104 protein-coding genes (1 of these 104 only partly in view) are annotated in these 113,472 nt (G+C 65.7%); 52 read left to right on the top strand and 52 right to left on the bottom strand.

What is annotated here, in order from left to right; genetic code table 11:
- Positions 1-255, top strand: partial view of an aldehyde dehydrogenase family protein gene (locus DCG74_RS34630; RefSeq protein ID WP_172785875.1) — the 3' portion only. It extends 1,311 nt beyond the left edge of the window; 255 of the gene's 1,566 nt are visible here — the last part of the coding sequence; its start codon lies beyond the left edge, outside the window; it ends in the stop codon at positions 253-255.
- Positions 256-364: 109 nt separating this feature from the next.
- Here DCG74_RS34630 and DCG74_RS34625 read toward each other — a convergent pair whose 3' ends face one another.
- The 5 genes from DCG74_RS34625 to DCG74_RS34605 all read right to left on the bottom strand — a co-directional run bounded on the left by DCG74_RS34625 (position 365) and on the right by DCG74_RS34605 (position 7,091).
- Positions 365-1,465 carry an alkene reductase gene (locus DCG74_RS34625; RefSeq protein ID WP_172785876.1) on the bottom strand — a complete coding sequence of 367 codons (1,101 nt, stop codon included), beginning with the start codon at positions 1,463-1,465 and terminating at the stop codon, positions 365-367.
- A 179-nt stretch (positions 1,466-1,644) separates the two neighbouring features.
- Positions 1,645-2,148 carry a DUF1993 family protein gene (locus DCG74_RS34620; RefSeq protein ID WP_172785877.1) on the bottom strand — a complete coding sequence of 168 codons (504 nt, stop codon included), beginning with the start codon at positions 2,146-2,148 and terminating at the stop codon, positions 1,645-1,647.
- 265 nt (positions 2,149-2,413) lie between these two features.
- Positions 2,414-3,715, bottom strand: a complete 1,302-nt coding sequence (locus DCG74_RS34615; RefSeq protein WP_172785878.1) for a lytic murein transglycosylase — start codon at positions 3,713-3,715, stop codon at positions 2,414-2,416.
- A 92-nt stretch (positions 3,716-3,807) separates the two neighbouring features.
- Entirely contained in the window at positions 3,808-5,748 is a 1,941-nt protein-coding gene (locus DCG74_RS34610; protein ID WP_172785879.1) for a glycosyltransferase, read from the bottom strand.
- The gene (locus tag DCG74_RS34605) at positions 5,745-7,091 is read right to left on the bottom strand and encodes an HlyD family secretion protein (RefSeq protein ID WP_172785880.1); all 1,347 of its coding nucleotides are present in this window, start codon (positions 7,089-7,091) and stop codon (positions 5,745-5,747) included. Before DCG74_RS34605 ends, DCG74_RS34610 begins: the two co-directional genes overlap by 4 nt.
- 290 nt (positions 7,092-7,381) lie before the next feature.
- Here DCG74_RS34605 and htpX point away from each other — a divergent pair, with 290 nt between their 5' ends.
- The 3 genes from htpX (at position 7,382) to DCG74_RS38885 (ending at position 9,790) form a co-directional block, all read left to right on the top strand.
- Positions 7,382-8,329 carry a zinc metalloprotease HtpX gene (gene htpX / locus DCG74_RS34600; RefSeq protein WP_172785881.1) on the top strand — a complete coding sequence of 316 codons (948 nt, stop codon included), beginning with the start codon at positions 7,382-7,384 and terminating at the stop codon, positions 8,327-8,329.
- 137 nt (positions 8,330-8,466) lie between these two features.
- Entirely contained in the window at positions 8,467-9,108 is a 642-nt protein-coding gene (locus DCG74_RS34595; RefSeq protein WP_172785882.1) for a tetratricopeptide repeat protein, read from the top strand.
- A gap of 289 nt (positions 9,109-9,397) precedes the next feature.
- On the top strand, positions 9,398-9,790 hold the full coding sequence (locus DCG74_RS38885) for a DUF3551 domain-containing protein (RefSeq protein ID WP_172785883.1): 393 nt from the start codon (positions 9,398-9,400) through the stop codon (positions 9,788-9,790).
- A 306-nt stretch (positions 9,791-10,096) separates the two neighbouring features.
- Here DCG74_RS38885 and DCG74_RS34585 read toward each other — a convergent pair whose 3' ends face one another.
- A complete protein-coding gene (locus tag DCG74_RS34585; protein WP_172785884.1) occupies positions 10,097-10,444 on the bottom strand; it encodes a hypothetical protein in 348 nt (115 codons plus the stop codon).
- A 164-nt stretch (positions 10,445-10,608) separates the two neighbouring features.
- Positions 10,609-11,409, bottom strand: a complete 801-nt coding sequence (locus tag DCG74_RS34580) for a hypothetical protein (protein WP_172785885.1) — start codon at positions 11,407-11,409, stop codon at positions 10,609-10,611.
- A gap of 232 nt (positions 11,410-11,641) precedes the next feature.
- On the opposite strand from DCG74_RS34580, the gene DCG74_RS34575 reads away from it, so the two are divergent.
- Positions 11,642-11,935 carry an antibiotic biosynthesis monooxygenase gene (locus tag DCG74_RS34575; RefSeq protein ID WP_018648871.1) on the top strand — a complete coding sequence of 98 codons (294 nt, stop codon included), beginning with the start codon at positions 11,642-11,644 and terminating at the stop codon, positions 11,933-11,935.
- 178 nt (positions 11,936-12,113) lie between these two features.
- Here the strand turns inward: DCG74_RS34575 and DCG74_RS34570 are convergent, their stop codons facing one another.
- Positions 12,114-13,559 (bottom strand): short-chain fatty acyl-CoA regulator family protein, encoded by a 1,446-nt coding sequence (locus DCG74_RS34570; protein WP_172785886.1) that lies wholly within the window; start codon positions 13,557-13,559, stop codon positions 12,114-12,116.
- A 228-nt stretch (positions 13,560-13,787) separates the two neighbouring features.
- Between DCG74_RS34570 and DCG74_RS34565 the strand changes: the two genes are divergently transcribed.
- The 3 genes from DCG74_RS34565 to DCG74_RS34555 all read left to right on the top strand — a co-directional run bounded on the left by DCG74_RS34565 (position 13,788) and on the right by DCG74_RS34555 (position 16,467).
- Entirely contained in the window at positions 13,788-15,422 is a 1,635-nt protein-coding gene (locus tag DCG74_RS34565) for an isocitrate lyase (RefSeq protein ID WP_172785887.1), read from the top strand.
- Between the two features lie 71 nt (positions 15,423-15,493).
- Entirely contained in the window at positions 15,494-15,706 is a 213-nt protein-coding gene (locus DCG74_RS34560; protein ID WP_024341447.1) for a hypothetical protein, read from the top strand.
- Between the two features lie 206 nt (positions 15,707-15,912).
- Complete coding sequence (locus DCG74_RS34555; protein ID WP_172785888.1) at positions 15,913-16,467, top strand: hypothetical protein; 555 nt, start codon at positions 15,913-15,915, stop codon at positions 16,465-16,467.
- 121 nt (positions 16,468-16,588) lie between these two features.
- Here the strand turns inward: DCG74_RS34555 and DCG74_RS34550 are convergent, their stop codons facing one another.
- On the bottom strand, positions 16,589-17,473 hold the full coding sequence (locus tag DCG74_RS34550; protein WP_172785962.1) for a metallophosphoesterase: 885 nt from the start codon (positions 17,471-17,473) through the stop codon (positions 16,589-16,591).
- A 107-nt stretch (positions 17,474-17,580) separates the two neighbouring features.
- Here DCG74_RS34550 and DCG74_RS34545 point away from each other — a divergent pair, with 107 nt between their 5' ends.
- The 4 genes from DCG74_RS34545 to DCG74_RS34530 all read left to right on the top strand — a co-directional run bounded on the left by DCG74_RS34545 (position 17,581) and on the right by DCG74_RS34530 (position 20,823).
- Positions 17,581-18,072, top strand: a complete 492-nt coding sequence (locus DCG74_RS34545) for an NUDIX domain-containing protein (protein WP_172785889.1) — start codon at positions 17,581-17,583, stop codon at positions 18,070-18,072.
- Between the two features lie 48 nt (positions 18,073-18,120).
- Positions 18,121-19,272, top strand: coding sequence for a hypothetical protein (locus DCG74_RS34540; protein ID WP_172785890.1), 1,152 nt, complete (start codon positions 18,121-18,123; stop codon positions 19,270-19,272).
- A complete protein-coding gene (locus DCG74_RS34535) occupies positions 19,269-20,210 on the top strand; it encodes a glycosyltransferase family 2 protein (RefSeq protein ID WP_172785891.1) in 942 nt (313 codons plus the stop codon). Before DCG74_RS34540 ends, DCG74_RS34535 begins: the two co-directional genes overlap by 4 nt.
- Positions 20,211-20,307: 97 nt before the next feature.
- A complete protein-coding gene (locus DCG74_RS34530; RefSeq protein WP_172785892.1) occupies positions 20,308-20,823 on the top strand; it encodes a GNAT family N-acetyltransferase in 516 nt (171 codons plus the stop codon).
- Between the two features lie 167 nt (positions 20,824-20,990).
- Here the strand turns inward: DCG74_RS34530 and DCG74_RS34525 are convergent, their stop codons facing one another.
- The 6 genes from DCG74_RS34525 to DCG74_RS34500 all read right to left on the bottom strand — a co-directional run bounded on the left by DCG74_RS34525 (position 20,991) and on the right by DCG74_RS34500 (position 30,886).
- Positions 20,991-23,372 carry a TonB-dependent receptor gene (locus tag DCG74_RS34525; RefSeq protein WP_172785893.1) on the bottom strand — a complete coding sequence of 794 codons (2,382 nt, stop codon included), beginning with the start codon at positions 23,370-23,372 and terminating at the stop codon, positions 20,991-20,993.
- 145 nt (positions 23,373-23,517) lie between these two features.
- Positions 23,518-23,922, bottom strand: a complete 405-nt coding sequence (locus tag DCG74_RS34520; protein WP_172785894.1) for a DUF2946 domain-containing protein — start codon at positions 23,920-23,922, stop codon at positions 23,518-23,520.
- A 143-nt stretch (positions 23,923-24,065) separates the two neighbouring features.
- A complete protein-coding gene (locus DCG74_RS34515) occupies positions 24,066-26,129 on the bottom strand; it encodes a hypothetical protein (RefSeq protein ID WP_172785895.1) in 2,064 nt (687 codons plus the stop codon).
- A 7-nt stretch (positions 26,130-26,136) separates the two neighbouring features.
- Positions 26,137-28,947, bottom strand: coding sequence for a DUF4159 domain-containing protein (locus DCG74_RS34510; protein WP_172785896.1), 2,811 nt, complete (start codon positions 28,945-28,947; stop codon positions 26,137-26,139).
- On the bottom strand, positions 28,944-29,888 hold the full coding sequence (locus DCG74_RS34505) for a DUF58 domain-containing protein (protein WP_172785897.1): 945 nt from the start codon (positions 29,886-29,888) through the stop codon (positions 28,944-28,946). The genes DCG74_RS34510 and DCG74_RS34505 overlap by 4 nt, the downstream gene beginning before the upstream one ends.
- Positions 29,888-30,886 (bottom strand): MoxR family ATPase, encoded by a 999-nt coding sequence (locus DCG74_RS34500; RefSeq protein WP_172785898.1) that lies wholly within the window; start codon positions 30,884-30,886, stop codon positions 29,888-29,890. The genes DCG74_RS34505 and DCG74_RS34500 overlap by 1 nt, the downstream gene beginning before the upstream one ends.
- A gap of 280 nt (positions 30,887-31,166) precedes the next feature.
- Between DCG74_RS34500 and DCG74_RS34495 the strand changes: the two genes are divergently transcribed.
- The 7 genes from DCG74_RS34495 to DCG74_RS34465 all read left to right on the top strand — a co-directional run bounded on the left by DCG74_RS34495 (position 31,167) and on the right by DCG74_RS34465 (position 36,425).
- Positions 31,167-31,778 (top strand): DUF1285 domain-containing protein, encoded by a 612-nt coding sequence (locus DCG74_RS34495; protein ID WP_172785899.1) that lies wholly within the window; start codon positions 31,167-31,169, stop codon positions 31,776-31,778.
- Positions 31,779-31,780: 2 nt separating this feature from the next.
- Positions 31,781-32,452, top strand: coding sequence for a CoA pyrophosphatase (locus DCG74_RS34490; RefSeq protein WP_172785900.1), 672 nt, complete (start codon positions 31,781-31,783; stop codon positions 32,450-32,452).
- A complete protein-coding gene (locus DCG74_RS34485; RefSeq protein ID WP_172785901.1) occupies positions 32,449-32,712 on the top strand; it encodes a DUF6111 family protein in 264 nt (87 codons plus the stop codon). Before DCG74_RS34490 ends, DCG74_RS34485 begins: the two co-directional genes overlap by 4 nt.
- Positions 32,713-32,722: 10 nt before the next feature.
- A complete protein-coding gene (locus DCG74_RS34480) occupies positions 32,723-33,979 on the top strand; it encodes a CCA tRNA nucleotidyltransferase (RefSeq protein ID WP_172785902.1) in 1,257 nt (418 codons plus the stop codon).
- Complete coding sequence (locus DCG74_RS34475; protein WP_172785903.1) at positions 33,976-34,782, top strand: sulfite exporter TauE/SafE family protein; 807 nt, start codon at positions 33,976-33,978, stop codon at positions 34,780-34,782. Before DCG74_RS34480 ends, DCG74_RS34475 begins: the two co-directional genes overlap by 4 nt.
- Positions 34,783-34,980: 198 nt before the next feature.
- Positions 34,981-35,811: an outer membrane protein gene (locus tag DCG74_RS34470; protein WP_172785904.1), complete on the top strand. Its 831-nt coding sequence runs from the start codon at positions 34,981-34,983 to the stop codon at positions 35,809-35,811.
- Positions 35,812-36,071: 260 nt separating this feature from the next.
- On the top strand, positions 36,072-36,425 hold the full coding sequence (locus DCG74_RS34465; protein WP_172785905.1) for a cupin domain-containing protein: 354 nt from the start codon (positions 36,072-36,074) through the stop codon (positions 36,423-36,425).
- Between the two features lie 63 nt (positions 36,426-36,488).
- Here the strand turns inward: DCG74_RS34465 and DCG74_RS34460 are convergent, their stop codons facing one another.
- Both DCG74_RS34460 and DCG74_RS34455 read right to left on the bottom strand, forming a co-directional pair.
- Positions 36,489-36,692 carry a YodC family protein gene (locus tag DCG74_RS34460; protein WP_172785906.1) on the bottom strand — a complete coding sequence of 68 codons (204 nt, stop codon included), beginning with the start codon at positions 36,690-36,692 and terminating at the stop codon, positions 36,489-36,491.
- 113 nt (positions 36,693-36,805) lie between these two features.
- The gene (locus DCG74_RS34455; protein WP_172785907.1) at positions 36,806-37,852 is read right to left on the bottom strand and encodes a hypothetical protein; all 1,047 of its coding nucleotides are present in this window, start codon (positions 37,850-37,852) and stop codon (positions 36,806-36,808) included.
- Between the two features lie 268 nt (positions 37,853-38,120).
- Between DCG74_RS34455 and DCG74_RS34450 the strand changes: the two genes are divergently transcribed.
- The 4 genes from DCG74_RS34450 to DCG74_RS34435 are packed head-to-tail and all read left to right on the top strand — an operon-like array spanning position 38,121 to position 43,784.
- Entirely contained in the window at positions 38,121-38,504 is a 384-nt protein-coding gene (locus DCG74_RS34450) for a hypothetical protein (protein WP_172785908.1), read from the top strand.
- 51 nt (positions 38,505-38,555) lie between these two features.
- Positions 38,556-40,256: an efflux RND transporter periplasmic adaptor subunit gene (locus tag DCG74_RS34445; RefSeq protein ID WP_246708845.1), complete on the top strand. Its 1,701-nt coding sequence runs from the start codon at positions 38,556-38,558 to the stop codon at positions 40,254-40,256.
- Between the two features lie 6 nt (positions 40,257-40,262).
- Complete coding sequence (locus DCG74_RS34440; RefSeq protein WP_172785909.1) at positions 40,263-43,382, top strand: efflux RND transporter permease subunit; 3,120 nt, start codon at positions 40,263-40,265, stop codon at positions 43,380-43,382.
- A 30-nt stretch (positions 43,383-43,412) separates the two neighbouring features.
- The gene (locus DCG74_RS34435; protein ID WP_246708846.1) at positions 43,413-43,784 is read left to right on the top strand and encodes a hypothetical protein; all 372 of its coding nucleotides are present in this window, start codon (positions 43,413-43,415) and stop codon (positions 43,782-43,784) included.
- A gap of 273 nt (positions 43,785-44,057) precedes the next feature.
- On the opposite strand, the gene DCG74_RS34430 is transcribed toward DCG74_RS34435, so the two are convergent.
- The 4 genes from DCG74_RS34430 to DCG74_RS34415 form a co-directional block, all read right to left on the bottom strand.
- Positions 44,058-44,801 (bottom strand): HAD family hydrolase, encoded by a 744-nt coding sequence (locus DCG74_RS34430; protein ID WP_172785965.1) that lies wholly within the window; start codon positions 44,799-44,801, stop codon positions 44,058-44,060.
- Positions 44,798-45,685 carry an oxygen-dependent coproporphyrinogen oxidase gene (gene hemF / locus DCG74_RS34425; protein WP_172785910.1) on the bottom strand — a complete coding sequence of 296 codons (888 nt, stop codon included), beginning with the start codon at positions 45,683-45,685 and terminating at the stop codon, positions 44,798-44,800. The genes DCG74_RS34430 and hemF overlap by 4 nt, the downstream gene beginning before the upstream one ends.
- 134 nt (positions 45,686-45,819) lie before the next feature.
- Positions 45,820-46,452: a 7-carboxy-7-deazaguanine synthase gene (gene queE, locus DCG74_RS34420; RefSeq protein WP_172785911.1), complete on the bottom strand. Its 633-nt coding sequence runs from the start codon at positions 46,450-46,452 to the stop codon at positions 45,820-45,822.
- 18 nt (positions 46,453-46,470) lie between these two features.
- Positions 46,471-46,929, bottom strand: coding sequence for a tRNA (cytidine(34)-2'-O)-methyltransferase (locus tag DCG74_RS34415; RefSeq protein ID WP_172785912.1), 459 nt, complete (start codon positions 46,927-46,929; stop codon positions 46,471-46,473).
- A gap of 279 nt (positions 46,930-47,208) precedes the next feature.
- Between DCG74_RS34415 and petA the strand changes: the two genes are divergently transcribed.
- From petA to DCG74_RS34385, 6 genes are all read left to right on the top strand, one after another.
- Positions 47,209-47,739, top strand: coding sequence for a ubiquinol-cytochrome c reductase iron-sulfur subunit (gene petA / locus DCG74_RS34410; RefSeq protein ID WP_172785913.1), 531 nt, complete (start codon positions 47,209-47,211; stop codon positions 47,737-47,739).
- A gap of 62 nt (positions 47,740-47,801) precedes the next feature.
- The gene (gene fbcH / locus DCG74_RS34405) at positions 47,802-49,874 is read left to right on the top strand and encodes a cytochrome b/c1 (protein ID WP_172785914.1); all 2,073 of its coding nucleotides are present in this window, start codon (positions 47,802-47,804) and stop codon (positions 49,872-49,874) included.
- Between the two features lie 242 nt (positions 49,875-50,116).
- Positions 50,117-50,791 carry a dienelactone hydrolase family protein gene (locus DCG74_RS34400; RefSeq protein ID WP_172785915.1) on the top strand — a complete coding sequence of 225 codons (675 nt, stop codon included), beginning with the start codon at positions 50,117-50,119 and terminating at the stop codon, positions 50,789-50,791.
- A gap of 115 nt (positions 50,792-50,906) precedes the next feature.
- On the top strand, positions 50,907-52,109 hold the full coding sequence (locus DCG74_RS34395) for a DUF4375 domain-containing protein (RefSeq protein ID WP_172785916.1): 1,203 nt from the start codon (positions 50,907-50,909) through the stop codon (positions 52,107-52,109).
- A gap of 254 nt (positions 52,110-52,363) precedes the next feature.
- A complete protein-coding gene (locus DCG74_RS34390) occupies positions 52,364-54,529 on the top strand; it encodes an anthranilate synthase component I (protein ID WP_172785917.1) in 2,166 nt (721 codons plus the stop codon).
- Between the two features lie 147 nt (positions 54,530-54,676).
- Positions 54,677-55,216: an adenine phosphoribosyltransferase gene (locus DCG74_RS34385; RefSeq protein ID WP_172785918.1), complete on the top strand. Its 540-nt coding sequence runs from the start codon at positions 54,677-54,679 to the stop codon at positions 55,214-55,216.
- Between the two features lie 46 nt (positions 55,217-55,262).
- Here the strand turns inward: DCG74_RS34385 and DCG74_RS34380 are convergent, their stop codons facing one another.
- From DCG74_RS34380 to DCG74_RS34315, 14 genes are all read right to left on the bottom strand, one after another.
- Positions 55,263-55,607, bottom strand: coding sequence for a nuclear transport factor 2 family protein (locus DCG74_RS34380; protein WP_246708847.1), 345 nt, complete (start codon positions 55,605-55,607; stop codon positions 55,263-55,265).
- On the bottom strand, positions 55,568-56,296 hold the full coding sequence (locus DCG74_RS34375) for an RNA polymerase subunit sigma-70 (RefSeq protein ID WP_246708848.1): 729 nt from the start codon (positions 56,294-56,296) through the stop codon (positions 55,568-55,570). Before DCG74_RS34375 ends, DCG74_RS34380 begins: the two co-directional genes overlap by 40 nt.
- A gap of 44 nt (positions 56,297-56,340) precedes the next feature.
- The gene (locus tag DCG74_RS34370; protein WP_172785919.1) at positions 56,341-57,087 is read right to left on the bottom strand and encodes an SDR family oxidoreductase; all 747 of its coding nucleotides are present in this window, start codon (positions 57,085-57,087) and stop codon (positions 56,341-56,343) included.
- A 164-nt stretch (positions 57,088-57,251) separates the two neighbouring features.
- Positions 57,252-57,584 (bottom strand): GIY-YIG nuclease family protein, encoded by a 333-nt coding sequence (locus tag DCG74_RS34365; protein WP_172785920.1) that lies wholly within the window; start codon positions 57,582-57,584, stop codon positions 57,252-57,254.
- Positions 57,585-57,667: 83 nt separating this feature from the next.
- The gene (locus DCG74_RS34360) at positions 57,668-58,336 is read right to left on the bottom strand and encodes a hypothetical protein (RefSeq protein WP_172785966.1); all 669 of its coding nucleotides are present in this window, start codon (positions 58,334-58,336) and stop codon (positions 57,668-57,670) included.
- Between the two features lie 62 nt (positions 58,337-58,398).
- Complete coding sequence (locus tag DCG74_RS34355; protein ID WP_172785921.1) at positions 58,399-59,151, bottom strand: hypothetical protein; 753 nt, start codon at positions 59,149-59,151, stop codon at positions 58,399-58,401.
- 208 nt (positions 59,152-59,359) lie between these two features.
- Positions 59,360-60,574 (bottom strand): M48 family metallopeptidase, encoded by a 1,215-nt coding sequence (locus DCG74_RS34350; protein WP_172785922.1) that lies wholly within the window; start codon positions 60,572-60,574, stop codon positions 59,360-59,362.
- Between the two features lie 32 nt (positions 60,575-60,606).
- Positions 60,607-61,167, bottom strand: a complete 561-nt coding sequence (locus DCG74_RS34345; RefSeq protein WP_172785923.1) for a LemA family protein — start codon at positions 61,165-61,167, stop codon at positions 60,607-60,609.
- Between the two features lie 138 nt (positions 61,168-61,305).
- On the bottom strand, positions 61,306-62,286 hold the full coding sequence (locus tag DCG74_RS34340; RefSeq protein ID WP_172785924.1) for a small ribosomal subunit Rsm22 family protein: 981 nt from the start codon (positions 62,284-62,286) through the stop codon (positions 61,306-61,308).
- 150 nt (positions 62,287-62,436) lie between these two features.
- Positions 62,437-65,901, bottom strand: coding sequence for a chromosome segregation protein SMC (gene smc / locus DCG74_RS34335; RefSeq protein WP_172785925.1), 3,465 nt, complete (start codon positions 65,899-65,901; stop codon positions 62,437-62,439).
- 217 nt (positions 65,902-66,118) lie between these two features.
- Positions 66,119-66,775, bottom strand: a complete 657-nt coding sequence (locus DCG74_RS34330; RefSeq protein WP_172785926.1) for a DsbA family protein — start codon at positions 66,773-66,775, stop codon at positions 66,119-66,121.
- Positions 66,776-66,902: 127 nt separating this feature from the next.
- Complete coding sequence (locus DCG74_RS34325; RefSeq protein WP_172785927.1) at positions 66,903-67,400, bottom strand: DUF721 domain-containing protein; 498 nt, start codon at positions 67,398-67,400, stop codon at positions 66,903-66,905.
- 12 nt (positions 67,401-67,412) lie between these two features.
- Positions 67,413-67,733: a HigA family addiction module antitoxin gene (locus tag DCG74_RS34320; RefSeq protein ID WP_172785928.1), complete on the bottom strand. Its 321-nt coding sequence runs from the start codon at positions 67,731-67,733 to the stop codon at positions 67,413-67,415.
- Positions 67,708-67,989 (bottom strand): type II toxin-antitoxin system RelE/ParE family toxin, encoded by a 282-nt coding sequence (locus tag DCG74_RS34315; protein ID WP_172785929.1) that lies wholly within the window; start codon positions 67,987-67,989, stop codon positions 67,708-67,710. Before DCG74_RS34315 ends, DCG74_RS34320 begins: the two co-directional genes overlap by 26 nt.
- 83 nt (positions 67,990-68,072) lie before the next feature.
- On the opposite strand from DCG74_RS34315, the gene mutY reads away from it, so the two are divergent.
- Together mutY and DCG74_RS34305 are read left to right on the top strand one after the other, a co-directional pair.
- Positions 68,073-69,167, top strand: a complete 1,095-nt coding sequence (gene mutY / locus DCG74_RS34310; RefSeq protein ID WP_172785930.1) for an A/G-specific adenine glycosylase — start codon at positions 68,073-68,075, stop codon at positions 69,165-69,167.
- Between the two features lie 63 nt (positions 69,168-69,230).
- Positions 69,231-69,653, top strand: a complete 423-nt coding sequence (locus DCG74_RS34305) for a PaaI family thioesterase (protein ID WP_172785931.1) — start codon at positions 69,231-69,233, stop codon at positions 69,651-69,653.
- 205 nt (positions 69,654-69,858) lie between these two features.
- Here the strand turns inward: DCG74_RS34305 and DCG74_RS34300 are convergent, their stop codons facing one another.
- Positions 69,859-71,136: a flavin-dependent oxidoreductase gene (locus DCG74_RS34300; protein ID WP_172785932.1), complete on the bottom strand. Its 1,278-nt coding sequence runs from the start codon at positions 71,134-71,136 to the stop codon at positions 69,859-69,861.
- Positions 71,137-71,262: 126 nt separating this feature from the next.
- On the opposite strand from DCG74_RS34300, the gene DCG74_RS34295 reads away from it, so the two are divergent.
- Positions 71,263-71,883, top strand: a complete 621-nt coding sequence (locus tag DCG74_RS34295) for a glutathione S-transferase family protein (protein WP_172785933.1) — start codon at positions 71,263-71,265, stop codon at positions 71,881-71,883.
- Between the two features lie 111 nt (positions 71,884-71,994).
- Here the strand turns inward: DCG74_RS34295 and DCG74_RS34290 are convergent, their stop codons facing one another.
- Positions 71,995-72,918, bottom strand: a complete 924-nt coding sequence (locus DCG74_RS34290) for a LysR family transcriptional regulator (RefSeq protein ID WP_172785934.1) — start codon at positions 72,916-72,918, stop codon at positions 71,995-71,997.
- 92 nt (positions 72,919-73,010) lie between these two features.
- Here DCG74_RS34290 and DCG74_RS34285 point away from each other — a divergent pair, with 92 nt between their 5' ends.
- From DCG74_RS34285 to DCG74_RS34275, 3 genes are all read left to right on the top strand, one after another.
- Entirely contained in the window at positions 73,011-73,454 is a 444-nt protein-coding gene (locus DCG74_RS34285; protein WP_172785935.1) for a nuclear transport factor 2 family protein, read from the top strand.
- 89 nt (positions 73,455-73,543) lie between these two features.
- Complete coding sequence (locus tag DCG74_RS34280; RefSeq protein ID WP_172785936.1) at positions 73,544-73,675, top strand: DUF1127 domain-containing protein; 132 nt, start codon at positions 73,544-73,546, stop codon at positions 73,673-73,675.
- Between the two features lie 321 nt (positions 73,676-73,996).
- A complete protein-coding gene (locus tag DCG74_RS34275) occupies positions 73,997-76,006 on the top strand; it encodes a methyl-accepting chemotaxis protein (protein WP_172785937.1) in 2,010 nt (669 codons plus the stop codon).
- 52 nt (positions 76,007-76,058) lie between these two features.
- On the opposite strand, the gene DCG74_RS34270 is transcribed toward DCG74_RS34275, so the two are convergent.
- The 3 genes from DCG74_RS34270 to DCG74_RS34260 all read right to left on the bottom strand — a co-directional run bounded on the left by DCG74_RS34270 (position 76,059) and on the right by DCG74_RS34260 (position 78,424).
- Positions 76,059-76,739 (bottom strand): glutathione S-transferase family protein, encoded by a 681-nt coding sequence (locus DCG74_RS34270; protein WP_172785938.1) that lies wholly within the window; start codon positions 76,737-76,739, stop codon positions 76,059-76,061.
- Positions 76,740-76,865: 126 nt separating this feature from the next.
- The gene (locus tag DCG74_RS34265) at positions 76,866-77,192 is read right to left on the bottom strand and encodes a hypothetical protein (RefSeq protein WP_172785939.1); all 327 of its coding nucleotides are present in this window, start codon (positions 77,190-77,192) and stop codon (positions 76,866-76,868) included.
- 101 nt (positions 77,193-77,293) lie between these two features.
- Positions 77,294-78,424 (bottom strand): site-specific DNA-methyltransferase, encoded by a 1,131-nt coding sequence (locus DCG74_RS34260; protein WP_172785940.1) that lies wholly within the window; start codon positions 78,422-78,424, stop codon positions 77,294-77,296.
- Between the two features lie 428 nt (positions 78,425-78,852).
- Here DCG74_RS34260 and DCG74_RS34255 point away from each other — a divergent pair, with 428 nt between their 5' ends.
- Both DCG74_RS34255 and moaB read left to right on the top strand, forming a co-directional pair.
- Positions 78,853-79,824, top strand: coding sequence for a neutral zinc metallopeptidase (locus DCG74_RS34255; protein WP_257187469.1), 972 nt, complete (start codon positions 78,853-78,855; stop codon positions 79,822-79,824).
- Positions 79,825-79,977: 153 nt separating this feature from the next.
- Positions 79,978-80,541, top strand: coding sequence for a molybdenum cofactor biosynthesis protein B (moaB, locus tag DCG74_RS34250; RefSeq protein ID WP_172787525.1), 564 nt, complete (start codon positions 79,978-79,980; stop codon positions 80,539-80,541).
- Positions 80,542-80,740: 199 nt separating this feature from the next.
- Here moaB and DCG74_RS34245 read toward each other — a convergent pair whose 3' ends face one another.
- Positions 80,741-81,700 carry a helix-turn-helix domain-containing GNAT family N-acetyltransferase gene (locus DCG74_RS34245; RefSeq protein ID WP_172787524.1) on the bottom strand — a complete coding sequence of 320 codons (960 nt, stop codon included), beginning with the start codon at positions 81,698-81,700 and terminating at the stop codon, positions 80,741-80,743.
- Positions 81,701-81,763: 63 nt separating this feature from the next.
- A complete protein-coding gene (locus DCG74_RS34240) occupies positions 81,764-82,339 on the bottom strand; it encodes a glycosyl transferase (RefSeq protein ID WP_172787523.1) in 576 nt (191 codons plus the stop codon).
- 320 nt (positions 82,340-82,659) lie between these two features.
- On the opposite strand from DCG74_RS34240, the gene DCG74_RS34235 reads away from it, so the two are divergent.
- Positions 82,660-83,499, top strand: coding sequence for an RMD1 family protein (locus DCG74_RS34235; protein ID WP_172787522.1), 840 nt, complete (start codon positions 82,660-82,662; stop codon positions 83,497-83,499).
- Positions 83,500-83,789: 290 nt separating this feature from the next.
- Here DCG74_RS34235 and DCG74_RS34230 read toward each other — a convergent pair whose 3' ends face one another.
- Both DCG74_RS34230 and DCG74_RS34225 read right to left on the bottom strand, forming a co-directional pair.
- Positions 83,790-84,971: an acetate/propionate family kinase gene (locus DCG74_RS34230; RefSeq protein ID WP_172787521.1), complete on the bottom strand. Its 1,182-nt coding sequence runs from the start codon at positions 84,969-84,971 to the stop codon at positions 83,790-83,792.
- Between the two features lie 2 nt (positions 84,972-84,973).
- Complete coding sequence (locus DCG74_RS34225) at positions 84,974-87,388, bottom strand: phosphoketolase (RefSeq protein WP_172787520.1); 2,415 nt, start codon at positions 87,386-87,388, stop codon at positions 84,974-84,976.
- Positions 87,389-87,598: 210 nt separating this feature from the next.
- On the opposite strand from DCG74_RS34225, the gene DCG74_RS34220 reads away from it, so the two are divergent.
- The 3 genes from DCG74_RS34220 to DCG74_RS34210 all read left to right on the top strand — a co-directional run bounded on the left by DCG74_RS34220 (position 87,599) and on the right by DCG74_RS34210 (position 91,399).
- Positions 87,599-88,762 (top strand): PA0069 family radical SAM protein, encoded by a 1,164-nt coding sequence (locus DCG74_RS34220; RefSeq protein ID WP_172787519.1) that lies wholly within the window; start codon positions 87,599-87,601, stop codon positions 88,760-88,762.
- Between the two features lie 93 nt (positions 88,763-88,855).
- The gene (locus DCG74_RS34215) at positions 88,856-89,731 is read left to right on the top strand and encodes a ribonuclease HII (RefSeq protein ID WP_172787518.1); all 876 of its coding nucleotides are present in this window, start codon (positions 88,856-88,858) and stop codon (positions 89,729-89,731) included.
- A 159-nt stretch (positions 89,732-89,890) separates the two neighbouring features.
- Positions 89,891-91,399 (top strand): glycosyltransferase family 39 protein, encoded by a 1,509-nt coding sequence (locus tag DCG74_RS34210; protein ID WP_172787517.1) that lies wholly within the window; start codon positions 89,891-89,893, stop codon positions 91,397-91,399.
- 123 nt (positions 91,400-91,522) lie between these two features.
- Here the strand turns inward: DCG74_RS34210 and DCG74_RS34205 are convergent, their stop codons facing one another.
- Positions 91,523-92,332: a uracil-DNA glycosylase family protein gene (locus DCG74_RS34205; protein ID WP_172787516.1), complete on the bottom strand. Its 810-nt coding sequence runs from the start codon at positions 92,330-92,332 to the stop codon at positions 91,523-91,525.
- Positions 92,333-92,467: 135 nt separating this feature from the next.
- Here DCG74_RS34205 and DCG74_RS34200 point away from each other — a divergent pair, with 135 nt between their 5' ends.
- The 3 genes from DCG74_RS34200 to DCG74_RS34190 all read left to right on the top strand — a co-directional run bounded on the left by DCG74_RS34200 (position 92,468) and on the right by DCG74_RS34190 (position 97,185).
- Positions 92,468-94,129, top strand: a complete 1,662-nt coding sequence (locus DCG74_RS34200) for an electron transfer flavoprotein-ubiquinone oxidoreductase (RefSeq protein WP_172787515.1) — start codon at positions 92,468-92,470, stop codon at positions 94,127-94,129.
- 289 nt (positions 94,130-94,418) lie between these two features.
- Positions 94,419-96,215 (top strand): tetratricopeptide repeat protein, encoded by a 1,797-nt coding sequence (locus tag DCG74_RS34195; RefSeq protein WP_172787514.1) that lies wholly within the window; start codon positions 94,419-94,421, stop codon positions 96,213-96,215.
- 85 nt (positions 96,216-96,300) lie between these two features.
- A complete protein-coding gene (locus tag DCG74_RS34190) occupies positions 96,301-97,185 on the top strand; it encodes a 4-(cytidine 5'-diphospho)-2-C-methyl-D-erythritol kinase (RefSeq protein WP_172787513.1) in 885 nt (294 codons plus the stop codon).
- Positions 97,186-97,406: 221 nt separating this feature from the next.
- Here the strand turns inward: DCG74_RS34190 and DCG74_RS34185 are convergent, their stop codons facing one another.
- The 5 genes from DCG74_RS34185 to DCG74_RS34165 form a co-directional block, all read right to left on the bottom strand.
- On the bottom strand, positions 97,407-98,285 hold the full coding sequence (locus DCG74_RS34185) for an alpha/beta fold hydrolase (protein ID WP_172787512.1): 879 nt from the start codon (positions 98,283-98,285) through the stop codon (positions 97,407-97,409).
- Positions 98,278-98,910: a LysE family translocator gene (locus DCG74_RS34180; protein WP_172787511.1), complete on the bottom strand. Its 633-nt coding sequence runs from the start codon at positions 98,908-98,910 to the stop codon at positions 98,278-98,280. Before DCG74_RS34180 ends, DCG74_RS34185 begins: the two co-directional genes overlap by 8 nt.
- Before the next feature lie 44 nt (positions 98,911-98,954).
- A complete protein-coding gene (fabF, locus tag DCG74_RS34175; protein WP_172787510.1) occupies positions 98,955-100,217 on the bottom strand; it encodes a beta-ketoacyl-ACP synthase II in 1,263 nt (420 codons plus the stop codon).
- A 1-nt stretch (position 100,218) separates the two neighbouring features.
- The gene (locus DCG74_RS34170) at positions 100,219-100,734 is read right to left on the bottom strand and encodes a helix-turn-helix domain-containing protein (RefSeq protein ID WP_172787509.1); all 516 of its coding nucleotides are present in this window, start codon (positions 100,732-100,734) and stop codon (positions 100,219-100,221) included.
- A gap of 442 nt (positions 100,735-101,176) precedes the next feature.
- Positions 101,177-102,184 carry a polyprenyl synthetase family protein gene (locus DCG74_RS34165; protein ID WP_172787508.1) on the bottom strand — a complete coding sequence of 336 codons (1,008 nt, stop codon included), beginning with the start codon at positions 102,182-102,184 and terminating at the stop codon, positions 101,177-101,179.
- A gap of 133 nt (positions 102,185-102,317) precedes the next feature.
- Between DCG74_RS34165 and DCG74_RS34160 the strand changes: the two genes are divergently transcribed.
- The 6 genes from DCG74_RS34160 (at position 102,318) to glyS (ending at position 107,970) form a co-directional block, all read left to right on the top strand.
- Entirely contained in the window at positions 102,318-102,545 is a 228-nt protein-coding gene (locus DCG74_RS34160) for a DUF2007 domain-containing protein (protein ID WP_008562067.1), read from the top strand.
- The gene (locus tag DCG74_RS34155; RefSeq protein ID WP_172787507.1) at positions 102,538-103,302 is read left to right on the top strand and encodes a tRNA1(Val) (adenine(37)-N6)-methyltransferase; all 765 of its coding nucleotides are present in this window, start codon (positions 102,538-102,540) and stop codon (positions 103,300-103,302) included. The genes DCG74_RS34160 and DCG74_RS34155 overlap by 8 nt, the downstream gene beginning before the upstream one ends.
- 215 nt (positions 103,303-103,517) lie before the next feature.
- Positions 103,518-104,426 carry a S49 family peptidase gene (locus DCG74_RS34150; RefSeq protein WP_172787506.1) on the top strand — a complete coding sequence of 303 codons (909 nt, stop codon included), beginning with the start codon at positions 103,518-103,520 and terminating at the stop codon, positions 104,424-104,426.
- Positions 104,427-104,530: 104 nt separating this feature from the next.
- Positions 104,531-104,722: a hypothetical protein gene (locus tag DCG74_RS34145; RefSeq protein WP_028178670.1), complete on the top strand. Its 192-nt coding sequence runs from the start codon at positions 104,531-104,533 to the stop codon at positions 104,720-104,722.
- A gap of 210 nt (positions 104,723-104,932) precedes the next feature.
- Positions 104,933-105,871: a glycine--tRNA ligase subunit alpha gene (locus tag DCG74_RS34140; protein WP_172787505.1), complete on the top strand. Its 939-nt coding sequence runs from the start codon at positions 104,933-104,935 to the stop codon at positions 105,869-105,871.
- Positions 105,871-107,970 carry a glycine--tRNA ligase subunit beta gene (glyS, locus tag DCG74_RS34135; protein WP_172787504.1) on the top strand — a complete coding sequence of 700 codons (2,100 nt, stop codon included), beginning with the start codon at positions 105,871-105,873 and terminating at the stop codon, positions 107,968-107,970. Before DCG74_RS34140 ends, glyS begins: the two co-directional genes overlap by 1 nt.
- A gap of 255 nt (positions 107,971-108,225) precedes the next feature.
- Here the strand turns inward: glyS and DCG74_RS34130 are convergent, their stop codons facing one another.
- On the bottom strand, positions 108,226-108,579 hold the full coding sequence (locus tag DCG74_RS34130; RefSeq protein WP_172787503.1) for a DUF1236 domain-containing protein: 354 nt from the start codon (positions 108,577-108,579) through the stop codon (positions 108,226-108,228).
- A 222-nt stretch (positions 108,580-108,801) separates the two neighbouring features.
- Between DCG74_RS34130 and DCG74_RS34125 the strand changes: the two genes are divergently transcribed.
- Positions 108,802-108,957 carry a DUF3096 domain-containing protein gene (locus DCG74_RS34125; protein WP_008562090.1) on the top strand — a complete coding sequence of 52 codons (156 nt, stop codon included), beginning with the start codon at positions 108,802-108,804 and terminating at the stop codon, positions 108,955-108,957.
- 96 nt (positions 108,958-109,053) lie between these two features.
- The gene (gene ppdK / locus DCG74_RS34120) at positions 109,054-111,981 is read left to right on the top strand and encodes a pyruvate, phosphate dikinase (RefSeq protein WP_172787502.1); all 2,928 of its coding nucleotides are present in this window, start codon (positions 109,054-109,056) and stop codon (positions 111,979-111,981) included.
- A gap of 98 nt (positions 111,982-112,079) precedes the next feature.
- Here ppdK and DCG74_RS34115 read toward each other — a convergent pair whose 3' ends face one another.
- The gene (locus DCG74_RS34115; protein ID WP_172787501.1) at positions 112,080-113,357 is read right to left on the bottom strand and encodes a multidrug effflux MFS transporter; all 1,278 of its coding nucleotides are present in this window, start codon (positions 113,355-113,357) and stop codon (positions 112,080-112,082) included.
- Positions 113,358-113,472 lie beyond the last annotated feature (115 nt).

Genomic DNA, 113,472 nt, shown 5'->3' with positions numbered 1-113,472 from the left:
TCCATCTTCACCAATGATCTGCGCGAAGCGGAAACATTCTTGTCGGCGCGTGGCTCTGATTGCGGCATTGCCAACGTCAATATCGGCCCATCCGGTGCGGAGATCGGAGGCGCCTTCGGCGGCGAGAAGGAGACCGGCGGCGGACGCGAGTCCGGATCCGACGCGTGGAAAACCTATATGCGGCGAGCGACCAACACCATCAATTACGGCCGCACGCTCCCGCTGGCTCAAGGCGTCAAGTTCGACGTGGTATGACCGGTCCAAAAGTGCATCTGGCGCGCATACGCATCGCCGTGCGGCCATGCGAGGCCGGGGCGTACTGTTATGCCCCGCGTTCGCGGGGCATGACAGTGATTGCGTGGACCTACTCCGCCGGCTCGGCCGCCAGCGTCGGGTAATCCGTATACCCCTTAGCGCCGCCGCCGTAGAAGGTGTTCTTGTCCCAGTCGTTCAGCGCCGCGCCCGCCTTCAAGCGTTCGACGAGGTCGGGGTTGGAGATGAACGGCTTGCCGAAGGCGATGAGGTCGGCGGCGTTGGCGGCCAGCACCTTGGTCGCGAGGTCGAAATCGTAGCCATTGTTGGCGACGTAGGCGCCACTGAAGCGCTTGCGCAACGACGCATAGTTGAACGGCGCGACGTCGCGCGGCCCACCGGTGGCGCCTTCGACCACATGAAGATAGACCAGCTTCAGCGCGCTGAGGCCGTCGACGATGTGATCGTACAGGGCCTGCGGGTTGGAATCCGAGATGTCGTTGGCCGGCGTCACCGGCGAGATGCGGATGCCGGTGCGCTCGGCGCCGGCCTCGGCGACGACCGCCTTGGAGACCTCCAGCATCAGCTTCGCGCGGTTCTCGATCGAGCCGCCATAGGCATCTAGGCGCTTGTTGGTGCCGTCCTTGGCGAACTGCTCGAGCAGATAGCCGTTGGCGCCGTGGATCTCGACCCCGTCGAAGCCGGCTTCCAGCGCATTCTTCGTGGCGCGCTTGAAGTCGTCGATGATTGCAGGGATTTCGGAGAGCTCGAGCGCGCGCGGCTCGGAGACGTCGGCGAAGCCGCCATTGACGAAGGTCTTGCCCTTGGCGCGGATCGCGCTCGGCGCCACCGGGGCTGCGCCATTCGCCTGCAGGTCGACATGCGAGATGCGGCCGACATGCCAGAGCTGGATGAAGATCTTGCCGCCGCGTTCATGCACCTTGTCGGTGACCTTGCGCCAGCCGGCGACCTGCTCCTTGCTATAGATGCCGGGTGTGTCCTGGTAGCCCTGACCTTGTTGCGAGACCTGGCTCGCCTCGGTGATCAGGAGGCCCGCGGACGCGCGCTGGGCGTAATAATCGGCGGCGAGCGGACCGGGCACGAAGCTGCCGGGTACGGCGCGGTTGCGCGTCAGCGGCGCCATGACGAGGCGGTTGGCCAGCGTGATCGGGCCGAGCTTGTAGGTCTCAAACAATTTGGTCGAACGGCTCATGGGAATGCTTCCAGGCGGTGAGAGGTCTCGAACACTTGTGCATCGCGACATCAGGCGCAAGGGATGAGCCATACGGAAAGTGCAGGCGAGCTACGCGGCAGCGTCCGCGTAGCATAATTCATGTGCAATTTCGGCGGCGACAGCGGATTTCCGCTGTCGCGGCCGTGCGATTTCACAAATCAGTTCGCGCCCATGAAATCGCGCTTACCGATCTCGACGCCGTTGTGACGCAAGATGCCGTGGGCTATCGCCGCGTGGAAATAGAGGTTCGGCAGCGAGAACGAGGTCAGGAATTGCTGTCCCGTCATGGTGATGGTCTTGCCGGGGCCGACCGGAAAGGTGACGTCCCTGGCTGCGGCGCCCTCAAACTGCTCAGGCTTGAAGGATTTGACGTAGTCGATCGTCTTCGCCAGCCGCTGCTTCAACTCCGCAAAGCTCGTTTCGGTGTCGGGCGTCGAGGGGACCTCGCTTTGCGTCAGCCGCGCGCAGCCTCTGGTCGGATAGTCGCTGACCAGCTGGATCTGCCGCGACAGCGGCAGCATGTCCGGGAAGAGGCGCGAGCCGAGCAGGACGCTCGGCTCGATCTTCCTGGCCGCGCAATGCGCCTCGGCCTTGGTAAGCAGGCCGATCATGCTGTTCAGCATTTGCAAATAGGCGGGAACGACGGCGTCGTAGAAGGACATGTGATGCTCTCTTCAATGAGGGAAAACTCAGGAGGAAACCTGAGCCACTCACATGGGAGCCTCATGGAATAATACAATCGTGGAAGCGGCTTGTGCGGTGCGAAAATTCTACCGCATCACCTTCTTCGGTGTCATCGCCGCCACACCCTCGCTGTCATCGCCCGGCTTGACCGGGCGATCCAGTACGCCGAGACGATTATGATTGAATCGATAGGCTGCGGCGTACTGGATGCCCCGGTCGAGCCGGGGCATGACAGAGGAGGGTTTAGCGGATCGTCGCCTGTGGCTGGGCCTGCACCGTGCCGCCGCGCATGCGCGCGAGCAGCTCGGCGGTCGGCCAGGAATCCGCTGGCAGGCCGTATTTGACCTGCATCGCTTTCACCGCGGCGCGGCTCTGCTGTCCCAGCACACCGTCGACCTTGCCGACGTTGAAGCCGGCGCGCACCAGCAGCTGCTGCAATTCCTTGAGCTCGTTGAATGGCAGTTGCGCGACCGGCGCCGCCGGCTTGCGCATCGGCGCCGCTCCGGCGATGCGCGAGGCGAGATAGCCCGCGGTGGTCGAATAGATCAGCGAGTTGTTCCACTCGGTGTAGGCGGCGAAATTCGGATAGGCCATGAAGGCCGGCCCGAAGCGTCCCATCGGCAGCAGCACGGACGCTGCCAGATTGTCGTTCGGCAAGGGGCGGCCGTCGGGATAAGTGACGCCCAGTTGCGCCCATGTCGAGCGCGGCTCGCGCACGGTAAGATCGGTCTTCTCCCACGGCAGGTTCGGCGGCACCTTGATCTCCTCCAGCCACGGCTCGCCGCGCCGCCATTTCAGTCCGTTTGCGATGTAGTTCGCGGTCGAGCCGATCACGTCGGCTGGCGAGCGCAACAGGTCGCGGCGTCCGTCGCCGTCATAGTCGACGGCGTAGTTGACGTAGTGCACGGGCAGGAATTGAGTCTGGCCGAGCTCGCCGGCCCAGGAGCCGATCATCTCCTCGGGATGCAGATCGCCGCGGTCGATGATCTTCAGCGCCGCGATGGTCTCGTTCACGAACATCTCCGAGCGGCGGCAATCATAGGCCAGCGACACCAGCGATTTCAGCGTCGGCAGGTTGCCCATGTTGGCGCCGAAATCGCTCTCGAGGCCCCAGAACGCGGCGATCACGGCGGGCGGCACGCCATATTCCTTCTCCGCGCGTGCAAACGCCGCGGCGTATTGCTTGATGTGCTGCTGCCCGTTCTGCATGCGATAGGGCGCGGCCATCCGGCCGGCGAATTCGGTGAAGAGCTGGCCGAACACGCGCTGGCCGCGGTCGCGGTTGACGATGCCCTGGTCGTAGACGAGATAGGGCGATGTGTCCGCGATCGTCCGCTGCGACACGCCGGCGGCGATGGCCTGCTGCTTCACGTCGGCGAGGAAGCGATCGAAGCTCGCGCCGTTATGGCAGGAGGCCGCGCGCGGCGACGGCGCACTGGCCTTGGGCGCCGCGGGTCTTGCGGGCGGCGGAGCGAACTGGGCAGAGGCGGTGGCGGAGCATGCGAGGAGCGCGACGGCCGCGATCGCGAATCGGGTCTGGAGCATGGGGGTTCCGGCGGGGAGGGCAGGCGTGGATTCGCCCGAAGTCTAAAGCATGATCCGGAAAAGTGCGAAGCGGTTTTCCGAGAAGATCATGCCTATCCAAACAGCCGCATCAGCAGCGCCTTGCCGACCGGGAGCGCTTTGACGCCCTGATAGGCGCGCACATATTCGCCGGCATAAAACGCCCTGATCGCGTGCACGCGCGTGTCCAGGCCCTCCTCGAACCGCACCGCGAATCCGTCCGTCGTCCGCCGCACTACCATCGCCGCGATCGAGCGGCCATAGATCCGGCATTCGATCGTGCTGCCGGGCCTCGGCGGATCGGGATCGATCAGGCGGGCCCCGGTGATGGAGATGTCGGCGAGCCGCGCGAGATGGGACCTGCCATCCTGGCGCAAAAGGACCGGTTCATTGCGATTGAACCGCTCCGCCTTGCGCTTGCGCGGCTGCTCGATGCAGACGAAGCAGACCACGGTGAGAATGAGCGCGTTGTAGAGGCTCCAGGCCAGCGCCAATCCGCCATAGGCGATGTTCTCGCCGTGCAGGTGCAGGATGAAGGCGTAAGCGATGGCCGCAAGCGTGATGAGCAGGGCGGTGCCATAGAGACGCAGCAACGGCCATTCGACGAAGCGCCTGTCGCGGTCGCCGCCTTTCGCGGTGACCTTGAACCTGTGTCCTTTCGGCTTCAACAGGCCGGTCGCAACCGCCTTGAGCACGGCGGGCGCCGCGATGAGCTGCGAGACATCCGTCATCATGGCGAGCGAACGGCCATGCGACAGCCAGGCCATGGTGAGACTGTTCCAGACATAGAACGGCAGAAAGATGCGCAATAGCTCGGTCAGGTCGGCCCGGACAGCCTTGATGCCGAACAGCAGGAACAGCCAGGGCACCACAAGGCCGGCCACCTTCGAGGTGTAGACCGCGGCCCAGCTCATGAAGGCGTCGACCAGCGAGAGCCGGTCGATGAAGGCAAGCTTCGACTTCCGCGAGAGCGGTCCGCTGCGGCCGCGTACGATCTGCATCAAGCCGAGGCACCAGCGCGCGCGCTGGGTGATGTATTCCTTCAGGCCTTCGGGCGCGAGCCCGATCGTCAGGCGCTCGTTGAGATAGATCGTGTTGAGGCCGCATTCCTTCAGGCGCAGGGTGACGAGGTAGTCTTCGGTCACCGAGTCGGTCGGAAATCCGCCGATCTGCACCAGCCCGGCGTAGCGAATGAGGGATGAGGTGCCGCAGCAAAACGCGACGCTCCACGCATCCTTTGCCGGCATGAGGATGTCAAAGAAGAATCGTTGCTCGTCGGGCCAGACGTCAGTCGCGGCAAGATTGGTCTGGATCGGATCGGGGTTGATGAAGTGTTGCGGCGTCTGCACCACCCCGACCGACGCATCGTCCATGAGCAAGATGGTGCGCGCCAGGAAGTCCGGCCGCGGCACGAAGTCCGCATCGAGAATGGCGACGAATTCCGGCCGCTCCGGCAGCGCGCCGACATGCTTGAGTGCGTGGTTGATGTTGCCGGCCTTGGCGTGCCGGTTGTCCGGCCGCGTCAGATAATGGCAGCCGAGCTCGCCCGACAGGCGTCGCAGCCAGGGCCGTCTTCCGTCGTCGAGCACCCAGACGCGATAGTTGCCGTAGTCCATACCGGTCGCCCCGATGATCGTGCGCTCGAGGATCGATCGTTCCTCGTTGTAGGTGCAGACGAAGACATCGATCAATGGTGCGAGCGGGTCGGTGGCGCGGTCGTCGATCCTCGCCGCGCCGGTGCGGTCGCGCGTCCGGCTCAGGAACAACAGCGATAGCGCGACCGCGACCAGCGAGGCCGCCTCCAGCAGCATGAAAGGGTAACCGATCACGGCGTCGATAGTCAGATGCGGTGGCGGGAGCGTCGACGTGACACGCCAATGAAGATAGCGCAGCAGCAACGCCACCGATACGACGGCCAGGAACGAGCGCGCCATCGTGCTGTCGCGCCTGAGCAGCGGCACGATCGCCATGAACGCGCCGAGCGCAATCATGCCGGGCGTCAGCGCCGTCGTCACGGCGTGGTCTCGTGCCGGGCGAACACGACGCGGCCAGTGCGTCCGACGGTGCAGGCGCGGGCCGCGGCATCGCGTGATGCCACGGTCACGCGATAGGGCTCCTTGCTCAGCGCATCCGGATTGATCGCGAGATTGGCGGGCGCGCCGGCGGCGCCGGTGAGATTGACCACGCGGCCGGAGATCGGCTCGCCGCCATCATTCGGCTCGAAGGTGGCGCGATCGCCGAGCTGCAAGCGGTTGTAGACGTTCTCGGTGACATTGGCGGTGATGACGGCGCCGCTGCAGTCGAGCACTTTGAGCAGGGGCTGGCCGGCCTGCACGTCCTCGCCCGGCGAGGTCATCATCTCCCAGACCGGTCCTGCGACGGGTGTCGTAATGTTGGCTTCGGACAGATCGGCGAAGCGGACCTCTTCCACGATGATCTCATTGGCGAGCCAGGCGATCTCAGTGTCGGTGCGTGCAAGATCGGCCTCGAGGTCGCCGGCGCGCTGGCGCATCTCTTCCTCGCGCTGCACCGAGCTTGGCCGGTCGTTGTAGCTGTCGCCGAGGAAGGAGCCGTTCTGTGCCGCGGCAAGCTCGACCTTGGCGGCGTCCAGCCGCTTGCGCGCGCCGAGCTCGGTCTGTTGCGAGACCGAAAGTTCGCGCGTCAGCCGCGCCAGCTCGACCGTCGAGACATTGCCGGATTTCGCCAGCGAGGAGGCGCGCTCGACAGCGGCGCTAGCCTCGTCCCGCCGCGCGGCCGCCGCCTCGATCGAGGTCTGGATCTCCGCAATGCGCGCCTCCAGCTGGAGCACGCGCCCCTCGCGGAATTGGGTGGCCTGCCGCGCAAGATCCTTTTGTGCGGCCTTCGCCGAGGTAAGCTTGGCGGCAAGGCTCGGCCGTTCGTTTTCAAGGCGCGCTTTCTGCCGCCGGAGATCGTCGAGCCGGGTCCGATCGCTGCGCGAGTTCACGACGCGCAGAACCACGGTTCCGGCTTCGAGCTTGGCCTGGTCGCTGAAGCGCTGAGCAGCCGCCACACGGCCGCCGATCGGCGTGCGCAAGGTGACGAGGCGGGAATTCAGCACCGCCTCGACGCTCGAATGCTCCCAGATCGCGCGCAGCGGCAGCCAGCCGAACACGGCGATGATGACGAGCCCGACGGCAATCTTGGCCCCGCGCCGCAGATACAGCCGGCGGCGTTCTGGTTCCGGCGCAGTCTGCCCATCGGATTGGTGGCCGGCTTCGTCGTGGGCGAACAGCTGCTCGTGCAGTGCCTCCTGCAAGCCCTTCGCGTCAGTCTTGCTCTCGTTAGGGGAAGGAGTGGATGTAGGGTCGACGGAAGCGGCGCGTGAGCGGTCCATCATGACGGGTCACCTTGCTGACGAGATGCCAACGGAACCGGTCAATGCACAAAACCGTGCGACGTGCCCGGTTACCGCGGATTAAGCCAACCCCGCGCTTTCCAGGTTGCTAAGTCTCCAAGTGTGTTTTTGCGCAAATCCCCGTCAAGGTTTAGCGGGAGTGGAAAGGCTGGCTGCACCTGCGATGGATCTGCGGCCCGGCGACGCACGAACCTTGCGGTCGTCGGCGGCATTCATACTTCGGGGGAGCCGGCCAGAGGCTCGCGCCCGCGGCCGCTCCAGGAGAGACGGCCATGAACTATCTTCGTACCGCAATGCTGCTCGCAGGCCTGACCGCCCTGTTCATGGGCGTCGGCTATCTGATCGGCGGCGCCTCGGGCGCCATGATCGCGCTCGTCATTGCCGCCGCAACCAATCTCTTCACCTACTGGAACTCCGACCGCATGGTGCTGTCGATGTACGGCGCCCATGAGGTCGATCGTTCGACCGCGCCGGAGCTAGTCGGCCTCGTCGCCGAGCTTGCCGGCCGTGCCGGCCTGCCGATGCCGCGCGTGTTCGTGATGGATGAGGCCCAGCCCAACGCGTTCGCAACCGGCCGCAATCCGGAAAACGCCGCGGTCGCCGTCACCACCGGTCTGATGAACCAGCTCAGCCGCGAGGAGCTCGCCGGCGTGATCGCGCACGAGCTCGCGCACATCAAGCATCACGACACGCTGCTGATGACTATTACCGCCACCATTGCCGGCGCGATCTCGATGCTCGCCCAGTTCGGCATGTTTTTCGGCGGCCACCGCGACAACAACAACGGTCCGGGCATCATCGGCTCGATCCTGTTGATGATCCTCGCTCCGCTCGGCGCCATGCTGGTGCAGATGGCGATCAGCCGTACCCGCGAATATGCCGCCGACAATCTCGGCGCGCGCATCGTCGGACAGCCGATGTGGCTGGCCTCCGCGCTGGTGAAGATCGAGGGCGCCGCGCACCAGGTGCCGAACGTCGAGGCCGAGCGAAACCCTGCGACCGCGCATATGTTCATCATCAATCCGCTGTCGGGTCATGGCGTGGACAATCTGTTTGCCACCCACCCCTCGACGCAGAACCGCGTCGCCGCGCTCCAGCAACTCGCGGCCGAGCTCGGCACGCGCGCGGCGCCGTCGGTCGGCGCCAACGAGAACTATCCGCCGCGCGGCCCCTGGGGGCGCTCCTCCTCACGTGGTCCTTCACGTGGTCCCTGGGGCTGACGGAGCCGGTAAGGATTTTGCGGCCGCCTTTGTGATCTGGCGCACACAGGAGCGTCCCCGACCGGTGCTAACACCTCCGCGTGACCATTTCTTCGAAAGGGGATGCGTGGCCGGCCTGCTGCCGGCCACCGTCGAAGATGACCAGATTTGCCGTACCATTGCTGATCGTCCTTTGCGTGCTCGTCGGCTTGTCCACGCACATGGTCGTCAATTGCGGCGACGAGGACGATCCCGACATCTGTTCGGCCGTGATCGGCTTCTCGCCGCTGCGCGGCTCGCTGATCGCCTTCGCCTATGCGGGGCGCGGGCGGATCGCGCTGCGTCACGGCGACTTCAGGCGGGCGATCGCCGATTTCGACCAGGCCATCCACCTCAATCCCAACCGCGCTTCGCTCTATCGCGACCGGGCGCTGGCGCGCCGGCAGAACGGCGACCTCGAGCTTGCCATTGCCGATTACGACGAGGCGATCGCGCATGATCCCAAGCTCGCCGCACCCTATCACCAGCGCGGTCTTGCGCTTGCCGCCACCGGCGATCTCGACCGCGCCATCCTGAGCTACAGCACGGCCGTCCGCCTCGATCCCGCCGATGCTCTGGCCCGTCTCGATCGCGGCCTTGCGTTCCTCGCCCGCGGCCAGGCCGACGACGCCCGTGCCGATTTCGAGGCCGCGCTGGCGCTGCCCGCCGGCAAGGACCCTCACGCGCGAGAGACCGCGCGCGCCAAGCTCGCGGAGATCGCCAGCGCCGAGCCGACACAGGTTGCCGCGCCGCGAAGGTGAGGGGAGTCTCTCCGCGAACCCGGAATCGTAGGGCGGGCAAAGGCGTGCAGCGCCGTGCCCACGTCCTATCTCAATCGCCGCGAACGGTGGGCACGCTTCGCTTTGCCCACCCTACGATGCGTCTGTAGGACAGGTGGCTTGCCGTATAGCGGCGAGACGGGTGAGAGATGCGAGAGCACGACTGTCGGCTGCCTGCTGCGCGCATGAACCAACTAGGCTAATATGAGTTGGATCTCTACTGTCCGGGGCCAGAGTGCATCCATGTCGTGCGCGCTTGGAGGAGCTTCCAATGTGCAAATGGGCTTTGACGATTTTGACCGTGGGTATCGCCCTGATAGCGGGAGACGCTCGGGCCCAAAGATATGACCCGGCTTTTCCCGTTTGCTTGAACGTGGTTTCTCGCGGAATGACCCCTTACTACCGATGCAGCTTCATGACGATGGACCAATGCAGGGCATCGGCAAACGGTCAGATGTGCGTCCTCAATCCGTATTACGCCGGTGCGGCAGCCAGAGGGAACTCTCGGCGTCATCATCGTCAGACCTACGCGCCACCGAGGCCGCCGATCCAGTACCGGGCTGCACCATATAACCAGTTCAATGAACCCTATTATGGAGCGTCCCAAGGCTACGCGCCTGGCGAGAAACAGCGATTTCTCGACAGCTTGAGGCGATACATGTGAGGGATGTCGCTCGACTGTGTTCGAGCAGCACATGCCTAAAGCATGATCCGGAAAAGTGTGCAGCGGTTTTCCGAAAAGATCATGCTCAATCAATAGCCTAAAGCGCGATGACGATTCATCCTAATCGCATCGCGCTTTAGGGCGGGAGGAATCTTTGAGGTCGCGGCCGGCCCGATTGCAGCGGGCACGCGGGAGCGTGTCGCAAACGCGCAACGCGGCGATCCGATCAAGCCGGAGCTATAAGGCGACAGGCCGGCGAGCCTCCAGATCGCCAATCCCGCGGCGGCGATCAGGGAGGTGCAACGACTACGTCTTCTTTTTCGCTTTCGCTTTCTTTGCGGCCTTCTTCGCCGGTTTCTCGTCCTTTGCCTTCTTCGCCTTCACCGTAACAGGCGTGCTGGCGGCCAGGCGCATCGATCGCGCGTAGCTGTCGGCGACGTTGTCGGCGGACATCTGCAGGCGCTTGGCGGCCGCATTGGCCTGCTCCATGGTGGCCTTGGCCATCATCTTGAAGCGCTCGCCGGTCTCCTTGCCCTTGGCCTTGGCCGCAAGGCTGTTGAAGCGATCCCGCCGCTCCTTGGCACGGGTCATCAGACCCGTATGCAGCTGTCTGGCCAGTTGCCGGATCACGACATCCAGGTCGGCGTCCGCCATGTTCTCTCATCCCCTTCGAAAAACGCTATCGATGCGGGCGGGACTATGCAGATCGGACCCCGCCTTGGCAATTCCCGGCGGTGCGTCATCCGCAGCTTCCGGCGTGCGAAACAAAAAAGCCGCGCTGTTCGCGCGGCTCTTTGGCTCGGCTTGGCGCCTTCCGCTCACTTGAGCGAGGCGACCGGGCCGTTCGAGGCTGCCGGCTCGGGGTCGAAACCGAACACGCCGACCAGGTATTTGTAATAGTCCGGCATCTTCTCCTTGAGCGCCTCGCGCGACTTCGGATCGTGGAATTCGCTTTTGCCGGCCAGGAAGATGCTGGCGGTCACCGCAAAGAATTCCATGGGATTCTTCATCGCATAGGATTCCTTGGGCAGGAGATCCTTGGACTTGGCCAGGGCGTAATAGGCGATCACGCCCTTGTTGGCGTAGCCGTCGGGCAGCAGCCGCGCGTGATAGGCATGCAGCAGCTCGTGCAGCAGCACGGCCTCCTTCTCGTAGCGCATCATGTCGGGCCGCAGCATGATCACGCCGAGCCCGGAATCGACCGCGAGGTCGACGGCATTCGGATTGGTCCAGCGCTGCTTGGCAGGATCCCACACCGTCAGCGTCCGCGGCACGCGGCGCTCGGCGTTGGGGGCGACGCGGCCGTAGCAGGCGGTTGCGGCGCCCTCATCGAGGCAGGCGAGCTCGCTCGCGATGATCGGCACGGTGCGGAAGAAGCGCAGCACGCGGGGCGACAGGCCGGCCGCTTCGACGGCGTCGATCTGCTGCTTCAGATTGTCGGTGAGCTTGTCGACGTCCTTGCGGTCGGAATTCTCCGACAGGTCGAACATGTAGCCGCGATAGCTCTGGAAGCCCGGCGGCAGCGACTGCGCCGCGTCAGCATCGAGCGACCCGGCACGGGACGGATTGGCGAACAGCGCGCCGACGATGGTTGCGGTCAGCAGCAACGCAATGCGCATGATGAACCCCCTGATGTCACTTCGCCCGGCAGATTAGGCCGCCCTTGTTTGCGAAAAGTGAGTGCGGCGAGACTAAGGCGCCGATGTTGAGGCGTGCTTAACCGTTGGTTGCAGATCGCGGAGATGGATTAGGAGAGGATTAACCAAGCGTGGATCGGCGGCACGGTTCGGCGTAACATCCGCCTCCGGGCAACAGGCCCGGAAGTCCAGACAGCCGGAAGGGGAGGATGCCATGTATGCCGCCATCCGTCAGGCCAAGGCGAAAAGCGGGAGCGCGGAAGAGCTGACGCGCCGCATCAAGGACGGTGCCGTTCCCATCATCAGCGACGTCGAGGGTTTCCGCGCCTATTACGTCGTCTATGCCGGCGACGACACGGTCACCGCGATCTCGATCTTCGACAAGTTCGAGCAGGCCGAGGAGGCGAACAAGCGCGCCATCGCCTGGATCGAGAAGGATCTCGGCCCGCTGCTCGCCGGCGACGCGCGCGCCGTGGCGGGGCCGGTGATCGTGCATACGCTGGCGTAGGATGGGCGCGGATCGCTCTCGCCTCACACTCAACTGTCATCGCCCGGCTTGACCGGGCGATCCAGTACGCCGTGACGGCTGTAATAGAGCCGATAGGTTGCGGCGTACTAGATGCCCCGCCTTCGCGGGGCATGACAGTGTGTATTGAGCGTGCGCTTTCCAGCAAAGCGAACGCCACTCACAACTCCCGCGCATTCGAGAACGCAAAGCTCGACACCCGCCGCGTCGTCTCGTCCAGGATCAACGTGCGCGTGATCGGCGGCTCGGCGCGCTGGGCGCAGTTCTCACGCTCGCAGAGGCGGCAGTTGACGCCGATCGGGGTGCCCTCGGCCTTCTCCAGATCCATGCCCGTGGCGTAGGTCAGGCGGGCGGCATGGCGGATCTCGCAGCCGAGGCCGATGGCGAAGCGCGGCTGCGGCAGCGGATGCGGCGCGACGGGGCGGCGCACCATCTGCGCGATCGAGAAATAGCGCGTGCCGTCGGGCAGCTCGATCACCTGCTTGAGCAGGCGATCCGGCGTGTCGAAGGTCGAGTGCACGTTCCAGAGCGGACATGTGCCGCCGAATTTCGAGAACGGGAACGTGCCGGAGGAGAAACGCTTGGAGACGTTGCCGGCATTGTCGACGCGCAAGAGGAAGAACGGAATGCCGCGCGCGTTCGGCCGCTGCAGCGTGGTGAGGCGGTGGCAGACCTGCTCGAAGCCGGAATTGAAGCGCTGTGCCAGCACGTGGATGTCGTAGTTCAGCGCTTCGGCGGCCGCGAGGAACGCCGGGTAGGGCATCATCACGGCGGCCGCGAAATAATTGCCGAGGGTGATCCGGAACAGCCGGCGCGGCGCGTCGTCCAGCGGGCCGGCACGGCCGATGATGGTCTCCAGGGCCTGCGCGCATTCCCCCAAGCCAAGCTGGAAGGCGAGCTGGAATGCGCGGCCGGGCGGATCGACCAGCTCCGAGATCAGCAGCTGCCGACGGTGGCGGTCGAAGCGGCGGAGCGTCTCGCGCATCACGTCGACCGGCATGATGCGGGTCTGGATCGAGTGCTTCTCACGCAGGCGCGCGACCAGCGCGGCGTACAGCCCTTCGGCGGGCACGTTCAGCTCGTCGCGCAGGTTTTCCGCGGCCTGCTCCAGCTCCGGAAAATAGTTGCGGTTGGCCTCGATCAGCTCGCGCACGCGCTCGACCGGATTGGCTTCAAAGCGCGTGCCGACGTCGCGGTCGGCCATCTGCGCCGCCGCCAGCGTCTCGCCCTGGCGCGCCTCGGTATAGGCGGCGTAGAGCCGCTGCAGCGCATGGGTGACGCCCGGGCAGAGCTCGGCGAGGTCGCGCAGCTCCTGCTTGGGCACGTCGATCTGCCGGAACAAGGGATCGGAGAAGATCTCGTTCAGCTCGGCGAAGAAGCGGTCTTCGTCGGCGGTGGCGAGGTCGCGCAAGTCGAGGTCGTAGGTCTCGGCCAGCCGCAGCAGGATCTGCGCCGTGACGGGGCGCTGGTTCCGCTCAATCAGGTTGACATAGCTCGGCGAGATCCCGAGCCCCTCGGCGATCTGGGTCTGCGACAGCCCCAATTGCTGCCGGATCCGCCGGAAGCGCGGGCCAACGAAGAGTTTCTTGCCGGACTCGGCGGGCATGTCTCAGATCTCCAGGCTCATCAAGGTCAGAACAGCTGACCTATATTGTTACAAGATTTACAAAATAACATCTATTACACGTTCAGATGTTACATGACATCACCAATAAAAAACAAGCCATCTATACGAACTTTGTCTTTTCGCTTTTAGCTCCTGACACGCATCTCGCAATGCATTGTCAAGAATGTCGATGGCCGTACTGCCATCGTCAGCGAAAGGATCAGGCACATGAACTACCAGCCCCGCGGCATCAGCACCCTCCAGGGTCCGTCCTCGTATCAGGACGAGGTCAAGGCGGCTCAGGCGCTCCTCGAGACCCAGCCGACCTGGAATGGCGTGTCGGCCGAGGCCGTCGCGCGCATGCGCCTGCAGAACCGTTTCAAGACCGGCCTCGACATCGCCCGCTACACCGCGGCCGTGATGCGTGCCGACATGGCCGCCTATGACAAGGATCCGACCAAGTACACGCAGTCGCTGGGCTGCTGGCACGGCTTCATCGCCCAGCAGAAGCTGATCTCGGTCAAGAAGCACTTCGGCGGCAAGACCGACCGCACCTATCTGTATCTCTCGGGCTGGATGATCGCGGCGCTGCGCTCCGAGTTCGGTCCGCTGCCCGACCAGTCGATGCACGAGAAGACCTCGGTGCCGGCGCTGATCGAGGAGCTCTACACCTTCCTGCGGCAGGCCGATTCGCGCGAGCTCAACGACATCTTCCGTCTGCTCGACAAGGCGCGCAAGGAAGGCGACAAGGCCCGCGAGAAGGAGCTGATCGAGAAGATCGACAACTTCCAGACCCACGTCGTGCCCGTCATCGCCGACATCGATGCCGGCTTCGGCAACGCCGAGGCGACCTATCTGCTTGCCAAGAAGATGATCGAGGCGGGTGCCTGCGCGCTCCAGATCGAGAATCAGGTCTCGGACGAGAAGCAGTGCGGTCACCAGGACGGCAAGGTCACCGTGCCGCATGACGTCTTCCTGGCGAAGATCCGCGCCTGCCGCCACGCCTTCCTCGAGCTCGGCGTCGAAGACGGCATCGTCGTGACCCGCACCGACTCGCTCGGCGCCGGCCTGACGCAGCAGATCGCGGTCAGCCACAAGCCCGGCGACATCGGCGACCAGTACAACAGCTTCCTCGATTGCGAGGAAATCACCGCGGAGAACGCCAAGAACGGCGACGTCATCATCAACCGCAACGGCAAGTTGATGCGCCCGAAGCGGCTGCCCTCCAACCTCTACCAGTTCCGCCCCGGCACCGGTGCAGACCGCTGCGTGCTCGATTGCATCACCTCGCTGCAGAACGGCGCCGACCTGCTCTGGATCGAGACCGAGAAGCCGCATATCGAGCAGATCGCGAGCATGGTCGACCGCATCCGCAAGGTCGTGCCGAATGCCAAGCTCGCCTATAACAACTCGCCGTCGTTCAACTGGACGCTCAACTTCCGTTGGCAGGTCTACGACGCGATGAAGGAAGCGGGCCAGGACGTCAGCAAGTACAACCGTGCCGAGCTGATGAAGGCGGAGTACGACGACACGCCGCTGGCGAAGGAAGCCGACGAGCGCATCCGCACCTTCCAGGCGGATTCGGCCAAGCGCGCCGGCATCTTCCACCACCTGATCACGTTGCCGACCTATCACACGGCGGCGCTCTCGACCGACAATCTCGCCCGCGAGTATTTCGGCGAGCAGGGCATGCTCGGCTACGTCAAGAACGTCCAGCGCGCCGAGATCCGTCAGGGCATCGCCTGCGTGAAGCACCAGAACATGGCCGGCTCCGACATCGGTGACGACCACAAGGAGTACTTCGCGGGCGAAGCTGCCCTGAAGGCGGGCGGCGCCCACAACACGATGAACCAGTTCGGCTAACGGCGGATCGGACCGGTCTGGACGCCAGCTTGGAGTCCAGGCCGGTCACGCACCTCAACAGGAGACTGACAATGACCAAAGGCAGCAATTTCTGGGTGATCGGCGGCGAGTTCGGCTCGATGAACTTCCACAAGCTCGTCGAAGGCTCGGCCCAGGTCAAAGGTCCGTTCAAGACCCGCAAGGAAGCCGAGGACTGCTGGCGCGAGGTATCGGAAGAGAGCCGCCACAAGGCCGGCGTCCGCTTCTCGATCGTTGAAGAGCCGCAGCGCGCCCCGGCAGCCTGATCGGCAGCTGCCGAGCTGAAACAATCTGAAACAAGAAGACGTCCAAGGACGGATGGTCCCATCCAGGCCTCGAGCCTGGGTGGGATCGTCTGCTTTTGGCACAGGCGAAACGGCTGTGGGCGCCGTAAGTCTCTGGAATTGTGGGCCTTTGCGGAGGGTTTGGTTGCTGATAGGTTAATCGGGATAAGTCGAGGACGAGGCCGACAATGTCAGAGCCCGAGACCAGCGGGACCCAAGCCGGCCAGCCGCGCCCGGTGCGGCTGCGCGATGCGTTGCTGCGCGCGCGGATTGAGGCGGCCGACCGGACCGGCGTCGTCGTCGATTTGCGCGACGCCGAGGTGGCGCGGCTCGAGATCCTCAACGACGCGCTCGATCCCCTGTTCGCGCAGGTGCCCGATCAGATCGACCTGTTCGACCGCGGCATCAGCCAGGGCGATACGCCGCGGCTCTGGATCGACGTCGTCGCCCACATCGTGATGGGCCGCGACAAGCGGATGTACCGATTCGTCCAGGACACCCGCTTCGGCCGCATCGTGCTCGCCGAATCGCACGACACCGCAATGATCGTCGAGGCCGTCATCGACTATGTCGCGCGCCGCATGATCGAGCGCGAGCGTGCGATGGTGATCGCGCCCGAACCGCAGGCCCCGGCCGCCGCGCCGCCGCGCCGCTCGCGCCTCTGGCCGTTCGTGTTCGGCTTCGTGCTCGGCGCTGCCGCGTTGTTCGGGCTCGCAGTGCTCGCGGTCTTGCGGAACTGGTGAGGCTCTCTCCGCCGTCATTCCGGGGCATGCGCAGCATGAGCCCGGAATCCATCGGGCAGCAGCGCATGGCGATGAATGGATTCCGGGCTCGCGCTTCGCGCGCCCCGGAATGACCGAGACCTCAAATCAACCGCACATGCTTGATCTGCCCGATCTGAAATCCAGCCCCGAGGCTTCGCACCGTCTGCTCGCAGCGCCAGCCGGCATTGTCCTTCTCGATCGTGAACAGATTATACGCCGCCGCGGGATAGCGTCCGTGCGCGAGCGCGGAGGCCGAGGGCACGCCGAGCGCGGGAATGTTGCCGTTCGGACCCTCGAACCACATCGTCGAATGAATGTGATCGTGCCCGTGCAGGACCAGCTCGACGCCGTGGCGCTTCAACAGCGCCAGCAGCTCCGGCGCGTCGGTCATCCGCTTCGCCCGCGCGCTGGATTTCAGCGGATGATGCACCAGCAGCACGCGGAATACGTCTTCCGCCGCGAGCCGCTCGAGCACCTCCGCAAGCGCAGCGAGCTGATCGCGCCCGAGCGTGCCGGTCGCCATCAGCGGCAGGGTCGGCACCGCCGTGGACAGGCTGATCAACGCCAGCGGCCCGCGCCGGCGCACCGCGGGGAAGGCTGCACCGCCGGGTGTGTCCGCGGCGATGTAGTGCAGGAACGTCTCGCCGAAGCGATGCCGCGTCGCGCTGACATAGGCGTCGTGATTGCCGGGAATCGCGGTCACGCGGTCGGGCGGGCCGACGCTTTCGAGCCAGGCCAGCGCCGGTGCGAACTCAGCCTCCAGCGCCAGGTTGACGAGATCGCCCGTCACTGCGATGTGGTCGGGCGCCTGCGCCTTCATGTCGGCAACGAGCGCATCGAGCACCTCGCGGCGCTGGTACTTGTGGCGGTTGCGGGTCCAGTTGACATAGCCGAGCGCGCGCTTGCCCGCGAGCTCGATCAGACGCGGCTTCGGCATAGGCGCCAGATGCGGATCGGACAGATGGGCGAGCGTGAAGGGAGTCAGCGTGAAGGGAGTCATGGCGCGCGAATGCCTCGCTATTGCTCCGCTGTAATGGCAAGGTCGCGCGCGTCGCGCAAGCAGGGCCCGAACAGGGGCGTCGAGGAAGCCTGATGGGAGAACGTCTGAACCGGGCCCGACGGAAAGCCGAGCCGCTGCTGCGGCGGGTCTTCCACGTCTATTTCCTGCTCGTCCGCGGCATGACGCTGGGCGTCCGCGCCGTGGTGCTGGATGCCGATAATCGCGTCTTCCTGGTCAGGCACAGCTACGTCAGCGGCTGGTATTTGCCTGGCGGCGGCGTCGATTTCGGCGAGACCATGGAAGAGGCGCTGCGGCGCGAGCTCAAGGAGGAGGGCGACATCGACCTGACCGGCGAGGCGATCCTGCACGGCGTCTTCCTCAACAGCCACGTCTCCCGCCGCGACCACGTCGCGGTCTACGTGGTCAGGCAGTTCAGGCAGGACCGCGTCCCTGAGCCAAACCGCGAGATCGTCGAATGCGGGTTCTTCGACAACGCCGCGTTGCCCGAGGGCACCACGCCCGGCACGCGGCTGCGGATCGCCGAGGTGCTCGGTGGCAAGCCCTTGATTGCGACGTGGCGCTGAGGGCGGCCTGTGCTAGTAACCCGCTTGACGCGCGCCACGGAAGACCGGATGAAAATTGCCAAGCTCGCCTTCGGCCTGATCTGTCTTGCGATCCTCGCCAGCAACATCGTCACGATGTCACGCTGGAGCGAGGCGCGCGGGGTCTATGACGACATCTGCTATCTCCGCCAGGCGCATCTGTTCCAGCGCCTCGGCATCGGTGGGCTCAACACCAATGCCCACCTGGACTACGACCAGTATTTCGAAGGCAAGCTGAAGCAGATCGCGTTCGCCGAATGGCAGGACCCGCTGCGCTGGCCGTGCCACAACCCGATGCCGAGCGGCAAGGTCGTGATGCAATATCCGCCGGGCACCGGCTTCCTGCTGGCGCTGTTTCCCGAAGGCAACCAGGTGGTGCCGCTGTACATCGCCGCGAGCCTGATCGTCTGCGGCCTTGCGCTGACGGGCATTGCCATGGCGCGCACGCTGCCTGCCATCGTCGGCGCCGGCCTGTTCGGCGCGCTTGCCGTCTATCTCATGATCAACCCGGCCAAGGCGAGCTATTCGATCGCACCGACCATGGCGCTCTGCGCGGTCGCGGGATTCCTGACCGCGTTGTGGCTGACCAGGGAGAAACGCAGCGTGCTGCTGATTGCGCTGGTCGGCCTCCTGCTCGGTGCCTCCGTCAATTTCAGATTGCCGAATGCGCTGCTCGCGGCCGGCTATGCCATCTATCTGGCCCTTGCGTTCCTGCGGACACGGACGCTGTCAGGCTTCGCGCAGGGGCTCGGCTTCGGCGTCGCTGTCCTCGTCGGCATGGCCCCGACCCTGGTTGCGCAGGCCATCAATGCCGGCAGCCCGCTGGCCACGACCTATGGCAGCGCCGACGTGGTCGCGCCGGCCTTCGACCTTGCCGTGCTCGGCCATTATCTGCGCGACATGCAATTCGTGCTGATCGTGCTGGCGATCGGCACCACGGCCTTTCTGTTGCGGGTGGGAGAGGGCAGCGTGCGGCAGGTGGCCCTCGTCGCCGCCGGCAATCTCGTCGTCAATCTCGGCTTCTTCCTGAGCCATCCGATCTTCACGCCCTACTACATCGTGCCGATTGCGATGCTCTCGCTGTGGAGCGTCGCGTTCGCCTGGCTGATGCAGCAGGCCGCGGCGCAACAAGCCACGCCGCTCGGGCGCGAGCCGACAAGCCTCGGAGTGCCGTCGCGATGACCTCAGCGCAGCTTCGCATCGCCGTGCTGGTGCCCTGCTACAACGAGGAGGCCGCGGTCGCCACCGTCGTGGCCGATTTCCGCAAGGCGCTGCCCTCGGCGCAGATCTACGTCTACGACAACAATTCGCGCGACCGGACCGCCGAGGTCGCGCGCGAAGCCGGCGCGATCGTGCGCAGCGAGCGCCGGCAGGGCAAGGGCCACGTCGTGCGCCGCATGTTCGCGGACGTCGAGGCCGACGTCTATGTGCTGGTCGACGGCGATGCGACCTACGATGCGCCGAGCGCGCCGCGCATGATCGACAGGCTGCTCGACGATCATCTCGACATGGTGGTCGGCCTGCGTGTCGATCAGGTCCAGGCCGCCTATCGGCTCGGCCATCGCACCGGCAACCGCATGCTGACCGGCTTTTTGTCCTCGACCTTCGGCCACGCTTTCAAGGACATCCTGTCCGGCTACCGGGTGTTCTCGCGCCGCTTCGTCAAATCCTTCCCCGTCCTCTCCGACGGTTTCGAGATCGAGACCGAGCTTGCGGTCTATGCGCTGGAATTGTCGCTGCCGGTCGCCGAGGTCGAGACGCCCTATTACGCGCGCCCCGAAGGCTCGTTCTCCAAGCTCAACACCTGGCGCGACGGCTTTCGCATCCTCGGCACCATGCTGAAGCTCTACCGTTCCGAACGGCCGTTGCGCTTCTTCACGGTGATCGGAATCCTGCTGGCGCTGGCCTCGATCATCCTCGCGATCCCGATCGTGATCACCTTCATCGAAACCGGGCTCGTGCCGCGCCTGCCCACCGCGGTGCTGTCGATGGGCCTGATGATCATGGCCCTGCTGGCGGCATCGTCCGGGCTCGTGCTCGACACGGTGACGCGAGGCCGGCGGGAGATGAAGATGCTGGCCTATTTGTCCCAGCCGGCGTCGAACCGGGACGCAGGCTGAGCCGGGCCCGCAGCTCGCTCCGCTGGAGAGAGGCGAGGCCCGGCACCGATGGCGCCCATGGACCTCCGCAGGCGCAAGTGCTACTCCGCGAATTGACATGAACGATCTCTCACTGACCATCCTTCCCGAAGCCGCCGGCGACGCCCAGGCCATCGAGCGGCTGCACGAACGGACCTTCGGCCCCGGCCGCTTCGTGCTGAGCGCCTACCGGATCCGCGAGCACGTCGACCATCTGCTCGATCTGTCCTTTACCGCCCGCATCGGCACGCTCCTGGTCGGCTCCGTCAGGCAATTGCCGATCCTGATCGGCGACACGCCGGCGCTGCTGCTCGGGCCGCTCACCGTCGAGCCGCCGTTCCGCGAGCGCGGCATCGGCCGTCAGTTGATGGAGCGCGCGGTGAAGGACGCCAAGGCGAAAGGTCACCGCCTGGTGCTGCTGGTCGGCGACGAGGCCTATTACAGCCGCGTCGGTTTCAAGCCGGTGCCGAAGGGCCGCGTCACCATGCCAGGTCCCGTCGATGCCGCCCGCATCCTGGTGTTCGAGCTCGTCGACGGCGCCTTCGAGGGCGTGTCGGGCGCGGTCGGCCCCGACTGGAGCAAGGCGCGGAAGTAGGAGTGGCGCGCAGCCCGGATAAAGCGCAGCGCAATCCGGGAAGGTCTCCCCGCGACGCGAGACCCCGGATTACACAGGCTCAGCGAAGCAATCCAGAATCTTTCTGCGGTGGCAGTCTGGATTGCTTCGTCGCAAGGGCTCCTCGCAATGACGGTGTTTGTCGTCACCTAGAACTTGAAATTCGCGAACGCCCGCACGCCGATGCCGGGCATCAAGACCTCGTCCTTGGTGTAGGACACATGGTTGCGAATGTTCTCGTTGAGGAGATTGTTGCCGACGATGCCGGCCATCATCTCGCGCGCACCGAACCAGTTGCGGTCGAGCTTGGTCTTGTAGCTGACCTCGGCCTTCAGCAGATTGTAGCCCGACGTCGGCGTCTCCGCGATCACGGCGACGTTGTTCTGCGCGAAGGCGTGCAACAGGTTGACGCGCATCAGCCAATTGTCGTCGCGCCAGAACACGCCGCCGCCCATGCGCACCGGCGGAATCCGCGGCACGTTGGTGCCGTCGGAGAAGGTGGCGCGGACCACGTCGAGCTGGTTCTCGATGCCCCAGATGCCGCCCTGGAACGCGCCGATATCCAGCTGCGACTGGAATTCGCCGCCGCGGAAGTTCGCATTGCGTTGCGAGTAGACCGCCTGGTTCAGCTCGGCCCCCGGCGTGCCGCAGGACGCAAAATCGTCGTCGCAGCTCACGCCGGTGAGGCGGCGATAGATGAAATTGTCGAAATGCGTGTAGTAGACCGTCGCCTCGAACCGGAACGGCCCCGTCGCCCTGCGGACGCCGAGCTCGATCGATTTCGCGGTCTCGATCGTGAGGTTCGGATTGCCGATGTCGAAAGTCGCGGTCGCATCATGGCCACCGCGGGAGAACAGCTCGGCTGCCTTCGGCGCGCGCTCGACATATTGCGCGGTGATGCTGCCGACCATTCCGCCCGGCAAATCCTGCAGCAGGCCGATGCTGCCGCTCTTCGGCGTGAAGGACGGGTTGCGCGCGATCGCCGCCTGCGGCGTGCCGTCGGGCAGGTAATCCGCCGGGAAGTTCGGCGTCGTGCCGTGCAGCTCGACATGCTCGATCCGGCCGGCGATCTGCGCCCGCGTCGCTTCCGAGAACTTGAACTCGTTGAAGGCGTAAGCCGCGACGCGCGTGTTGGTGTTGGGATCCCACAGCCCGTTGAACAGCGTGCCGGGATTGTCGGGGCTCGGCGCGCTCAATTCCTGGTGCCCGACCTGGAAGCCCAGCGCCGTCGTCACTTCGGCGAAGCGCGCGTTGAACGGCATCAGCTGCACCTCGGTGCGGATCTCCTGCTCCTTGTTGGTGAAGGTTTGCCGGATGCCGTCGCTGTTGAGGTCGGCGGAATCGGCAAGGCCAATCTCGTTGTGCCGGTAGTCGGTCGCGCCGGCCCAGAACCGGATCGTATCGATCGCGGCCGCGTCGGGGCGGTACTCGCCCTTGACGTTGATCTTGGTCTGGTGACCGTCGATCCGCGTCTTGTGGTCGGCGCCGTCGATGCCGGGGATGTGGTAGAGCGAATCGTTCTGCGTGATCGATGCGCCGATATAGCCGCCCTGGAAGAAGTACGAGCCGCCGATCGATGCGCCGTCCGAGCGCGTCGCCGAGTTCGGCTGGCGGCCGTTCACGGGGCGCGACTGGTCGGTCAGATAGGGATAGCTCGGGATGTAATAGTCCGAGGTGGCGCGTCCATAGGCGTCGGCATGGAAGGCAAAATTGCCGCCGCCGGCGTCGAGCAGCACGCCGCTCTCGATGCCGCGGTCGACCGAAGAGAACGCGGTGCGCGTCTCCGCGGTGACGCAGGGCGACGTCGCAGCGTTCGCGAGCGGGGCCTTGGTCGGCAGGCCGAAGGCCTGGAACGACGGCGCGCAGGAGGGCAGCGCGTCCGGAATCCGGTTGTTGGTGGCGCTGACCACGCCGCCGATCGAGGTCGAGCCGTAGCGCAGCGCCGCCGGCCCGCGAACCACCTCGACCTGGTTGGTCGCGAGCGGATCGATCGGGACGAAATGATCCTCGCCGAGGTCGGAGGCGCCGCCGCCATTGGTGCCGTTCTCGACGATGCCGACGCGGTTGACGTCGAGACCCCTGATGATCGGCCGGCTGGAGGCGCCGGGCGCGAAGCTCGATCCGGTGATGCCGGGCTTGGAGAACAGGAGATCGCCGAGCTGACCGCCGCCCTCGCGGCGGATCTCCTCGTTCGGCACCACGGTGACGGTGGCGAACTGGTTTGTCACGATCGGCAGCACGCCCTGCTGGGGCGCGGCGGGCACGGGCGCTGCCGGCGCCGCTTCCGCCGTCTGCTCGCGGCTGCGCACCCGCGCGGTCCGCGTGCCGCGGCCTGCGTTGCGGGACGGCACCACCGCTCGACGCACGATCGGGCTCGGCGCCGTCACGGTGACGGCGGGAAGCTCGGTCGACGATTTGTCTTGTGCCGGCTGTTGTGACGAGTCTTGGGCGAACGCGGATGTAGCGGCGGCGCCGAGCAGGAGCAGGCTTGCTCCGCCAAGGCGCTGCGCGCGTCGCAATTGAAATGACATGGTCCTGATTCCACTCAGACGCCGTCCGGATGATGCTCTGCTGATCGGAGGCGGCCTGCCGTCGCGGCGCGACGGAATTCGACTTCAACTTCTCCCAGGCACTTGCCGATGCACGGCGAGGCTGGGCGTGATCAAGCGTTGGAGATCAGGACGCAGGAGGGCCGCGCGGCTGGAATGCCGTGCCGGCAGATTTCAGATGAGCGAACTCGGCGTCGAGGGTGCGCTGGAGCAGCTCGATCGCCTGCGGCAGCAACAGCACGGGCGGCGTCGCCGACACGATCGTGCCCGCCATCGCAATGATGGCGCAGATGGCGCAATTGTCGTCGCCCGAATGCTCGCGGTCGGGGCCGGCAGGCGATTGCTTCTGCACCGCGGCGCGGTCGATCGCAGCATCGCCCTTGCTGCCGTCGGTCTGCTGGGCCGAGGATTGAGCGAGGGGCGCGGCCTGCGCGAACCAATGGCTGTGGCCGAAAGTCAGCGCGAGCTGCACCAGCATCGCGAACAACGCGAGCCGGGCGCCGTGCCTGCTATTCGACCGGAACCACTTCATCTGAAAACGCCACCCCCACACCGGGGCGTCAATCCCAGGACGCCGCGATGTTATAGTATAACATCGCCCGATCGGTCAGCGGATGTCAACGGCAGGCGGGATCGGCGCATGCAGGCCGCCCAGCCGATGTGTCGTTCGGGCAACTAGCGCCCCTCGCGGACCCACGTCGCCGCAAACGCGCCGAGCAGCAGCAGCAGGCCGATCAGGCCGGAGAAGATCGGCAGCACGCCGACGCCCTTGACCACGCTGGCATCGCGCATCCGCACGCCCATCCAGCCGTCGCCGTGGAACATGCCGACCGAGCGAACCGGCAGGATGCGCGGCAGCTCGACGCTCGAGCCAGCGGCCACACGCACGGCATCGCCGCCCGTCGCCTGTGTCAGCGGCATCAACGTATCGACCGTGGAGGTGACTTCCGAAAACTCCTTCGGATTGGTCGGGCCGACATTGATCAGCGCCTTCAGCGTGCCGTCGGTGGCCTGCCACAGGCCGAGCTCGTTGGCCGGCAGGCTGGCGCGCCACTCGCCGGGATCGCCGGGGGAGAGCGTCAGATCCTGCGACACGCCCGATGGCGAGGTCACGCTGACAGGCTGGACGCTGTCCGCCATGGTCTGACGCACCACGACGAGGTCCTTGCCCTGCACCTGGAGGCGCAGAGCTTCTTCGTCGAGATCAGGCTGCTTCATCAGCCAGTGCGACATCCGCCGGAGCAGGTCGAGATGCGGGCCGCCGCCCTCATAGCCGCGCGCCCACAGCCAGATGTGGTCGGACAGCAGAAGCGCGACGCGGCCCTCGCCGAAGCGCGACAGGAACAGCAGCGGCTTGCCGTCGACGCCGGTCATGACGGGCGGGTTGACCGCGTTGCGGGTGTCGACGGTGCGGAAGAACCGGCTCCAGCGCGGCGGCTCGCTGGCGGAGCCTTCCAGCCCGCGCGTGACGGGATGACGTTTGCCGATGTCGGACAGATGCGCATAGAACGGCTTCTCGGTGACGCCGACGGGTTCAGCCGGCAGCACCGAATCGAGCGGCGTGCGCCAGATGCTGCTGTTCGAGGCATAGTCGGGTCCGGCCGAGACCAGCACAGCGCCGCCTGCGCGCACGTAACGCGCCATGTTCTCGAAATAAGGGATCGGCAGCACGCCCTGGCGGGCATAGCGGTCGAAGATGATCAGCTGGAATTCGTTGATCTTCTGCTGGAACAGCTCGCGGGTCGGAAATGCGATCAGCGACAATTCGTTGATCGGCGTGCCGTCCTGCTTCTCCGGCGGGCGCAGAATGGTGAAATGGACGAGGTCGACGCTGGCGTCGGACTTGAGCAGATTGCGCCAGGTGCGCTCGCCCGAATGCGGCTCGCCCGAGACCAGCAGCACGCGCAGCTTGTCGCGCACGCCGTCGATGGCCACCACGGCGCGGTTGTTCACCGGCGTCAATTCGCGCTCGAGCGGCGAAGCCTCGATCTCGACGATGTTCGGCCCGGCATGCTTGATGTCGACGTCGACGCTCGCGGCCTGGCCGCTCGACAGCGTGCGCTCGTTGATGACCTCGCCGTCGCGGCGGACCGTGACCCTGGCACGCTCGCCGGAAACGCCCTGGTCGTCGAGGCGGTAGGAGATGGTCTGGGTCTGCCCGACGATGCCGAAGCGCGGTGCGGCGGTGATCGCGATGCGGCGGTCGCGCTCGTCCTTCTGGCCGGTGACCAGCGCGTGCACCGGCGCCTGGAAGCCGAGCGCGGCTGTGTTCGCCGGAATATCGTGGACGCGGCCGTCGGTGATCAGGAACGCGCCGGCGACGCGGTCGACCGGGACGTCCGCCAAGGCCGAGGCCAGTGCCCCGAACAGTTTCGTGCCGTCGGTCTCGCCGTCGGCCTGTCCGGCGTCGACGACGCGGACCTCGAGGCCCTTGATCTTCTTCAGGCTGTCGACCAGCGCCTCCTGCGCTTGCGCAGCTTCGCGAGTGCGGTTGCCGAAGTTCTGGCTCGGGCTCTTGTCGACGACGATGGCGGCGACCGAGGTGAGCGGATCACGGTCCTCGCGCGTGAAGGAGGGATTGGCGAGCGCCAGCAGGAACAGCGCCAGCGCGGCCACGCGCACCGCAGCGCCGCGCGCTCGCGCCAGCAGCAGCACAAGCGCAATGACGACGATCGCTGCGAGCGCGAGCCACAGCACGATCGAGGGAACAAGCGGTGTGAACGCGATGCCGTAATTCATGTCGATCCTATTGCCCCAGCCGTTCGATCAGCGCCGGCGCGTGCACCTGGTCGGCCTTGTAGTTGCCGGTCAGCGTGTACATCACGATGTTGGCGCCGGCGCGGTAGGCGAATTCGCGCTGGCGGGGGTCGCCGCCGGTCACCGGCAGCATGGCCTGTCCGTCGGGCCGCACCGCCCAGGCGCCGGCCAGGTCGTTCGAGGTGATGATGATCGGCGAGACGCCGTCGCCGCCGCGCGCCGGCCGCTGCGCGCTCTCATCGTCCTCTTCGCGCGGCAACGTCTCGACCCAGGTCTGGCCGGCGGTGAAGCGGCCCGGGAAGTCGCGCAGCAGGTAGAAGGTCTTGGTCAGCACGTGCTCGCGCGGCACCGGCTCGAGCTCGGGCACATCGAGCGAGGACAGGATCTCGCGCAGCGTCTGCATGGCCGGGGTCTGCGCCGCGCCGTTCGCGCCGGGCGGTGCCTCGATCGCGTCGCGGGTGTCGAACAGCACGGTGCCGCCCTGCTTCATGTAGGCGTCGATCCTGTTGATGGCGTCCTGTGGCGGCTTCGGCGCGCCCGGCACGATCGGCCAGTAGATCAGCGGGAAGAAGGCGAGCTCGTCGCGCGCGGGATCGACGCCGACGGGATCGCCGGCCTCGAGCGCAGTGCGCTGGGCCAGGAACAGCGTCAGCCCGTTCATCCCGGCCTTGACGATGGAATCGACGTCGGCATTCCCTGTCACGACATAGGCGAGGCGGGTCTGCGATACCGACTTCATTGCGAACTCGTCCGTGACGCCGTCGGCGCGCGCCGGCGCCGGCGAGAGCGCCGCGAATCCCGCGAGCAGGGCGAGCACGATCGTCGCGGGCGCGGCGCGACGGCGCAGCAGCGCGGCAATCCCGCCGCCGAGCACCGCGACGATGATGGCGTCGATCAGGAACAGCGCGAGCGCCGTCGACAGCAGCCAGCCGCGCAGGTCGCGCGGCTCGGCATTGGTGTAGGTGGCGTGCCGGGCGCGCAGGCTCGCGGTGTTCAGTGCGGCGATGCGGTCGGCGCTGGCAAGCGTGTTCACGGCGAGCGGTCCTTCTGCCGGACCGTAGAAGCCGGGCGGATGATCTGATGTGGCGCGGTCGCGATAGTCCGCAGGCAGCGGCTTGGCAGTCGCGGGCGGCGGACCGAACGCGCCAAATCCGTCGAGGATGTGCAGCGGCGCCACCGTCTCAGTGGTCGCTTCGCTGGCAACGCCGGCGCCGGGCTTCGCCGTATAGCCGGACATGTCGACGACCCGCCGCAGCATTTCGACGAAGGTGCCCGACATCGGCAGATCCGACCAGCGCATGTCGGCGCTGACGTGGAACAGGCTGACGAGGCCCTTGCCGCGATGCTCGCCGGTGACGAGCGGCGTGCCGTCTTCCAGCGAGGCCCAGCTCTTGGTGGCGAGCACGGCGTCGGGCTCGGCCAGCACCTGGCGGCTCACGGTGACGTCCTTGGGGACCGCGACGCCGGCAAACGGGCCGTCGCCCGCGAAAGAGGCGAGATGCTGCGGCTTCTCCCAGGTCAGGCTGCCGCCGAGCGTGCGGCCGCCCTTGCGCAGCTTGACCGGCACGAGGTCGTCCTCCGCCTGTGCCAGCCGGGGCCCAGCGAACCGCACCAGCACGCCGCCCTGGTCGACCCAGGCATTGAGGCGTTCGCGCAGCTCGGGGGCGATGGTGCCGACATCGGCGAGGATGATCATCGGCAGCTTCTGGTCCAGAAACTGCGTGATGCCCTGCTGCGGCGAGCCCTTGTCGGCGAGCCTGACGTCGGCGAACGGGGCCAGCGCGCGGGTGAGATAGAAGGTCGGCGCCAGCAGCGGCTGCGCGGTCTCGCTGGTCGCGCCCGAGACGATGCCGATGGCGCGGCGGCGCCAGCGCTTGTCGAGCAGCTGCACCGCGCCGGCCGAGCGTTCGCCGGAGATCTCGAGCCGCGTGATGTCGTTGCGCAGCTCGACCGGCAGGTCGAACGCCGCTTCGGTTTCCTTGTCCTGCGGACCGAACGAATAGCGCGCTTCGCCGATCGGGGATGCCTTCTGGTCCAGCGCGCGCACCGTGCCGACCGCAATCCCGCCATCGGTGCGCAGCACCTTCACCGTCATCTTCGCCGCGGCGTTCTCCGCGGCGACCAGGGCCAGCGGCGAGGAGGCGCCGCCTTCGAACACGGTCAGGCTGCGGTCGCCGATGGTCTTGCCGAGGCCGGCCACGAAGTCCTCGCCGCGGCCGGTGTCGACGCCGTCGGAGAGCCAGGCGATCTCGCAGTCGCCGGTGACCTTGAGGAAACGGTCGACCGCGGCCAGCGTCTCGACGCGGTCGATCGAATAGGGCTTTGGCGCGAGCTGCCGCAACGCGACGCGCGCCGCCCCCGCCGGCATCAGGGTGATGTCGCGGTTCGGCTCCGAGAGCGGCACCAGCGCGATGCCACGGCCGTCATTGTCGGCATTGGCGATCAGCTCGTCCGCGGTCCTGATCCTGACGTCCCAGTGCGATGCGGCGCTCCAGCCGTCGTCGAACATGATCATCAGCGGCGCCTTGCTGCCGGCGAGGCCCGTTTGCGGATTCCAGATCGGGCCGGCGGCGGCGAAGATCACCAGCGCGGCGGCGAGCAGGCGGAGCGCGGTCAGCCACCACGGCGTCCGCGAGGGCGTCTCTTCCCGCGGCGTGATGTCGAACAACAGCCGCGTCGGTGGAAACTCGATGCGGCGCGGCCGCGGCGGCATCACGCGCAGCAGCCACCACAGCACGGGCAGGCTGATCAGGCCGATCAGGAGCAGCGGTTGCGTGAAGGCGAGCGGCAATCCCATCATGCGGCCGGCCCCGCCTTGATCGTCGTGGTGCGTGCGCCCGACTTGCTCACCTGCATGCCGGCATGCAGGAACAGCAAGAGCTCGGCGGCGGAGCGGTCGGTGGCGTGCGTCGTGAACAGCCAGTCGAGCTTGCCCGTCTCGGCGCGGATCTGGTCGCGGTGCAGCGCGAGGCGCGCGGTATAGTCCTGCGCCCAGCTCTCGGCGCGGCCGGCGGTGATCACGCCAAAGCCTTCCGGCTCGACGAACTCGACGCGGCCGGAATAGGGAAACGATTCCTCGGCGGGATCGACCACCTGCACCATCGTGCCGTGGGCGCCCGAGCCGGAGAGGCCGGCGAGCGTCGTCCTGATCTCGGAGATCGGCGACCAGAAATCCGACAGCACGATGATCTCGGCCAGCGCGGCCGGAACGAAGGACGGCGGCAGGCTGAGGCGGTCGGCATCGTCATGCAGCATCGCCTGCGCCATCTTGTCGATGACACTGCGGCTTGCGGTCGGTGCCATCAGTCCGGGAATGCCGACGCGCTCGCCGCCGGCGACGAGCAGCTCGGCCAGCGCGAAGGCGACGATCAGCGTCCGCTCCAGCTTGGACTCGCGCGCGGTCTTGGAGGCGAACGCCATCGAGGGCGAGCGGTCCGGCCAGATCCAGACCGTGTGCGAGGCTTCCCATTCCAGCTCGCGCACGTAGAGATGGTCGTCGCGCGCCGAGCGGCGCCAGTCGACGTTCTGTGCCGGTTCGCCCGAGACGAAGCGGCGGTACTGCCAGAAATTTTCGCCGGAGCCGGCGCGGCGCCGTCCATGCAGGCCGTGGATGACGTTGGCGGCGATACGGCGGGCCTCGAGCACCAGGCGCGGTAACGAAGCGGCGAGCGTGCGGCTTTCGCCATCGGCACGTCGGATCGCCAGTATCTCCTTCGCTGCCCGCCCGTTCTCTGCTGCCATCAACCGATCCGTGTCTTCAATTGCCGGATCACGTCCGGAATCGTGCGGCCTTCGGCGCGCGCCTGGAACGTCAGCGCCATGCGGTGCTTCAGCACGGGCTCGGCAAGGTCGAGCACGTCGTCGATCGAGGGCGCGAGGCGCCCGTCGATCAGCGCACGCGCGCGCACCGCCAGCATCAGCGATTGGCTGGCGCGCGGGCCGGGGCCCCAGGCAATGAACTTGCCGGCTTCGCCGGCGTCCGGACCCGGGCGGGCCGAGCGCACCAGCGACAGGATCGCCTCCACCACGGAATCGCCGACCGGCAGGCGCCGGATCAGGCGCTGCGCGGTGATCAGCGCATCGGGCGTCATCGCGCCCCTGGCCAGCGTCTCCTCCGCGCCCGTGGTTTCGAACAGGATGCGGCGCTCGGCATCGCGGTCGGGATAATCGACGTCGATCTCCATCAGGAAGCGGTCGAGCTGCGCTTCGGGCAGCGGATAGGTGCCTTCCTGCTCCAGCGGGTTTTGCGTGGCGAGCACGTGGAAGGGTTTCGGCAGATCATGACGCGCGCCGGCAACGGTGATGTGCTGCTCCTGCATCGCCTGCAACAGCGCCGATTGCGTGCGCGGGCTCGCGCGGTTGATCTCGTCGGCCATCAGGAGCTGCGCGAACACGGGACCGGCAATGAAGCGGAAGGCGCGCCTTCCCGCGGTGCTCTCGTCCAGCACTTCGGCGCCGAGAATGTCCGAGGGCATCAGATCGGGCGTGAACTGGATGCGCTTGGCGTCGAGACCGAGCGTGACGCCGAGCGTCTCCACCAGCTTGGTCTTGGCAAGGCCCGGCACGCCGATCAGGAGCGCATGGCCACCGGAGAGGATGGTGACCAGCGTGTTCTCGATCACGCGATCCTGACCGAAGATGACGGAGGCGATCGCGTCCTTGGCCGCGCGAACCTGGCTCGACACCTGCTCGGCCGAACGGACGATCCCGTCCTCGAGTTTCTCGACACTCTCCGCCATTCGCTTGCTCCTTCAGCCTGCCGCGCGGCTTGCTTGCATCGTGAGCCTGTCGCGTCAGGTCATCACGCCAGATCATCACGCCAGATCATGGGCCCCATGCTAGACTTGCAGGAAGGCCATGTATTCGTTGAATTAACCTATCCCCACCTTATCGGCTTCGGGGTATGTACGGCATCACGAAGTGGCGACCTCCACACCGGACTAATCCGGGTGGAACCGAGCGCCAATCGACAACGTAGACCTGCACCAATCGTGCCAAATGACAAAGTCAGGGCAAACCATGGCGAACCAAGGGCAGAGCGCCGATCGCGGTCTTGAAGGGCTGACTGCCGCCGCCAAAAGTGCTGCCAATGCCGAAGGCGCCAAAAAGGGCCTCCCTCCGGTGCATCTGTGGAATCCGCCGTTTTGCGGCGATCTCGACATCCGAATCGCCTCCGATGGTACTTGGTTCTATCTGGGGACGCCCATCGGGCGTCTTGCCTTGGTGCGGCTGTTCTCGACCATTCTCAAGCGCGAGGGCGACAAGCATTTCCTGGTCACGCCAGTGGAGAAGGTCGGCATCCGCGTCGATGATGCGCCATTCATGGCGGTCGAGATGCAGAAGGACGGCGAGGACAGCCATCGCGTGCTGCGCTTCCGCACCAATGTCGACGACTGGGTCACCTGCGATGCCGCGCACAGGCTGCGCTTCGAGCAGGCGGCGGACGGCGGACTGACGCCGTACTTGCATGTTCGCGCCGACCTCTGGGCCAAGGTCACGCGCGCGCTCTATTACGATCTGGTTGACATGGGCGAGGAGCGGATGGTCGATGGCCAGCCGATGTTCGGTGTCGAGTCGGCCGGCGAATTCTTCGCCATGGCCGACGCAGAGCAGGTGAGGGCGGCGCTTTGAACTTGAACAACCCTATCCTGACGTACGAGCCCGTCGCGCTTGGCGCTGCGGATTTCTTCGCCCGCTCCCGGGCGAGGCTCGGCTTCGACGTGCCGCCCGGCCTCTACGATCCCAACATCATCCCCGCCTCGGGCGATCCCGGCACCGACAAGATGCTCGAGATCATCGCGCGCGAGCAGCCGGTGCGCCCGGCAGCGGTCCTGATCGCGGTGGTCGACCATCCCGAGCCGACCATCCTGCTGACGCAGCGCTCGGCGCATCTCAACGACCATGCCGGCCAGATCGCGTTTCCCGGCGGCAAGATCGACGCCACCGATGCCTCGCCGCTGGATGCGGCGCTGCGCGAGGCCGAAGAGGAGGTCGGGCTGTCACGCGACTTCGTCGAGCCGCTCGGCTATCTCGATCTCTACGGCACCGCCTTCGGCTTCCGCATCCTGCCGACGGTCGCGAAGGTCAGGCCGGGCTTTTCGCTCAGCATCAACCATTCCGAGGTTGATGATGCGTTCGAGGTGCCGCTATCCTTCCTGATGGATCCGGTGAACCACCAGGTGCACAGCAAGGAATTCCGCGGCACGCCGCGATCCTATTACGCGATGCCGTTCGCGGAACGCTACATCTGGGGTGCGACGGCCGGAATGCTGCGTGTGCTGTATGAGCGGATCTATTCATCATGATCCGGACGGTTCTGACCGAGATCGGAATCTTCCTCATCCCGTTTGCCGTCTATGCGCTGTTCCTCGCCGCCACGCGCTCCGGCCTGTTCGCGCGCTCGTCCTGGCCGGTCGCGATCGTCGCGCGCCTTGCGCTGGCGGCGATCGTGCTGGTCATCGCCGGCCTGATCGGGCTTGCGCATTTCTCCGGCGCGCCGCCGGATTCGACCTACGTCCCCGCTCATATCGAGAACGGCAAGCTCGTGCCGGGCGTGGAAAAATAGGGGCCGGCCCATGAGCGCGGAGCCTTTACTCGCCGATGCGCCCTGGCTGACCGCAGGCGGGACCGCGCGCGTCCTGGCGCTGCTCGGCACCGATGGCGAGGAGGCGCGGGTGGTCGGCGGCGCCGTGCGCAACGCGCTGCTCGGTCTTGCGCCTGGAGACATCGACATCGCGACCACGGCGCTGCCGGACGAGGTGCTACGGCGTGCCAAGGCTGCCGGCATCAAGAGCGTGCCGACCGGCATCGACCACGGCACCATCACGCTGGTGATCGACGCCCACCCCTATGAAGTCACGACGCTGCGCGAGGACACCGAGACCTTCGGCCGCAAGGCCAAGGTCGCGTTCGGCCGCGACTGGGTGAAGGATGCCGAGCGGCGCGACTTCACCATGAACGGCCTGTCGGTCGATGCGCGCGGCGTCGTCTACGATTATGTCGGCGGCATCAACGACGCCAAAGCGCGGCGCGTGCGCTTCATCGGCGATCCCGACCAGCGCATCGCCGAGGATTATCTGCGCATTCTGCGCTTCTTCCGCATCCACGCCGCCTTCGGCGCCGGCGAGCCCGACCGCGACGGCTATCTCGCCTGCATCCGGGGACGCGCGGGCCTGGCGAACCTGTCGGCCGAGCGGGTGCGCATGGAGATGCTCAAGCTGCTGCTGGCCGGCGGCGCCTCCGCGGCAGCGCTCGCCATGGCCGAGGGCGGATTGCTCCAAACGCTGATCGGCGGCGTCGTCTATACGGGCCCCCTGGAGGCGATGATCGCGATCGAGCGCGAGCTCGGCCTCAGCCCCAGCAGCACGCGGCGCCTCGCCGCGCTCTCGGTCGCCGTCACCGAAGACGCCAAGCGCCTCGCCTTGCGCCTGCGGCTCTCCAATGCCGAGGCCAAGGCGCTGGATTCGATGGGGCACCGCTGGTGGCGCTTCGCCACCAAGGACGAAGCCAAGGCACGGCGCTTGCTGTACCGGCTCGGGCCCGAGCGCTATCACGATCGCGTATTGCTGGGCTGGGCCCGCGCTGCCGCTGACGTGCAGTCGCCGCGCTGGCGCGCGCTCGCCGAGTTGCCGCAGCGCTGGAGCGCGCCGAAATTTCCGCTGAAGGCCGCCGACTTCATTGCGCGCGGTCTCGCCGAAGGACCCGCGCTCGGACATGTGTTGACGCTCGCCGAGGACGCTTGGCTCGCGGCGGATTTCCCATTAGAGCAAGCCGCACTCGCTGCCATCGCCGATCAAGCTGTCGCCCGCGTCACGCGCGACCAGAAAGATTGACCATCGTCTCAGGCTTCACCGATATCTCGCTTCTGCAGCTTCTGCTGGTCGCAGCGATGGCGTTGTTTGCTTCCATCATCGGCGGTCTCGCCGGCTACGGCACCGGCGCGCTGATGCCCTTGGTGCTGGTGCCGATGGTCGGTGCCGAGCCCGTCGTGCCGATCATCGCGATCTCCGCGATGCTGACCAATGCGAGCCGCGCACTTGCCTATGTCCGCTATGCCGACCGCCGCCGCGTGCTGATCGTGCTGGCCTGCGCCGCGCTGACCACCGCAGTCGGCGCCTATGGCTACACCCGCCTCACCAATGCCGGCGCCGCGCTCGTGATCGGCACCATGCTGATCCTGAGCGTGCCGCTGCGCCGCGTGCTCCGCCGCCGCGCAGTGAAGATCGGCGACGCCGGCCTTGCCGCCGGCTCGGTCGGTTACGGCGTCCTGGTCGGCGGCACCTCGGGCTCCGGCGTGATCCTGCTCTCGCTGTTGATGGCCGCAGGGCTCGAAGGCGCCGCCGTGATCGCGACCGATGCGATGATCTCGCTCGGCACCGGCCTCATCAAGATCTCGGTGTTCGGCCTCGCCGGCGCCGTCACCGCGCAGGTGCTCGCCTTGGCGCTGCTGATCGGCGGCATGGCCGTGCCCGGCGCGTTCCTCGCAAAGGCCTTCGTCGAACGGATGCCGGTGCAGATTCACACGGCGATCCTCGATGCCGCCGTGATCACCGGGGGACTGGTGATGATCGCGGCGGCGGCGAGGCAGCTCATGGCCTGGACGACGCCGGCTGAAATGGCGTTCTTGGCGTCTTAGGAGCAATTGACGACGCGACAATCTCAGCTGCGTCGCGTCAGGCGAACTTCGCGCGCTACGCTGTGTTCCCGATGCTACAGCCGCAATGCAAGATCACCTCTATAACTCGGCTCAAGCGGACGGCCGGTCATCGGCGGTTTGACGAGTGCTCACGCGGCAAGGCGCCGCCTTGTCACGCGCACAACGTTGAGGGAAGTTATGAAGTCCATCGTCTCTGCTGCCCTTCTGGTCTCGGCTCTGTGTCTGTCCCAGGGCGCCGTCGCGGCCGATCTCGGCAGGGCTTACACCAAGGCGCCGCCCGCGCCGGTCGCATTCAGCTGGACCGGTTTTTATGCCGGCGTGCATGGCGGTTATGGCTGGAGCGATCCGACCGCGACCTTCGATCCGGGCGCGCTCGCAACCGGGACGGTCCCCGGCTATGTCGTCACGGGTGGCACTGGGCCGTTCTCCCTGGATGTGGGTCCCAAGGGTGGATTCGGCGGCGGCCAAATCGGCTATAACTGGCAGTCCGGCACGTTTGTGTACGGTCTGGAGGCGGACGTCAGCGGCGCAGCCATCAAGGAGACGGCGAGCCGCCCCTTCAGCGTCACTGGAACGATCGGCGGCGACAATGGCGCCTTCACCGGCGTATTCAATCTCAGGCAGGAAATCGATGTCTTCGGCACGGTCCGCGGACGTCTCGGATTCGCGGCGAACAATCTCTTGATCTACGGTACCGGTGGCTTCGCCTGGGGCCACGTCAAGAACAGCATCTTCACCTCCAATCTCGCCACGCCGAATATTGCCAATTTCAACGGCTTCTTCCCGGCCCTGACGCGAAGCGCGTCCTCGTCGGAAGTCCAGGTGGGTTTCTCCGCGGGTGGCGGCCTTGAATGGGCTTTCGACCCGCGCTGGACGCTCAAGGCCGAGTACATCTACATCAATCTCGGAAAGTCGAACGGCAATGCTCTTGCGTTCCCCGGGGCGTCCTTCACGGACACCGAGGTTGAGCTTCATACAGCCAAGGCCGGCATCAACTATCGGTTCTGATCCGACCGACATCAGCTCGGAGGATGGGTTTCGCCCTTGCGAAACCCATCGCCTCGATCCTGGTCATCATTCACGCACCGCCGGTGCGGCGAGCAGCATCCCTGATGAGTTTCGTAAGGGCTCTCCCATTCTACGCGCGGGTCGCGTAGAACCACATTCCGCCACGTCGCAGTCTCGTGTTCCCAAATAGGGTCGTGCTATCGCTTCCAGGAGGGTAGCCGGTCACCATATTCGGGCTGGAAGTCACCTGAGGAAACGCGATGAAAGCCCCCGCAAATCTCGCCGAGAAGCTCGCAACGTTCACTGATCGCTTCTCCCCGCGCACCGTCGCGACCTATAACGACAACGACATCATGGTGGCCAAGCTCGAGGGGTCATTTCATTGGCACAAGCACGAGGACACGGACGACTTCTTTCTCGTGCTCAGCGGGACGCTCGACATCGAGCTGCGGGATCGCACGGTCACCCTCAACCCCGGGGAGGTCTTTGTCGTGCCGAAGGGCGTCGAGCACCGGCCGGTGGCGCATGGGGAAGTGCACATCCTCTTGATCGAACCGACGGGGACACCGAATTCGGGAGACAAAGCCACGGCGGCGCCTCGTATCCTCGTCTGATCAACCCGCGCCCCTCATCAGGGCAAGAGCGCGGCTCTCACGAGAATGCGGTCCGAGAAGTGCCTACTCCTCGTCATCATCTTCGTCTTCGTCGTCCTCGTCGTCCTCTTCCACCTGCACGAGCACGGCGAGCGGCAGCGTCTCGCGGAACAGGTCGCCTTCCATGCCCATCCACAGGCACAGCACCTCGTTGTCCTTCACCTCCGCGACGGTCAGCGGCTGACCGCCGGATTTCAGCATCACGACATCGCCGGCCTTCAGATCCATGGATTGTCCTTTCGGGTTGATCGACAGGGCCGACGCTAACAGGCCGTCATGACAGGCCGATCACGCCGGCTGCCGGTGCCGAAAAGTATCCGCCGGTGTCCTCGCGGTACGCCTCAGCTGCGCTCGCTCGTAGCCGGCTGGTTCGGCAGGCACTGGTTGCTGAAATAGCCGATGGCATCGCGCGCGAAAGGAACATGGCAGAAGAAGCCGGTGGGACGGTATCGCACCCTGATGCGGTCCAGCTGCGCCATGGTCAGCGTCATGAACGCGTCCAGCCGGCGGGCCTGAAGCTGCAGCCTGTGCTCGTTGCTGTCGCGCGGCTTATCGAGCTTGCGATCATTGGGGCCGTCGTTGCCGGAGGCCGGAGCTTGCAACGCATTCGGCCCGCCGCGGAGCACCTCGAAGCAATGGTGCATCACCAAGACGTGGTGCTTGGCGCTCCACCAGTTGATGGTCACGACCTTCTGCAACGCATCGATCTCGCCATCCGCCCGCCTGGCACAGAGGTTGACGTAGGACTTCAGCCCATTGGCCGTCGGGTCGTTGCACAATTCGTCGCTGGGGCGTCCGGGATCGGCGCCATTGTAGATCGCGCCTCTGAATTGGGGGAGATTGGCTTCTGAATCGCAATCGAAATTATACTTGGTGAGCAGCGTTGCCGTCAGGGGATCCTGGTCCAGCGTGTGCTCCGCGGCCGGATCGCGCCCGAGATCGCTGGGCCAGTCGATGTAGATCTCCGCCTTGCGCGCGAAGATGGCGCCGTTCCGCCGCAGCGACGTGCGCGCCTTCCAATAGTCCGAGAACGAGTCGAATGTTTTGGAGTCCACCGGGATGAAAGCGGGGGTTGCCTGCGCCTTCAGCGAGCCGAACTGCTCGCGCAGCATGGTCTCCTGCTGGATCTGCACGTCGGCGAAGGCATTGGAGATCTCGAGGAAGGTGTCTGTCGCCTTCTGCATATCCGCCTTGGCCTGCTCGCCGACCTTCTGCTCATAGGAATTCAGATACTGGAAATATCCGCCCAGGAAGCCGGTCAGCAGGGTCACGGCCGTCAGTCCCTTGGTGACCGAGAGGCGGCTGTCCCAGGATTGAATTCTCTGCCAAAAGCCCGGCTCGCTTGCGGCCTGCGTGCGCGCTGCTTGGTCCGGAAGGTCCTGCTTCATTGTCGCCTCCAACTCACCACGCCCCGTGGCACGAGGCTACCGCAATCCCGGATTGCGGCTTGTGAAGCATTTCACTTCAAGTGAGGCAGGCGGGCTGCCGGATGTCGGGCGTCGGCAGCTCGTCGAGCGGGCGAGGAGGGTGTCTGGACCACCTCCCACGCGATGCGTCCGCGCGGAACGTCGCCTTGAATTCGCGGTCGGCATGACCTAGTTTTTCGACGTGCTGCACGGTGTCCTCCACCATCTTCGTCAACTCGCCAGAACGGCCATGTTCGTGGCGATATCTGCGTTCGTGCTTCAGGTCTCTCTGATTTCGGTCTCGCAGGTGAAGGCGGCTGTCGGCGACATGCCGATGCCGTCCGTCATGCTCAGCGGTTCCCTGCATTTCCACGATCAGCTTGCAGGCCACGTGCATTCCCACGCCGGTGACGACGCCGAAGGCCACGTCCATGACGGGCCGGATCACGACGACGACGGCGCTCCAGGCGTGGCCTGGGACATGTTTGGCACCTCGATCGCCTCAGCGCAGGTCGTTCACCTGCCCAGCGCCTTCGAAGTGCTCGGCGCCATGGACCTGCCGCTCGCGCGGGCCATTGTCGGGGTGCGCCCCGAGGGACTCGTCCGGCCACCAAGTACTTTCAGCATCGCGTAGTCCCGGCGGCGTTTCGGCCGCCGCCTTTTCGCATGTCTGAAGGATCTTTCGATGTTCATGAATCAGCGCTGCCCGAAAGGGCGGCTCACAAGTCTTGGGCTGGCCGGCGCTGTCTGGTTGGCAAGCCTGTTCTTGGGTGTCTCGGGGGCCTTTGCCCATGAAGGGCACGATCACGGCGACGCCGAGAAGACGCCGGTCGTGTCCTCGGCATATCCAAGAATTGCCGCGCGCTCCGAGCTCTACGAAGTCGTCGGCATCCTGAAAGACGGCAAGCTGTCGATCTTCGTTGATGATGCAGTGACGAACGAGCCGGTTTCGGACGCCGCCTTGCAAGTCACGATCGGCGATTCCGACCCGATCGACGCATCAAGCCGGGAGGATGGCGTTTACACCGCCCCGATTCCGAACGGCATACCGCCCGGATCGGTCGAGGTGATCTTCTCGATCAGCGCCGGCAGGGGAAATGATCTGCTAGTCGACTCGTTCACGCCGCGTGCAGAGGTTCGGCCCGCGGCGCAGAAGCACGAGCACGGCTGGCTGCTCTCGAACCGAGCGGCCATCGCGGCCTCCATGCTCGCCGCCTTGGGGTTCGGCCTTCTCTTCGCCTATTGGAAGCGGCGTGGCCGCGGCATGGCCGCCTCCATGTCCGCCGTGATGGCAGGGGCCTTCGTCATTCTCGCGGCCATCATGTTCGGCGAGGGCCGGACGAATGCAACGCAACCAAATCCGCCGGATGCTCCCGCATTGAGCGATGCCCCGCGGCGCCTGCAAGACGGCACCGTCTTCGCGGCCAAGCCGACGCAGCGTCTGCTCGAGGTACGGACCGCTGCAGCCGAGCCGCAGACGATTCATCCCGCCGTCACCCTGATCGGCCGTGTCATGGCCGACCCCAACCGCAGCAGCATCGTGCAGAGCATCTACGGGGGCCGCGTGGTTCCGGGCGATGACGGCATCCCTCGCATCGGGCAAACCGTCCGCAAGGGCGATCTGCTCATTCGGATCGAGCCGCATCTGCCAATCGCCGATCGCACGACGATCCTCGAGAAGGTCGGCGAAATCGAGCAGCTGATGGCAATCACGGAGAACAAGCTGCGGCGTCTCCGGCCGCTGGCCGAACGCGGCGCGGTGCCGCAAGGCCAGGTGAATGACCTCGAAAGCGAATTAGAGGGCCTGCGGGCGCGCCGCGAAGCCGTTCGCAATTCGCGCACCGGGTTCGAGGAGCTGCGGGCATCGACCGACGGCATCATCACGTCATCCAGGGTCGCGCCGGGCCAGGTCATACAGCCGCAAGACGTCCTGTTTCAGATCGCAGACCCTCGCAGCCTTTGGGTCGAGGCACTCGCCTATGACGAAATAGGCTTGAAGCAGCCCGAAGCCGCAACGGCAATGGCCGCAAATGGGCAGCAGATCGCGCTGAGCTTCGTCGGAACGAGCCGGGCGCTGCGCCAGCATGCGTCCGTGGTTCAGTTCGCCATTCCGGAGCCACCAGCAGGTCTCAACATCGGTCAGCCGTTGAATGTGATGGTCCAGACCGGAGCGCCCGCGTCCGGCCTGATCGTGCCGCGCAATGCCGTCGTTCGAAGCGGCAACGGCGAGAATATCGTCTGGCTGCACACCGGGCCCGAGCGCTTCGAGCCCCGGCCGGTTCGCGTGGTGCCGGTGGACGCAGCCCGCGTCATCGTGGCCGCCGGTGTCAACGAAGGCGAACACATCGTCGTTCGCGGCACCGACCTCGTCAACCAGATCCGGTAGCCGACCATGTTCAAGCTCATCGTCCAGACAAGCTTGCGCAATCGCCTGTTCGTGCTGGCGGTCGCCGCCGCGCTGGTCGGCTACGGCCTGGTCGTCCTGCCGAGCGTTTCGGTCGACGTCCTGCCGGACATCAACCGTCCGACCGTCAACATCTTGACCGAGGCAGAGGGATTGGCGCCCCAGGAGGTCGAGCAGCTGGTGACGTTCCCGATCGAGACGTCGATGAACGGCATGCCCGGCGTCATCCGCGTGCGCTCGGTCTCGGGCGTTGGTCTGTCGGTCGTCTATGTCGAGTTCGACTGGGGCGTCGAAATCTACCGCGCCCGGCAATTCGTCTCGGAGCGGCTGGCGCTGATCCGCGAGCAATTGCCGGCTTCGGCCAATCCCCAGATGGGCCCGGTGACCTCGATCATGGGCGAGATCATGCTGATCGCGCTGACGAGCGATGGCACGGCTTCACCCATGGATGTGCGCGAGATCGCTGACTTCGTCGTCCGGCCGCAACTCCTCGCCATTCCCGGCGTCGCCCAGGTGATACCCATCGGCGGCGAGGTCCGCCAATACCGCGTGACGCCGAACGTCGCCACCATGCAGGCGCTCGGGGTCACCCACGATCAGATCGAGCAGGCGGTCGCAAGGTTCGGCACCAATAGCGGCGGCGGCTTCGTCGACCAGCATGGCCGCGAATATCTGATCCGCAATGTCGGTCTCACCAGGCGTATCGAGGACCTCCGCAACACCGTCGTCGTCACCCGCGGAGAGCAGCCGATCCTGCTGAAGCAGGTTGCCTCGGTCGATTTTGCCGCGCGGACCAAGCGCGGTGACGCCGGATATGACGGCAAGCCCGCCGTCATCGTCAGCGTCATGAAGCAGCCGGCTGCGGATACTGTGGCGTTGACGCGCAATGTCGAGTCCACGCTGAAGGACCTGCAACGCACCATGCGCGGCGGGATCAACGTCACCAACGTGCAGTTCCGGCAGGCCACCTTCATCGAGACGTCGATCGGCAATGTCGAGCGCGTCCTGGCCGAGGCCGCAATCGTCGTCGCAATGGTCCTGTTCGTCTTCCTGATGAACGGTCGCGCCGCGTTCGTCTCGCTGACCGCCATTCCAATATCGATCCTGGTGACGGTCCTGGTGTTTCGCGCCTTCGGCCTCACGATCAACACCATGACGCTGGGCGGCCTCGCCATCGCGATCGGCGAGCTGGTCGACGATGCCGTGGTGGACGTCGAAAACATCCTGCGGCGCTTGCGCGAGAACGCTGCGTCGAGCACGCCGCGTCCTGTCCTCGACGTGATCTCCGGCGCGAGCCAGGAGGTTCGTTCCAGTATCGTCTATGCAACGATGATCATCGTTCTCGTCTTCGTGCCGCTGTTCGCCCTTCCGGGAATCGAAGGGCGGCTGTTCACGCCGCTTGGCGTGGCCTATGTGGTCTCGATCATCGCCTCGCTGCTGACCTCGATCACGGTGACGCCGGTGCTGTCCTACTATCTGCTTTCGGGACGAGCTCATTCAGGTGACCGCGAGAGCTTTGTCGTCACGAAGCTGAAGCAGGCCAATCGGCGGGTGCTCGGCTGGGCCTTCGAGCGGAAGGGCCTGGTGCTGGTCTTCGTCGCCGCTGCGGTCGCGGTGGCGGGCTATGCGGCGAGCCAGATGCCGCGCAGCTTTCTTCCTCCCTTCAACGAGGGGACGCTGGTCCTGTCGCTGCAGTACAATCCAGGCATTTCGCTCGCGGAATCGAACCGTCTTGGCCTATTGGCGGAACAGTTGCTCGCAAAGGTGCCCGAGGTGAAATCGGTCGGGCGCCGCACCGGCCGCGCCGAGCTCGATGAGCACGCCGAAGGCGTGCACTACAGCGAGATCGATGTCGATCTCACACCGTCCAAGCGCCTGAAGGCGGACATCTATGCGAGCATCCGGGAAGTGCTGTCCGCGCTGCCGGCGTCGGTGGCCATCGGACAGCCGATCAGCCATCGCCTCGATCATCTCCAGTCGGGTATTCGTGCCCAGATCGTGCTCAAGATCTTCGGGCAGGACATCGAGATGTTGCGGCGGCTGTCCGAAACGGTGCGCCAGCGTCTGTCGACGATCCCGGGTCTGGTCGATCTCCAGGTCGAGAAGCAGGTGCTGATCCCGCAAGTGCGGGTCCAAATCGATCATGCCCGCGCCGCTCTTCACGGCCTGACGCCGGCTGCGGTCACCCAGGCACTCGACGCGCTGTCCAATGGCCGGAAGGTCTCCCAGATCGTCGACGGCAATCGCCGTTTCGACGTCGTGATGCGCCTGTCGGAGCAAGACCGTTCGACAACGGGACTGCACAATTTGCTCATCCCGACCGGCTCGGAGTTCGTCCCGCTGAGCGCTTTGGCCGACATCGTCGAGACAGACGGGCCGAACCAGATTCAGCGTGAGGGGACCCAGCGCAGGATCGTCGTCTACGGCAACGGGGACGGACGCCGCGACATCGCCGATATCGCTGCCGACATTCAGAGGTCGGTTCGCGACCTCGATTTTCCGCAAGGCTACACGACCAGCCTCGAAGGCGCGTTCCAGGCCCAGCAGGAGGCGTCCTGGCGCGTCGGCATTCTGTCGCTGGCGTCGATGGCGATGATCTTAGTCGTCCTCTACAGCCGCTACCGGTCGATCGCACTGGCGCTGATCATCATGGGCGGTATTCCGCTCGCCCTGATCGGCAGCGTCGCCGCGCTAGAGATCTCCGGGCAGCCCTTGTCGGTGGCCTCGATGATCGGCTTCATCACCCTGGCCGGCATCTCGGCGCGCAACGGCATCTTGAAGATCTCGCACTACGTCAATCTCGCCATCCACGAAGGCGAGCGTTTCGGGGCCGGGCTGGTCATTCGAGGCAGCATGGAGCGCCTCAGTCCGGTTCTGATGACGGCGCTTTGCGCCGGATTGGCGCTCACGCCGCTCTTGATCGGCGCGGACGAGCCGGGCCGGGAAATCCTGCACCCCGTGGCCGTGACGATCTTCGGCGGCCTGCTCAGCGCCACGGTCCTCGACACAATCGTGACCCCGCTTCTGTTTCTGATGTTCGGCCAGCAGCCGCTGCAGCGGCTGGTGGCCGGACACGCTGCAACGTTCACCCCCGCGGAAGCCTATTGATACGCGCGGAAAACCAAAGAGGAGCCCGCAATGAGAACATATATCGGCCTCGCCATGACCGCTGTGATGATCGCGACGCTGGATGTTGCCGCGGCGCAGACCAAGGGCAGCAACGGCGGCCCCGTCGTCAAATCGCAAGGGCATCCGATCGAATTCGTCAGCAAGGGGACGGACATCGTCTTTTACGTCGGCGACGACGATGGATCGCCGCTTTCGACGAAGGATATGCGCGGACGCGCAACGATTCAGGATGGCGGCAAGACGGTCACCGTTTCGCTTGCGCCGGCCAATCCCAACATGATGACGGGAAGGCTGCAGGCCGAGTTGTCGCCGAAGGCGATCGTGGTGTTCTCCGGCAGCTTGCACGGTCATTCGCTGACCGCGAGATACGCTGCGCAATGATTGGCACGTTTTGGACGAGCCGGGCGGCGGCGGAACGGATCGTCGTCTATGCCCATCGAGAGGCAGAGCGGCGCCTCCGCTTCCGCCCGCACAACCGTGAGCGGCCCGGAAGGCCGCCTGCAGGCACACCGCCGCAGAGATAGCGACGATGACATAATACCCCTGTTTTGCCCGACGGATCAAACAGATTTCGTAAAATCCGTAAGCCCTTGATTTTGCAGCGGCCGGCTACTGTGCATGGGGTTGTTTTCGCAGTTTTTGTTTGGGTCCGGATCATGCCCGGTCGGGAAGCAGCTCACCGAGCGAGCGGATGATGCGGTCGGGCTTGACCGTCGAGCCCTCCGGCAGACCCTCGCCATGCACGTCCATCCAGATCGCATAGATGCCGAGACGCTGCGGCGTCACGACCTCCCATTCCAGATTGTCGCCGATCATCCAGGTATCTCCGGCGGTGACGCCGAGCGCCTGCATCGCGTGCAGATAGGCGCGCTCCTCGGGCTTGCCGAAGCCGTGCTCGCCTTCGATCTGGATGTGGTCGAAGCGATGCGCCAGCTCGAAGCGCTCGACCTTGGCGCGCTGCATGTCGGCGGCGCCGTTGGTGACCAGCGCGAGCTTGATGCCGAGCGCCTTGAACCGGTCGATCGCCTCATGCGCGCCGGGAAAGACGAACATCTCCTCCTCGCGGTAGGCGGTGAAGCGGTCGGCGAGGCGAATGGCGAGGTCGTCGGGCAGGGCGCGGTGGCCTGCGGCCGCGAGCGCGGCGAAGCCGCCCTTCACCGTCAGGTGCCGCGCCTCGGCGAGCTTCATCCGCCACGCTGCTTCCGCATTGGCCCAGAAGTTTCGCGCGAAGGCCAGCACCGCGGTTGCGACCATCGGCGGCGGCAGCGGGGCGAGTTCTTCGGCGAATTCGGCGGTGATCGTGTTCCAGGCGATCTCGGGCCGGCCATAGGCCGACAGGATGGTGTCGTCCATGTCGATCAGCATCGCGCGCGGAAGCGGCGGCAGCACGGCGTTCATGGCCACTTCACCTCCGGCGGCAGCGACGACAGGATCGAGTCCACATTGCCGCCGGTCTTCAGTCCGAAGATGGTGCCGCGGTCGTAGAGCAGGTTGAACTCGACATAGCGGCCGCGGCGGATCAGTTGCTCCTCGCGGTCCGCAGCCGTCCAGGCGCTCGCGAAATTGCGCCGCACGATCTCGGGATAGATCTTCAGGAAGGCGCGGCCGACATCCTGGGTGAAGGCGAGGTCGGCGTCCCAGTCGCCGCTGTCGTGCCAGTCGTAGAAGATGCCGCCGATGCCGCGCGCCTCTTTTCGGTGCGGCAGGTAGAAATACTCGTCGCACCACTTCTTGTACTTGTCGTAATCGGCAACGCCGCTCGGCTGCGCGCAGGCCTCTTTCATCGCGGCGTGGAAGGCGATGCTGTCGGGATCGTCCTGCGTCCGCCTTCGCTCCAGCACCGGCGTCAGGTCGGCGCCGCCGCCGAACCAGGCCTTCGTGGTGACGACGAAGCGCGTGTTCATGTGCACGGCGGGAACGTTCGGATTGCGCATGTGCGCGATCAGCGAGATGCCGGAAGCCCAGAATTTTGGATCCTCCGCAGCGCCGGGGATCTGGGCCCGGAATTCGGGTGCGAACTCGCCGTGCACCGTCGAGCAATGCACGCCGACCTTCTCGAACAGCCGGCCGTGCATCATCGACATCACGCCGCCGCCGCCGGCCGCGCCAGAGTGGTCGGTGCGCTGCCAGGGCGTGCGCTTGAAGCGGCCGGCTTCGCCCGGATGGAGGCTTTGCGGCGCTTCGTCCTCGAGCCGCTCGAAGCTCGCGCAGATGTCGTCGCGCAGGGCTTCGAACCAGCCGCGGGCGCGGGCCTTGCGGTCTTCGATCGTCGTGTCGTCCATCTGCATTCCCGGTCGCTTACCACGTGGAGTGTGCCGTAGGGTGGGCAAAGGCGCCCTTGCGCCGTGCCCACGTCTCTTACCGTCATCTTGAATCGTGGGCACGCTCCGCTTTGCCCACCCTACAAAATCATTTCCTATCTGATGCCGAGCGATTTGTGCGTCTGCACGCTGAGCCGCCATTGCGGATGGTGCAGGCAATAGTCGATCGCGCGCGCGGTGTTCTCGATGACTTCGGGCCCGTCCATCGGCTGCAGCGAGAAGCGTTCGAAGGCGAGATCCTCGAATGCTTCGGGCATCGCCAGCGCCTGCGGATAGACCAGCTTCAGCTCGTGGCCGCGCCGCAGCACCAGCTCGCTGCCGCCCTTGGGGCTGACACAGATCCAGTCGAGCCCATCAGGGGCTGCGATCGTGCCGTTGGTCTCGACGCCGATCTCGAAGCCTCTTGCGTGCAGCGCGTCGATCAGCGCAGCGTCGACCTGGAGCAGCGGCTCGCCGCCGGTCAGCACCACGTAGCGGTTGGCGGCAGCCGCTGTCCATTGCGCGGCGATGGTATCGGCGAGTTCCGCGGCCGAGCCGTAGCGCCCGCCGAGCGTGCCGTCGGTGCCGACGAAATCGGTGTCGCAGAACTTGCAAGTTGCCTCGCTGCGGTCGGCCTCGCGGCCGCTCCAGAGGTTGCAGCCGGCAAAGCGGCAGAACACCGACGCGCGTCCGGCATGGGCGCCTTCGCCTTGCAGGGTCAGGAAGATTTCCTTGACCGCGTAACTCAAGCCTCTCTCCTCAATCTCTCAAACTTGCGGGTTCCGGGTTTGCCGCAGCGCCTCGCCGGCGGCCATGGCCACGCTCATGGCCACATTGAGCGACCGCAGCCCCGCGTTGATCGGGATCACCAGGCGCGCATCGGCGGCCTCGACGACCGCGTCGGTGACGCCGGCGCTCTCGCGCCCGAATAGCAGGATGTCCGAGCTCTGGTAATGAAAATCGCGGTAATCGGTGGCAGCCTTGGTGGTGAACAGCAGCAGCCGCTGGCCCTGGCCTGCGCGCCAGTCCTCGAATGTCGCCCAGGAGACGTGACGGGTCAGCCTGACATGGTCGAGGTAGTCCATTCCCGCTCGGCGGAACAGACGGTCGGACACGGGGAAGCCCGCGGGTTCGATGATATGGGCATCCAGCCCCAAGCAGGCACAGAGGCGAAGAATCGTGCCGGTGTTCTGGGGGATGTCAGGCTGGAAAAGCGCGATCTGCATGGGCGGCGGCGAGTTGGCTTGCGGGCGCAAAATGTCTCAATAAAACATCGCCCGCCCGGGAATTCGTGCATTGCACGCTCCCACGCCGTTAGCGGGCTTGCGCTCGCCCGGCAAGGGTGCCAATAGAACGATTCTGGACTGCTGTTTCACCCGTTTAGAGGTGAACAAGCCAAGTTCTGCCGCCGCGGGGGGCCGCGGGCGCCGGCAGCCTTTCCGGGGACCTCTTGGGCGCCCCTCGGAGCGGTTCCACCGGTAGCACAAGAAGAAAGGGTTGGAATCGTGACGACAGCGTCTTCGGCGGACCATCCGACACGCCGTGATTTCTTATTCGTTGCAACGGGGGCAGCTGCAGCAGTAGGGGGCGCGGCCGCGCTCTGGCCCTTCATCTCCCAAATGAATCCGGATGCCTCGACCATCGCCGCCGGTGCGCCGATCGAGGTCGATCTCAGCCCGATCGCGGAAGGTCAGGACATCAAGGTGTTCTGGCGCGGCAAGCCGATCTACATCAGCCACCGCACCAAGAAGCAGATCGACGAAGCGCGCGCCGTCAACGTGGCGAGCCTGCCCGATCCGCAGTCCGACGAGGCCCGCGTCAAGTCTGGTCACGAGCAGTGGCTGGTCGTGATCGGCATCTGCACCCACCTCGGCTGTATCCCGATCGCTCATGAAGGCAGCTACGACGGGTTCTTCTGCCCCTGCCATGGTTCGCAGTACGATTCGTCCGGCCGCATCCGCCAGGGGCCTGCGCCCTCGAATCTGCCGGTGCCGCCGTACCAGTTCGTTTCCGACACCAAAATCCAGATCGGCTGAGCTTCGGATCTTCGTCCGAAGCTTCGCGCCGTCTCGTCGTACTATTTCCTCAGGATCGCATCATGAGCGGACCATCCGACTACCAGCCGAGCAATCCGGCCCTGCAATGGATCGAGCGGCGTCTGCCGATCTTTGGTCTCATCCACTCCTCCTTCGTCGCCTATCCCACCCCGCGCAACCTGAACTATTGGTGGACCTTCGGCGCCATCCTCTCCTTCATGCTCGGGATGCAGATCCTGACCGGCGTGATCCTGGCGATGCACTACACGCCGAACGCCGATCTCGCCTTCAAGTCGGTCGAGCTGATCGTCCGTGACGTGAACTACGGCTGGCTGCTGCGCAACATGCACGCGGTCGGCGCCTCGATGTTCTTCGTCGCCGTCTACGTCCACATGTTCCGCGGCCTGTACTACGGGTCGTACAAGGAGCCGCGCGAGGTGCTGTGGATCCTCGGCGTCATCATCTACCTCCTGATGATGGCGACCGGCTTCATGGGCTACGTGCTGCCGTGGGGCCAGATGAGCTTCTGGGGCGCCACCGTCATCACCAACCTGTTCTCCGCCATTCCCTATGTCGGCGAGAGCATCGTGACGCTGCTGTGGGGCGGCTATGCGGTCGGCAACCCGACGCTGAACCGCTTCTTCTCGCTGCACTATCTCTTGCCGTTCGTGATCGCGGGCGTCGTCGTGCTGCACGTCTGGGCGCTGCACGTCGCCGGCCAGAACAACCCTGATGGCGTCGAGCCGAAGACGGAAAAGGACACGGTGCCGTTCACGCCGCATGCCACCATCAAGGACATGTTCGGCGTCACCTGCTTCATGCTGCTGTACGCCTGGTTCATCTTCTACATGCCGAACTATCTCGGCGACGCCGACAACTACATTCCGGCGAACCCGGGCGTGACGCCGCCGCACATCGTGCCGGAATGGTATTACCTGCCGTTCTACGCGATCCTGCGCTCGATTCCGAACAAGCTCGCGGGCGTCATCGCGATGTTCGGAGCGATCATCATCCTGTGCTTCCTGCCCTGGCTCGATGCCGCCAAGACGAAGTCGTCGAAGTACCGTCCGCTCGCCAAGCAGTTCTTCTGGATCTTCGTCGTGGTCTGCATTCTGCTCGGCTATCTCGGTGCGCAGCCGCCGGAGGGCATCTACGTGGTCGCCGGCCGCGTCCTGACGGTCTGCTACTTCGCCTACTTCCTGATCGTGCTGCCGCTGCTCTCGCGCATCGAGAAGCCGCGGCCGGTGCCGAACTCGATCTCGGATGCCGTGCTGGCCAAGACCGGCAGCCGGTCGACGCCGATGGTCTCGACCGCGATCGTGCTGGCGCTCGCCGGTTCGCTGTTCGCGGGCTCGATCGACAGCGCGAAGGCGTCCGAAGGCAGCGACACGCCCCCCGGCAACAAATGGTCGTTCTCGGGCCCTTTCGGTAAGTTCGATCGCGGCGCGCTGCAGCGCGGCCTGAAGGTCTACAAGGAGGTCTGCGCCAGCTGCCACGGCCTGTCCTACATCGCCTTCCGCAACCTCGCCGAGCCCGGCGGGCCCAGCTATTCCGTGGCGCAGGCGGCGGCCTTCGCCTCCGAGTATAAGGTCAAGGACGGTCCGAACGATGCCGGCGACATGTTCGAGCGGCCGGGCCGGCCGGCGGACTATTTCCCCTCGCCGTTCCCGAACGAGCAGGCCGCGCGTGCGGCGAACGGCGGCGCGGCGCCGCCCGACCTGTCCCTGATTACCAAGGCGCGCTCCTATAAGCGCGGCTTCCCCTGGTTCATCTTCGACGTCTTCACCCAGTACCAGGAGCAGGGGCCCGACTATGTCGCCGCGGTGCTCCAGGGCTATGAGGAGAAGGTGCCGGAGGGCGTCACCATCCCGGAGGGCTCGTACTACAACAAGTACTTCCCCGGTCACGCCATCAAGATGCCGAAGCCGCTCAGCGACGGCCAGGTGACCTTTGACGACGGCGCGCCGACCACGGTCGCGCAGTACGCCAAGGACGTCACCACCTTCCTGATGTGGACCGCCGAGCCGCACATGGAAGCGCGCAAGCGCCTCGGCTTCCAGGTCTTCGTGTTCCTGATCATCTTCGCGGGCCTAATGTACTTCACCAAGAAGAAGGTCTGGGCCGACTCGCACTGAGCGGCTTGGCGCGAAACGAGAATGAAGAAGCCCCCGCAAGGGGGCTTTTTTGTTGAGCCGTCATTCCGGGGCGATGCGTAGCATCGAACCCGGAATCCATTCATCCACCACCTCCGCGGCCCAATGGATTCCGGGCTCGCGCTATCGCGCGCCCCGGAATGACGAGAGTGTGGATTGCGTCACACCCCCGCACCCGCCAAAATACCGCCAACCGATCCCCCAGAAACTCACCGGAGGACACCATGGGAACCAGCATCACCTTCAAGCGCCCGGACGGCAAGGACGCCTCGGGCTATCTCGCCAACGCCGCGCGCGGCAATGCGCCGGGCGTGGTCGTGATCCAGGAATGGTGGGGCCTGTCCGACCAGATCAAGGGCCTGTGCGACCGCTTCGCGCTGGCCGGTTTCGACGCGCTGGCGCCCGATCTCTACAAGGGCAAGGTGGTGCCGTATCACGACACGGACAGCGCCAACAAGGAGATGAATTCGCTCGACTTCATGGACGCCACCGCGCAGACCGTGCGCGGTGCCGCGCAATATCTGTCGCGCAACGGCGCCAAGGTCGGGCTGACCGGCTTCTGCCTCGGCGGCGCCGTCACCATCATCGGCGCGACCAAGATCCCGGAGCTCGCGGCCGGCGTCGTGTTCTACGGCATCCCGCCCGAGCAGGCGGCCAAGCCCGCCGACGTCAAGATCCCGCTCCAGGCCCATTTCGCCAACAAGGACGATTGGTGCACGCCGGAGCTGGTCAATGGTTTCGAGAAGGCCATGAAGGCCGCCGGCAAGTCGCTGGAGCTGTTCCGCTATGACGCCGAGCACGCCTTCGTCAACGAGCAGCGCCAGGCCGTGCACGACCGCGAAGCCGCCGAGCTCGCCTGGGGCCGGGCGACGGAGTTTTTCCGGAAGCATCTGGGGTAGCAGCAGCAGTGGTGCGGGTCGATCTGCGCACGTGTTGCATCGCTATTGATAACAGCTCGCTGCAATCATAGGCTGCAGCCGTGTAGCCCTTCGCTACGCGACTGTGGAGGGGGTGATGATTGTGGATGGTCGGTTGACGACGGTTGTTTTGCCTCGCGAGCGGCTGGAGGCGCCCGAGGACCCTGAGAAGGCCGAATATCTAACCCACGCGGTGGTCGACTACGTCAACCAAATGCAACGCGTCGGCGTGTACTCCGGACGTGAACTGCCCGCTGTGGCCATGCAGGCCTATCACGCAGACTACTATCTCGCTCAGGTCAACAACGGCGGTCACAGCCAGTTCATCGGTAACACGGGCGTTTCGATGCTTCCCACGACGTCTGGCGATGCGCTCGCCGGACTCGAGGCGATGGGAGCGAGCGCGCAACATCGTATATTGCAGGAAATGATCGCCTGGGTAGGGGATAATCCCCAAGAGAGCGTGCAGCAGAATGGCTTCGAGAACCGAGCCTCGGCGCTCGATGCGCTTGATCGTCGCTTCTATGAAGCAGAACGACAGCAACCAATGAAACAACTTGCAGCCCGATGGATCGCAAGCTGGCCCGAATTGCATGCTGTCGCGCAGGAACAGTATGCCTCCGAAATCGAACGGCTTGCGCAACTTAACCCACATCTGTCGCAACGTCGGATCTGGCTGAGCGTTCGCCACATCAGCTCTCAGATCACCGACCGCCTGCAGCTCACGATCGCCGCCGCGTGCGGGGCGGTGAGGCCTGACCCGGAGCTCAAGGTTCAGGCGTTCGCGGGAAGCAATATGGATGTTGAAGGGGTGCAGGGCATTGCCATTGGCGTCAAGACTGACAAGGGTTCGCGCCTGTGCGTTTACGAAGAGGCGGGTGGAGAACTTTACGAATTCGGCCCAGGCAGCCAGAGCCCGAAGCCGTCGGCCATGCATGAAGTATTGAAGAGCTTTCCGCCCACACTGGTGGGCGCGCGGTTGTCGACGGTAGGCGCTGACACGATCCGGAATTTCTTGAGAGTTGCCGAGCAAAATCTGGCGGCCGAGGCCATCGACCTGCTGTTGCGAAAGTTGGATCTGGATCCGGCCGCGATGATCACGGCGCTACGCGTGAGCGACGATCATGCCACATGGTGTGCGGTCACAGGAAAGACAGGTGTTATGGTTGAAACCTTGGCTGACCGTAGCAATGTCGTCGAACCCGACGACGAACTTCTGCTCACGGTAACGCGAGCCGAGATCGAGCGTCATGCTTCGGACGCGGCCATAGGGCGCGACAGCCTGCAGATGCGGGCTTGAAGCGGCTGAGACCTGGCCGTCGCCATTTTGGCGATTGAAGCCGCCCCAGCCACCCTTGACGCCGCCCTCGCGCCATGGTGAGTATCCGCCCATGAGCACCGCCGTCCGCCCAGCCCGTCTTTGGTGGCGCACCTCCTAAAGAGGTGGCCGGTGCGATTTCATTTCTCAAAATCGCTAGAGGTCGCCACGCAGTGCGGCGGCCCGATCGTTTGTCCTGTGTGGCGTTCCCTCGGCAAGTTTCGTAAGAGGACGACATGAACAGGACAGTCTTTGCCCTCCCGGCCAGAAGTGAGTACGCGACCCGCGCGGGGCTTGCGATCACGCGCGTGGCGGAGCAATTTACCGGCGGCGCCAGCAGGCTCGACGACCTCATCAGCCTGCTCGACCGCCGCCGCGGCGTGGTGCTGTCCTCGGGCACGACCGTGCCCGGCCGCTACGAGAGCTTCGACCTCGGCTTCTCCGATCCGCCGCTCAAGCTCGAGACAGTCGGCGTCAATTTCAAGCTGGAAGCGCTGAACGCGCGCGGAGAGGTGCTGATCGCCTTCCTCGGCGACGTCCTGCGCGACCCCTGCGTGGTGATCTCCGAGAAGGCTGCAGCGCGCTTGGCCGGCCACATCATCCGCGGCGATGCCCCGGTCGAGGAAGACCAGCGCACGCGGCGGGCCAGCGTGATGTCGCTGGTGCGCGACCTCGTCGCCGCCTTCTCCGCCAATGATGATGGCCTGCTCGGCCTGTTCGGCGCCTTCGCCTACGACCTCGTCTTCCAGATCGAGGACCTCGTTCAGAAGCGTCCGCGCGAGCAAGACCAGCGCGACATCGTGCTGTACGTGCCCGATCGCCTGCTGGCCTATGACCGCGCCACCGGCCGCGGCGTCGTGCTCTCTTACGATTTCGCCTGGAAGGGCAAATCGACGGAGGGCCTGCCGCGCGAAACCGCCGACAGCCCCTACCTGAAGACGCCGCGCCAGGGTTTTGCCGATCACGCGCCCGGTGAATATCAGGCCACGGTCGAAACCGCGCGCGCGGCCTTCGCGCGCGGCGATCTGTTCGAGGCCGTGCCCGGCCAACTGTTCGCCGAGCCCTGCGACCGCTCACCGGCCGAAGTGTTCCAGCGCCTCTGCGTCATCAACCCGTCGCCCTACGGCGCGCTGATGAATCTCGGCGAGGGCGAGTTTCTTGTCTCGGCGTCGCCCGAAATGTTCGTGCGCTCGGACGGCCGCCGCGTCGAGACCTGCCCGATCTCCGGCACGATTGCGCGCGGCCTTGATGCGATCGGCGACGCCGAGCAGATCCGCCAGCTCTTGAACTCGGAGAAGGACGAGTTCGAGCTCAACATGTGCACCGACGTCGACCGCAACGACAAGGCGCGCGTCTGTGTGCCCGGCACCATCAAGGTTCTAGCGCGCCGGCAGATCGAGACGTACTCAAAACTGTTCCACACCGTCGACCACGTCGAGGGCATGCTGCGCCCCGGCTTCGACGCGCTCGATGCCTTCCTCACCCATGCCTGGGCGGTCACCGTCACGGGTGCGCCAAAGCTGTGGGCGATGCAGTTCGTCGAGGACCACGAGCGCTCGCCGCGGCGCTGGTATGCCGGTGCGATCGGCGCGGTGAATTTCGACGGCAGCATCAACACCGGCCTCACCATCCGCACCATCCGCATGAAGGATGGCCTCGCCGAAGTGCGCGTCGGTGCCACCTGCCTGTTCGATTCCGATCCCGCCGCGGAAGATCGCGAATGCCAGGTCAAGGCTGCCGCCCTGTTCCAGGCGCTGCGCGGCGATCCGCCGAAGCCGCTCTCGACCTTTGCGCCCGATGCCACCGGCTCGGGCAAGCAGGTGCTGCTGATCGACCACGACGACAGCTTCGTGCATATGCTCGCCGATTATTTCCGTCAGGTCGGCGCCAGCGTCACCGTGGTCCGCTATGTGCATGCGCTCGACATGCTCAAGCGGAAGAGGTGGGATTTGCTGGTGCTGTCGCCCGGCCCCGGGCGCCCTGAGGATTTCGGGATCAAGACAACAATCGACGCGGCGCTGGAGAAGAAGCTGCCGGTGTTCGGCGTCTGCCTCGGCGTCCAGGCGATCGGCGAATATTTCGGCGGCGAGCTCGGCCAGCTCACCCATCCCGCCCATGGCCGGCCCTCACGGGTGCAGGTGCGCGGCGGCCGGCTGATGCGCAACCTGCCGAACGAGATCGTCATTGGCCGCTATCACTCGCTCTTCGTCGAGCGCGACAGCATGCCGGAGGTCCTGAGCGTCACCGCCAGCACCGAGGACGGCGTCGCCATGGCGCTTGAGCACAAGACCCTGCCGGTCGCCGGCGTGCAATTCCACCCGGAATCGCTGATGTCGCTCGGCGGCGAGGTGGGGTTACGTATCGTCGAAAACGCGTTCCGGCTGGATGCTGGGGCGAATTGAGTATGACCGTCATTGCGAGGAGCCCGCGACAAAATTGCGAAGCAATTTTGCGCTGGCGACGAAGCAATCCAGGCTCTTGCCGCGGAGAAGATCTGGATTGCTTCGCTTCGCTCGCAATGACGGTGGAAAAGCCAGAGTGAGATAACCATGACCTTTGACCACGATCTGAAGGCGAGCGTCCGCACCATCCCGGACTATCCCAAGCCCGGGATCATGTTCCGCGACATCACAACCCTGCTCGCGGATGCGCGCGCGTTCCGCCGCGCCGTGGACGAGCTCGTCAATCCCTGGGCCGGCAACAAGATCGACAAGGTCGCCGGCATGGAGGCGCGCGGCTTCATCATCGGCGGCGCGGTGGCGCACCAGCTCTCGGCCGGCTTCGTGCCGATCCGCAAGAAGGGCAAGCTGCCGCATACCACGGTGCGCATCGCCTACTCGCTCGAATACGGCATCGACGAGATGGAGATGCATGTCGACGCGATTCAGCCCGGCGAGCGCGTCATCCTGGTCGACGACCTCATCGCCACCGGCGGCACCGCGGAAGGCGCGGTGAAGCTGCTGCGCCAGATCGGCGCCAACGTCGTCGCCGTCTGCTTCATCATCGACCTGCCCGAGCTCGGCGGCGCCGCCAAGCTGCGTGCGATGGACGTCCCGGTGCGCACGCTGATGACGTTCGAGGGGCATTGAGCGTGCTCGCCGCTGCGGCGAGAGCCTGCGGCAAGCGCAGACCTGGCTAGGGCGGCGGCAAGCCGAAGGCCGGAAACAGCTCGGGCCCGAGCGGCCCCAGATAGACCGTCAGCGAGGCGATCCCGCCGTCCGCAGGCTCGATGACATGCAGCGAATGGGCGCGCCATGCCGGATCTTGATGGGTGCGCGCGTAGACACCGACAGCCGGCTGGCCGTTGGCGCCGATGGCGACCGCTCGGAAGCCGGCAAACCTGGTCCAGATGGTCTCGAAGAAAGCCCGAATGGCCGCGCGCCCCTGATACCACTCCCGCCATGGCGGCATGCTAAAGGTGGCGTCCTCCCGCAAGAGTTCTATGAAGCCGTCGAGATTGGCGGCCTGCCAGGTCTGCATGTAGCGCTCGAGCAGCAGTCCCTCCTCTCGGCTGGTCTGCGATCGACGGCGGGACGTCCCTCGGGATATCGCGCCGCGAGGGTTGCGCGAGCCCGCTGCAATGCGCTGTTGATCGAGGCCGTCGAGCCGCCCAACAATCGCGCCGTTTCGACAGCCGACCATCCCAGGACGTCGGAAAGCAGCAGCGCGGCCCGCTGCCTAGGCGGCAGATCCTGGATGGCCGCGACGAAGGCGAGCTGCACGGCTTCGCGGGTCTCGTACCGTGCTTCCGGACCGGGCGTGTCGTCGGCGACGGCGGGAAGCTCCGCATCCGGGTAAGGGTCCAGCCAGGCAAGCTCGGCTGCGGGCCCGCCCGTGGCCCGCCCCTGCGAGGGAGGCCGTCCGGGCTGCTGGAGAAAGCGATGCGTCTTGGTCCTCGCCTTGAGAGCGTTGAGGCAGCTGTTGGTGGCGATCGTGTAGAGCCAGCCGCGGACCGAGCCTCGCCCGTCGAACTCCGACCGCGCGCGCCAAGCTCGCAGAAAGGTCTCCTGTACGAGGTCGTCCGCCTCGTGCAGCGAGCCCATCATGCGGTAGCAGTGGAGCTTGATCTCGCGACGGTGAGCCGCCGTGAAATGCTCGAAGGCCAGCCGATCGAGGAACGGCTGGCCTGGCTCGCCCAATGGCTCGAAAGGGCCAGGAGGGCCTGTCATGTCGGGCCTGCAGTGCTGAATTCGATCTGCATTCTGTGTGTGCCTCAGGCCGCCGGCGCAAGTCCGCTCCCGCTCACCATGAAGGAACTGCCCTCCGATGTCCCGGTGGCCAGGGCAACCACCGCCCTTCCCACATCGGCCGGCGTTTGCATGTCGGTCATGCCCGCGAGAACGTCCGCGGGCTGGATGCCCAGATAGCCGGCATAGCCGTCGACGCCGCCCTTGCCCACGCGGGTGCCGGGCATGATACGCATGGGGGCCAGGTCCATGAAGCGCAGGCCCAGTCCGAGCCGATCCGACTCCTTCTGGCAATGACCGGCCAGGAAGATCTGCGCGCGCTTTGCCCCCGCATACCCGCCGGCAAACGGCGGTCCGCCGCTGAAGGCCGCGCCACTGGAGATCTGGACGATCCGTGTTCCCGGCTTGAGCGGACCTCGCAGCGCCGCCCTGCAAAACAGGAACGACGCCTTGACGTCCGTTTCCCAGTTGGCGGAGAAGGCCTCCCAGGTCAGGTCCTGTATAGGCGCGCTGGGGGCAAGTGAGCCCGCGCAGATCACCAGGACGTCCGGCGCCAGCGCGGCGAAAACCTGCCCCGGCGCTGTATCCTGCGTCGCGTCGGCCGCAAGGGTTCTCAACCTCGGCGTCTCGTTCGCCAATTGAGTCAGGGCTGCTGCTTCGCGGGCGACGGCGAGGACCGTCGCTCCCTCGCCGAGGGCGGCTTCCGCGATTGCGCGGCCGACGCCGCGGCTGCCTCCTACGACGACGACATTTTTATCTTGCAACGATCCCATGGATTACCCCCCTGTCCGGGCCACCCGGATCATTCCGGCGCGCCTATGGATCAGGACAGCGCAGGCGGGCCAAAATCATCGGTGCGCCAAAGAAAATGTCAGGCGATCGACACGGCCCGCGAAAAGCGCCGATAGGGTGCGCGGCTGGTAGTGAACGTGGCCGACTAGATCGCTTCGGCGTTGAGGTCCGACCGCCAATGCAGCATGCGGTCCTTCAGGAGTGCATCGCGGATGTAGCTCGTTTCCTCCTCGTCCAGCCGCTCGCACTCGGCGAATGTCAGGCCAGCGGCGCCATGCGCGTTCCACGCCGCTTGAAGGGCGCGGCAGGGATGCCCGCCCTGGCGCAGCGTGAACCAGATCCGGTTGGCGACCTTCTCGAGATCAAACGCCTGCCCGACCCAGGCTTCGCCTGTCGCCACGCAGCGGACGACGTAGATGCCGACGGCGGTCTTGCGCTCCTTGTAGGCGGCAATCGCGGCCTTTCGGTCGATGCTCATGGGCTTGGTCTCGCGAGGAAGGGTGTCACGCGAGGTCATACAAGCCGCCGGGCGGTCGGTCAATATTGCCCGGGTAAAATAAATCAGGACCGTTGCAGGATCAGGCTGAGCTCAAGCTCGCGGAAGGCGAGGTAGTTGCGCCGGATCCACTGATGCAGCTCGGTGGAAGAGTCCTTCTCCTGCCGCAGATAGCCGGTGAAGGAGAAATTCAGCCGGTCGATATACGTCTTCAGGAAACCCGGCAGCGCCGGCAGGCGGAACAGCCGGCCACCTCCCATCGCCGGCGGCAGCTCGCCGCGGACGACATATTCGTTGTCCACCGTGACCAGGTTCATCCGCGGGATCTGCCCGCGCAACGTCTCGTGGGCGCGGGCCGAGACACGGTCGGTGTCGGCGACGAACAGGATCTGTGGTGCCACATGCCGGCGCGCCGCCTCCTTCAACAGGCCGATCTCGTCGGTCATCTTGAAGAACTCGTCGAAGGCGTGGAAGCCGAGGTCGATGACCTTGGCAACACCGTCATCGACGATGACGCGGTCCATCAGCTGCATCTTGCCGTAAGTGTCGATCACGTCGGCGGTCTCGGTCACCTTCGGCAGGTAATCGAGCAGCGACGGCTCCTTCAGATTGACGTCGAAGGCCGCGACGTTGCCGTTCTTAAGCAGCAGGAATTCTGTCAGCAGCCGCGCCAGCAAGGTCTTGCCGACCTGCGGGCGAGGCGAGCAGATGATGTAGACGGGCGTTGCGGGCATCGACAGCCAGTATCTGGGCCAACTCACCGCCCAATCCAGCCGTATCCGCCCGGGGTCCGCAACTATTTTTCGCTGTTGCGGGTGACGGATTTCGAACCAACGATGTCGGTCAGGCGGATGCGGTCGAACTCGCTCCAGACGTTGGCCAGCCAGTGCCGGACATAGCCGCGCAGCACGAACGAATAGTTCGCGGCCTCGTCGTTGATGCCCTTGTTGGCGACGAATTTCAGGAACGGGACGGAAGACACCTCGACCTGCTCATAGGCCATTTCGTTGAGCTTGGGGATGGTCAGCTCGGTCGCGTCCTTGATGCGGTGGAAGTAGGAATTGTAGGTCGCCTGGTCCCATTGGAAGAACTGGGTGTCGTTGATGAAGTTCTTCACCAGGAAATATTTCGCGCCGGACATGAAGCCCGCGGTCTCCGCGATTTCCTCCAGCGAGGCGATCGAGGGTCCGAGGATGTGGAACACCGCGAAGGTGATCTGGCCCGCCTTGGCGGCGTCGAGGAAGCCGATGTCGCGCAGCGAAGCCAGCGCCGGCGAGAGCAGGCCGGCGCGGACGTCGATGACGGTGACCGAAGGGCTGACAGCGTTGAGCGTGTCGAAGATCTTCATCTGGTCGGCCGTCGTCGTCATGTCGACGATCTCGGTGATGTCGGGGTGGAAGCGCCTCAGGGTTCCGCGCGGCGACTCCGTGTCGAACGCCCGCGTCGGCACGTTGTTGGCCGAGAAATAATCGAGCAGGGTGCGCGATACCGTGGTCTTGCCGACCCCGCCCTTGTCCGCGCCCACCACAACCACTGCCGGCTTTGCCATTGCTGTCCCCTAACGCGCGCCCCCGATCGCGAGGTCGCAATCGGCCGGGCCCCAAATCGATGTCCGAAAAGACGTCCCGAGTCTGCTGTTGGGCGCGAACATGGCAGAAACAAGGGAGAATTCAATTCCTTGCGCTCCAGTCACGGCAATTCCCGAGGATATTCCCGATTGCCGGGAAACCTGCCGCATGAAGCGGCAAATCACGTCATCAGTGACGGCCCCACGGTCCCATCGGATTGGCTGCCGGGGCTCCCGAGGGGCTGGGCGCGGGAACAGGCGGCGGATTGGCGGGAGCGGCGCCATCGCCCCACGGCCCGTGCGAGAGCGGCGGCGGACCGTCCTGCGCCTCGGCCTGTTCGGTCTCGGGCTGTTCCGTCTCTTCGGTGGGGTCCGGCAGCGGACCGGGGTCATGGCCGCCGGCGAACTTGACCAGGGCGTCGACCCGGGACTGCACGGACGGGTGGGTCGCGAACAGATCGGCAAAGCCCTCGCGCGGATTGTCGACGCAGAGCTCCATCACCGCCGAGGTCGCGCCTGGCAGCTCGCCGCGATTCTCGATCTTGCGCAGCGCCGAGATCATGGCATCCGGATCTTTGGTCAGCTCGACCGAGCCGGCGTCGGCGAGATATTCGCGTGACCGCGACAGCGCGAGCTTCACCACCTGCGACAGCAGCCAGGCCAGCACGATCAGCACGATTGCGATGATGATGACGATGATCGCACCGCCCCCGGAGCTCTTGCTGTCGCTTGAGGACGAGGACGACCGCGAGGACGAGGAGGAGCCCGAGGACCAGGAGCCGCCGGAACCGGAGCTCCAGTTCAGATTCGTGAACAGGCGGAAGAACAATTCGCCGAAGAAGCCGACCACGCCGGCGATGATGACGGCGACCACCATGAGCTGCACGTCGCCGTTTTTGATGTGGGTCAGCTCGTGGCCCAGCACCGCTTCGATCTCCTTGTCGTTGAGCGCATCGAGGAGACCCGTGGTGACCGTGATGGAATATTGCCGCGGATTGAGACCGGTGGCGAACGCGTTCAGCGCCGGGCTCGCCATGATCTTCAGCTTCGGCATGGTGATGCCGCGCGAGATGCAGAGGTTTTCCAGCAGATTATAGAGCCGCGGCTCCTCCTGCCGGGTGACGGCGTGGCCGCCGGTCACGGCGTCGATCATCGACTGGTGGAAGAAATAGGCGATCGCGATCCACGCGATCGCCGCAACGGTCGCGAAGGGCGCGGCCTTCAGCAGGTCGGAGAAGGCCCGGGTCAGATAATAGGCGACCGTGCCGTTGCCGTTGATGACGACCTCGGCCACCAGCGCGCCGGCATAGACCAGCACGTAGACCAGCGCGAACAGGCCGGCGAGCAGCAGCATCGAACGAAACTTGTTCGAGGCGATGTGCGTGTAGAGACCATACGCGGCCATGACGCGATGCCCTGCCGGCCTATCGGCTCAAATCAGAACTTCACCTGCGGCGCCGCCTCGACCTCGGTGCGGCTGGCGCCGAGATCGAAGAACTCCTTCCTGGTGAAGCCGAACATGCCGGCGAACAGAGCGGCGGGCATCTGCTGGATGCCGGTGTTGTATTCCTGGACTGCGTTGTTGAAGAAGCGGCGGCTGGCTGCGATCTTGTTCTCGAGGTCGGAGAGCTCGGATGCGAGCTGCTGGAAATTGGCGTTGGCCTTGAGGTCCGGATAGGCCTCCGACAACGCGATCAGCCGGCCGAGCGCACCGGAGAGCTGGGTTTCGGCCGCGGACACCTGCGCCGGGCCCTGCGCCGACATCGCCGAGTTGCGCGCCTTGATGACGTCGTCGAGCGTGCCGCGCTCATGCGAGGCATAGCCCTTCACGGTCTCGACCAGGTTTGGGACCAAGTCGTGGCGCTGCTTGAGCTGCACGTCGATGTCGGCAAAGGCCTGGCCGACGCGCTGGCTCAGCGCCACCAGGCGGTTGTAGGCGCTGAAGGCGAACAGCACGAGGACGACGATGACGCCGAGAACGATCCAGCCGGTCGACATGAAGAACTCCTGAAGAGGGAAGAAGGCGGGCGCTAGGGTAGACCAAATTGACGCGGGATGAGAGCCCGGCGCGGAGGGAAGGTAGGACTTGGTCGGATCAGGAACGGCCCGAGTTCAAGGCAGGCCCGGCCGGCGAAATTAACTTTCGGACATGACGGCATCGCCCCAGCGCCAGCGCCGCGCGTCGGCATAGGCCGCCTTGTCGCGCCGCGGGACTTTTGCCGGCGCAACCCCAGCCTCCGTGCAGAGCTTGGCCGTGATCTCCGCCTTGCCGATGTCCGGCGGCGCTAGCACGCGCGCGGCGCGCATGGCCGGAGGCGTGCGAGTCAGCGCGACGTAGATGAAGCGCTCGTCCTCGAACGGCACCTCGGCGCCCTTGATCTGGCGGTGCGCCTGCGACCGCGGCAGGCGCTGGCTGAAATGGCACCAGTCGGGGGCGATGAGCGGGCAGGGCCTTTCGTGCGGGCAGGGCGCGGCGACGAAGGCACCAGCTGAGATCAGCTGCTTGCGCAGCGCAAGGATGCGCGCATAGCCGGCCGGCGTGCCGGGCTCGATCACCACCAGCGCGTGGCGCGCTTTGGCCCACATCGCTTCCGCGAGCTTGCGCTGTTCGGCCTCGCCGAGCTCATTGATGACGTAGCTGGCGATGACGAGATCGGCTTGCGAGACTTCAGCGAGATTGCCGCTGGCATCGCCGGGCAGATAGCGGCAGTCCGCGAGGCGCGTGCTGTCGCGTGCCAGTTCCAGCGCGAGCCGGCTCAGCGTGGCATTGGCGTCGAGCAGCGTGAAATCCTGCAGCGACGGAAAGGCTTCCGCGGCCGCCCAGCTGGCGGTGCCCGGGCCGGCGCCGACGTCGAGCAATGTCTCGGGGGCGAGATCAGGCGCGATCTCAGTGAGCGCATTGACGCTGGCCGCCACCGCCGCGTAGGTCGCAGGCATGCGCGCCAGCGCATAAGCGAGCGCATCGGCTTCGGACTTGATCGTGCCGGAGCCGCCACCGGCGCGATAGGCGGTCGAGATTCTTTGCGAGCGCTGCGCCGCGTCGCTGCGGGAGAAGCCCTGGAGCTTGCCGTCGAGCGCGGCCTTCAGTTCGGCGGGAAGGGTGGGGGAGATCTGCATCCGCGGTCATGCCCCGCGAAGCGGGGCATCCAGTACTCCGTGACAGTGCCGTCAACCGAGAAGCTGCGGCGTACTGGGTCAGTCCGCTCCAGTGCGCAATTTGCGCACAAGGCGGATGATGACGTCAATGGGTGTGGCGCGACTGCGGACTCACGCCACGTTCTGGTCGAGAATGTCCACCGCCTCGGCGAGGCTCACCGACACCAACTGCGAGACGCCGCGCTCGGCCATGGTGACGCCGAACAGCCGGTTCATCCGCGCCATCGTGATCGGGTTGTGCGTGATGATGATGAAGCGGGTGTCGGTCGAGCCGGTCATCTCGTGCAAAAGGTTGCAGTAGCGTTCGACGTTGTGGTCGTCGAGCGGCGCGTCGACTTCGTCCAGCACGCAGATCGGGGACGGGTTGGTCAAGAACACCGCGAAGATCAGCGCCATCGCGGTCAGCGCCTGCTCGCCGCCCGACAGCAGCGACAGCGTCTGCGGCTTCTTGCCCGGCGGCTTGGCGATGATTTCGAGGCCGGCTTCCAGCGGGTCGTCGCTCTCGATCAGGTGCAGCGCGGCCTCGCCGCCGCCGAACAGCTCGACGAACAGGCGCTTGAAGTGGTTGTTGACGACGTCGAACGAGGTCAGGAGCCGCTCGCGGGCTTCCTTGTTGAGGCTCTGGATGCCCTGGCGCAGCCGCTTGATGGCTTCGACCAGGTCGTCGCGCTCGGTGACGAGGCCGGTGTGCTGGGTCTCGACCTCGCGCAGCTCTTCCTCGGCGCGCAGGTTGACGGCACCGAGCCGCTCGCGGTCGCGGCGCATCTTTTCGAGGTCTTCCTCGATCTCGTGCAGCGGCGGCAGCTCGGCGCCGGGCTCGATCTCGGCAAGGCCGGCGACGGCCTGCGGCTCGACCTCGAGCATATCGCGGATCTCGCGCTCGATGTCCTCCAGCCGGCGGCGGGCGCCTTCCATGCGCTCCTCGGCGCGGGCGGTGGCCTCGCGGGCACTCGACAAGGCTTCGAGCGTCAGCTTGGCGACACGGTCGGTCTCGGCCATTGCGGTTTCCGCGGTGGCGAGCGCGTCGGCGGCCATGCGGCGGTCGTTCTCGGCGTATTCGATCTCGGTGATCAGCGCGCTGCGCTTCTCGGCGAACACGGCGGGGGCGTTCTCGAGCTCGCTGCGCTCGATGGTGAGCTCGGCGATACGGGCCTGGATGGTGTCGATGTGGGAGGCCGCGCTCTCCTTGCGGTTCTGCCACTCGGTGCGTTCGGCGAGGATCGCCTGCACGCGGCGGTCGGCGAGCTCGGCTTCGCGTGCCAGCGCCTGCGCCTCGGCGCGGACCTGGGCGGCCATGCGGCGGCGGCCTTCGATGTCGCTGCGGACCGCGGCGAGCTGGGTCTCGGTGTCTTCGCTCGACGGCAGCTCCCCGATGCCGGCCTCGGCATATTCGTATGCGGCCTCGGCTTCGGCGCGGTCGGCGGCGAGACGGCTGTGCGCTTCCGACAGCGTCGCCTTGCGCGCGGCATGTCGGCTGATCTCGCGTTCGGCATTGGCATGGCGCTCGCGCGCGACGTTCAGCTCGCGCTGGGCGGCACGCCAGGCTTCGCGGCTGGCGCCTTCGGTGCTGGCTGCCATCTGCAGCTCGGACTCGGCGTTCTCCAGCGCCTGGCGCTTGATCTGCGCGTCGATGCGGGCCTGCTCCAGCTCGTTCTCGATGTCGACGAGGCGGGCGCGCTCGGCAAGGCGCCGTGCCGCGCCGGTCGGCGCATGCGCGGCGGCGACGAAGCCGTCCCAGCGCCAGACGTCGCCCTCAGGCGAGACCAGCCGCTGGCCGGTCTTGAGCTGCGACACCAGCTCGGCACCGCGCTCGCGCGGCACGACGCCGATCTGCGCCAGGCGGCGCGCCAGCTCGGCCGGCGCCTGCACATGGTTGGAGAGCGGAACGGCGCCTTCGGGCAGCTCCGGATCGCCCTCGGAGTGTCCGACATTGGTCCAGCGCATCGGCGCCGACGGGTCGATCGGCGCATCGAGGTCGTCGCCGAGCGCCGCGCCGATCGCTTTTTCAAAGCCCTTGTCGACGGTGATGCCGTCGATGATCGGCGGCCACAGATTCTTGGTTTCGCCGTTGACGATCTTCGAGATCGTGCGGGCCTCGGTCTCGAGCCGCTGCACGCGCTTGTCCGCTTCGACCAGCGGCGAGCGCGATGATTCCAGTGTCTGGCGTGCCGCGACATGCGCAGCTTCGCTGGCCTGCGCCGCAGCTTCGGACGCGGCCAGCGTCTGCTCCGCGGTCTCGACCGTCGCGGTCAGCTCGTCGAGATCGCCGAAGCCGCCGGTCTCGGCGGCAAGCTTCTGCTCTTCCGCGGTGACGTTGGCGATCTCCTGGTCGAGCCGGGCGAGCTTGTCGCGGTGGGTGCGGACGTTGGCCTCGAGCTGGTTGCGCTTGGCGGTGAGGTCGGCGAGCGCGGTGGTGAGCTCGGCGAAGCGCTGCTCGGTCTCGGTCAGCACCGCCTCGGCTTCGGCGACGCGCTCGTCGACGCCGGAGCGCTTCTCGACGCGCGACTTGATCTCTTCCTTCAGCTCCGCATCTTCCGCGTCGAGCCGCTGCAGCGCGACGTCGGCATCCATGGTCTGCTGCTGGGCGCGCGAGATGTCGCCCTCGAACTGGGCGAGGCGGCGCTCGAGCTCGGCGACGCGCTCCTTGGCGCGCTCTTCCTCACGGTCGAGCTGCTCGCGGGCATTGGTCAGGCGCTGCAGGCCGGCGGCGGCGCGCGCTTCGGCGTCGCGCAGCGCCGGCATCTCGGCGGCGCGGATCGCCTGGATGCGCGCGGCCTCGGCCTGGTGCTGGGTGCGCTCGGCCATCTCGCGCACGGCGAGGTCGTGGGTCTGGCCGGATTCGTTGACGTCCGCATGGGCGCCGATCCAGCGCAGATGGAACAGCGTGGCCTCGGCCTTGCGGACCTTGGCCGCGACCTCGCGATAGCGCACGGCCTGGCGGGCCTGCTTCTTCAGGCCTTCCATCTGGCCGGAGAGCTGGCCGATCACGTCCTCGACGCGAGTGAGATTGGTTTCGGCGGCCTTCAGACGCAGCTCGGCCTCGTGGCGACGGGCATGCAGGCCGGCGACGCCGGCGGCGTCTTCCAGCACGCGGCGGCGCTGCTCGGGCTTGGCCTGGATGATCTCGCCGATCTTGCCCTGGTGGACGAGGGCGGGCGAGCGCGCGCCGGTGGCGGCGTCCGCAAACAGGATCTGCACGTCGCGGGCGCGCACGTCGCGGCCGTTGATGCGGTAGACCGAGCCGGCCTCGCGTTCGATGCGGCGGGAGATTTCCAGAAGCTGGCTGTCGTTCATCGCCGCCGGCGCGGTGCGATCGGCATTGTCGATCGTCATCGTCACTTCGGCGTGGTTGCGCGCCGGACGGTTGCCGGAGCCGGCGAAGATCACCGCGTCCATGTCGGCGGCGCGCAGCGACTTGTAGGAGGTCTCGCCCATCGCCCAGCGCAGCGCTTCGACGAGATTGGACTTGCCGCAGCCGTTGGGGCCGACCACGCCGGTCAGGCCGGGCTCGATGACGAAGTCCGTGGGCTCGACGAAGGACTTGAAGCCGTGAAGTCGCAGGCGGGTGATTTTCATAAGCACGCATCTCTGTTGGCAGGCGCGAATCCCCCTGCCGGGACAATACCATGGAAGGCAATGTCGCTATCCGGGCGAGTCGCGCCAGGCGCCTCATGCGGCTGGACAATGGCCGCGGTGCGCCGCGAGGGCAACCGGCGAAAGCCGCTTTTCCCAAGGGATTTATGCCGGGAAAGCTACGGCTTTCGAGATGCGAATCAGGATCTTGACGAGCGAATCAGCTCTTCAGAAGCGGGTTGATCTTCTTGGCGAACTCCTCGAACGAGGCTTCGCCCTTGATCTTCTCGCCGTTGATGAAGAAGGTCGGCGTCGAATCCACCTTGAGCACGTCGCTGGCGTATTTCTGGTCGGCGGCGATCTTGTCGAGCAGCGCCTGGTCCTTCAGGCAGGCTTCGACCTGCTGCTGGGTGAGGCCGGCCTGCTTGCCGATCCGCGTCAGGGTCTCGGTGGTGTTCTTCATCACCCAGTCGTTCTGCTGGCGAAACAGCATGTCGGTGACCGCGAAGTATTTAGGCGCGTCGTCCTTGGCGATGCAGCGCGACAGCATCGAGCCGGCGGCGGCTTTGATGTCGAGCGGGAACTCGCGGAAGATGTAACGCACCTTGCCGGTGTCGATGTATTCCTTCTTGATCTTCGGGAACACCTGCTCGTTAAAGGCGGCGCAGTGCGGGCAGGTCATCGAGGCGTATTCGGTAATGGTGACGGCGGCGTCCTTCGGGCCGAGCGCCATGTCGGGCAGCGACACCGGCTTGGCCACATCGGCGGCGGCCTGAGCCATGGCGTCGGAGATGAACCGCAGCGGCGAGAGCCCGGCGAACGCGGCAAGCCCGGTCAGCGACAGCATCGTGGTGAAGGCGCGGCGGGTAATGATCAAGGTCGGCTCCCGGGATTGGCAAGGTTCGCCCGAGGTTCCCCTTCGGACGGCCTGTCGCTAGCTTGAAACGTCGTTTGAGGCAATGGCGGGCGCTGCGGACAGGTCCAGTTTGGCCGCGGAATGAGGCTCAATTTCGCTTGATGGCAGCCCCGAGGCGCGCCAGCGCCGTCTTCAGTTCTTCATCATCGATGTCGGTCAGGGTCTCCGCCACCTTGGCGACGGCCTTGGGGTCCGGCGGGCCGGGCCGCTTGCGGACCTGCGGCCGCGACAGCGGCGCCTGGCGGAAGGCGAGCTTGCCGACCGCGCTCCAGCCGAAGAAGCGGTTGACCCGCTCCAGGATCACGTCGGCCGAGTGCTGGATTTCCAGCGCCATCGGCCCCTCGACCCGCAGCACCAGCGTTGCCGGCTCCTGCGGCTGCCCCTCCACCGGCCGCGGCCATTGCATCTTGAGCGGCTCGGCATGGGCCGCGATCTCGGGACCTGCAATCTGCGCCCACCGCGTCACCAGCTCGCGCGCCGCAAAGCCCTGCTTGGCATAGGCCTCGGCGAAGACGTCGTCGAGCAGGATCCCGAGCGGTTTTGCGCTGATGGGGCCGGGCTTGAAGATGGGACCGGATTTGGACATGGGGCGGGTCCGCTATGCGGCCGCTCGGGGCCGAATGGCCTTGAGATCGCGATCGATCTCGCGCCGCCGCTGCATCAGATCATAGTCCATCTGCAGACCCAGAAAAAAGCCCTCCGACAGACCGAAATAGCGGGCGAGCCGCAGGTCCGTGTCGGCAGTGATGTCGCGCTTGCCGAGGACGATCTCGTTGATCCGCCGCGGCGGGACGTGAACGGCCCGCGCCAGCGCGTTCTGGCTGAGTTCCATCGGCTTCAAGAACTCCTCTAGCAGGATCTCGCCGGGATGGGGATTGCGGAGGAAACTGTTCCTAGTGGTAGTCGACGATTTCGACATCTCTCGGTCCTCCTTCATCCCAAACAAAACAGATGCGCCACTGATCGTTGATCCGGACCGAGTGCTGACCTTCGCGGTTGGCTTTCAGGGCTTCCAGCCGATTGCCCGGAGGAACCCTAAGATCCGCCAACACCCGCGCCTGGTTCAACAAGCGCAGCTTTCGCAAAGCCACATTCTGAATGTCGGGCGGCAGTTTTCGACTTCGCCGACCGGACCAGATCAACTCTGTCTCGGAGTTGGCGAAGCTCTGGATCATGTCTGTGTATAACGCAAGGCGTTATAGCGTGCAACGGTCCGGTCGCGCTGGCCACAGGCGGAATCCTCCTCTAGTAAAGGTGTATGCTCTCCACGACTGCGCGCAAGAAGGAACAGAATACGGCGTCATCGTCGGCGCGCCCGCTCGCGCTCCTGCAATGGTACGACCGCCATCGCCGCCGACTGCCCTGGCGCGCCGCGCCGGGCGAGGCGTCCGATCCCTACCGCGTGTGGCTGTCCGAGATCATGCTCCAGCAGACCACGGTGAAGGCGGTCGGCCCCTATTTCGAAAAGTTCGTCGCGCGCTGGCCAGACGTCACCGCGCTGGGACGCGCCTCGCAGGACGACGTGCTGCGGATGTGGGCCGGGCTCGGATATTATTCGCGCGCACGCAACCTCCATGCCTGCGCGATCGCTGTGACGCGCGAGCATGGCGGCGTGTTTCCGGATACCGAGGAGGGGCTGCGCGCGCTGCCGGGGATCGGGCCCTATACGGCGGCGGCAATCGCGGCAATCGCGTTCGACCGCCGCACCATGCCGGTCGATGGCAATATCGAGCGCGTGGTGTCGCGTCTGTTCGCCGTCGAGGAGGAGCTGCCGCAAGCCAAGCCGCTCATCCAGCAACTCGCCGCGACGCTGCTGGCGGATTCTCGCGCCGGCGACAGTGCGCAGGCGCTGATGGATCTCGGCGCCTCGATCTGCACGCCGAAGAAGCCGGCCTGCTCGCTGTGTCCGTTGAACGAGGACTGCACGGCGCGCGCGCAAGGCACCCAGGAGACGTTCCCACGCAAGGCGCCGAAGAAGAGCGGGACGCTCAGGCGCGGCGCCGCTTTCGTGGTCACGCGCGGCGACGAGTTGCTCGTCCGCTCGCGGCCCGAAAAGGGCCTGCTCGGCGGCATGACGGAGGTGCCGGGCTCGGACTGGCTCGCCGGCCAGGACGATGCGATGGCGAAGCAGCAGGCGCCGGAGCTGAAGGGATTGTCACGCTGGCAGCGCAAGGTGGGCGTCGTCACCCATGTCTTCACGCATTTCCCGCTCGAGTTGGTGGTCTACACCGCGAAGGCGGAAGCCCGCACCCGCTCCCCTGAGGGCATGCGCTGGGTGCCGATCGCAACGTTAGCGGGCGAAGCGCTGCCGAACGTGATGCGCAAGGTCATCGCGCATGGTTTGGGTCTCTAGGATCCATCCTGCTGACAGCAGGCTGTCAGCAGCCTTGCGCTAACAGGGGGCAGGAGATATCGCATGGTCAAGACCGCGCTCGATAACTTACGTAGGCCCCCATGTGCCGAGCTGCTCGGCTGGCGCCTGCTCGATGCGCGTCCCGAGGAGGGCTGGATCAAGCTCGCCTTCGAGGGCAAGCCGGAATTCTGCAACCCCGCGGGCTTCATCCAGGGCGGCATGCTCTCGGCCATGCTCGACGACACCATGGGTCCGGCGGTGCTGGTGATGAGCGAGGGCCGGCTCTACACCACCACCATCAGCATGACCGTGAATTTTCTCAGCCCCGCAAAGCCCGGCCCGATCATCGGCGAAGCCAGGGTGACGCAGCTCGGCAAGACCATCGCCTTCGTCGAAGCCAAGCTGATGGCAGAGGACGGCACCGTGCTGGCGACGGCCAGCGCCAGCGAGCGCCTGCTGGAGGCGGCGAGGGTGGTCGGTAAATAGATTCTCCGCGGGAGCCTCTTCCCTTCTCCCCTTGCGGGAGAAGGTGGCGCGAAGCGCCGGATGAGGGGTATCTCTCAGCGAATTCAAATGCGAGTTGGACTCGCGGAAACAACCCCTCACCCGAGTGAGTCTGCGTTGACCAGCGCCGCGGCCCTCTCCTGCAAGGGGAGAGGGCGCATCAACGTGCATCTCGCTCTTTGGAGTATCATGCCTTCAGGCGTGCGTCCTTGCTCACGATCGGCGGCTTCGCATTCAGCGCCTCGACCTGGAAGCCTGCGACGCGCTTGTAGTTGGCGGCGATGTCTTCCAGCTCCTGCTGCGACAAGACGTCGGTGACCACGTTGTAGCCATCAGGCGCGCGCTCCTCGACCAGCTGCATCACCTGCTCGGGGCCGTTCTTGCGGTTGAGCAGGACGAGGTCAGTCGTCGCGGGACGCCGCTCGGCTTCATAGGCGAGCAGTGCCGCCTGCGTCGGGCCGTGCGCCAGGATCTCGCGGGTGATGACGCGCGCGTCGAGGATCGCTTGCGAGGCGCCGTTCGAGCCGATCGGGTACATCGGATGCGCGGCATCGCCCATCAGCGTGACCTTGCCGAAGGTCCATTGCGACACCGGATCGCGGTCCACCAGCGGATATTCATAGGCGTGCGGGCAGTTCCTGATCAGGGCGGGCACGTCGAGCCAGTCGAACGTCCAGCTTTCGAACCAGGGCAGGAACTCTTCCAGCCGCGCGGTGCGGTTGTAGTCCTCGCGCCGCCACTGATAGGTCGGCGGCATGTGCCGCTCGGCGACCCAGTTGATGAGGTGGTTGCCCGCCGCATCCGGTTCTTTCGAGATCGGATAGCAGACGAATTTCAGGATCTCGTGGCCGGCCATGATCATGGTGCGGCCCGTCAGGAAGGCCTTTGCCGCCGTGACGCCGCGCCAGAGGATGCGGCCGTTCCAGATCGGCGGGCCTTCGTTCGGATAGAGCTTTTCGCGCGCGGCGGAATGGATGCCGTCGGCGGCGATCAGGATTGCGCCTTCGTAAGTGCCGGTCGCCTTGCCAGTCGCCCTGTCGACGAAGTCGGCGCGCACGCCGCCCGCCGTCTCGGTCCAGCCGGTCAGATGATGGCTGGTGAGGATGTTGTCACGGCCGAGCCGATCGACCGCGGTGTCGAGCAGGATCTGCTGGAGCGTGCCACGATGGATCGAGAATTGCGGCCATTTGTATCCGGCCTCGAGGCCGCGCGGCTCGCTCCAGATCGGCTTGCCGTGCTTGGAGAAATAGGCGAGCTCGCGCGTCCGCACGCCGCTGGCGTCCAGCTTGTCCAGCAGGCCGAGCTCGATCAGCTCGCGCACCGCATGCGGCAGCACATTGATGCCGACGCCGAGCGGCTTCAGTTCCGCGACGCTCTCGAACACTTTCACGGGAACGCCGATTTGATGTAGGCTGAGCGCAAGCGTGAGCCCGCCGATGCCGCCACCGGCGATGAGTACGGTCATGACAAATCCCCCTCCGATTGACGGCGTCTTCGCACAGCCGGGCGGCCGTGGGCAACTGCGAACAGGCCGCCTATGGACGGCGCGGCGGTGGACCGTTAACCTCCGGTTTTCCCCATGAGGTCCGACATGCTCAAGCTCTACTACGCCACCGGCACCTGCGCGCTCGCCACCTACATCACCCTGGAAGAGGCCGGCGCCGACTACACCGCCGAACGGCTGAGCTTCAAGGACAACCAGCAGAACAGCCCGGACTATCTCGCGATCAACCCGAAGGGCCGGGTGCCGGCGCTGGTCACCGACCGCGGCGTGCTGACCGAGACGCCGGCGATGCTGGCCTATCTCGCGCAAACCTTCCCCAAGGCGAAGCTCGCGCCGCTCGACGATCCCTTCGACTTCGCGCAGGTGCAGTCGTTCAACTCCTATCTCTGCTCGACCGTTCACATCAACCACGCCCACAAGATGCGCGGCGCGCGCTGGGCGACGGAGGAGAGCTCGTTCGCCGACATGAAGGCGATGGTGCCGAAGACCATGGCCGCCTGCTTCAAGCTGATCGAGCAGAAGATGTTTCGAGGCCCCTGGGTGATGGGCGATCAATACACGGTCTGCGATCCCTATCTCTACACGCTCTCGACCTGGCTCGAAGGCGACAGCGTCGACATCAATGCGACGCCGAGGATCGCCGATCACTTCAAGCGCATGACCGATCGTCCCGCGGTGAGCAAGGTGATGGCGGCGCAGAAGGCGTAAGGCCGCGCGGCTGTCGTAGCTCTTGTAGGGTGGGCAAAGGCGCAGAGCGCCGTGCCCACCATCTTTCCAAGATTGCAATAGAAGTGGTGGGCACGCTCCGCTTTGCCCACCCTACGGGAGCTTCCGCCTGGCTTGCTCCAGCTCCCGCCCGGTCTCCAGCATCAGCCGCCGCAGCCAGATCGAGCCGGGATCCATCTGCGCGCGCGTCGGATGGAACATGAACTGCTCGTCGATCCCAGGATCGAGCGGCGGCGTCACCGCGACGACGCCGAGCTGCTGCGACAGCGCGGCGATCAGCCGGCGCGGCACGAAGGCGACGAGATCGGTGCGCGCGGCGACGTGCAGCGCTTCGAGATACCCTGACACCACCAGCGAAACGTGCCGCTCGATGCCCTTGGCTCGCAGCCAAGTGTCGATCAGGTCCTCCTGCTGGCCGCGGATGATGACTCCGACATGGCGCGCGGCGAGGAAGGTCTCGCGCCGCTTCAGCTTCGCGGCCAGGGGGTGGCCGCGCCGGACCGCAAGCGCATCGCTGTCGGTATAGAGCAATTGCCGGTGAAAGCCCTTGAAGGCATTGCCGATCGAGATCACGAGGTCGATGGTGCGGGCGAACTCGGCGTGGAAGATCGCCGGTCCCCGCCACGGCACCACGTCGATGCGGACGTTGGGGGCAAGGCGCGTGACTTTCGCCATCAACTTCGGCATCAACAGCTCGACCGCGAGATCCGGCATCATCAGACGGAATTGCCGCTCGCTGCGCGCGGCATCGAAGTCGTCAGGCACGAACAGCCCGCGCACCTGGTCGAGCGCCTGCGCCAGCGGTGCGCGCAGGGCCTGGGCCCGGAGCGTCAGCTCCATTCGTGCGCCCGTGCGCACCAGCAGCGGATCACCGAAGATGTCGCGCAGGCGCTGCAACGCGTGGCTCGTCGCCGGCTGGGACAGGCCGATCCTCATGGCCGCGCGGCTGACATTGGCCTCGCGCAGCAATGCGTCGAGCGCGGTCAACAGGTTGAGGTCGAGCGAATGCAAATTCATGAGGTGAATAGATATCATATTTCAAATCGATTTGAAGAATGCCGTCGGCCCGGCGATGATCTCCGCGTTGTCACCACGAGGAGAATGCCGCCATGAACGCGAGCGCCAACAAGAAACTGCTGCAGGATATCTTTGCCGCGGCCGCCAATCCCGATCCCGCCGCGCGCGACCGCGCCCTGTTCACCGCAAGTCTCGCCGACGACGCCAAATGGGTCGTGACCGGGCAATATTCCTGGTCGCGCACCTTTGCCGGCAAGGAGGCGATCCTCAAAGATCTGCACGGCTATGTCCGCACGCGCCTGCGCGACCGCACGCGTACCATCGCCCATCGCTTCATCGCCGATGGCGACATCGTCGTCGTGGAAGCCAAGGGCGACAACGTCACGCCCGAGGGTGCACGCTACGACAACGACTATTGCCTGGTGTTTCGCCTGGAGGACGGCAAGATCAGGGAGATCCGCGAGTACTGCGACTCGGTCCTGACCGAGAAGGCGCTCGGCCCGTTTCCGCAAGCTCCCGCGAGGGCAGCGAGCTGAACGGCTTGAGCACGATCTGGTCTGCCGGCTGGCGCCTTTCGTTTCGGCCTGCGAGGGTCGCATCGGTCTGGCGCAAGCTGGCGGAGTTCATGCGGCTCCGGCGAGAGCACGCGCGGATTCATCGCCAGCTCGCCGCCATGAGCGAGCGGGAGCTTCTGGACTTCGGAATGACGCGGTCGGAGATTTCGTACGAGCTGAAGAAGCCTCTCCGATGGACATAGCGCAATACAGGATGCAGCCTCGGACCACCGGCGTCAGTGCGGGTGGTCCGGAAGCATCTCTGACGAACGGCATGCATCGGTCTGCATGGCCCGGCGCATTCGCATGCGGCTTTGCATAGCTGCCGACAAAATCAGCAGATTTGCTGCGGGCCGAGACCGCGCGCGCGAGGAATTTGAAGGTTCAATTAAGAAGTGTCCCCCATTGTGTCGCGGTGCAGCGTAGGCCGCCAGTGGCGCGGCGTGCGGCTGTCGGAGTGGCCGTGACAATCGCCGGAGTTGTTCGGTCCCTCGAATTCACATGCATCTGGGTGGACAGTGGGAATGCCGAAATTTCGTTTGCGGATCAGGGGACGCCTGTACGCAGGCTTCATGGCCCTGGTGGCGGTCGGTCTCGTGATGGCGGTGGTTGCCGTCTGGAATTTGCGGGACGTGCAGGATCAGGTCGCAAGACAATCCGCCCTCTCGGACAGCACGGCGCGGGTGCTGGAAATATCGGCCCATCTGCAGGCGATTCAGCGCGCCAATTTGCGCTACGTCTACGACGCCAACGAATCCGCAATGAAGGAGGCGCAGGAGCGGGAAACCGCCGCGACCGAGCTGCTGCGGGTCGGCGCGCAGGGGACGCTGTCGGAGGAGCGGCGCGCGCTCTACAGCGGCCTGATCGACGACATCGCCAAAATGCGACGCCTGCGTGACAATCTCGGCGACGCCGTCAACGAGACGAGAACGGGCAAGGCGACGCTGCTGCCGAGCGGCGAGGAGCTGGCCACCAAGACGGGCAAGCTCGTCGACGTGGCGCGCGCCGCCGTCGATGAGGATACCGCTTCCCTCGTCGCCGATCTCGAATCCCGAATCCTGCTCGTGCGGATCGCAAACTGGCGTTTTCTGGCGCTGCGCGATACCCAGGGACCTGCGACCTTCAGGGCGAGCGTCGACAGGGCCGCGCAACGGCTCGCGGCGCTCGAGAAGAGCCCGCAGGCGGCGGAGCTGCGAGCTGCGCTCGCGCCGGTGAAGACTTCGCTCGCCCTCTACAAGTCGGCGTTCGAGGCGACGTCGGCCGCGATGCTTCAGGCCGACGAGATCTACCACAAGAACCTCGCGCCCCTCATCGTCGACAGCATCGGCAAGCTCAAGACCACGGAAGCCACGCTGAAGAAGGACTATCGGGACTCGCGGAACAATGCCGAAGCCGTGCTTGCGGGAACGACGACCGTTCAGGAGATCGCAGGCATCCTCGCCATCCTGTTCGGCGGCATCGTCGCCGTCCTGATCGCACGCAGCATCGTCGGTCCGCTGACCTCAATGACGCAGGCGATGGGGCGGCTTGCCGGCGGCAATCTCGAGGTCGAGATTCCCGGCCGCGGCAAGGCCGACGAGATCGGCGACATGGCCAAGGCGATCCAGGTGTTCAAGGACAACATGATCGAGACCGAGCGCATGCGCGCCGAGCAGACAGAGCTCGAGGCGCGGCAGGCCGAGAGCCGCAAGGAAGACATGGCCAGGCTCGCCGATCAGTTCGAGCAGGCGGTGGGCGAGATCGTCAACACGGTGTCGTCGGCATCGAGCGAGCTCGAAGCCTCCGCGGGCACGTTGACGACGACCGCCGCGCGGGCCCAGGACCTCTCGACGGGGGTCGCCAGCGCCTCGCAGGAGGCCTCGGCCAATGTGCAGGCGGTCGCCTCGGCGACCGAGGAGCTTTCCTCCTCGGTCTCCGAGATCGCCCGCCAGGTGCAGGAATCCGCCCGCATCGCCACCGAGGCTGTCGGTCAGGCGAGCCGGACCAACGAGCGCGTCGGCGCCCTCTCCAAGGCCGCCGCGCGGATCGGTGACGTCGTCGAGCTGATCAGCACCATCGCCGGCCAGACCAACCTCTTGGCGCTGAACGCCACGATCGAGGCGGCGCGTGCGGGCGAAGCCGGCCGCGGCTTTGCGGTGGTCGCGACCGAAGTCAAGGCGCTCGCCGAGCAGACGGCCAGGGCCACCGGCGAGATCGCCCAGCAGGTCTCCGGCATCCAGGCCGCGACCGAGGAGTCGGTCGGCTCGATCAGGGAGATCAGCGGCACCATCGAGCGGCTGTCGGAGATCTCGTCGACCGTCGCCGCCGCCGTGGAGCAGCAGGGCGCGGCGACGCAGGAGATCTCCCGCAACGTCCAGCAGGCGGCCCAGGGCACGCAGCTCGTCTCGTCCAATATCGGCGACGTGCAGCGCGGCGCCTCCGAGACGGGCTCGGCCTCCTCGCAGGTGCTGTCGGCGGCGCGTTCGCTCTCGGCCGACAGCAACCGGCTGAAGCAGGAAGTCGCCAAGTTCCTGAGCTCGGTCCACGCCGCCTGAAGTCTCGAACGCAAAAGGCCACGCGCATGCGCGTGGCCTCGAAGCGGCGCGATCAGGCCACCTTGGTCGTCATGTGCCTGAACATGTTGGCGCGCGCTTCGTCGTCCATCTCGGCCTTGAAGGTGAACTTGTCCTTCAGGGCGATGGCGCGCGCCGCCGCCGGGCGCGCCGAGATCTCGTCGAACAGCCGCTTCACGTTCGGGTATCGCGCAAAGGCGTCGTCGCCGAGCTTGAACGGCACCATCCGCGCCCAGCCCCACAGCGCCATGTCGACGATCGAATAGCTGTCGCCGACCATGTAGCGGCGGCCTTCGAGGTGGCTGTCGAGAACCTTGTAGTGGCGGTCGGTCTCGTACTGATAGCGGTTGTGGGCGTAGTCGTGGTTCTGGTCCTTCGGTGCAAAATGCTTGAAGTGCACGGCCTGACCGGAAAAGGGCCCGACGCCGCTCGCGACGAACATCAGCCACGACAGCAATTCGGCGCGGTTGGAGGGCAGGAATTTGCCGGCCTTCTCGGCGAGATAGAGCAGGATGGCGTTCGAATCGAACACGATGGTGCCGCCATCGTCGATCGCCGGCACCTTGCCGTTCGGATTGATCTTGAGGAATTCCGGCGTGAACTGCTCGCCCTTGCGGGTGTCGATCTTCACCGGCTCGAAAGGCAGGCCGGATTCTTCGAGATAGAGCGCGACCTTGGTCGGGTTAGGTGATCCATTGAAATAGAACTTGAGCATCAAGCATCTCCCCGGTGTCTATGGCCGCGCGCGGACGCGGCGTCGTTGGGCGAGCCTGTCTTGCCTGAACCTCGTCGGAGAGAGCAACCGGCGAGTTTGCCGGGCGGTGTCTGCGCGGTACGCAGATCAGGCGGCGTAACAGAGGCCGATTGCCGCCGCGATGACCATGGCCGCACCCACGGCCTCCAGCCGCAGGCCGAGCCGGGCGGCGAGATGCATGTCGGACGCCCGCGCCGCGCGCTCCGAACCGCGCGAATAGCCGTGAACGATGACGTCCTGGTTGAAGTTGTCGTGCGCCTCGTTGCTGCTGGCGAGCCCGACGCAGATCACGAGCACGCCGAACAGCGCCAGGCCGAAAAACCCGAGAAGCGCGATCAGGAACATGGGAAACATGCCGATCAGGAAGATCGGCAGCAGTGGCACCAGCAGCAATGTCTCGGACTGTCGTCGCATGGGAGCCGGCCCGTCAGGACGGTTTGACGCGTGATCCTAGTCCCGAATGAGGACGTCGTTGATCAACACTCCGTCATTCCCGGGCGGGCGACGGCGGAAAACTACTCCGCCGCCATGCCGGCGCGGATCTCGGCGCGGAGCTCGTCGATCAGCTTGAGGCCCTTCTTGGTCTCGACGTGCCAGAAGGTCCAGCCGTTGCAGGCCTGCGCGCCTTGCGCGACCGCGCCGATGCGGTGGATCGAGCCGACCTTGTCGCCGAGCATGATGGCGCCGTCGGCGCGCACCAGCGCCCCTAGCTTCTTCTTGGCGTCGAACAGCTTGGTGCCGGGCATGATCATGCCGCGCTCGATCAGCTCGGAGAACGCAACGCGCGGTGCCTCGCGCGCGGTCATGAATGGGGCAAGGCTCTCTTCCGGCAGCGGCTCGACCTTGGCGATCCGCGCCTCGGCGGCCTTGGCGTAGGTCTTGTCGCGCTCGAAGCCGATATAGGAGCGGCCGAGGCGCTTGGCGACCGCACCGGTGGTGCCGGTGCCGTTGAAGGGATCGATCACGAGATCGCCGGGCTTGGACGAGGACAGCAGCACGCGCGCCAGCAGGCCTTCCGGCTTCTGCGTCGGATGCACTTTCTTGCCGTCGGCGCCCTTGAGGCGCTCGTCGCCGGTGCAGAGCGGGATCAGCCAGTCGGACCGCGCCTGCACGTCCTCGTTGGCGGCCTTCAGCGCCTCGTAGTTGAACGTGTAGCCCTTGGCTTTTTCGTCACGCGCGGCCCAGATCATGGTCTCGTGCGCGTTGGTGAAGCGGCGGCCGCGGAAATTCGGCATCGGGTTGGTCTTGCGCCAGACGATGTCGTTCAGCAGCCAGAAGCCGAGGTCCTGCATGATGGCGCCGACGCGGAAGATGTTGTGATAGGAGCCGATCACCCAGATGGTTGCCGACGGCTTCATGGCGCGGCGTGCGGCGAGCAGCCAGGCGCGGGTGAAATCGTCATAGGCGGCAAACGAATCGAACTTGTCCCAGTCGTCGTTGACGGCATCGACATGGGATTCGTCGGGGCGCTTGAGATCGCCCTTGAGCTGCAGATTGTAGGGCGGGTCGGCGAACACCAGATCGACACTGGCTGCCTGGAGCTTCGACATCTCGGCGACGCAATCGCCGAGGATGATGCGATGCGAAGGGGACTCAAAATTTGTGCGGGGCGCCCTTGCAGACGCCCCGCGACGCGACTCTACCATGACTCAAGAACTCTGACTCAGGCGACGCTGTCGGCGACGCGGGACCAAACAACCGACTGGCCGTTACATTGAAGGGGCAAAGTAAAAATCGACTTAATCCGCTGCTTTCGTGAGCAGTCCTCGCATCATCCTTCGTGCATGAGTTGTCGTGCGCGTTCGCCTTGTTTTACAGTGTATTTCGCGCTCGCGCGGCTCGCGGGACCGATCGTGGCGGCAAAAAGGCCGTAAATTTCTCTCGGAAAAAACTGCTCGGCCCTCGGAAAAATTTGCTGGCGTCGACAGGCTGTCGCACTAGGCAATTTTTGCCGGCCACGATATTGATAAAAGCAACGGAAATTTTACGTATGTGGCGCGTTGAGCTTTCGCGTTTCCGTGCGCCGTCGAAACTTAAATCAGGGACCCCAGAGGAAAGGCCGCCATGCGCTACGATGACTTCCGCCGCAGCGACGACATCGAGGCATGAAGGGCAGGTCGAGTTCACCATGCGCGACATCGACCGGCTGTCGCGCCGCGTGCCCGTGCTCTGCAAGGTCGCCCCGTCGGTCGCCGACGTGCATGTCGAGGACGTGCACCGCGCCGGCGGCACCATCATCATCCTCGGCCTGGTCGGCTACGCCTTCGGCATCGATCCCCGCATCCTGATCGGCGGCGCCGAGATCCTCACCGGCGGCGGCCATGCGCCGAGCTACCAGACCGATCGCCAGGCCTCCTCCGGCAAGCGCGGCGCGCCGACCGACGAGATGGGCAGCATGATCTCCGGCATCCTCGGCGAGATCGACGATCGCTGGACCGAGATCTTCCAGGCCAGCGGCCAGACCTATACCGGTCCGAAGATCGTGCTGTTCCGCAACGCCACCAACGGCGGGCGCTGCGGCATGGCGCAGTCGGCGATGGGGCCGTTCTATTGTCCGCCGGACCGGACCATCTTCCTCGACACCGGCTTTTTCCGCGAGGTCGAGACGCGCTTCCGCGGCTGCTCCGGCAAGTCGGCGTGCAATTTCACCACGGCCTACATCATCGCGCATGAAGCCGGCCATCACATCCAGAACCTGCTCGGCATCATTCCACGCGTGACGCGGCTGCAGCAGCAGGTCGGCTCGAAGGCCGAGGCCAATGCGCTCCAGGTGAAGGTCGAGCTGCAGGCCGACTGCCTGTCCGGCGTCTGGGTCAACCGCGAGGCGAAGAAGCGTCCGAACTTCCTCGAGCCCGGCGACATCGAGGCCGCGCTGAGCACGGCGAGCGCGATCGGCGACGACACGCTGCAGCGCCAGGCCACCGGCCGCGTCGTGCCCGACTCCTTCACCCACGGCTCGGCGGCGCAACGCAAGCAATGGTTCATGACCGGCTACCAGCAGGGCACGGTCCAGGCCTGCAACACGTTCGGCGCCGGAGGGTTGTAGGCGAGGACTTGCCCCGGACGCTGCGTAGCACGAAGTGATGCGCTGCAGAGCCGGGGCCCACATTGCCGGTCTCCCAAGCCTCCGAAATGGGTCCCGGCTCTGCGACGCACCGCTGACGCGCTGCATCGCGTCCGGGACACGAAAGAAGCGCAAATGGCCTCCATCGACGAATCCAAACAATTCATCCCGCTCAACATCGCGGTGCTCACGGTGTCCGACACGCGCGCGCTGGCGGATGACAAGTCCGGCCAGACCCTCGCCGACCGTCTCACCGCCGCGGGCCATCATCTCGCCGCGCGCGAGATCGTTACCGACGATGTCGAGGCGATCCGCGCCGTGATACGCCGCTGGATTGCCGATAGCGGCGTCGACATCGTCATCACCACCGGCGGCACCGGCTTTACCGGACGCGACGTCACGCCGGAGGCGATCGAGCCGCTGTTCGAGAAGCGCATGGACGGCTTCTCCATCGCCTTCCATCTGCTGAGCCACGCCAAGATCGGGACATCGACGATCCAGAGCCGCGCCACGGCGGGCGTCGCCGGCGCGACCTACATCTTCTGCCTGCCCGGCTCGCCCGGCGCCTGCCGCGACGGCTGGGACGGCATCCTGGCGGCCCAGCTCGACTACCGCACGCGCCCCTGCAACTTCGTCGAGATCATGCCGCGGCTGGACGAGCATCTGCGCAGGCCGAAGGCGCAGGGCGCGACGGTTTGATTGCGGACGATGATGCTTTCTTCCCTTCTCCCCTTGCGGGAGAAGGTGGCGCGAAGCGCCGGATGAGGGGTATCTATCCGCTTGCACTGATGCTCGCGGAGACATACCCCTCACCCAAGCGAGTGTGTGTCCGCCACCGGAGATGCCCTCTCCCCCAAGGGGAGAGGGCGCAGCAATGCGCATCGCGCCCGCACCGAGATCAGAGATCCAGCTCCCACGTCTCTCCGACCAGGTCGGCACCAAAGCTGCGATGCGGCTCGGTCGCGACCAGCTTGAATCCCGTACTCTTGTAGATCCCGCGTGCGGCAACGAGGATGCTCTGCGTCCACAGCGTCATCTTGCTGTAGCCGCGCTCGCGGGCGCCCTGGATGCATTGCTCGACCAGTGCGCGGCCGACACCGAGGCCCCGTGCTTTCTTCTCCACCTGCAACAGGCGGAGCTTGGCGATCTCGTCCGTGGCCTTGACCAGGAACACCGAGCCGACCGGCTCGCCGCCGACCTCCGCGATCCAGCAGTGCTCGCGCGCGGCGTCGTAATTCCTGATGAACTGCGCGCAGATCTCGGCGACGAGCGCCTCGTAGCTGATGTCCCAGTTGTAGTCCGCGGCGTAGGCGGCAGCCTGGCGGGAGACGACCCAGCCCATGTCGCCGACGCGATGGCTGCGCAGCATGAAGGACGCGGGCTGGCTTCGGCGTTGCTCCAGCACGGCCTCGATGGTCGCCATGGCCTGTGTGAGCCGCGTGGTATCGCCGGGCGAGAGCTGAGCCAGCATCGCGGCGACCTCGTTTTGCGAGCTCAGGTTCAGCTTGGCGAAGGCCTGCCGGCCCTTGGCGGTGAGGCTGAGCTGGTATTGCCTGCGGTCCGCGGGCAGGGGCTTTCGCGTGATCAGCCCCTTTTCGTCGAAGCTCTGGACGATGCGGCTGAGATAGCCGGGATCGAGACCGAGCTCGCTGCCGATCTCTTTTGCCGCAAGGTCGTCGCGATGGGCGAGTTCGTAGAGCACCCGCGCCTCGCTGAGCGAGAACGGGCTCTTGCCGAGGTGCTGGTCGAGCACACCGAGCTTGCGGGTGTAGAAGCGGTTGAAGGCGCGGACCGCCGCGACATGGTCGCCCGTGACCTGTTCGGCCACGGCGCTTGACGGCGAAGCTTTCGATAGCATGGGATCACCTCGATATTTGCCATTGTCAATTAATTATTTGACGTTGGCAAGTATCTCGGCGCTTCAGCCGACCATGACGATCCGGCTGCGCAGCATGGTCCGGGACGACCGGCCGAGCCGCCGGAGCAGCCGCGCCTCGGAATGACGGGCGTGGGGCGGGTAGCCGCCGATCCGATCGTAATGATCACGCGCAATCAAAAGTCCCTGATCGCCCAGCGGACCGACGAGCTTTCGCGCCACGGCCCAGAGGACGTCGCGCAACGCGGTATTTCCGTAAGGCGAGCGCGCATAGCGGAACACCGCCGCACGATCCCGGCCACTGGTGGCGACGGCCTGGATGAACTGGGTGGTCTCCTCGATCCAGCCGGTTTCCAGCACGGCACCGGCAGGCAGGAACATCAGCCATGGCGACCGGGCCTGGAGCGCGCCGGCGGCGAGCGCAGCGCCTTGCGAATGTCCCTCGAAACCGATGAAACGGCAACCTGCGACGTCGGCAACGCGTTCGATGACGCCGTTGCGCGTGCCGTCGACCAGAAGAACTTCCCGGATCACGCCGGCGGCCGCGCCGGGGACCAGCGCGGCGAGGGTTGCGACCGCCGTCTGCTCGACGCCTTCGGTCGGAATGATGACGCTCAGCATGATTGAGGCTTCGGTGTCTGCACTTCGGGAGAAGCGTAGTTTTGCAATGATGTTGTCATAGACCCGTCGCGCTGCCGAGTGCAACTTTCGGACGGCGCTTCGGCGTGCGATGGTAAACTGCGGCCAGTTCTAGCAGTCAAATGTGTCCGGCGCGGGCTGGCAATATTGCCGAATGTTTCGGCACAAGCTGATCCTGACGGTATTAACCCGGAGCTTCATGGCGGCATACGCCGCGCGGGCCGTCGGTTTCCTCGGACGAGGCGGCAGCTTGGGGGAAGGTCGAACGAAATGCGTGATCTCGGTGCCGGGAGAGACCTTGTATGAACGCCGATCAACTCGCCGTTAACGCGGCGCCGACGTCGCCGAAGCAGGAGGCCGCGCCGACCTTGCGGATCCGGGCGCTGATGCTGGGCGAGCGCATCAATGCGTCCAGCCTCGAAATCGGCACGCTGGTGTCCTCGACGCCGGCCGCCTTCCGCGTCCATGCCGGCCTTGCCGTGATCTTTCGCTACGGCGTCGTCGTGCTGATCGGGCTGTTGCCGTCGGAGGAGAAGGTCCTCGTCGACAACCTGAAATCCCGCGTGACCGGAGAGCTCAGCCCGTACGAGGAGGAGATCGCGCAGGCGCAGCTCTGCAACGAGGAAGCCGCCGAGACGATCCAGCCGGGCGGGCCGATCTGCCTCGCCAAATTCTCCGACGACCGGCTGCTGCTGGTCGCGGATGCGCTTGCCAAGAGCACGTCGCTGGCACGCGACGAGCGCCGCGTCGCCGCGGTGTTCGACGTCATCGAGCCGTTTGCACGGGAGCTCGCCGAGCACGGCCGCACGCCGCGCCGACGCAAGGGCATTCTGCAATTGATTGGCAACGCGCTGCTGGTGCAGCAGCGCGTCGCCGGCCGCGTCGCGGTGGCGGAGAAGCCCGACGTGCTCTGGGAGAAGCCCGAGCTCGACCGGCTCTATTCCCGTCTCGAGGACGAGTACGAATTGAAGGAGCGCCTCGACACGCTCGAGCGCAAGCTCGCCGCGGTGTCGGAGACCGCCAACGCATTGACCGACATCATCGATACCCAGCGCTCGCTGCGCCTGGAGATTGCCGTCGTGGTGCTGATCGTGATCGAGGTCGCGATCGGGTGTTTTCAGATTTGGTCGGGGACGCACTGAGAGCGGGAATCCTATTGCAGGCATGACAGGACAGTACGATTGATCTGCGCGGCCGCCGCATTCTTCGTCATTGCGAGCGAAGCGAAGCAATCCAGAATCCCGCCGCAGAACCAGTCTGGATTGCTTCGCTTCGCTCGCAATGACGGCTTGGCGGATATCATCCGCTAGCCGGATGAGCGATCATCGTCTGCAGAATCGTAGGGTGGGCAAAGGCGCACTTGCGCCGTGCCCACCGGCCGTGGGCACGCTTCGCTTTGCCCACCCTACGACACTCCCTTTTCGGCTGGAGCTCACATCGCTCGCAGCACCGCTGCGCAATGCCGAGCGATCATTAGTTCCTCGTTCGTCGGAATGAGGAATACGTCGACGGTACTATCGGCGCCGCTGATCTGCTCGCATGCTGTTTCGTTCGCCGCTGCGTCGATTCGTATGCCGAACCACCCAAGCCGCTCACCGATCGCGCTGCGGATCTCCTTTGCATGCTCGCCGATGCCGCCGGTGAAGATCAGGCAGTCCAGGCCGCCGAGCGTGGTCGCCATCATCGCGACCTGCTGCGCGGCACGGAAGGTGAAGAGATCGACGGCCTCATGCGCCGCAGCCTCGTGGCTTGCCAGCAGCGTGCGCATGTCCGCAGAGATGCCGGAGACGCCGATGAGCCCGGACTCGTGATAGAGCAGGTGCTGGACCTCTGCGACCGGCATGTTCTCGTGCTGTTGCAGATAGAGCAGCACGCCCGGATCGATCGCACCGCAACGCGTGCCCATCACGAGGCCGTCGAGCGGCGTGAGCCCCATCGTGGTGTCGATGCTGCGGCCATCGCGCAAGGCGCAGAGGCTGGCGCCATTGCCGAGATGCGCGATGATTGTGCGCTTTGCGACGAGCTCCGGCGCGATCTCGGCAAGCCGTCCCGCGACATATTCGAACGAGAGGCCGTGAAAGCCGTAGCGCCTGACGCCACGCGCCTCGAATCGCCGGGGAATGGCGAAGCGGTTCGCCGGCGGTGCGAGGCCGTGGTGGAAGGCGGTGTCGAAACACGCGATCTGCGTCAGCCCGGGCCTGATCGCCGCGAGCGTGCGCACCGGCGCGAGGCAGCGCGGCTGGTGCAGCGGCGCGAGCGGCGTCAAGGCCTCCAGCTTCGCTATGATGTCGTCGGTCAGGACCACCGGGCCTGAATGATCCGGCCCGCCGTGAACGATGCGGTGGCCGACGGCCCGCAGGCTGCGTCCACCGAACCGGTCCTCGATGAAGGCGAGCACGTCGGCGAACAGATGGCCGCCGGCTGCCTCCGGCGCCCCCTTCCTCGTCTCGAACAGGTCTTCGCCCGTGGGGCCCTTCACCACCAGCCGGGGTTTGGCTTCGTGCTCGTCCAGCAGGCCCTTGCAAAGCAGGGCAGGCTCGGCCACCGCGACATCGAACAGGCCGAACTTGATGCTCGACGATCCCGAGTTGAGAACGAGGACCGCGTCCGTCATCGCTAGTCGCCGGCCTCGGTCGGCGTGTTGCCGCCGGCGCTGTTTTGCCAGACCCAGTCGCGGATCTCAGGCATGTCCTCGCCATGCTCGCGGACATAACGGGAATGCTCGATCAGTCTGTCGCGGAATTGCTGCTTCACCTGCGCGGCCTTGGTCGCCAGTCCCGGCACGCGTTCGATGGCCTCGATCGCGAGATGGTAGCGGTCGAGCTCGTTGAGCACGACCATGTCGAAGGGCGTCGTCGTGGTGCCCTCCTCGGCAAAGCCGCGCACATGCATGCCGGCATGGTTGGTGCGGTTATAGGTCAGCCGGTGAATGAGATAGGGATAGCCGTGATAGGCAAAGATCACAGGCTTGTCGCGCGTGAACAGGCTGTCGAAGTCGCGGTCGGACAGGCCGTGCGGATGCTGCTCGCGCGGCTGCAGCGTCATGAGGTCGACGACGTTGACAACGCGGATCTTCAAATCCGGCAGCGTCTTGCGCAGGAGGTCGACGGCGGCGAGCGTCTCCAGCGTCGGCACGTCGCCGGCGCAGGCCATCACCACGTCGGGCTCGCCCTTGCCGTCCTCCGTTCCCGCCCAGGTCCAGATGCCGATGCCGGCATCGCAATGCGTCGCGGCGTCCTGCATCGAGAGCCATTGCGGCGCCGGCTGCTTGCCGGCGACAATCACGTTGACGCGGTTGTAGGTGCGCAAGGCATGATCGGCGATCCACAACAGCGTATTGGCGTCCGGCGGAAAGTAGATGCGGACGATGTCCGCCTTCTTGTTGGCGACGAGATCGACGAAACCGGGGTCCTGATGGCTGAAGCCGTTATGGTCCTGGCGCCAGACATGCGAGGTCAGGAGATAATTGAGCGAGGCGATCGGACGCCGCCACGGCAGCTCGCGCGTCACCTTCAGCCATTTGGCATGCTGGTTGAACATGGAATCCACGATGTGGATGAAGGCCTCGTAACAGGAGAAGAAGCCGTGCCGTCCCGTGAGCAGGTAGCCCTCCAGCCAGCCCTGGCAGAGATGCTCGCTCAGCACCTCCATTACGCGGCCGTCCTGCGCGAGGTGCACGTCGTAAGGCTCGGTCGGCTCCATCCAGACGCGTTCGGTGGCTTCGAACACGGCGTCGAGCCGGTTCGATGCCGTCTCGTCCGGGCCCATGATGCGGAAGTTTCGATGCTGGGCGTTGAGGCGAACGACGTCGCGCAGGAATTTGCCGAGCTCGCGCGTCGCTTCCGCCACGACCTCGCCGGGTTGCGGCACCTCGATCGCGAAGCTGCGGAAGTCCGGCAGCTTCAGCTCCTTCTTCAACACGCCGCCATTGGCGTGTGGATTGGCGCCCATCCGCCTGGTGCCTTCCGGCGCGAGCGCCTGAAGCTCGGCAATGAGCGCGCCGCCTTCGTCGAACAGTTTTTCCGGCTCGTAGCTGCGCATCCAGTCTTCGAGCACCTTGAGATGCGCCGGGTTCTCGCGGCAGCCTGCGACAGGCACCTGATGGGCGCGCCAAAATCCCTCGACCTTCTTGCCGTCGACCTGCTTCGGGCCGGTCCAGCCCTTCGGGCTGCGCAGCACGATCATCGGCCAGCGCGGCCGCTCGACGCGCGTGCGGCCGTCGCGGGCATGTTGCTGGATCGAGCGGATGCTGGCGAATGCGACGTCCAGCGCATCGGCCATGGCCCGGTGCATCAATTTGGGATCGTCGCCGCTGACGAACAGCGGCTCGTGGCCGAGCCCGCGGAAGAGGTCGCGGATCTCCGCGTCTTGCATGCGTCCGAGCACGGTGGGGTTGGCGATCTTGTAGCCGTTGAGATGCAGGATCGGCAGCACTGCGCCGTCATGGGCGGGGTTCAGGAACTTGTTTGAGTGCCAGGACGCAGCGAGCGGCCCGGTTTCGGCCTCGCCGTCGCCGACCACGCAGGCGACGATCAAGTCCGGGTTGTCGAATGCCGCGCCATAGGCGTGCACAAGCGCGTAGCCGAGCTCGCCGCCTTCGTGGATGGAGCCCGGCGTTTCCGGCGCGGCGTGGCTCGGGATGCCGCCGGGGAAGGAGAACTGTCTGAACAGCTTGCGCAATCCGTCCGCATCGCGCGCGATGCCAGGATAGATCTCGCTGTAGCTGCCTTCGAGATAGGTGTTGGCGACCATGCCGGGGCCGCCATGGCCGGGACCGCAGACATAGATCACGCTGACATCGAGCGCGCGGATGACGCGGTTGAGATGGGCATAGATGAAATTCAGGCCCGGCGTCGTGCCCCAATGTCCGAGCAGACGCGGCTTGATGTGCTCGGGCCGCAGCGGCTCGCGCAGCAGCGGATTGTCGAGCAGGTAGATTTGCCCGACCGAGAGGTAGTTGGCGGCGCGCCAATAGCGATCGAGCAGATCGAGGTCGCTGCTCGCTTCGGCCGTTTTTTGTTGGATTGTCATGTTCCTGCCGACCTTCACTTCGCGATCGTCACCAACCCGGTTCCGCGGTGATCGATCCGTCGGGCATGAAACGGGATGGCCGTGACGGCCGTGTTGCGTGAGGTCAAAGGCGGACGCGCGAAGTTTGGGCAGCTCTACTGTGCATGGGGTTGTTTTCACGATTTTTGTTTGTGTTCTTGATTTGTTCCTGTGTCGTGCTATCTTGGCTGCATGAGTCCAGCATCCTCTCATGCTCTCAAGCACCCGCCGGTCACGGCGCCCTCCGAGCCGGCGGGTGCGCCTTCGGATTTCCCTGAACTCGGCGTCGCCATCGACCGCGCGCGAAGGCGGGGGCGGGGCGCACAATCCAACGCCAGCGGCCGCTTCGAGGCCGAGGCGCGCGTCGCCTTCGATGACGGTTGGCAGAGCCTGGACGAGCTGCCGCCGTTCAAGACCACGGTCGCCGTCGACACCTCGCGCAAGGTGATCACCCGTAACGATTCCCCCGACATCGGCTTCGACCGATCGATCAATCCGTATCGCGGCTGCGAGCACGGCTGCGTCTATTGCTTCGCGCGGCCGACCCACGCCTATCTCGGCCTGTCGCCCGGGCTCGACTTCGAGTCGAAGCTGTTCGCCAAGCCCGATGCTCCTTTGCTGCTCGAGAAGGAGCTTGCGGCCCCCGGTTACGAGCCGCGGATGATCGCGATCGGCACCAACACCGATCCCTACCAGCCGATCGAGCGCGAGCGCAAAATCATGCGCGGCATTTTGGAAGTGCTGGAGGGCGCTGGGCATCCCGTCGGCATCGTCACCAAGTCGGCGCTGGTGCTCCGCGACATCGACATTCTCCAGCGGATGGCCAAGCGCAACCTCGCCAAGGTCGCGATCTCGGTCACCTCGCTCGACCCGAAGCTGGCGCGCACCATGGAGCCGCGGGCCTCGACTCCGCCGAAGCGGCTGGAGGCGCTCAAGCAGCTCTCGGAGGCCGGCATCCCCACCACGGTGATGGTCGCGCCCGTGATTCCCGCACTGAACGATTCCGAGATCGAGCGCATCCTCGATGCCGCCGCCCATGCCGGCGTCAAGGAAGCCGCCTATGTGCTGCTGCGGCTGCCGCTGGAGGTGCGCGATCTCTTCCGCGAATGGCTGATGGCGAACTATCCGGACCGCTACCGCCACGTCTTCACCCTGATCCGCGACATGCGGGGCGGGCGCGACTACGACGCCAAATGGGGCGAACGGATGAAGGGCACGGGACCGATGGCCTGGACCGTCGGCCGCCGCTTCGAGATCGCCTGCGACAGGCTCGGCCTCAACAAACGGCGCTCCAAGCTGACGACGGACCACTTTGCGCGGCCGAAGCGGAACGGCGATCAGCTCAGCCTGTTCTGATTGGCGGTGGGCGTAGGGCGCCCGGCCTGAATAACGGGAATATCCTGGGTTCCCGGTTGCGCTGGCGAAGCCCCCTGGCGCACGATCCCGGCCATGATTCGGGACAAGTCCGCCAAAACCCCAGCCAAAGACGCGCCCAAGAAGCAGGCCGCGAACAAGACTGCGCCTGACAAGGCGGCTAAAGCGCCTGTGGCCAAGACGTCTGCGGCCAATGCTGCGAAGGTTGCCGCCGCCGGCAAGAAAGGCATCATCGCCGTCGCTCCCCCCAGCTTCCGCCGCGAGCGCGCGCTGATCAAGCGCGGCGTCTGGCCGGTCGCGGGCTGCGACGAGGCCGGCCGCGGCCCGCTGGCAGGTCCCGTGGTGGCCGCCGCGGTAATTCTCGACCCCGACCGCATTCCGCGCGGCATCGACGATTCCAAGCGCCTGACCGCCGAGGAGCGCGAAAAGCTGTTCGACAAGATCTGCGCCACCGCGCAGGTCTCGGTCGCCGTCGCGTCGCGGGGGCGAATCGACCGCGACAACATCCTGCGCGCCTCGCTGTGGGCGCTGAAGCGTGCCGTGGTGGCCCTGCCGGAGGCGCCCAGGCACGTCTTCGTCGACGGCCGCGACCGGCTCGATACCGCATGCGATTGCGAGGCGGTGATCGGCGGCGACGGTATCGTGCTGTCGATCGCCGCGGCCTCCATCGTCGCCAAGGTCACCCGTGACCGGCTGATGTGCGCGCTGGCGCAGGACTGCCCCGGCTACGGCTTCGAGCAGCACAAGGGCTACGCCGTCCCCGAGCATCTCGACGCGCTCGATCGCCTCGGCCCCTCCATCCACCACCGCAGCTTCTTCGCCCCCGTTGCCGCCGCCCGCGCCAAGCACATGCCCTGGACCGTCGAGCCGGTGCCGGACCTGTTCTCGGTGACCGAGGTCGAGGTGCACGTCGAGGCGAGCGTCGAGATCGACGCCTCCGTAAATCTCTAGCTGATCCTTCGACGGCATCCGCGCGTCATGGCCGCGCAGGCGGGACAAGCCCGGGCATGACGATCCGCGGCGGTTGCCACAACCCGTGACGCCCATTATCAAAACAGAGGTGAGCGAATAGGGCCGGCTGGACGGGTTGGCTGCACCTTCGGACGTTGTATGCGGTTTACCTCCCTGGTCATCGAGCTCATTCGCGCCCGGCCGCGGCTGATCGTGTGGATCGCCGTGCTGCTGCAGGCCGCCATGTGGCTGTTCGTGGCGCTGGTGTTCTACCGCAGCCCGCCCGGCACCCTCGCGGCCCTCTTGGCCTTCGGCAGGGAATACCAGGTCGGCACTGATCTCGGCCCGCCGCTGCCAATCTGGCTCGCCGACATCGCCTATCGCGCCGCCGGCGGCCACATGTTCGGTGTTTACGTACTCGCCGAGCTCTGCGAGATCGCGACATTCATCGCGCTCTATCATCTCTCCCGCGCCGTGGTCGGCTCGCAGCAGGCGGTGCTCGCCGTGCTCCTGACCATGACGGTGCTGGCGTTCTCCTCCTCGGCGCTGGACTTCGGCCCGCTGATCCTGGCGCGGCCGCTCTGGGCGCTCTTGCTGCTGCACTCCTGGCAGATCATCGGCCAGCGCCGCGGCAATGCCTGGTTCGCCTGGTCGATCGAAGCCGGCCTGCTGCTGCTGACGACGCCCGCCGCGATCTTCCTGCTGCTGCTGATCGTCGTCTTCGCGGTCTCGACCGCCGGCGGTCGTCGGACGCTGCGCGGGCTCGATCCGCTGTTCGCGCTGATCGTGGTCGCCGTGCTGGCGCTGCCCTATGCGGTCTGGCTGATGCGTGCGGAGACGCTGACGCTGCCGGCCTTGCCGCAAGTCGCCGAGCTCAACGCGCGCGCGCTGCATGCGGCCTGGCTGTTCGGCGGGCTGGTGCTCGGGGCGGCAGCGATCCCGGCGCTGACCTTTCTCAACACCGGGGTGGTCGCCGGCAAGGGCGAGGAGCCGCCGATCATCTACCGCCCGCCGGTCGAGCCGCTCGCGCGCAACTTCGTCTATTTCTTCGCGTTCGCTCTGCCGCTCGGTGCGGTGCTGATCTCCGGCCTGCTGGGGCTCGAGTCCGTGGTCGGCGGCCCCGGCGTCGTGCTGATCATGTCGGGGCTTGCCGTGGTCGTCGCGGCCGGCGATCTCATCGCGATGCGTCGCGCGCGGATGCTGCGCATGGTCTGGGCCGCCGCCGTCGCCGCGCCCGCCGCCGGCGTCGTGCTCGCCATCCTGTTCCTGCCCTGGACGGGCGCCAACGAAATTGCGACCTCGATGCCGGCGCGCGCGATCTCTGATTTCTTCGACGAGAGCTTCGCCCGCCGCACCAACCATCGCCTGCGGGCCGTCGCCGGCGAAACCCAGCTCGCCAGCCTGATCGCGCTGCATTCCGGCCGGCCGCATCTGTTCATCGACGCCGACCCCGCGCGTACGCCGTGGATGAACCCGACCAAGTTCAGCGAGACCGGCGGCGTCGTGGTCTGGCGCGCCTCCGACACCGCCGGCACCCCGCCGCCGGAGATCCTCAAGCGCTTCCCCGGCATCGTGCCGGAAGTGCCGCGCGCCTTCGAATGGCTGGTGACCGGCCGCCAGCAGCTCCTGCGCATCGGCTGGGCCATCGTGCGGCCGAAGGGGACGTGACGCCCGCGTATGCTCTCTCCGTCGTCATTGCGAGCGTAGCGAAGCAATCCAGAATCTTTCCGCAGAGGGATTCTGGATTGCTTCGTCGCTTCGCTCCTCGCAATGACGGAAGGGACCGGCCCCTCACGCCCCCGCCAGTGCCTTCGCGATCGATCGCAGGTCCTGCCAGGCCAGCCGCTTGTAGGCCGGCGAGCGCAAGAGATAGGCCGGGTGGAACGTCGGCAGCGCGCGGATCACCCGCTGGCCGGTGTCGTAGTCGAACCAGCGCCCGCGCGTCCGCATGATGCCTTCGCGCGTTCCCAGCAACGTCTGCGTCGAGGGATTGCCGAGCGTCACCAGCACGTCGGGGTTCACCAACTCGATCTGGCGCTCGATGAAGGGCAGGCAGATTTGCGTCTCCTGCGGCGTCGGCGTGCGGTTGCCGGGCGGCCGCCAGGGAATGACGTTGGCGATGTAGGCGGTGGTGCGGTTGAGGCCGATGGCTCCGATCATCAGATCGAGCAGCTTGCCGCTGCGCCCGACGAAAGGCAGTCCCTCGATGTCCTCGTCGCGGCCGGGCGCCTCGCCGACGAACATGATGCGCGCCTGCGGATTGCCGTCGGCGAACACCAGCCGCGTCGCCGTGTGCTTCAACGCGCAGCCCTCGAAATTCTGCATCAGCTCGCGCAGCGCCTCCAGGGTCGGCGCGGTGCGGGCGGCCTCGCGTGCCGAGGCGATGGCGACCTCCGGTGCAGGCGCAGCTTCCCCGCGCATGACCGCGGGCGCAGCGACCGGGCGCGGCGCCTCGGCTGGCGGGGCCGCGCGCGGACTGGGTGGCGGCGTATCGATTTCCGCCAGGCGGTCTATCGGCTCCTCCGCAAGCGCGCAGTCGACACCGGCCTCCAGATAGAAGGCGAGCAGCTCTCGGACGGTGGGTGCGGGTTCGGGGATCATGGGAAAGTCTGACTTTTATATCACCTTGAGCGGCCTTGCATCCCGGCGGAACGCGATTCCGAGGTTGTCCTACCCGGAAAAATCGGAAACAAGGGGGCGCAAACGACCGAGGACCGTCTCAAGGGCTGAGATCAGATGAGCACCGAAGAACTTCCCCCGCGCGAATCCATGGAATTCGACGTCGTCATCGTCGGCGCCGGCCCGTCGGGTCTGGCGGCCGCGATCCGGCTGAAGCAGCTCAATGCTGATGTCAATGTGGTCGTGGTGGAGAAGGGCTCCGAGGTTGGTGCGCACATCCTCTCGGGCGCCGTCATTGATCCCGCGGGCCTCGACAAGCTGATCCCGGACTGGCGCGAGGATGCCGACTGCCCGCTGAAGACGCAGGTCAAGGACGATCGCTTCTACTGGATGACCGGCGGCGGCGCGATCAAGCTGCCGAATTTCATGATGCCGCCGCTGATGGACAATCATCACTGCTACATCGGCTCGCTCGGCAATGTCTGCCGCTGGCTGGCGCGCAAGGCCGAAGCGCTCGGCGTCGAGATCTATCCGGGCTTTGCGGCGGCCGAGGTGCTCTATGACGAGGAGGGCAAGGTCAAGGGCATCGCCACCGGCGACATGGGCATCGGCCGCGACGGCAAGCCGAAGGATTCCTACACCCGCGGCATGGAATTGCTCGGCAAGTACACGCTGTTCGCCGAAGGCGCCCGAGGCAGCCTGACCAAGCAGCTCATCAACAAATTCGCCCTCGATGCCAAGAGCGAGCCGCCGAAGTTCGGCATCGGCCTCAAGGAGGTCTGGCAGATTGATCCCGCCAAGCACCAGAAGGGCTTGATCCAGCATTCATTCGGCTGGCCGCTTGACCTCAAGACCGGTGGCGGCTCGTTCCTTTATCACTACGACGACAATCTCGTCGCGGTCGGCTTCGTCGTGCATCTGAACTACGACGATCCCTATCTATCGCCGTTCGACGAATTCCAGCGCTTCAAGACCCATCCCTCGATCCGCGGCACGTTCGAAGGCGCCAAACGGCTCGCCTACGGCGCGCGCGCGATCACCGAGGGCGGCTATCAGTCGGTGCCGAAGCTGAGCTTCCCCGGCGGCGCGCTGATCGGCTGCGCGGCCGGGTTCGTCAACGTGCCGCGCATCAAGGGCGTGCACAATGCGATGGGCACCGGCATGCTGGCTGCCGAACATGTTGCGGCCGCGCTCGCCGCCGACCGCGCCAATGACGAGCTCGTCGAATACGAGAACGCCTGGCGCTCCTCATCGGTCGGCAAGGACCTGTTCGTGGTCCGCAACGTCAAGCCATTGTGGTCGAAATTCGGCACCGTGCTCGGCGTCGCGCTGGGCGGCTTCGACATGTGGTGCAATACGCTGTTCGGCGCCTCGCTGTTTGGCACGCAGTCGCACGTCAAGCCCGACCGCGCCACGCTCGATCCGGCCAAGAGCTACGCGCCCAGGACCTACCCGAAGCCCGACGGCAAGATCACGTTCGACAAGCTGTCCTCGGTGTTCCTGTCCAACACCAATCACGAGGAGGATCAGCCGATCCATCTGAAGGTCACCGACATGAACCTTCAGAAGACCTCAGAGCACGACGTCTACGCCGGTCCCTCGAATCGCTATTGCCCGGCTGGCGTCTATGAATGGATCGAGGAGGGCTCCGGTCCGCGCTTCCAGATCAACGCCCAGAACTGCGTCCACTGCAAGACCTGCGACGTGAAGGACCCCAACGGCAACATCACCTGGGTTCCCCCGGAAGGTGGTGGCGGCCCGAACTACGAGGCGATGTGAGGGCGCATCGCAAGGGTGACCTGGCGCACGTTACCGTGAGGACGAGGCTGCGGCGAGCCGCCGCGGCCACGATAAGGCCATAGTGGCGGCGTCTTGGGGCTGCTCCTGATCGAACTTGGCCGATTTGGGGGCGTGCGGAGGGGAGCGGCCGGTCCGAATCCTTGCGGCGAAGCGCCAAAAGCGGCATTGTCGGCCTGACGGTTCCGGGCCCGGATGTCACCGGCTGCGTTCGCTTGCGATACAGCCGTCTGCTGCAAACCCAGGCACCACCAACTCAAGGCGAGCCCTGATGTTTTCAAATCGTTTCAACCGCTGGACTGCTGCCGCCATCGCCCTCATGGGCACTGCGATCGCGACGGTCCCCGGCGCAGTCCTGGCGCAGACGCCGGATCATCCGGAGAACACGGCGGCGCAATTCCCGACGCGAAACGATCTGAAGTCGCTCACCGGCGCCGGCAGCTATCTCGCCGCCCGCCACGCCAGCGTCGAGCGCGACGCGGCATCGGCCGCAGCATTCTACCGTTCGGCGCTCCGCACCGATCCCAAGAACAACGAGCTGCTCGATCGTGCCTTCATCTCGTCGGTCGCCGACGGCGACATCGAGGAGGCGGTCAAGCTCGCCGAGCGCATCCTCACCATCGACAAGACCAACCGCGTCGCGCGCCTCGTCGTCGGCGTGCATGATCTCAAGGTGAAGAAGTACGCGGCCGCGCAGACCAACATCAACCAGTCGATCCGCGGTCCCATCACCGATCTCGTCGCCACGCTGCTGTCGGGCTGGGCCGCCTATGGTGCGGGCGATGCCAAGGGCGGTGTCGCCACCATCGACAAGCTGGCAGGTCCGGAATGGTACCCGCTGTTCAAGGACCTTCACACCGGCATGATCCTGGAGCTCTCCGGCAAGGAGAAGGACGCCGGCACCCGCTTCGAGCGCGCCTACAAGCTCGACGATTCCATGCTGCGCGTCACCGAGGCCTATGCGCGCTGGCTGTCGCGCAACAAGGATTCCGCCGCGGCCACCAATGTCTATCAGGCTTTCGACAAGAAGCTCGCACGCCATCCGCTGATCCAGGAAGGCCTGCGCGACACCAAGGCCGGCAAGAAGATGCCGCCGCTGGTCGATTCCGCGCAGGCTGGCGCTGCCGAAGCCCTCTACGGCATCGGCGCGACGCTGACCCGCCGCGGCGGCGAGGATCTGGCGCTGGTCTATCTCCAGCTCTCGCTCTACCTGCAGCCGAGCCATCCGCTGGCGCTGCTCTCGCTCGCCGATCTTTATGAATCGGTGAAGCGGCCGCAGATGGCGATCAAGGTCTATGAGCGCGTGCCCGCGAACTCGCCGCTCAAGCGCAACGCGCAGATCCAGCTCGCCATCGATCTCGATTCCGCCGACCGCACCGACGACGCGATCAAGATCCTCAAGGGCGTCACGACGGAGGATGCCAAGGACCTCGAAGCCATCATGGCGCTCGGCAATATCGAGCGCGGCCGCAAGCGCTTTGGCGAGTGCGGCGCGACCTATTCGAAAGGCATCGACGTGCTTCCGGCCGGCAACGACAAGGCCAACAGCGTCTGGTACTATTATCGCGGCATCTGCGAGGAGCGCTCCAAGCAATGGGCCAAGGCCGAGGCCGACATGAAGAAGGCGCTGGAGCTGCAGCCCGACCAGCCGCACGTTCTCAACTATCTCGGTTATTCCTGGATCGACCAGGGCGTGAATCTCGACGAAGGCATGAAGATGATCAAGCGTGCCGTCGAGCAACGTCCCGACGACGGCTACATCGTCGACTCCCTCGGCTGGGCCTATTACCGCATCGGCAATTACGAGGAGGCGGTGAAGAACCTCGAGCGCGCGATCGATCTCAAGCCCGAGGATCCCACCATCAACGACCATCTCGGCGATGCCTATTGGCGCGTCGGCCGCACGCTGGAGGCCAAATTCCAGTGGTCGCATGCGCGCGATCTCAAGCCCGAGCCGGAAGAGCTGCCGAAGATCGAGGCCAAGATCGCTGGTGGCCTTCCCGACGACAATTCGAACTCTTCTGCGGCGCAGGCCGAGAAGAAGAAGGACGACGGCAAGGGCGGTTAAGCTACGCGCATGATCCGGAAAAGTGTGTAGCGGTTTTCCGATAAGATCATGCGCAGACAAGTGAGTCTTTGGGGGCTGATCGCCAATGTCGGCGTTGATTGAAGAGGGGCGGGCGAAGGTCAATTTGAGCCTTCGCGTCGTCGGCCGTCGTGCCGATGGCTATCATGATCTCGAAAGCGTGGTCGCGTTCGCCGACTGCGCCGACCGGCTGATGCTGGAGCCGGGCGACGAGCTGAAGCTGACCACGACGGGGCCGCTGGCTGCCGCCTGCGGCGATACCGCCGACAATTTGGTGCTCAAGGCGGCCAAGCTGCTGGCCGAAGCCGTCCCTGGGCTGAAGCTGGGCGCCTTCGCGCTCGACAAGGTGCTCCCCGTTGCGGCCGGCATCGGCGGCGGCTCGGCGGATGCCGCGGCCGCGCTGCGGCTCCTGGCGCGTCTCAACGATCTGTCGCTCGACGATCCCCGCATTCAGAAGGTCGCGCTCGCGACCGGCGCCGACGTGCCGGTGTGCCTGCTCTCGCGCGCCTGCGACATGACCGGCGTCGGCGAGCAGCTGCTGCCGCTCGCGCTGCCGAGCATGCCCTGCGTCATGGTCAATCCGCGCGTGCCGGTTGCCACCAAGGACGTGTTCCAGGCGCTGGGCCTGCGCAACGGCGAACTCCGCGTTGGCGTCACCGACGTCATCCGCGCGCCGGCCTGGCCGGAGGAGGGCGGCTCGATTTCCGATTGGGTCGAGGTTCTCGACACCGTCGGCAACGACCTCGAGGCGCCTGCGCTGCGCATCGAGCCTGTGATCGGCGAGGTGCTGGAAGCCTTGCGCTCCTCCGCCAGCGTCAAGCTCGCCCGCATGTCCGGCTCCGGGGCGACGTGCTTTGCGATCTACGGCGCGCCTGCCGAGGCGCATGCCGCCGCTGAAAAGATCCGCCGCGATCACCCCGGCTGGTGGGTGCATGCGGGCACGTTGAGCTAGCTCTATCCGTCATTGCGAGCGCAGCGAAGCAATCCAGAATCCCTCCGCGGTGGCAGCCTGGATTGCTTCGCTACGCTCGCAATGACGTGGATGTAGCTGCGTGATGCGTGCACACTGCCGTAGGGTGGGCAAAGCGCAGCGTGCCCACCAATCCATTCGCGCAATCTGGATGCGTGGTGGGCACGGCGCCGTTGCGCCTTTGCCTACCCTACGGCAGCGAGCTAGTCGCCGCTTTCCTCAGCCAATCCCAGAAACCGCCGAATCTCGCCCAACACCTCTTGCGGCTTGTCGTGCTGCAGCCAGTGTCCCGCCCCGGCGATGGTCTTAACGCGCGCGTTCTGGAAATAGCGCTCCAGGCCCGCCGCTCTGGCGCCCGCCAGAAAGCTTTCGCCGGCATTGAGCAGCAATGTCGGGCACGTAATGCGCGACCATAGCTCGATGTGATCGTCGGGCCAGAGCCGGTGCGGCGCAGCGGCGCGCTGGTAGGGATCGAACTTCCAGCTATAGCTGCCGTCCTCGTTCTGCCGCGCGCCATGCATGGCGAGATCCAGCGCGAGGTCGCGGGCGAGGCGCCTGTTATGCAGCATCATCTGCGCGGCGGCGTCTTCGAGCGTCGCATAGCGGCGCGGTGTGCGGTCGTGCAGTCTGTCGAGCTGGCCGACCCATTTGCCGATGCGCTCATGGACCGGCGGCTTTGCTGCATCCGGCAACATGGTCACGCCGTCGAGGACGACGAGCTTGGTGACCCGTTCGGGGAATGCGCCCGAAAAGATCAGGCTCACCATGCCGCCCATCGAATGGCCGATCAGAGTGACCTGAGGCGCTGCGATGCTGCGAACCAGCTGCGCGAGATCGTAGACATATTCTGTCAGCGCGTAGCTGCCGCCTTTCGTCCAGTCGGAATCGCCATGACCACGCAGATCGGGCGCGACGACACGAAAATGCGGTTGCAGCGAGCGCGCGATGTGATCCCAGCTGCGGCAATGATCGCGACCGCCGTGGACCAGGATGGCGACGGGTGCGCCCTCGTTGCCCCAGTCGGCGTAATGCAGCCGCAGGCCGTGCGATTCATAGAAGCAGTCTTGCGGGGCGCTAGCCATTTGCCGGCCGCCGCGCCAGGGCGAGCGAGAGGCCGAGGCTCGCGATGAAAACGCCGGAGCCTTGCGTGAGGCGCCGCATCAGAAGCGGCCGTCCGATCAGCTGCGCGCGCGTCGCCGAGGCCATCAGCACTACCACGACATCGGCGAGCGTGTTCAACGCCACCGAGATCGCACCCAGCAGGATGAATTGCAGCGTCGGGTTCGATCCAGCGGGATCGAGAAACTGCGGAATGAAGGCGAGGAAGAACGCGGCAGTCTTCGGATTGAGCGCCTCGACCAGCACGCCGTCGCGGAACGCGCGCTTGTCACCGATGGGCTCGCTCCCAAGCGACAGGTTGCTGCCGGCGCTGCGAAACGTCTTGATGCCGAGCCAGACCAGATAGAGCGCGCCGACGAATTTCACGGCAGCAAACAGCTCCGCGCTGGCCAGGAGGATGGCGGAGATGCCGAGGCTGCCCGCGACCACATGGACCAATCCGCCCAGCGCCGTGCCCGCGGTCGAGGCAAAGCCGCTGGCACGCCCCTCCGACAAGGTTCGTGCCGCGACGTAAAAAATGCCGGGGCCTGGAATTGCGGCAATGAGGAGAGCTGCGGCCAGGAACAGCCCAAAATTCGTTTCGATCATCCCGTTTTCGTAGCGGAGCGGGCGGCGATTGCAATACCTCTCGTTCAGCCCATCCGGCGGAAGATCACGCTGGCATTCACCCCGCCGAAGCCGAAGCCGTTGGAGATGGCATGCCGCATCGGCATCGGCCGCGCGTGACCTGCGACGATGTCGATGCCGTCAGCGCCCGCATCGGGGTTTTCGAGATTGAGCGTGGGCGGCGCGATCTGGTCGCGCAGCGCGAGCACGGTGAAGATCGCTTCCAGCCCGCCGGCGGCGCCGAGCAGGTGACCCGTTGCCGATTTGGTCGCGCTGACGGCAATGCCGCGGTTGCGGCCGAACAGCGCGCCGATGGCGCCAAGCTCGCTCTCGTCGCCGGCCGGTGTCGAGGTCGCATGCGCGTTGAGGTGCTGCACATCGGCAGGCGCAAGCTTGGCCTGCCGGAGCGCGATCTCCATGGCGCGGCGCGCACCGTCGCCATCCGGCGGCCCCGACGTCATGTGATAGGCGTCCGCGGTCGTGCCGTAGCCGACGATCTCGGCGATCGGGGTGGCGCCGCGGGCTTGCGCATGCTCCAGCGCCTCGATCACCAGGATGCCGGCGCCTTCGCCCATGACGAAACCGTCGCGGTTGCGATCGAACGGACGCGAGGCGCGCGCGGGCTCGTCGTTGAAGCCGCTCGATAGTGCACGCGCCGCCGCAAAGCCGCCGAGGCTGACGATGTCGATGCAGGCCTCCGCGCCGCCACAGATCGCAACGTCTGCTTCGCCTGATCGGATCATGCGCGCGGCATCGCCGATCGCCTGCACGCCGGCGGCGCAGGCCGTGACGGGCGTGCCCAGCGCGCCCTTGTAGCCGTATTTGATCGAAACGTGGCCGGCGGCGAGATTGGCGAGGAACGAAGGGATCGTGAACGGCGACAGCCGGCGCGCGCCGCGCTGCTCGGTGATGCGCACCGCCTCCGCCATGGCCGGAAAGCCGCCGACGCCGGATGCGATGATCGTCGCGGTGCGTTCCAGCGCGCCTGCATCCTGCGGCGTCCATTTGGACTGCGCGACGGCTTCCGCCGTGGCGAGCAGCGCAAACAGGATGAAGCGGTCCATCTTGCGCTGATCCTTGGGCGCGGCGGCGTGCGCCGGATCAAAACCGCCTTCGGCATCATCGGCCTTGTCGGGCACGAGACCTGCGATGCGCGCCGGCAGCGCCTTTGCCCATTCCGGCAACGGGCGCAATCCGCTTTGGCCGGCGAGCAGCCGGCGCCAGGCCAGTTCGACACCGCAGCCGAGCGGCGACACCGCGCCGATTCCCGTCACGACGATACGACGCATGTCAGTCTCCGGCCGGCGCGACGGCCGGGTTCATGGCTTTGAGCGAAGCGAGCCGCGCGCGCATGCCGCGACTGGCGCGGGGACCCGCGACGACGACCGCATTGGCGAGCGTGATCGGGCGCTTGTCGACGGCATCGACCACGACCGGCTCGAACGGGCGGACGTCGCCCCGGTTCGCCAGCAGAATGGATGCGCCCTTCGGCGCGAGATGCTTGTTGCCCCAGGCCAGCAGCGTAGCGATCACGGGGAAGAAATCCCGCGCCTTGTCGGTCAGCACATATTCGTAGCGCGGCGGGCGCTCCTGATAGCGGCGACGCACGAACATGCCGCTTTCGGTCAGATGCGCAAGCCGCCGCGACAGGATGTTCGGCGCAATGCCGAGGCTTTGCGAGAACTCGTCGAACTTCGTCGCACCCTGAAACGCATCGCGCAGAATCAGGATGCTCCACCATTCGCCGACCGTCTCCACCGCGCGGCCGACCGGGCATTCCAGCTTGGAAGGGGATTTGGGCTGCATGGCGGGGAAGGTAGGGCAGTCACTTGCAAAATGCAAGTAACTGGTGGGCGACGCATGTGGAGCGAATGAGGGTTCTGCTGGTGAGATAAAGCGCGCTCTCGTACCCCGGACGCAGCGCAGCGCCTCTTGGCGGTGCGCTGCAGAGTACTGCTCATCGCTGGACGTCGCATGGGTCCCGGCTCTGCGCAGCAGCGTTTCACGCTGCAGCGCGTCCGGGACATGAGAGCGAGCGATGCCGGTGGCGCCAGACCTCGTCATTGCGAGCGAAGCGAAGCAATCCAGGTCGTCTCCGGGGCGGGATTCTGGATTGCTTCCGCCTTCGCCAAGGCTTCGGCGGACAATTCGCTGCGCTCGCAATGACGCTGTGGAAGCAGCGCGCACTTATCCGTCACCGTCACCCTGAGGTGCCGGAGCGTAGCTGAGGCCACGAAAGGCATCAGGCCTAATGCGACCGTGCCAAGCAAAACGCCACGACCTGCTCCAGCGCGCTCTTCATCGGCGAGGGCGGGAACAGCGCCAGCGCATCCACGGCCATCGCGCCGTAGTGCTGGGCGCGGCTCAGCGTATCCTCGAGCGCGCGGTGCTTGTTCATCAGGCCGAGGGCGTGATCGAGATCGGAATCGCCGATCTCGCCGCGCTCCAGCGCACGGATCCAGAAGGCGCGCTCGGTGTCGTTGCCGCGGCGGAAGGCGAGCACGACGGGCAGCGTGATCTTGCCTTCGCGGAAATCGTCGCCGGTGTTCTTGCCGAGCTTGGCGCTCTTGCCGCCGTAGTCGAGCACGTCGTCGACGAGCTGGAAGGCGATGCCGAGATTCATGCCGACCGAGCGGCACGCGGTCTGCTCCGCCTTCGGGCGGTTGGCGATCACCGGGCCGACCTCGCAGGCGGCGGCGAACAATTCGGCCGTCTTGCCGCGGATCACGGCGAGATATTCGTCCTCGGTGGTCGCGGTGTTCTTGGCAGCCGCGAGCTGCATAACCTCGCCCTCGGCGATGGTGGCGGCGGCCGCGGAGAGGATGTCGAGCGCGCGTAGCGAGCCGACCTCGACCATCATGCGGAAGGCCTGGCCCAGCAGGAAGTCGCCGACCAGCACGCTCGCCTCATTGCCCCAAAGCATGCGCGCCGACAGCTTGCCGCGGCGCATCTCGCTCTCGTCGACGACGTCGTCGTGCAGGAGCGTCGCGGTATGCATGAACTCGACGGAGGCAGCTAACTTGATATGGCCATCGCCGTTGTAGCCGGCGAGGTTGGCCATGGCGAGCGTCAGCATCGGCCGCAGGCGTTTTCCCCCGGAGGAGATCAGGTGGTTGGCCACTTCCGGGATCATGGTTACGTCGGAGCCAGTCCGCGACAGGATCGTGGCATTGACGCGCTCCATATCGGGGGCGACAAGGGCAACCAGCTCTTCGATCGACGCGCCGGGAGTTTCGAAAGGTACGATGACGGCCACGCCGGTCTCCAATATTTGCCCCGGAAGGGCTATTCTGATGGAAATACAATAGAAACTGGCGGCGAATGCGGCAAGGCCCGCGGAACCATTGACATTTGCCGCGTTAGCCACTTTCAGGCAGGAGATCTGCGTTTTGCGTGAACTGGTTCGGACCAACGATATGGTGCTGGTGTCGGCGATCGGCGCGCTGCTCGACGGTGCCAACATCCACCATCTGGTGCTCGACCAGAACATGAGCATCATCGAAGGCTCCCTCGGCATATTGCCGCGGCGGATCCTGGTTCATGAGGACGACGCCGAGGAGGCCAGGGCGCTCCTCACCGAGGCCGGCCTCAGCCACGAATTGCGCGGCGATGATTGAGGCCGCGGATATTACCGAGGACGCCTTTCTCGGCGGGCAGTTGCGCTTGATGCAGAAGCGGTCGGGCCATCGCGCCGGGCACGACGCCGTCCTGCTCGCAGCGGCGATTGACGCTAAGGCGGGGGACCGCGTGGTCGACTTTGGCGCTGGCATTGGCACGGCGGGCCTTGCGCTTGCGCGGCGCGTCGCGGGGATCAGGCTCAGCCTGGTCGAGATCGATCCGGAACTGGCGGAGCTCGCGCGGGCCAACGCCGCGGCGAACGCGATCGCCGCCGAGGTCATCGTGCTCGACGTCACCGCCGATGCGCGGGCGTTTGCAGCGAACGGACTTCTGCCCGACAGCGCCGACGCCGTGCTGATGAACCCGCCCTTCAACGATTCCGCACGCCATCGCGGCTCACCGGATCAGGCGCGCCACATCGCGCATGTGGCGACAGAGGAGACGCTGCATGCGTGGGTGCATGCGGCCCGGCGTATTCTCCGATCGAGCGGCGTGCTGACTCTGATCTGGCGCGCGGACGGACTCGGCGACGTCATGGCAGCGCTGTCACGCGGCTTCGGCAGCCTTGCGATTCTACCGGTTCATGGCGAAGCGGGAAAGCCCGCGATCCGCGTGCTGGTGCGCGCAGTCAAAGGCGGCCGGGCACCGACGCGATTGCTGCCCGGGCTCATGCTTAACGAAGAGTCAAACGTGCCTAAAAAAGAGGTGCGGGATATTCTGGAGGGGAGGGCGGCGTTGCCGCTGGCGGAGCCGTGACGGCTTACTGCGGCAGCGATTCCGTCTGCTGCTCTTGCGGGGACGTAAAGCGAATCGCCGTGAAAAGCGCACCGATCAGCAGCAACAGCAGATAGATCTTCATGGCGTTTCCTCCGCTGCCTATTGCAGCTTCCCAACGGGGATTCTGCAAAACACGTTCCAGGCACTTTCAATGACACTCGCGTGATAAGAAATGGTTAATCAGAGGTAAGGCCATGGACGAACAATTGAACGATCGTGAGAGTTCCGGCCTGGCCGACAAGCTCATGCAATATCTGCCGGCGCGCTTTCGTCCCGGCACGGCGGTCGTGCCGGTGGTGCGGCTGTCGGGTGTAATCGGTGCGGTGACGCCGCTGCGTCCGGGCCTGACGCTTGCCGGCGTCGCGCGGGTGCTCGAGCGCGCGTTTTCCTACCGGCACGCCAAGGCGGTGGCGCTGGTGATCAACTCGCCCGGCGGCTCGCCGGTGCAGTCGCGCCAGATCTTCTTGCGCATCAAGCAGCTTGCCGCGGAGAAGAAGCTGCCGGTGCTCGTGTTCGTCGAGGACGTCGCGGCCTCCGGCGGCTACATGATCGCCTGCGCCGGCGACGAGATCATCTGCGATCCCTCTTCGATCCTCGGCTCGATCGGCGTGGTCGGCGGCAGTTTCGGTTTCCAGGAGGCGATCAGGCGGCTCGGCATCGAGCGGCGCCTCTACACGTCAGGCGAGCACAAGGCGATGCTCGACCCGTTCCTTCCGGAAAACCCCGATGACGTCATGCGACTGAAGGCGATCCAGCGCGAGATCCACCAGATCTTCATCTCGCTGGTGAAGGAAAGCCGCGGCGCCCGGCTGAAGGGAGCCGACGACACGCTGTTCACGGGCGAATACTGGGCGGGCGAAAGCGCGATCGCGCTGGGGCTCGCCGACAGCATCGGCGATCTCCGCTCAACTCTTCGTGCCCGCTATGGCGAGAAGGTTCTCACCCCCGTGATCGCGCAGCCGACCGGGCTGCTCTCCGGCTTTTTGGGCCGGAAATCGCCCGGCGCGGGGCAGCTTTCGGCCCTGGAATCAATGGCCGGCCTGCCGGACGAGCTGATCTCGGCGGTCGAAACGCGGGCGATTTGGGCGAAATTCGGGTTCTAGGGCTCGCGCTCCCGCGCCATTTCGCCCGGACGGCACCAATTGCGGCGCAGGTCCATCTGCGCAACAATGCAAGTGGGGGCTGAGCATGAGACGAGGATCGATCGATGCCGCCGTTCGTCGCTTTCGCGGGCGTCCTGGGCGGGCTTGCCGTGGTCCGCTGGGCCTACAAGACCGCTGTCCGGATCAACCAGGAACTGGAGGAGATGCGCCTGTCGCGCGTCGCTGAGGCCGCCCGCATGGGGGATATCCAGACGCTGAAGCGTGACCCCGTAACCGGAGCTTACCGGCCGGGTTAGGGACCTTCCGCTCGATCGTCATTCCGGGGCTCGCGAAGCGAGAACCCGGAATCCATCGAACCACAGAGCGAGCGGCGCAATGGATTCCGGGCTCGCCCTGCGGGCGCCCCGGAATGACGGCCATTTCCACCCCCTTCGCCTTGATTCCCATCCCCGCCGTCGATACGGTCCCGCGCGATTCAAAACCCCCCGCGAGAGCCCGATCTGACGATGGACGCCTCATTGCCCGCCCATATGCGCCCGGAACGCTCGTTCCAGGGCTTCATCCTCGCGCTCCAGCGGTTCTGGGCCGAGCAGGGCTGCGTGATCCTGCAGCCCTACGACATGGAAATGGGTGCGGGCACCTTCCATCCGGCGACCACGCTGCGCGCGCTCGGGCCAAAACCCTGGAACGCCGCCTATGTGCAGCCCTCGCGGCGGCCCAAGGACGGCCGCTATGGCGAGAACCCGAACCGGATGCAGCACTATTACCAGTTCCAGGTGATCATGAAGCCGTCGCCGCCGAACCTTCAGGAGCTGTACCTGAAGTCGCTCGCCGCGATCGGCATCGATTCCGCCGTGCACGACATCCGCTTCGTCGAGGACGATTGGGAGAGCCCGACGCTGGGCGCCTGGGGCCTCGGCTGGGAATGCTGGTGTGACGGCATGGAAGTCAGCCAGTTCACTTACTTTCAGCAGGTCGCGGGCTTCGAATGCGCGCCGGTCGCGGGCGAGCTCACCTACGGGCTCGAGCGCCTCGCGATGTATGTGCAGGGCGTCGACCGCGTCTACGACCTCAACTTCAACGGCCGCGAGGGCGATGCCAAGGTCACCTATGGCGACGTGTTCCTGCAGGCCGAGCAGGAATATTCCCGGCACAACTTTGAATACGCCGACACCGCGATGCTGTTCGAGCAGTTCAAGATGGCCGAGGCGGCCTGCCGGAAATATCTCGATGCCGGCTGGCGCGACGGCGGCAACAAGAAGCAGCATCTGATGGCGCTGCCGGCCTACGACCAGTGCATCAAGGCGAGCCACGTCTTCAACCTGCTCGACGCGCGTGGCGTGATCTCCGTGACCGAGCGGCAGAGCTACATTCTGCGCGTGCGCGAGCTGGCCAAGGCCTGCGGTGAGGCCTGGATCCACACTGAAGCGGGCGGAGCGGCCTGATGCCCGAACTTTTGCTTGAACTGTTCTCGGAAGAAATCCCCGCGCGCATGCAGGCGAAGGCGGCCGACGATCTCCGCCGCATGGTCACCGACAAGCTGGTTGCCGAAGGCCTGGTCTACGAGGGCGCGAAGGCGTTTGCGACGCCGCGGCGCCTTGCGCTCACCGTGCACGGCATCCCTGCGCGCCAGCCTGACCTGAAGACCGAGCGGCGCGGCCCCAAAGTCGGCGCCCCCGAGGCGGCTGTGCAGGGCTTTCTCAAGGCGACCGGTCTGAAGTCGCTGGAGGAAGCAAAAATCCAGCGCGACCCCAAGGGTGATTTCTACATCGGCTTGATCGAGAAGCCCGGCCGCGACGCGATCGACGTGCTTGCGGAAATCCTGCCCGTCATCTTCCGCACCTTCCCCTGGCCGAAATCGATGCGCTGGGGCGCGCGCTCCGGCAAGCCCGGCTCGCTGAACTGGGTGCGCCCGCTGCACGCGATCACGGCGACCTTCGGCCTCGAGACCGAAGAGCCCGATGTCGTGAAGTTCGAGGTCGACGGCATCGAGAGCGGCCAGACCACCTACGGCCACCGCTTCCTCGCGCCGGCGCCAGTCCAGGTGCGCCGCTTCGAGGACTACGAGGCCAAGCTTCTTGCCGCGAAAGTCGTGCTCGATCCCGAGCGCCGCAAGGACGCCATCCTCACCGACGCCAAGCAGCTTGCCTTCGCGCAAGGTTTTGAGCTGGTCGAGGACCAGAACCTGCTCGACGAGGTCGCCGGCCTCGTCGAATGGCCGGTCGTGCTGATGGGCTCGTTCGAACCGGAATTCTTGAAGACCCCCGACGAAGTCATCCGCGCCACCATCCGCAACAACCAGAAGTGCTTCGTGGTGCGCGACCCCAAGACGGGCAAGCTCGCCAGCAAGTTCATCCTGGTCGCCAATATCGAGGCGACTGACGGTGGCAATACCATCATCGCCGGCAACGAGCGCGTGATCCGCGCGCGGCTGTCGGATGCGAAGTTCTTCTACGAGACGGATCTGAAGACCAAGCTCGAGGACCGGCTGCCGAAGTTCGAGCAGATCGTGTTTCACGAGAAGCTCGGCACCCAGGCTGCGCGCATCAAGCGCATCGAGCGTCTGACCGCGGAGATCGCGCCGCTCGTTGGCGCCGATGTCGGCAAGTCGACGCGCGCTGCGCATCTGGCGAAGGCGGATCTGCTGACGGAAGTCGTTGGCGAATTCCCTGAAGTGCAGGGGCTGATGGGCAAGTATTACGCGCTCGCACAGGGCGAGGATGTCTCCGTCGCTTCGGCTAGCGAGGAACACTACAAGCCGCAAGGTCCTGCGGATCGCGTTCCGACCGATCCGGTCAGCGTTGCCGTGGCGCTCGCCGACAAGATCGATACCTTGGTTGGGTTCTGGGCGATCGACGAAAAGCCGACGGGCAGCAAGGACCCCTATGCGTTGCGTCGCGCGGCGCTGGGTGTGATCCGACTGATTGCCGAGAACGCGTTGCGTCTGTCGCTCATGAAGGTGGCGGGATCCGCGCTCGCCGGCTTGTCGGTGAAGCCGGCCGATGCCTCGAAGCTTCCGAGCGACCTGCTCGCCTTCTTCGCCGACCGCCTGAAAGTCCAGCTCCGCGAGCAGGGCGCACGTCACGATCTCGTCGACGCCGTGTTCGCGCTCGGCGGCCAGGACGATCTCCTGATGATCGTCCGCCGCGTCGAGGCGCTCGGCAAATTCCTCGACTCTGACGACGGCAAGAACCTGCTCGCTGGCACCAAGCGCGCCAGCAACATCCTCTCGATCGAGGAGAAGAAGGACAAGCGCAGCTTCGACGGTGCGCCCGATGCCGCTCTCTACAGCCTTGCTGAGGAGAAGGCGCTGGCCAAGGCGATCGGTGAGGTCAAGGCGGAAGCCAGCGCTGCGGTGGCCAAGGAAGACTTCGCCGCCGCGATGAGCGCGATGGCAAAGCTGCGTCCGCCGGTGGATGCCTTCTTCGACAAGGTGCGCGTCAACGATGACGATCCGAAGGTGCGCGAGAACCGCCTGAAGCTCCTCAACGAGATCCGCAGCGCCACGCGTGCGGTGGCGGATTTCTCGAAGATCCAGGATTGAGACGCGGCCGCGCCGCAAACACCGCTGTCATTCCGGGGCGCGCGGAGCGCGAGCCCGGAATCCATAACCACGATCGTGAGTATGGATTCCGGGCCCACGCCTCCGGCGTGTCCCGGAATGACGGCTGCTGATGTGGCTTGTCCAAAAAAGCCCCGCCCGGCGGGGGGAGGACCGGGCGGGGCCTGATGTCCGATCTAACACTGCTCGCGCCAGCCTGATGTGACGCGCCGGACATCGAACGGAGCGGCAGCGTTGTTAGTCCAGCACCTCGACGATGCGGCGCGAGCGCGGCTCGACCAGCACGGTTTCGCCGTTCACGACGGTGTAGCGATAGGTCGTGGCGCCGAAACGTTGCGGCACGTCATAATAAGTGACGCCTGCCTCGGGTAAGGTGGTGCCGACCACCACGCGATCCGGAATGCGAAAGGCCGGCACACGTTGCTCGACGACATATTCGCGGAAGGCCGGCCGCTGTTCGACCGCAATCGTCGGCGCGCTGTCGACCACGGCGGGCGCGCGTCCGATCGTGACATCGCTTTGCGCCTGCGCGGCAAGGGGCGCACTGGTCGCGGCCGCAAGCGCTGCGAGAGCAAGAATCCTGTTCCGCATGGACAACTCCTTCGACGTGATTCTTCGGGCGCGCCAGCGGCGCGACCGGTTGCCAATGCGTGCCTAAAGCCAATGTTCCGGGAAAAGGCCTGCCGCATTCGCGGCAATTTCGGGCAGTTTTCGTGAGGCCGGGAACTCGCAAGCTCGCTTGCGCATCTCTACTCCCGGAACCTAGCCGGGTATCATCCGCGCGATTCGCCTCACCTCACAGAAAGATAGTTCATGCACATCACCGTCGCCCACATTTCGCCGATCCTGTCGTTGATTGCGGGCGTGCTCATCCTGATCATGCCGCGGCTTCTCAACCTCATCGTCGCGATCTTCCTCATCGTCAACGGCGCGATCGGGCTCGGGCTCCTGAAGTGGCTCCGCTTCTAGGCGTTCACTTTTCGGAACTGTCCGTCTTGCGCGGGCCCGCCCAAAGTGGTGTAAGGCCCGCGATTTCCCATTCCTCTCGCAGGTTGTGTGCAAGCTATGGCCAAAGCCGCCTCGAAGCCCAAGAAAATCCCAGCGAAATCAAAGCCCTCCGCCGCCGCGAAGGCAGCGCCGCCAGCCCGCAAGGCGCTGGCCAAGAGCGCGCCGAAGCCGGTCGCCAAAGCCGCTGCCAAGCCCACCGCAAAGCCTGCGGTGAAGGCGGTCACCAAGGCCGCTCCGCCGAAGGTCGCCGCGAAGCCCGCGCCGAAGAAGGCTGCGCCTCCCAAGGCGGCGCCGGCAGCGGCCAAGGCCGGCAAATGGGTGTTCACGTTTGGTGACGGCAAGGCCGAGGGCCGCTCGGAGATGCGCGACCTGCTCGGCGGCAAGGGCGCCAACCTCGCCGAGATGGCCAATCTCGGCCTGCCGGTGCCTCCCGGCTTCACCATCCCGACCTCGGTCTGCACCTATTTCTACGATCACGACAAGACCTACCCGAAGGAACTGAAGCCGCAGGTTGAGAAGGCGCTGGAGTATGTCGGCAAGTTGACCGGCAAGGTGTTCGGCGACACCAAGAACCCGCTGCTCGTCTCGGTGCGCTCCGGCGCGCGCGCCTCGATGCCGGGCATGATGGACACCGTGCTCAATCTCGGCCTCAACGACCAGACCGTGGAAGCGCTGGCCGAGCTGTCGGGCGACCGCCGCTTCGCCTATGACAGCTATCGCCGCTTCATCACGATGTATTCCGACGTGGTGCTCGGCTTCGAGCATCATCACTTCGAGGAAATCCTCGACACCTTCAAGGACAGCCAGGGTTACACGCTCGACACCGATCTCTCCGCCGAGGACTGGGTCGAGCTGGTCGGCAAGTACAAGGATGCGGTCGCACGCGAGACCGGCAAGGAATTCCCACAGGATCCGCACGACCAGCTCTGGGGCGCGATCGGCGCGGTGTTCTCATCCTGGATGAACGCGCGCGCGGTGACCTACCGCAAGCTGCACGACATTCCGGAATCCTGGGGCACCGCGGTCAACGTGCAGGCCATGGTGTTCGGCAACATGGGCGAGACCTCGGCCACCGGCGTTGCCTTCACCCGCAACCCCTCGACCGGCGAGAGCAAGCTCTACGGCGAGTTCCTGATCAACGCGCAGGGCGAGGACGTGGTGGCGGGCATCCGCACACCGCAGGACATCACCGAGGAGGCGCGCAAGGAGTCCGGCTCCGACAAGGCGTCGATGGAAGCGGCGATGCCGGAAGCGTTCAAGGAGCTGACGCGGATCTACACGCTGCTCGAGAAGCACTACCGCGACATGCAGGACATGGAGTTCACGGTCGAGCAGGGCAAGCTCTGGATGCTCCAGACCCGCGGCGGCAAGCGCACCGCCAAGGCGGCGCTGCGCATCGCGGTCGAGCTCGCCAATGAGGGCCTGATCTCGAAGAAGGAAGCGGTGACGCGGATCGATCCGGCCTCGCTCGATCAGCTGCTGCATCCGACCATCGATCCCAACGCCAAGCGCGACGTGATCGCCACCGGCCTGCCGGCTTCGCCGGGCGCGGCCTCCGGCGAGATCGTGTTCTCCTCGGACGAGGCGGCCAAGCTCCAGGGTGACGGACGCAAGGTGATCCTGGTCCGCATCGAGACCAGCCCGGAAGACATCCACGGCATGCACGCCGCCGAAGGCATTTTGACCACCCGCGGCGGCATGACCTCGCACGCGGCGGTGGTCGCGCGCGGCATGGGCAAGCCCTGCGTCTCCGGCTGCGGTACCATCCGCGTCGATTACGGCCGTGGCACCATGAGCATCGGCTCGCGCACCTTCAAGACCGGCGACGTCATCACCATCGACGGCTCGCTCGGCCAGGTGCTCGCCGGCCGCATGCCGATGATCGAGCCGGAGCTCTCCGGCGAGTTCGGCACGCTGATGAACTGGGCCGACCAGGTTCGCAAGATCGGCGTCCGCGTCAACGGCGACACGCCCGACGACGCGCGCACCGCGATCAAGTTCGGCGCCGAAGGCATCGGCCTCTGCCGCACCGAGCACATGTTCTTCGAGGAGACGCGCATCCGCACGGTACGCGAGATGATCCTCTCCGAGGACGAGCAGTCGCGCCGCGCCGCGCTCGCAAAACTGCTGCCGATGCAGCGCGCCGACTTCGTCGAGCTGTTCGAGATCATGAAGGGCCTGCCCGTCACGATCCGTCTGCTCGACCCGCCGCTGCACGAGTTCCTGCCGCACACCCATGCCGAGGTCGAGGAAGTGGCGCGCGCCATGAACACCGACCCGCGGCGCCTCGCCGACCGTGCCCGCGAGCTCTCGGAGTTCAACCCGATGCTCGGCTTCCGCGGCTGCCGCATCGCGATCGCCTATCCCGAGATCGCCGAGATGCAGGCCCGCGCGATCTTCGAGGCGGCGGTCGAGGCGCAGAAGCGCACCGGCAAGGCGGTCGGCCTGGAGGTGATGGTGCCGCTGATCGCGACCAAGACCGAGCTCGATCTGGTCAAGGCGCGCATCGATGCCACCGCACAGGCCGTGATGCGCGAGACCAACACCAAGCTGTCCTATCAGGTCGGCACCATGATCGAGCTGCCGCGCGCCTGCCTGCTCGCGGGCGAGATCGCGCAGTCGGCCGAGTTCTTCTCGTTCGGCACCAACGACCTGACGCAGACGACCTACGGCATCAGCCGCGACGATGCGGCCAGCTTCCTCGGTCCGTACGTCGCGAAGGGCATCCTCTCGGTCGATCCCTTCATCTCGCTGGATCAGGAAGGCGTCGGCGAGCTGGTCAAGATCGGCGTCGCCCGCGGCCGCAAGACCCGCGCCTCGCTCAAGGTCGGCATCTGCGGCGAGCACGGCGGCGATCCCGCCTCCGTCGCCTTCTGCCACCATATCGGTCTCGACTACGTCTCCTGCTCGCCCTACCGCGTGCCGATCGCGCGGCTTGCAGCGGCGCAGGCCGCGCTCGGCAAGGCGATCGCGAGCCAGGCATAAGCCAAAGCGCAGATATGAGTTTGAGAGAGGCGGGGCCCAGCCCCGCCTCTTTCGTTTCAGACTCTTCGCAAAGACGGGTGCGGCGCGCGCAGCGCCCCTCACATCATCCCCGTCTCGTCCTCCTCGGCCTGCTCGATCAGCGCTTCGCTCGGCACCATCTCGCGGCGGGGCACGACGAACATCATCACGCAGGCGCAGAGCAGGGAGATCGCGAGAACCGCTGATGTCAGCGGCAGCGTCGTCGCGGAATGGCCGCCGAGATAGGCGCCGAATTGCGACATCAGCGCGCCAATGCCTTGCTGCAGGAAGCCCATCGCGCCCGAGGCGGTGCCGGCTGCTTCGGGACGGATGCTGATGGCGCCGGCGGCGGAATTCGCCATCACGAAGGCGTTGCCGGCCATCACGATCATCTGGGTGCCGAACAGCCAGGCGGGCGCCTCGTTCCAGCCGGCGAAGCTCCAGAAGAGGTTCGCAAAGCTGCCGCAGAGCTGCAGGGCGAGCCCGAACCAGATCAGCTTCTCCAACGAATGGCGCGGCGCAAAGCGCACGCAGAGCAGGTTGCCGACCAGAAACGCAAAGCCCGTCGTCGCGAACCAGGCGCCGTATTCGGCGCTGCTGCGGCCCATCTGCGTCACCACGATGTAGGGCCCGCCGCCGGCGAAGGTGAAGATGATCTGGGACGCGAGCACCTGGCACATCACATAGCCGACGAAGGCGCGGCTCCGGATCAGCGTGCCGATATCGGCGCGGAAGCCGCTGCCGGCGCTGCGGCTGCGGCGGGTCTCGGGCAGCGCGAAGGCGATACCGACGGCAACGACGATGGCGGCGATGGTGATGGCGTAGAAGATCGCGCGCCAGCCGAACGCGGTCTCGATCAGGCCGCCGGTGAGCGGCGAGACCATCTGCCCGATCATCAACGCCGCGACCACGAGGCTGATCATCGAGGCGACGCGGTCGCGCTCGTAGATGTCGCGGATGATGGCTCGGCTAATCACCATGCCGGATGCGCCGCCGAGCGCCTGGAAGAAGCGTGCGGCGATCAATTGCGGCAGGGTCTCGGCAAAAATACAGCCGATGCTGGCAACCACCATCAGCGCCAGCCCTCCCAGCAGCACCGGCCGCCGCCCGAACCGGTCCGACAGCGGCCCCATGATCAGCTGCGACAGCGCGATGCCGACCATGTAGAGCGACACCGTCATCTGCGCGATCGAGATGTCGCTGCCGAAATTCGTCGCCAGCACCGGCAGTGCCGGAACCAGGATGTAGAGCGAGATCGGCGCGACCCCGGTCATCACGACCAGCAGCAGCAACACCAGGCGCGAAGTCGCGATGTTTTTCGTCGCCGCGTCCGGCGGCCTGCTGATCATGCCGTGCATATGTCGTCCGTCGTCCGAATTCGAATCGACTGTAGCGTGCCCACGCAAGACCGATATCGGCGATTCGGAATGCGGCTATTCGGATTTCGGGACGGTTATGATGAGGGCACGATGG

This window comes from Bradyrhizobium sp. WBAH42, assembly GCF_024585265.1.
Lineage (GTDB): Bacteria > Pseudomonadota > Alphaproteobacteria > Rhizobiales > Xanthobacteraceae > Bradyrhizobium.
This window is presented reverse-complemented; position numbering and strand designations above follow the sequence as displayed.

Coding starts and splice junctions, on each gene's coding strand:
- DCG74_RS34290 (WP_172785934.1), bottom strand. CDS start 72,918: ATGAATTTGCATTCGCTCGACCTCAACCTGTTGACCGCGCTCGACGCA.
- DCG74_RS34605 (WP_172785880.1), bottom strand. CDS start 7,091: ATGATGGACCGCTCACGCGCCGCTTCCGTCGACCCTACATCCACTCCT.
- DCG74_RS34585 (WP_172785884.1), bottom strand. CDS start 10,444: ATGGCGGACGCCGACCTGGATGTCGTGATCCGGCAACTGGCCAGACAG.
- DCG74_RS34430 (WP_172785965.1), bottom strand. CDS start 44,801: ATGAACGCCGTGCTGCCGCCGCTTCCGCGCGCGATGCTGATCGACATG.
- DCG74_RS34400 (WP_172785915.1), top strand. CDS start 50,117: ATGGGAACCAGCATCACCTTCAAGCGCCCGGACGGCAAGGACGCCTCG.
- DCG74_RS34265 (WP_172785939.1), bottom strand. CDS start 77,192: ATGCGACGACAGTCCGAGACATTGCTGCTGGTGCCACTGCTGCCGATC.
- DCG74_RS34495 (WP_172785899.1), top strand. CDS start 31,167: ATGGCGAACCAAGGGCAGAGCGCCGATCGCGGTCTTGAAGGGCTGACT.
- DCG74_RS34180 (WP_172787511.1), bottom strand. CDS start 98,910: ATGATCGAAACGAATTTTGGGCTGTTCCTGGCCGCAGCTCTCCTCATT.
- DCG74_RS34345 (WP_172785923.1), bottom strand. CDS start 61,167: ATGTCGACCGGCTGGATCGTTCTCGGCGTCATCGTCGTCCTCGTGCTG.
- DCG74_RS34480 (WP_172785902.1), top strand. CDS start 32,723: ATGAGCGCGGAGCCTTTACTCGCCGATGCGCCCTGGCTGACCGCAGGC.
- DCG74_RS34540 (WP_172785890.1), top strand. CDS start 18,121: ATGAAAATTGCCAAGCTCGCCTTCGGCCTGATCTGTCTTGCGATCCTC.
- DCG74_RS34440 (WP_172785909.1), top strand. CDS start 40,263: ATGTTCAAGCTCATCGTCCAGACAAGCTTGCGCAATCGCCTGTTCGTG.
- DCG74_RS34115 (WP_172787501.1), bottom strand. CDS start 113,357: ATGCACGGCATGATCAGCAGGCCGCCGGACGCGGCGACGAAAAACATC.
- DCG74_RS34565 (WP_172785887.1), top strand. CDS start 13,788: ATGAACTACCAGCCCCGCGGCATCAGCACCCTCCAGGGTCCGTCCTCG.
- smc (WP_172785925.1), bottom strand. CDS start 65,901: ATGAAAATCACCCGCCTGCGACTTCACGGCTTCAAGTCCTTCGTCGAG.
- DCG74_RS34325 (WP_172785927.1), bottom strand. CDS start 67,400: ATGTCCAAATCCGGTCCCATCTTCAAGCCCGGCCCCATCAGCGCAAAA.
- DCG74_RS34460 (WP_172785906.1), bottom strand. CDS start 36,692: ATGGATCTGAAGGCCGGCGATGTCGTGATGCTGAAATCCGGCGGTCAG.
- DCG74_RS34595 (WP_172785882.1), top strand. CDS start 8,467: ATGACCAGATTTGCCGTACCATTGCTGATCGTCCTTTGCGTGCTCGTC.
- DCG74_RS34235 (WP_172787522.1), top strand. CDS start 82,660: ATGAACGCCGATCAACTCGCCGTTAACGCGGCGCCGACGTCGCCGAAG.
- ppdK (WP_172787502.1), top strand. CDS start 109,054: ATGGCCAAAGCCGCCTCGAAGCCCAAGAAAATCCCAGCGAAATCAAAG.
- DCG74_RS34125 (WP_008562090.1), top strand. CDS start 108,802: ATGCACATCACCGTCGCCCACATTTCGCCGATCCTGTCGTTGATTGCG.
- hemF (WP_172785910.1), bottom strand. CDS start 45,685: ATGGACGACACGACGATCGAAGACCGCAAGGCCCGCGCCCGCGGCTGG.
- DCG74_RS34280 (WP_172785936.1), top strand. CDS start 73,544: ATGCGGCTCCGGCGAGAGCACGCGCGGATTCATCGCCAGCTCGCCGCC.
- DCG74_RS34365 (WP_172785920.1), bottom strand. CDS start 57,584: ATGAGCATCGACCGAAAGGCCGCGATTGCCGCCTACAAGGAGCGCAAG.
- DCG74_RS34295 (WP_172785933.1), top strand. CDS start 71,263: ATGCTCAAGCTCTACTACGCCACCGGCACCTGCGCGCTCGCCACCTAC.
- DCG74_RS34435 (WP_246708846.1), top strand. CDS start 43,413: ATGAGAACATATATCGGCCTCGCCATGACCGCTGTGATGATCGCGACG.
- DCG74_RS34150 (WP_172787506.1), top strand. CDS start 103,518: ATGGACGAACAATTGAACGATCGTGAGAGTTCCGGCCTGGCCGACAAG.
- DCG74_RS34260 (WP_172785940.1), bottom strand. CDS start 78,424: ATGGTAGAGTCGCGTCGCGGGGCGTCTGCAAGGGCGCCCCGCACAAAT.
- fbcH (WP_172785914.1), top strand. CDS start 47,802: ATGAGCGGACCATCCGACTACCAGCCGAGCAATCCGGCCCTGCAATGG.
- DCG74_RS34380 (WP_246708847.1), bottom strand. CDS start 55,607: ATGCAGACCTGGCAGGCCGCCAATCTCGACGGCTTCATAGAACTCTTG.
- DCG74_RS34155 (WP_172787507.1), top strand. CDS start 102,538: ATGATTGAGGCCGCGGATATTACCGAGGACGCCTTTCTCGGCGGGCAG.
- DCG74_RS34360 (WP_172785966.1), bottom strand. CDS start 58,336: ATGCCCGCAACGCCCGTCTACATCATCTGCTCGCCTCGCCCGCAGGTC.
- DCG74_RS34485 (WP_172785901.1), top strand. CDS start 32,449: ATGATCCGGACGGTTCTGACCGAGATCGGAATCTTCCTCATCCCGTTT.
- DCG74_RS34455 (WP_172785907.1), bottom strand. CDS start 37,852: ATGAAGCAGGACCTTCCGGACCAAGCAGCGCGCACGCAGGCCGCAAGC.
- DCG74_RS34230 (WP_172787521.1), bottom strand. CDS start 84,971: ATGACGGACGCGGTCCTCGTTCTCAACTCGGGATCGTCGAGCATCAAG.
- DCG74_RS38885 (WP_172785883.1), top strand. CDS start 9,398: ATGTGCAAATGGGCTTTGACGATTTTGACCGTGGGTATCGCCCTGATA.
- DCG74_RS34385 (WP_172785918.1), top strand. CDS start 54,677: ATGACCTTTGACCACGATCTGAAGGCGAGCGTCCGCACCATCCCGGAC.
- DCG74_RS34535 (WP_172785891.1), top strand. CDS start 19,269: ATGACCTCAGCGCAGCTTCGCATCGCCGTGCTGGTGCCCTGCTACAAC.
- DCG74_RS34615 (WP_172785878.1), bottom strand. CDS start 3,715: ATGCTCCAGACCCGATTCGCGATCGCGGCCGTCGCGCTCCTCGCATGC.
- DCG74_RS34270 (WP_172785938.1), bottom strand. CDS start 76,739: ATGCTCAAGTTCTATTTCAATGGATCACCTAACCCGACCAAGGTCGCG.
- DCG74_RS34305 (WP_172785931.1), top strand. CDS start 69,231: ATGGTCAAGACCGCGCTCGATAACTTACGTAGGCCCCCATGTGCCGAG.
- DCG74_RS34245 (WP_172787524.1), bottom strand. CDS start 81,700: ATGCTATCGAAAGCTTCGCCGTCAAGCGCCGTGGCCGAACAGGTCACG.
- DCG74_RS34140 (WP_172787505.1), top strand. CDS start 104,933: ATGGACGCCTCATTGCCCGCCCATATGCGCCCGGAACGCTCGTTCCAG.
- DCG74_RS34170 (WP_172787509.1), bottom strand. CDS start 100,734: ATGCAGCCCAAATCCCCTTCCAAGCTGGAATGCCCGGTCGGCCGCGCG.
- mutY (WP_172785930.1), top strand. CDS start 68,073: ATGCTCTCCACGACTGCGCGCAAGAAGGAACAGAATACGGCGTCATCG.
- DCG74_RS34215 (WP_172787518.1), top strand. CDS start 88,856: ATGATTCGGGACAAGTCCGCCAAAACCCCAGCCAAAGACGCGCCCAAG.
- DCG74_RS34500 (WP_172785898.1), bottom strand. CDS start 30,886: ATGGCGGAGAGTGTCGAGAAACTCGAGGACGGGATCGTCCGTTCGGCC.
- glyS (WP_172787504.1), top strand. CDS start 105,871: ATGCCCGAACTTTTGCTTGAACTGTTCTCGGAAGAAATCCCCGCGCGC.
- DCG74_RS34570 (WP_172785886.1), bottom strand. CDS start 13,559: ATGCCCGCCGAGTCCGGCAAGAAACTCTTCGTTGGCCCGCGCTTCCGG.
- DCG74_RS34210 (WP_172787517.1), top strand. CDS start 89,891: ATGCGGTTTACCTCCCTGGTCATCGAGCTCATTCGCGCCCGGCCGCGG.
- DCG74_RS34195 (WP_172787514.1), top strand. CDS start 94,419: ATGTTTTCAAATCGTTTCAACCGCTGGACTGCTGCCGCCATCGCCCTC.
- DCG74_RS34450 (WP_172785908.1), top strand. CDS start 38,121: ATGTTCGTGGCGATATCTGCGTTCGTGCTTCAGGTCTCTCTGATTTCG.
- htpX (WP_172785881.1), top strand. CDS start 7,382: ATGAACTATCTTCGTACCGCAATGCTGCTCGCAGGCCTGACCGCCCTG.
- DCG74_RS34465 (WP_172785905.1), top strand. CDS start 36,072: ATGAAAGCCCCCGCAAATCTCGCCGAGAAGCTCGCAACGTTCACTGAT.
- DCG74_RS34220 (WP_172787519.1), top strand. CDS start 87,599: ATGAGTCCAGCATCCTCTCATGCTCTCAAGCACCCGCCGGTCACGGCG.
- DCG74_RS34470 (WP_172785904.1), top strand. CDS start 34,981: ATGAAGTCCATCGTCTCTGCTGCCCTTCTGGTCTCGGCTCTGTGTCTG.
- DCG74_RS34395 (WP_172785916.1), top strand. CDS start 50,907: ATGATTGTGGATGGTCGGTTGACGACGGTTGTTTTGCCTCGCGAGCGG.
- DCG74_RS34575 (WP_018648871.1), top strand. CDS start 11,642: ATGTATGCCGCCATCCGTCAGGCCAAGGCGAAAAGCGGGAGCGCGGAA.
- DCG74_RS34145 (WP_028178670.1), top strand. CDS start 104,531: ATGCCGCCGTTCGTCGCTTTCGCGGGCGTCCTGGGCGGGCTTGCCGTG.
- DCG74_RS34320 (WP_172785928.1), bottom strand. CDS start 67,733: ATGTCGAAATCGTCGACTACCACTAGGAACAGTTTCCTCCGCAATCCC.
- DCG74_RS34355 (WP_172785921.1), bottom strand. CDS start 59,151: ATGGCAAAGCCGGCAGTGGTTGTGGTGGGCGCGGACAAGGGCGGGGTC.
- DCG74_RS34200 (WP_172787515.1), top strand. CDS start 92,468: ATGAGCACCGAAGAACTTCCCCCGCGCGAATCCATGGAATTCGACGTC.
- DCG74_RS34205 (WP_172787516.1), bottom strand. CDS start 92,332: ATGATCCCCGAACCCGCACCCACCGTCCGAGAGCTGCTCGCCTTCTAT.
- DCG74_RS34350 (WP_172785922.1), bottom strand. CDS start 60,574: ATGGCCGCGTATGGTCTCTACACGCACATCGCCTCGAACAAGTTTCGT.
- DCG74_RS34580 (WP_172785885.1), bottom strand. CDS start 11,409: ATGCGCATTGCGTTGCTGCTGACCGCAACCATCGTCGGCGCGCTGTTC.
- DCG74_RS34185 (WP_172787512.1), bottom strand. CDS start 98,285: ATGGCTAGCGCCCCGCAAGACTGCTTCTATGAATCGCACGGCCTGCGG.
- DCG74_RS34515 (WP_172785895.1), bottom strand. CDS start 26,129: ATGAATTACGGCATCGCGTTCACACCGCTTGTTCCCTCGATCGTGCTG.
- DCG74_RS34620 (WP_172785877.1), bottom strand. CDS start 2,148: ATGTCCTTCTACGACGCCGTCGTTCCCGCCTATTTGCAAATGCTGAAC.
- DCG74_RS34340 (WP_172785924.1), bottom strand. CDS start 62,286: ATGCAGATCTCCCCCACCCTTCCCGCCGAACTGAAGGCCGCGCTCGAC.
- DCG74_RS34560 (WP_024341447.1), top strand. CDS start 15,494: ATGACCAAAGGCAGCAATTTCTGGGTGATCGGCGGCGAGTTCGGCTCG.
- DCG74_RS34530 (WP_172785892.1), top strand. CDS start 20,308: ATGAACGATCTCTCACTGACCATCCTTCCCGAAGCCGCCGGCGACGCC.
- DCG74_RS34520 (WP_172785894.1), bottom strand. CDS start 23,922: ATGAAGTGGTTCCGGTCGAATAGCAGGCACGGCGCCCGGCTCGCGTTG.
- DCG74_RS34510 (WP_172785896.1), bottom strand. CDS start 28,947: ATGATGGGATTGCCGCTCGCCTTCACGCAACCGCTGCTCCTGATCGGC.
- moaB (WP_172787525.1), top strand. CDS start 79,978: ATGGCCTCCATCGACGAATCCAAACAATTCATCCCGCTCAACATCGCG.
- DCG74_RS34415 (WP_172785912.1), bottom strand. CDS start 46,929: ATGCAGATCGCGCTTTTCCAGCCTGACATCCCCCAGAACACCGGCACG.
- DCG74_RS34555 (WP_172785888.1), top strand. CDS start 15,913: ATGTCAGAGCCCGAGACCAGCGGGACCCAAGCCGGCCAGCCGCGCCCG.
- DCG74_RS34525 (WP_172785893.1), bottom strand. CDS start 23,372: ATGTCATTTCAATTGCGACGCGCGCAGCGCCTTGGCGGAGCAAGCCTG.
- DCG74_RS34370 (WP_172785919.1), bottom strand. CDS start 57,087: ATGGGATCGTTGCAAGATAAAAATGTCGTCGTCGTAGGAGGCAGCCGC.
- DCG74_RS34505 (WP_172785897.1), bottom strand. CDS start 29,888: ATGGCAGCAGAGAACGGGCGGGCAGCGAAGGAGATACTGGCGATCCGA.
- DCG74_RS34300 (WP_172785932.1), bottom strand. CDS start 71,136: ATGACCGTACTCATCGCCGGTGGCGGCATCGGCGGGCTCACGCTTGCG.
- DCG74_RS34190 (WP_172787513.1), top strand. CDS start 96,301: ATGTCGGCGTTGATTGAAGAGGGGCGGGCGAAGGTCAATTTGAGCCTT.
- DCG74_RS34315 (WP_172785929.1), bottom strand. CDS start 67,989: ATGATCCAGAGCTTCGCCAACTCCGAGACAGAGTTGATCTGGTCCGGT.
- DCG74_RS34445 (WP_246708845.1), top strand. CDS start 38,556: ATGTTCATGAATCAGCGCTGCCCGAAAGGGCGGCTCACAAGTCTTGGG.
- DCG74_RS34545 (WP_172785889.1), top strand. CDS start 17,581: ATGGGAGAACGTCTGAACCGGGCCCGACGGAAAGCCGAGCCGCTGCTG.
- fabF (WP_172787510.1), bottom strand. CDS start 100,217: ATGCGTCGTATCGTCGTGACGGGAATCGGCGCGGTGTCGCCGCTCGGC.
- DCG74_RS34130 (WP_172787503.1), bottom strand. CDS start 108,579: ATGCGGAACAGGATTCTTGCTCTCGCAGCGCTTGCGGCCGCGACCAGT.
- DCG74_RS34240 (WP_172787523.1), bottom strand. CDS start 82,339: ATGCTGAGCGTCATCATTCCGACCGAAGGCGTCGAGCAGACGGCGGTC.
- DCG74_RS34375 (WP_246708848.1), bottom strand. CDS start 56,296: ATGACAGGCCCTCCTGGCCCTTTCGAGCCATTGGGCGAGCCAGGCCAG.
- DCG74_RS34390 (WP_172785917.1), top strand. CDS start 52,364: ATGAACAGGACAGTCTTTGCCCTCCCGGCCAGAAGTGAGTACGCGACC.
- DCG74_RS34285 (WP_172785935.1), top strand. CDS start 73,011: ATGAACGCGAGCGCCAACAAGAAACTGCTGCAGGATATCTTTGCCGCG.
- DCG74_RS34625 (WP_172785876.1), bottom strand. CDS start 1,465: ATGAGCCGTTCGACCAAATTGTTTGAGACCTACAAGCTCGGCCCGATC.
- DCG74_RS34275 (WP_172785937.1), top strand. CDS start 73,997: ATGCCGAAATTTCGTTTGCGGATCAGGGGACGCCTGTACGCAGGCTTC.
- DCG74_RS34255 (WP_257187469.1), top strand. CDS start 78,853: ATGACTTCCGCCGCAGCGACGACATCGAGGCATGAAGGGCAGGTCGAG.
- DCG74_RS34225 (WP_172787520.1), bottom strand. CDS start 87,388: ATGACAATCCAACAAAAAACGGCCGAAGCGAGCAGCGACCTCGATCTG.